This is a genomic window from Mesorhizobium sp. M8A.F.Ca.ET.207.01.1.1, from assembly GCF_004794715.1.
GTDB lineage: Bacteria > Pseudomonadota > Alphaproteobacteria > Rhizobiales > Rhizobiaceae > Mesorhizobium.
This window is the reverse complement of sequence record NZ_SRUS01000006.1, coordinates 396,083-505,629: the sequence shown is the minus strand read 5'-3', so window position 1 is coordinate 505,629 and position 109,547 is coordinate 396,083. Positions and strand designations below refer to the sequence as shown.

Here is a 109,547-nt window from a genome sequence, read left to right as displayed (position 1 = left end):
AGCCGGCCATGGAAGGCGTCGCCATACCACGAAGCCAAGCCGACCTTGGCGTAGCGCTTCTCTTCCTTGGGATAATACCACTTGCCGCGCACCTGATACGGCTTGCCGAGCTGGTCGCGGCCGCCGCCGCGCCGCATGAAGGCAGCGCGCGGACTGGCCTTCACTCCATATTCGGTCTCGGCGAAATATTCCTTGGAGCGGGTCTTCTTGTAGACCATGCCCTTCGGCTCGGGCTGCGACGCGCAAGCGGCAAGCAATGCAGCCGACGCCGCAAGCAACGCAACCGTGGCAACGCGACGAAGACGCGGGTGCGTCACAGCCTGCATTCTTGATTGCCCCCCCCTAAAGTCTCGACCAACGACATCGTGTCCGACCATCAGAGAGCCACGCGCTCACTCGACAATGCCAACGACGTCTCGGACCCCGATCCTTTGTGCGCAGGAATTGTTTATCACGGTATTAACCGATTGTGGCCGGAACCGGGCAAGATTGTGACGCTGCTTGTCCTGTCCCGGGGCTTGGAGAAGGGCCGCTTCGCGCAAGCCGGTTGACAGGCCTTTGCCGGGCACACTAGAGCATTGGCCGGCAGTCACCGGAGGGATGGCCGAGCGGTTTAAGGCACCGGTCTTGAAACGTGGCGGAAGCCGTCCAACTGCGTAGACTGCCGTCACTCGAAGCCCGGTTCTCCGGGCTTTTTGACCGGCTGCTCATCTCCGGTATTCCCGCCTGGTCCCTCACCTTCATCGCCTGTCCGGTGCCAATCTCGGTGCCAAGTACGGCTCACTGGCAACTTCACCTGCGCTGCAGCTATGCCGGGTGAACGCGCCTGCAAAAAGTAGAAGCTGCTTGCCCTCTCTGCAAACTTGAGCAATTGTTAATATAAGCCTTGGGAGGGGCGTGGGGATGAACAGCAAAGTATTGATGGCGCTTGGCGTCGTCGCCGCGCTTTGCGGCTGCCAGACCAGTAATCAAGCCGACTACGCACAGATTGGCTACGGGCCGAGTTTTGAGGTCGCGCATGCCCAATGTGAGATGCAATCCAGGTCAGTTGACCAGGGCTATCTTGCTATCGGATCACCGGCTTTTGTTGCCGGCGCCGGTCTAGGCAACGCTCTCGGTAATGCCGTTGCCGAAGATCAGTACATGAAGAACTGCCTGATCATAAACGGTTGGAAGCGTGCACCGCATGGCCAGGGCGCCGCCGCAGTGGCGGCCGTTGCTGCTGGTGCGCCACCGACGCCCTTTGGAATACAGCGCGCCCCTGGCAGCTGGATCAATACGGCGCTGCTTGATTGGTCGGACGCGAACAACAAGTGTGTCGCCGGTGACAAGGCCGCATGTGGAACTCGAGCGAAGCTCGGTGCGCGGCTCAGGGCTGCCGGGATCAATCCGGCGCCGGTCTGAAAAGGGCCCGCCGCCTTTCGACGGCGGGCGCCCAGACCAGTCAGATTGCGAGGCCCAAGAACATTTCCCGTTCCCGCTCGACCCCCACGGTTTCCAGCAGCGTGACCAGATATACCGCCTTCGCCCTGGCCTCCGCGAGGTCCGCAGGTGCCGCGTTGATCAGCGCGGTCAGCGCGTCGTACTCAGCCTCGGAAGCTGCTTGCGCGCGGTCCCTGACGTCAGCGTAACCACATTGCCGCCGGAATGCCTCCTCACGCGCCTGTGCCTCCCCGAGCTCCGCGTCGATCCGGGTCTTCTCGGCGTCGGTAACCGCATTGATCGGCTCCAAGAGGGCGGTATCGATGCCGTGCAAAAACAAAGTGCTGAAGCAGTTCCGAATGGTGGCGAATGCGCAGGAGGTCGCGTTCAGCGGTCCCATTCCGCTGTCGGAAAGGTACTCCACCTGGCCTCGGCCGAATGGCAACGGCAGCCAGTTTTCGGGTCTCGTCTTCAGGTAGGCCGCCTCGGCCGCCGATTCGGCTGCTGTCGTCTCATCGTAGAGCGCACAGGCGGCCCTGTGGGCATCGATGAGGGCTTGGACGCCCGATGGAGCGTCCGGCGCGGCGATTGCGCGTCCTGCGCCGGCGGCAGCCGGCAGCGCCACCATTGCGCCAATGACTAATGATCGACGATTAACCCCCCGACCCATCGCTATGCCCTCCCCTGGCCTCGACCAATTGATGGTCGCCGAAGATCGAGAGCGGAGCGATTCGAGGAACGCGCATTTCTGGGGAAAAGGCTCGCAAAGGTCATGTGTAGTTTCTCACTGGTTAAAAGGGCTGTTCAAGGCCCGCTCGGCGATCGGCGCCGAAGCCGGAGGTTGAACACCTGCCAGTGAGACAGGCCGATGGCTTTTAACCGCGAGGTCTGGACAGCACCACCGCCTCCGGCCTATAGAAAGGCCGTTCGCGGCAGCCGCCAAGCTGCGCGTCATCCCGCAAGCGGGACAAACGACTTAAGATCGCGCCAACGATTTTCGGTCGTCACTGGTCCGGGTGTTCAAGCCCACGGACACGATGCTCTCACGCTCGATTCTCGTCAAGCACTCCCCGCCCGGGGAAACCGGCTTACGCACAGTCATCATCGCCCCACTCGATCACCAGCGTGCCACCCAGCGCCTTGACTGCCTTGTCGACCTTTCGGAGATCGTGCTTCTTCCTCCGCTGCGCCAGCTTGCTGAAGTATCTGCCGGTGCCCGCGTAGACGTCGAGGTCGGGCATGAAATGCCCCTTCGTTCGGCAGGCCTCGCGGACGTCGTCGATGACCGGATGGCTGGTCTTCACATATGGCTTCCGCCATCGTCGCAACCCCATCTGGTAGCCATTGACCTGGAGCGACGTCCAGGTCCTGTCCGGGAACGCAGCAAGTAGCTCCGCCTTGCTCACCGTCGTGAAAAGCCGTCTCAGCTTTGTCCTGTCGGCGGCCGTCCAGGCCGGCTTCGGGGTGCTCAGCCCCATCAGATGGCACTGCCCGGTGATCGCGGCCATTGAGCGCTTGGGCAGCCGTTTCTTCATGGCCTTATAGTCGGGAAACCATTTCGTCAGGACGGCGCGCTCCGCCGGCGTCCAAAGTGCGTGGCCGTTCGGTGTTCGGCCGGCCTTCCGAATCCGGTCTTGCGCCGCGAGGCTTTTATCAAGCGAGGCGAGATCTGCCGATCGGTATGCCATGACAGATCGTTATCGGCAGCGCCGACGTCGCAGCAAGGCGAGGTTTCAGGCGGTCCCCGCTTTCCTCGTGGAATGGTCAACGATAGATTTGCCCTGCAGGGGAAATTTGAGATGACCATGGTTCCGATACGAGCGACCCGAAAGGCCTATCGCGGCGCCGACCCGCAGAAGGCGCTCCGTGTCGCCGATCAGAACCGGATCATTGAAAGGATCGAGCGTCGCGCCAACGAGATCCTGGCCGGCCGCCAAGATGAAATTCAGGTGCTGCTTTTCCAGGAGATCGCCGACGATCTCTCCATCGACGTCGACATAGTGCGTGACGCGCTTCCCGGCGGCTACAACGGGCTGACTGTTCGCGTCACCGCGGCGGACCGCGAGATGCTCGAGCGGTTCAAGCGCTCCTGAAGGGAGGAAATATAAGTGGCCTACTTGCTCGCCTTCGCTGCGCTACTCGCCCTCGGCTACTTGACGGGCATCACCTTCGAATGGATCGCATGGGCCTTTGTGGCAGCGATGGCAGGGCTGTTCGTTTTCAGCCTGTTTTTTCCAGACGATCGTCCGAAGAAATAGGCGCCTACGAACGGGCGCATGCTATGTGCCAAGCGCACTATGAAGGCTATATGGCGAAGGACTAAATAATTCGCGCTGTCCGAAGGCCCGCCGGCCAAAAGCCGACGGGCCGGATGCGCGGTCTACTTCGCCTTGGGCGGGAGAGCCGCCCGCTTAAAGGACTCGATCGCCTTTGTCGCGACCACCGGCTTGATCTTGCCGATGCGCGCCTGGTTGCTCAAGTAGTCAGGCAGGTGGTCTGCCAGATACGTTTCGCGGAACCACTTGCGGAATTCGCCGAGCGCATCATCCGGATAGCAATAGGGCTGCTGCGGATTCGACGGCGCCTGCGGGAAATACACCGGATAGTCGTGGAGATACTTCTTCCGGGCCCCGTGGATGATGTCGAGGTTTTCTTCGACCCAGTGCTTCGACCAGCGCAGGCCGACGCTGATGTCCGGAACGATATGCGGACCGACGTCAATACCGGCGTTGATCATCGGCACGATCATGCCCGCGATCTCCTGATAGACGCTGAAGTAGCCGGCGGGTACCGCGTTGGCGACCAAGCTCACCCGGTCGTGAAACTGTTGCCACGCCAGGCTCACCTTGCCGTCGGGATTGTAGCCAACCTGGGCGTAGACGAAGTCGGAAAAGCCCTTCTTCGCCAGAATCCGGTAGCTGCGGAGCGCGTGAGCGTTTTCGCCGGAGACTTCGAACGCATAATACTCGAGCACGGCCATGACCACGTGCGCCGGAACTGCGTGATGGATCGTCCCGTTCTTCTTCACGGCGTGGAAGAACACCGTGTCGTCGTAACCTTGCGCCTTGATGAGGTCGCGGATCTTCTTTTCCCGCGCCTTGAAGGTCACGTCGCTCCATTCATTGGTCAACTTGACCAATGTCGTATGGTCGATGCCGCACATGCGGGCAAGCCCGCGGAGCGTCAGGAACGGTGTGCCGTCGCCGAGGACGCCCATGCCGACGCCGTCAATTTCGGCCTCGACCACGATATCAAGATCAAGGGTTAGCTGCCCGTGGGCGGTGGTCAAACTATTGCTGGATGGCATATTTCTCTAGCCTTTTCAGTTGGTTGAGGTGGTGACCAACCTGGCTAGAAATGCTCGCCCTAAGTACTACATTAGGGTGTGACCGAACGGTCCAGCCAAGTTGTTGGTCCGCTCACAAAGCCGCTGCCCTTGCCGGGGCAAGCGGCTTTTTCTTCGAACCGACTCCAATATAGCGTTAAGACGCCGAATTCTCCAGTTCACCGACAGCGATTGGAGTTAACAGAATTGTTTTGTTTTTATGCGGACGGCGCCTCGTCGGCGGCCTCCCGCGCGGCTCTCATGTAACGGTGCGCCGTTTGCTCTCTGAGGCCAGACTCTCCCCGCAGCCAAGGCCCGAAGTGGCCCCACGGAAGCTCGCCTTTCTTGGCGAGGAGTTCCCGGCCGACGGCGATCTTTTCCCCAGCGGTCAGGCGGGCGCCTCGCTTGAAAAGTTGCCGGCCCTTCTCTGTGAGGCTCTCCCGCATCTCTTGGTGCGGGCCTGCGCCGACCTGGTGGAGGCCGATGCGACGGCCTTCCTGGAAATGTTCGACAAGATGCCGATCGGCCCGCTAATGGCGATCGCCAACGAGCTCCGCTCGATCGTCCCGCAGCGCCATGCTCTGGCCGGCATGCTCTATCTGCAGGCTCGCCGCTCGCTGACAGCCCACAGCGACACCTCATCGATCAAGGCTTGGTTGCCCCGCCCTTCGGCGAGAATGCACAGCACAATGCGCGCGTGCGGCTCCCCGTGGCGGTCGATGATGCGCCGGATCGTCGTCGGCGCCCTCGTTTGACCGGGCTCCGGATAGGCACGGCCGGCGATAATTTCGACATCGAATTCCTTGCACAATGCTCTGACGCGAGGATCGATCATGCCGTCGCGCAATCGCCGGCCGCCTTGATCCGTCGACGCTTCGCGTTCTCACGGCCCTTGCGGGCGATCTCCGCGCGCTTCTCCTCGGCGGCGACTTCCTCAGCGGAGAGCTTCGGAATGATCCTGTCCGGGCTCGCCAGGAGCCATAGCAGTGCCGTCGCCATGGCCTGTTGGGTGCTACAGCCCGGCTTGACGAATTGCGCCCACGTCCTGACCTGGCCGAGGTCGATATCGTCGAAGAGGTCGGCGCGGATCTCGACCAGGCCGGAGAGCACTACAGCCGAAACGGCGGTGATGACGTCACCCTGCAGCTCGCCGGCGTTGCCGCGGCTTTCGACGATGAGGCGGAGCACGAGTCTCAGATGATCGGCGCCGTGCGCCTGGCCGATGCGCTTCAGCGTGATCGGGCAGAAACAGACTCTGGCGCGGCCGGCGTTGGCGCCATGCAGCGAGGGCTTGAGGACCTTGATCCCGCACTGCTCCGCAATCTTGTGGACGTCGCACGGGAACTGGCCAAGCCGACCTAGCATCGATCAGTCTAGCTCCGCGGGAAGGCTGGCACGCTCTTCATCTTGCCCTCGCCCCCGAACTTGCCGCCGGGAAAATTGATGTAATAGAGTTGCGGACCAGTCGTTTCCGACCATGCCGCAATCGACACGTCGCCATCAACATCCTGCATGTCGGTGGCTCGAAGGCCGTCGAGATACTCAGGGATGAAGCATTCGATGACGTGGTCGACGGAACCTGTCTCGTCAGCTTCCTCGACGATGTCCTTCGCAATGCGATCGAGCACCGACCACGTTCCCCGACCCGTGATGGCGATCGGCACGCAACGGGCGGCCCAAACCTTGCTGACGATCGCGGTCAGGATGTAGTCGCCATTGTAGCAGGCGCCATCGGTCAGCAATTGGATGCAGTCGGCATGCTTGACGGCGATGAAAGCGCTCATGATCTCCGAGCCTCCTGATGCCGCGCATGCGCAGCGGCGAGCTGCTCGCGGGCGGTCATCATCGCCGCCCACTATGTGTTCGCGCATGCCGGCTCTCCTGACCGGCCAGGCAGTGGATGATGCCAGCGGCCTGAGCGGTGACGAGAGGCAGGGGATCCTCGTTCTTCAGCTCGCGCTCGAACCATTGGCGGCCGAAGAACCCGCGCTTCGCGTAGAGATCGACGATCGCTTTGTCGGTCTTCTCGATGTGCCTCGCAAATTGGCTGTACTTTTCAGCAGTCCAGCGCTTCCGCTCCGCCGTTGGCGGTGCCTCTATCTCGACGCCGTGCAGCAAGATCCGGGACTTCGGAAGTGCCAGACGAAGATCGCCGGCCATCAAGATCAGCGATGCCGCCGATGCGCATTGTTGGCCCGCCGTCACGGTCACGAAACCTCGCGCAGCGCGAAGCGCACCGTGGATTTTCATCGCCTCGTCGACGGCACCGCCAGCGCTATCGATGGCGACCTCGATAAACTGCGCGTTGGAATGAGCCTTAAGTGCGGCTTCGATCGGGGCGGCAAAGATGCCTTTCCCTGTTTTCGGATCCCGTTCGCCGATAGGCCCCTCTAAACTCATCCAAAGCGTATCACCGTACCTGGTCGCCACCGGGGCCGTTGCCGCCAGCCTTGCCATCATGCGCCGCGCCGCGGCGAGCCTAGGTCGGTTTTTAGTCATAGCACCGCCCGAAAGCTGAGCTTTGCACTGCCGTCTGGCGACGACTCGATCTGGACACTGACGTCTCGGTAACCAGCGGCGACGGCGTTCCTGGCGGCCTCTGATATGCCTTGGACGGTCGGCGCGAGCGCCGGCACGGCGCCGGCTTTTCGCAGGGCCTCCAGAGCGGCCGAGGCGGCCTCGCGACGTGGCCGATCTCCAAGCACCGGCATCGGGTTCATCGGGCGCCGCCTCCCATCATCAGGAGCTGGAACCTGATCCGCGCGAGTTCACCGGCAACGAAGGCTTCGGCATGCCGCGCGCCCACCAGGATAGGAACCGATGGGCGCGCGGCAGTCGAGTCGTTCGCCGGGTCATCAAATTCTGCCGGCTCGCACTCAGGGCGTTGACGATCTTGGCCGGAAGCACGCATACCCGACGCGCGCCGGAGATCGTCGACCTGTTTTTGGACGCGCCCACTGGTCGCCCGCAATGATCCGCGCGTCGGGGATTTCACGAGTTGCCTCCGCCCGGGCCGCGCAGGACGCGGCGAAGGTGATGGATGCCGTCGAGCATCGCCGTCATGCGGCCGAGCACGGCGTGCAACTCGATGCCGTCGGCGAGGGCTTCGACGTTGATGAATGCGCCGATGTCGACGATCTCCTCGAGCTCGTCGAGACGATCGTTGATCGCAGCGACATAATCGGCGACGGCACCGCCCTGAGTCTGGCGCACCCTCTCGGATTGCTCGCGCCGGCGACGATCGCGCTCGGCTCGGGCGGCGGCCAGAGGCTCGGACAGCGAGTCCGCCTCGGCCTGGAGCGAGGCTAGGAGCTCTTTGTCGACGACAGCATACGGCTTCCTGGCCTCGATCATCATGGCGCCGATCCGTTCCTTGACGGCTATCTGATCCGCGCGGAGGCGGTTGAAATTCCGCTCGGCAAGCTGCAGGAGGTTCGTTTTCGCCGGTAGCACCAGCCGTCCGCGCAACCGCTCTATCGGGGTCACCTCGCTCACCGGCTTCACCAATTTCAACATTCCTTCAGCCCTCACTTAGAGGGCTTGCTTACCCCCGGTCCGGGCACCGATTCGTCACGCGGTGACGAAATATTTTGCAGAAGACGCTTGATCGCAGCTGCCACCTTCGCCGGCTCGTTACCAGACGCCTCGGCGAGCCGACCTGTCTCGATCAGCCATTCACGGCAACTCAGCGAAACATCAACCTTGCAGGCGAGCGCGCCGGAACGCAGTCGCTCGCGGTAGGCCTTCGAGTGTGCGGCACTCGCCATCATCACCGGCGGCGAGAACCAGGCGCCGGCGGCCGCGGGGCTATCGGAGAGGTCGAGCGGTGGTCGGCGGCGGCTATTTTTTTCGGTCATTTCGGGATTTTCCTGAAAATCTCCTGGTGGTGAAAAAATTTTGTGCGCGTGAGCCCCGGGCGGTTCCGACCCCCACGGGCTGTAGAGATTTGCCCTCCCCCCGGGGTCGAGCACTTGACCCGGGTCACCTCAGAGCGCGAGTGTGCGGCGTGGGGGGGGATTGCTCGTGAACTATCTCGATTTCTTCGCTTCGGTGATCAGCTCGATCACGTCGCTTGCTTGGCCGGCGGCTGTGGTCACCGCGGTCTGGTTGTTTCGGGGCGAGATCAGGCCGCTGTTGCCGCGGCTGCACCTGAAGCACAAGGATACCGAGGTGTCGTTTAGGCAGAGGCTCGAGGAAGCCGAGGTAGTCGTCGAGCGGTTGCCGCCGGCATCGGCGGAACTGCCGCCGCCGACGCCAGAGGAGGTGTCCAGGTTCGAACAGATCGTGTCGATCTCTCCGCGCGCCGCCTTGGTGGAGATACGTCGGGAAGCCGAGGAGGCAGTAGGGGCCGCCGGATTGCGTGTCAGCCTCGCATCTTTTGGCGGAGCTCGGGGCACGATGCGAGCGCTGCGTAGGCGGGACTTGATTGACGAAGGAACCTCGCTGCTTTTTGAAGACTTGTTCGCCATAGGAAACGCGGCCGCGCACGATCAGAACGCGACAGTCACGGCTGCTGATGCACGTCGATACCGCGCTTTGGCGGACCGGCTGATCGAGACGTTGGAAAGCCAAGTCATCAAGCCACCACCGCCGCCGCCAAAGGCGATCGACTAAGAACGACGCGGCGGCGGTCATGCGGCATCGCCTCGCTGATCATGCAGGATCGAGAGGATCAACTGCTTGCGTGCCTGGGCGGCGACGCCAGCGCGGAGCGCGTCCATATGCCGGCGAACATCCTCCGGCGGCAAACTCAACGCGCCCAAGTGAGCCCGGAGAGGTCGCACCATCTCCCGGTAGCGCAGGTCGCGGTCAGGCTTCTCGCAGATTGTTAGCAGCTCGCTCGCGATCTCTCGCATCAGGCCGACCATCCGCTCGGCCGGGAAAGCGATGATCTCCGCATTGGCAGGGCGATCGAGCACGGTGAACAGATCGAGCTGCGCGGCGGTGTCAGAACGGCGTTTCTTCATCACGGTCCTCCTGCGCGATCTGGTCGAAATCATCTGGGCTTGCGACAAACCGGATGTCGGGCTTGGCGGCGATCAGCATTGTCTCGCCGGTTCGTATAACCTTGACGCGGACGCGACGCAGATCGGGGAATGTATCGGTGACGACGCAGTCTCCAAGCTTAGGAAGGTTGACCTCCATTCCTCTCCAACATGGCCGAGTCTGATTGGCTGGCGACGAGACCGGAGGTCGAGCGTCGCCCTTGGCAACACCGTTTACCGTAGAGCGCCGACCTGAACGTAGAGCACTACCGGTGGACGGCTTGGCGCCGCCACCGAGTTCATAAGCGATGTCTAAGCGAGAGTCGGCGGCAGTCCGACTGCCGGTCAAACTGTAGTTGGACTGCCGGTCAAGATGATTTCCACTGCCGGTCAAGGCCTTCCGTTGAGCGGCAGTCCGACTGCCGGTCAAAACATACCGGTTAGACCTACCTTTGCCGCCTCGCTTCACCTCAAGGAACCCTGCTTTGGCGAGCTCGGCGACCCAGTATCGGACCTGCCGTTCGTTGGTGTTGCACAGGTCGGCCAGCGTCTGCTGAGCCGGCCAAGCTTCGCCTGTCTTTTCGTTCACAAACTGCGACTGCAGCACGTGCGCCAGCCTGAAAGCATGAGCCGAAACCCGCGCGTCGAGTGCGACGGTGTCGATCCAGTCGAGCCGGTTACGGGCCTTGCTTGTCTTCTCCTCGGCCAATGGGTATCTTTCGGGTGTAAACGCTTCCTGATCCGCCGCGTCCTCGACCGACATCGAGGCGCGGCTTTTTCTTTGCGGCATCATTTTCGAGCCCCGTCGTTGTCGTAGACCTCGATCGGCGTGAATGGGCGCTGCGCGGGATCCGGCGCACGAACTCGATCGGCCGGCCGGCGGTGCGCCTGGCAATGGCGCGTGCCCCTGAACGTCTCCGCCATATCAGAGGCGCGACACTCGAATTCGGCGCCACAGAACTTGCAGTTCGAGCGCCAGACACCGAGCATCGTTCCGGTGCCGTCTCTCCGGGTGTACGGCTCACTGCCGACGCGCCGATAGGTCTGGTGACGCCAGACGACTTCGACGGCATCGGCCATGGTGCGGCGGCCATTGATCATGTGGAGGCTTCTCCGCGCAGGCGATCGGCTTCCCTAACCGCGGCGATCAATTCGGCATTGGTCAGCTTGAAGCGGCTTCGGATCACCTCGACGAAGAACTCGACCGGAGGATGCTGCTGGATCGGCGTTTCGGCCAGCCAGAGGGCGGCACGCTCGACTTTCTCGTTGATCGCGTAGCTCATCCCAGGCGTTGTCAAATCGCCCTCGCGCGTCGAAGGTTGACCTCGCGCAGCACGGCGCAGGCCTCGGCAGCGGACAATCCAAACCGCTCCTGGAGGAGCGGGACCGCCGGACCTTCGCGCGTTCCGCGGAAGCTGATGTACCACTCGGCAGCTTCGATCACCCTAGCCGGTATTGGGAGAGCTCTCGGCTCGGTGGCGCCGGTCACTGGCGCGGCTCCATGGCCCGATCTGCGGCGGCGATCAGGACGTTGCCGGCCATGAGGAGCAGCAACGCGAGCCAAAGCCGGAACAGGCGCGTCCGCAGCGCCGCGGCGAGGACGAGCAGGATGATCCCGGCGGCGATCATCATGCCGCCCTGCCGAACGAAGTCTGGAGACCGAGCTTTGCAGCGATCGGCGCGACGGGCACCACGATCTTCTTGCCAATCCGGATTGTATCGAAATCCCCTCTCGCCGCCGCTTCGTAGGCGCCGTTTCTGGAAAGTCCAAAGAACAGCTCGCCAGCCTCGGGCACCGATACCGTCGGGCGCGATAGCGCCTCTTCGAGTGTCATCGGTCTTATCTCCTTCGTTTCTATATGCGCCATATGCACATATTGGACGACGGTATTGGACGCGGGGGGTTGCGGTCAATCACTATATGCGCATATTGTGCATAATGCTGACAGGAAGGGACGGGCTGTGACCGCAAAGGAAAACAAGACCGAGCGCCTGCACTTGTTGATCTCTCCAGGAGAGGTGACGGCGATCGATGACTGGGGCTTCAAGAACCGGATCCGTACAAAAGGCGAAGCTGTGCGCCGGCTTTGTCAAATTGGGTTAGCTTTCGATGCGGAGCAGCGATCCGGGAAGCAAATGGTGCGCGAAGCGCTCGATGCGACCGCTTCCGGAATTCGCGCGCTGATTGAGGAAGCCAGCCGGTCAGAATGTCCGTCGACTGAAAACCTCAGGCTGATCGCAGCGACTCTGATGGGAGCCATGACGGGCCAACTGGCGCTTTACCAAGACATGGTCGCGACCGACGCTACGGCGTCCGCGATGGAAAAGGATGGGGACGTCGAACAGCGGATCCGCGAGGCGGCCGAATTGACCGCGAGATTGAAGGGAGCCAGCAAATGAGGGGCAACGTCACTCGGCGGGGTAAGGGCTCCTGGCGCCTGAAATTCGATCTCGGTACCGATCCGGCCACCGGCAAGCGCCAGACCCAATTCGTCACTGTGCGCGGCACCAAGAAGGAAGCCGAAGCCGAATTATCAAAGCGGCTCAACCAGATCGACGAAGGCACCTTCGTCGAACGCTCGATGTCGACGGTCGCCGAATATGCGCGGCATTGGCTCAAGACGATCGCCCCATCGAAAACGGCTGCCAAAACGTTGGAGCGCTATGGCGAGATCGTAGAGCAGCATATCATCCCGCAGATCGGCACTGTTGCCCTGCAGAAGCTCGACGGGACGCGCATCGACCAGTTCTATGATCACCTTCGCACAGCCGGCCGCCGAGATGGCAAGGGCGGCTTGGCCCCGCAAACCATCCAGCATGTTCACCGGCTGCTTTCCCAAATCCTGGCGTCCGCGGTCAAGGCGAGGAAGCTGCGCCAATCGCCGATGCCGGCGGTGCAGACCACGCCCAAGGTGCGCCGTGAAGAAATCCAGGTGCTCGACGATGCCGAGTTGAAGGCCCTGCTCAATCATCTGAAGGGCCGGTCGATCTACATGCCGGTGCTGATGGCGGCGTCGACAGGAATGCGCCGGGGCGAAGTCTTGGCGTTGCGCTGGAAAGACATCGACCTTGACCGCGCCACGCTCCAGGTCGTCCAGGTGGTTGAGGAGACGAAGGCCGGCCTTGCAATCAAGGAACCGAAGACAGACCGCAGCCGCCGCACGATCGCCCTGCCCGCGCGCCTGGTGGTCGAGCTCCGCCGGCATCGGAAGGAACTTGCCGAGCATCGCCTGAAACTCGGCATGGGCAAAGACGAGAAGGATCTGGCTTTCCCGACATGGGACGGGCGCATTCGGACCCCTCGCCCGTTTTCAAAAGAGTTCGCCCGAGAGGCCGAAGCAGCAGGCGTTCCGCAAGTCACCTTCCACGGCCTACGACACACACACATCACCCACCTGCTGCGCAGCGGGGTTCCTGTGCATGTCGTGTCGGCTCGCGCCGGCCATGCCAATCCGTCGGTCACGTTGAATATTTATGCTCACCTGCTGCCAGGACAACAGGAAGGCGCCGCAGCAGTGGTTGACGCGGCCCTCAATGCCGCACTACAGGAATGAACAGCGAACCGGTCGGGAACGCCTTCGGTGCCAATTCGGTGCCAGCCGCTCAAAACCGACCGATAGCGATTGTCCTAAGTGGTTGAAAAACCATAGTGGAGGGATGGCCGAGCGGTTTAAGGCACCGGTCTTGAAAACCGGCGTGGGCGCAAGTTCACCGTGGGTTCGAATCCCACTCCCTCCGCCAGAACGACGGCAATGTACGCCTGTGACCCCTGCCCGGAAAATCGCTTTCGACCAGGTGACGTGGGGGAGCAAAATGCCCGAAATAACGTGGGACGCCGCCGCAAGATGGGCGATTAAGTAAGAAAGCCCCCAAAGCGGCCCGACTAACTGGAACGTTGTAGCAGGTAGGCGCGTTGTCGCGCATGCTCAAAAACATCGCCTTCGCCGCGCTTCTCATACAAGTCGCTGCCGTCTCGGCATTGACCACCCAAACGCTGCTTTTTTCATCAGCGTCCACGCAGGCATCGAGCGTTCCGCTCAATGAACCTGTCGCCACCGCGAAAGACTGCGCGAAGGCCACCCGGCCGGATTTTCCTGTTCACTGCGTAGAGTACGTCCAGGTCCGAAAGCTCATCGCCATGACGGCGGCTCAATAAGGGCCAGATGCAGAAGCCGCCAGCGGTCGCGGTACCACTTTATTTCGTGTGGCCGCGGACAAGCTGGCGCTCGTCGCCGCGCAGGCATAGCGACAGGATCTACCAGGGGACGGTGCGTCCGAGATAGTCGACATAGTGCAATCCCTGGCTTCGCTTCCTGGCAAGCAGGACGTTGACAAGGCTCGGCACGCTTTCCTCGATGCTCAGCCTTCCATCCGGCCCTCCCAGCTCCGTACGGACCCAGCCGGGCGCCATCAGCACCATGGCACGCGATGTCGCGGCATGGCGGGCGGCGAAGCTTCGCATGAACATGTTGAGCGCCGCCTTGCTGCCCCGGTAGACCTCACGTTGACCTGTCTCGTTGTTGGAAATGCTCCCCTGCCCGGACGACATCACGCCGATCAGGCCGGTCGCCGGAACAAATGGCTCCAGGCTCTCGAGAACACGCATCGGGCTGAGTGCATTTGTGATCATCACGCGCACGAACTCGTCGGTCGTCACATCGGCGATCGTCTCAGCCGGGTTGTTGCTCACGCCGGCATTGACGAACACTATGTCCAACACCCTGCCCGACAGCCGGTCGCGCAAGGCCGTGACCTGATCGGGTTCGCAGATGTCGACTGTCTCGATTTCGAGCCGGCCTTCGAACGCGTCCGCGAGGTCGTGCAGCTTGGTCCGGCCGCCTTCCCGGACCGTGCCGATGACGTTCCAGCCTTTCCCGAGGAACTCGGCCGCCATCGCATGGCCGAGGCCGCGCGACGCGCCGATGATGAGGACTGTACCTGACGGGGTGTTCAAAACGCTTGCGGGCATTGGGCGATCTCTTTCGTTGGTTGGGTGACCGCAGATATGGGCAAGCGGAAGCCATGCGCCGTCACGGGAAGGCAATGTCGCCGAGCCGATCGATGGCGCCTTGCAGAAGCTCGGCCTTGGACGCACCGTCGTGGTTGTCGTGCCCGGCTACCCCGATGCGATGCGGATTGTGCGCCAATCGGAACTGGTCGCGACCGTGCCGGGCTCATGTTTCGCCAGCGCCAGTGCAGGCGACCACGCCAGCACGGCGGGTCTCGAGAGTTTCGAGCTCCCGCTTCCCATTCCTCGGTTCAAGATATCGGCGATGTGGCATCCTCGCATGGACGCCGACCCGGCCCATCGTTGGCTGCGCGATACCGTGATGTCGGCCTGCCGGGCGGCATATGCGCGGCGATGAAGGCGTGCCGGCAAGCCCACGCCATTGCCAAGCGGCGACCGGCTCAGTGCGACTGCTGTGCGCGCTCCGCGATGGCAAATGCCTGCAGGTTCCTGGCCTTGCCGATGTCCTGATCCGCGTTTGCGATGATCGAGAAGAAGGCTGCTCTGGCAATATCCTTCTTCGAGGCCTTGGGGTGAGCTTTCCGGGCGGCTTTGACAAGCTGCTTGGGAGACATGTCGGGCGTGACGATCCTCATGAGGGTGTCGCCGATCGCACTCATTTCACTTGCGTCCATCATGGGCGTCCCTGTGCTGACCGTAATGCCATGATAGCAAGGACAACTCGCGACCGACGATATGGTTCTGGAAATGAAAAACCCCGCCGGCAGGGACCGGAGGGGTTAGTCCTGGGAGGACGCGCGTTGCGCTGCGTTCGACAAGCGCGCGCCGACCAGGTAGCGCCAGCTTGCGACACGGATGTGACACCCGGCGAGCGCGTTTGCCACATGACAAGCCAGGAGCGACACAAGCGGCCGGCATCAAGCCTTTGGAAAGGAGAAATGTGGTTCTGTTCGGGAGCTGAAGCGCGGGGTGCGCTGGCCAAAGGCAAGGCGATAAGCGGTCGAATGGATATCTTTGGCATCAAGGGGCTGTTGATCTGCGCGCTGATCTTCATTCCGTTCGAGCATCTGTTTGCCGAGCGACCGCAGAAGATCCTGCGCAAGGGCCTGGATGTCGACCTGATCTACGTGCTGTTCAACGGCCTCGTGGTAAAGGCAGTGATAATCCTGATAGCGGCCAACGCACTCGAAGCCGCTGCAATGCTGATCCCGCGATCGGTAACGCATGCGGTCGGCGGCCAGCCCATCTGGCTGCAGGTCGCCGAAATCATCCTGATTACCGATATAGGCGTCTATTGGGCACACCGTGCGTTTCACGAAATCCCCGCGCTGTGGAAGTTCCATGCGGTTCATCACGGCATTGAGGAACTGGATTGGCTCGGCGCATTCCACTCTCATCCCGTCGACGCCATCGTCACGAAGGCAATTTCGCTGACACCGATCTTTTTTCTCGGATTCTCCGAAGCCTCGATCGCTGTCTTTTCCATCATCTACTTCTGGCACACGCTGCTTGTTCATTCGAACTTGCGGATTCCGTTCGGCCCCTTGAAGTGGCTCATCGCCAGCCCGCAGTTCCATCGCTGGCACCATGCCAACCAGCGCGAAGCCTACGACAAGAACTTCGCCGGACAGTTGCCCTTCCTCGACGTGGTGTTCGGCACGTACAATGCGACTGGCAACAAAGTGCCTGAGAAATATGGCGTCGATGATCCAGTCCCCTCCAGCTACTTCGGACAGATCGGCTATCCGCTGCGGCGCCGCAGGACACGATCGAGTAGGGCAGTGCCGGACGGCGAAGCCCTCCACGAAAATCAGCCGGCGCGAAACAACCAGGATCGGGCGACAAGAGGTGCGGTCAATATCGGCCGTTAGGCAACGCAACCTCCCCTGTCGTGTCGGCTGATGGCAGCAGAAATTGCCTTGCGGGTTGGTCTCGGCGGGTGCCGGCGATAAACATAAGCGCTGCGCATTTGCCACGAGGCTGTTTCGGCATGGATTATCGCGATGACGACCTCACCAAATTCGAAGCGCATGGTGCCGCTCCTTTGCCGGCCGCGGCGGACGAAGGCCATGTGGAGCATGAGGGTGCGAGAATCTGGTACGCCACCTTTGGGGCGGGGTTTCCCGTGATCTTGTTGCATGGCGGCCTTGGCCATAGCGGCAATTGGGGATTTCAGGTCCCATCATTGGTCGAGCGCGGCTATCAGGTCGTCACCATCGACAGCCGTGGCCATGGACGCAGCACCCGCGACGAACGGCCATACAAATACGAGCTGATGGCCTCGGATGTCCTGGCCGTGATGGATCGCCTGCAATTGAACAAGGCCATCGCTGTAGGTTGGAGCGATGGCGCCTGCGTTGCGCTGATCCTTGGCATGAAGGCCGCCGATCGCATCGCCGGTGTGTTCTTCTTCGGCTGCAATATGGATCCCAGCGGCACGAAGGACTTCGAGGCCAGTCCGGTCATCGAGCGGTGTTTCAGCCGGCACAAAAAGGACTATGCCGAGCTGTCGGCCACTCCAGATCAATTCGATGCGTTTGTCAAAGCTGTCGGCCTGATGATGAAAAGCGAACCCAATTATGGCACCGCCGAGTTGGGAGAGATCCGTGTGCCCGTTGCGGTCGTCCAAAGCGAGCACGACGAGTTTATCAAGGACGAGCACGCCACCTATCTGGCCCGCAGCATACCGGGATCGGAATTGGTGATGCTGCCCGAGGTCAGTCACTTCGCGCCCTTGCAGCGTCCCGACCAGTTCAACCGCGTGCTGTTGGCTTTCCTCGCAAAGCTTCATTCCTGAGCCCTGCCTTGCCGATTCCGGAATCCCCGCTCTGGCCCGGGCACGCGCCACACCATTTCGCCTGCGAGGCTTTTCATGTCGAATCGGCTAGACCTTGCGGTATGAACGAGACCTCACTCTATGCGCCGGTGAAGCGTTTCCTGGAAAATCTCGACTTCGTCGTGAAAGGGGAAATCGGCGGCTGCGATATCGTCGCGTTGCGCGAGGGGGAGCCGCCGATTGTCGTCATCTGCGAGTTGAAGCTGCAGTTCAATCTCGAACTGGTTCTGCAGGGCGTCGACCGTGCGGCTGCTTGCGATGAAGTGTGGCTGGCGGCGCGCATGTCGGCGCGAGGCAAGGGGCGCGAAAGCGATGCCAGGTTCCGCAACCTTTGCCGTCGGCTCGGCTTCGGCCTGATTGGCGTAACCGCCAATGATCGGGTCGAACTGCTTCTCAGTCCGATCGCCGTGGCGCCGCGCAAGAATGCGCGACGGCGATCTCGCCTTGTCGACGAGCACCAGCGCCGCCGCGGCGATCCTGTCGCCGGCGGCGGATCGCGCGCCCCGATCATGACCGCCTACCGGCAGAGCGCCCTCGCCTGCGCCGCCGCGCTTTCGGACGGCCCCAAACGGCCGCGCGATCTGAAAGCCTTGACGCCGATCGCGCCGAAGATTCTGCAGCACAATGTCTATGGCTGGTTCGCAAGGGTCGAGCGTGGTCTTTACGATCTCACGGATGCCGGCCGCGCCTCGCTGGTTCGTTGGCCGCAGGTCCCGCATGATGAAGCCCGACACGAGATTTTGATTGCGCCGGGCCTCTGAATACCGGGGTTTGCCGAGCATGAACCGCCCCTGTTGGTTGATTTTTCAGACAAAACATGCTGCTTGTCCCGCCCATGAAGACACTATGCATGATGGCCATTGCGTCCCTGACGCTGGCTTTTCCGGCCAGTGCGATGGACAACGCCTTGCGCTCCGGACTGATGAAACTTGATCCGCAGACCCGCCTCGAGCAGCGTTGCGATGCCGAAGTCCTGGACCGGATCACCCATGATGATCGCAAGTTCAAGGCCGACCGCGTCGTCGCCTACGCCTTCGCGACGCCAGAGATGAGCGCCGACGCCATCCGGAGCCCCGGTGCGGCGTTCCGCAGCAGGGGACAGTGGTACCGGCTGAAGTTCAAATGCCAGACGGGGCCGGATCATATGGAAGTTCTCCAGCTCCGCTATCGGATCGGGGATGAGATCCCTGAAGCCGACTGGCCGAAGTACAATCTCTACGATTAGTTCTCGCGGGCTTGCCCGCATTGGCTTGCCGCCGGCGCATGTTGAGAATCTTCCGTAATTCCACCACCACGAAAATGGTTTTCCAGCGTTGTCCGGTGCTGCGGCTTGACGCCAGCAGACCATGCCTTTAGGCCCGTTCGGACGATCGACGACGAACACTCGACGAAGGGCTTCCAGGTCGATGGAAATATTTACCGCCGCCGGCTTTTCGGCTCTCCTTCAGGTCATCGCCATCGACCTTGCGCTCGCGGGCGACAATGCCATCGTCATCGGCCTCGCCGCTGCAGGCTTGCCGGCCAGCCAACGCCAGCGAGCCATTCTGGTCGGCATCGCGGCGGCCACCGTTCTTCGCATTTTCTTCGCCCTGATCACGCAATGGCTGCTGACCATTGGTCCCATGCTGCTTATCGGTGGCGGCCTGCTTTTGCTGTGGGTTTGCTGGAAGATGTGGCGCGAATTGCGGGTCACCCACGACGAGGAGCGCGACGCCACCGAAGCGCTGTCGAACGGCGACTTCAACAAGGATGGCGTCATTGGCGGCAAGGGGCCGAGCAAAACCTTCTCGCAGGCCGCCTGGCAGATCGTCATCGCCGACGTCTCGATGTCGCTCGACAATGTCCTGGCCGTGGCGGGCGCGGCCATGAACCATCCGACGGTGCTGATTGTCGGGCTGGCGCTGTCGATCGCTTTGATGGGCTTTGCTGCGTCGTTCGTCGCGCGCCTGCTGCACAAATACCGCTGGATTGCCTATATCGGCCTGGTCATCATCCTCTATGTCGCGGTCAAGATGCTGCTTGATGGGGCCGTGCAGCAATTCCCCGATCATTTCGCCTTCCTGTCACCCTGGTTCGGGTCAAGCGGGCACTGACGCACAGGCGGAGCCGCAAGGCTCCGTTTGCCTGATTGAGGAAGCCGTGCTATTGCGCCGCCCGAATTGAGCTCCTGCCGGGAGCCATGCAAACCGTTATATGTCGAGACTGCGGGCCGGATCGGTGTTTCCGGTTCGCGTCCATTGGAAAATTGCCCCATGTCCGCCCCACGCGTCAGCTTCGTCAGTCTCGGCTGTCCCAAAGCCCTTGTCGATTCCGAGCGCATCATCACGCGTCTGCGGGCCGAGGGCTACGAGATCGCCCGCAAGCATGACGGCGCCGATCTCGTTGTCGTCAACACCTGTGGTTTCCTGGATTCCGCCCGCGACGAGTCACTCGACGCCATCGGCTCCGCGCTTTCGGAAAACGGCAGGGTCATCGTCACCGGCTGTCTGGGCGCCGAGCCGGACGTGATCCGCGAGAAGCACCCCAACGTGCTGGCGATCACCGGACCGCAGGCCTATGAGAGCGTGATGGCCGCCGTCCATGAGGCGGCCCCTCCCTCGCACGATCCCTACATCGACCTCCTGCCGCCGCAGGGCGTCAAGCTAACGCCGCGCCACTACGCCTATTTGAAGATCTCGGAAGGCTGCAACAACCGTTGCACCTTCTGCATCATTCCAGCCCTTCGCGGCGATCTCGTCTCGCGGCCGGCGGCCGATGTGCTGCGTGAAGCCGAAAAACTGGCCAAGGCCGGCGTCAAGGAACTGCTCGTCATCTCGCAGGATACCAGCGCCTACGGCATCGACATCAAATACCAGACGTCCATGTTCGGCGATCGCGAAGTGCGGGCGAAGTTCCTCGATCTCTCGGAGGAACTGGGCAAGCTCGGCATCTGGGTGCGCATGCATTATGTCTACCCCTACCCGCATGTCGCCGACGTCATCCCGCTGATGGCCGATGGAAAAATCCTTCCCTATCTGGATATTCCCTTCCAGCACGCCTCGCCGCAGGTGCTGAAGAACATGCGCCGGCCCGCCCATGGCGAGAAGACGCTCGAGCGCATTCGCGGCTGGCGCGATGTGTGCCCGGATCTCGCCATCCGCTCGACCTTCATCGTCGGCTTCCCCGGCGAAACGGACGACGATTTCGAGATGCTGCTCGATTGGCTGGATGAAGCGAAAATCGATCGCGCCGGCTGCTTCAAATACGAGCCGGTCAGAGGCGCCCGTTCCAACGATCTCGGCCTTGAGCAGGTGCCGCAGGAAGTCAAGGAAGCGCGCTGGCATCGCTTCATGCAGCGCCAGCAGAAGATCTCGGCGACGCAGCTTGCCAGGAAGGTCGGCAAGCGTCTGCCGGTGCTGATCGACGAGGCGCACGGCACCTCTGCGAAGGGCCGCACCAAATATGACGCGCCCGAGATCGATGGTTCGGTCCACATCCAGTCGCGCCGCCCGATGCGCGCCGGCGACATCGTCACCGTCAAGATCGAGCGCGCCGACGCTTACGACCTCTACGGCTCGGCCGTCTGAGCTCCCGCCAGCTTCTCCATCCAAATGAAAAGGGCGCCTCGCGGCGCCCTCTCCATATCGAAATATGTTCTGCCGTCTATTGCGGCAGCTTGTCATCGACGCCCTTGACGTAGAAATTCATGCCGAGCAGCGTGCCGTCGTCGGCGACCTCGCCGTCCTTGAGCCACGCCGAGCCGTCCTGCTTGGCGATCGGTCCGGTGAAGGGGTTCCAGCCGCCGGCGATCTTCTTTTCGCTCGCTTCGGCCATCGCCTTCACGTCGTCGGGCATGTTGGTGTAGGGCGCGAGCTTGACCGCGCCGTCCTTGATGCCGAGCCAGACATTGTCCGGCTTCCAGCTGCCGTCGATGGCTGCCTGTACGCGGCTGATATAATACGGGCCCCATTCGTCGGTCAGCGACGTCAACTGCGCGTTCGGCGCGAACTTGATCATGTCGGACGACTGGCCGAAGCCGTGCAGCTTGCGCTCTTCGGCCACCTGCAGGGCAGCGGTCGAGTCGGTGTGCTGGACGATGATGTCGGCGCCCTGGTCGAACAGTGCCTTGGCGGCGTCGGCTTCCTTGCCCGGATCGAACCACGAGTTCACCCAGACGATCTTGGCCTTGAAGTTCGGGTTGATCGATTGCGCGCCGAGCATGAAGGAGTTGATGCCCATCACCACTTCCGGGATCGGGAAGGAGACGATGTAACCGGCGACGCCGGACTTCGATTCCTTGGCGGCGATCTGGCCGAGCACGTAGCGGCCTTCATAGAAGCGCGCATTGTAGATGCCGAGATTATCCCCGGTCTTGTAGCCGGTGGCGTGCTCGAACATCACCTTGGGAAACTTCTTGGCGACCTTCACTTCGGCGTCCATGAAACCGAACGAGGTGCCGAAGATGATCTTGCAGCCTTCGCGCGCCAGACGCTCGAAAGCACGGTCGGCGTCTGGGCCTTCGGAGACGTTCTCCAGATAGGCGGTCTCGACCTTGTCGCCGAGCGCCTTCTCGACCTCGAGACGGCCTTGGTCGTGCTGATAGGAATAGCCGAAATCGCCGATCGGACCGGTGTAGACCCAGCACGCCTTCAACTTGTCGGCGGCCTGCGCGGACGCCGCCAGCGACATTGCGGCGGTCGTGGTCATCAGGGCAATAAGCAGTTTTTTCATTGTGTTACCTCTCTGAGTTAAGCCTTGGAGCTTCCCGTCTTGTTCTTGTTGTCAACGATCCGGAACGAATGGCTGCCCCAGGGATGCCGGCGTGTTCATCATCGTCAGACGCTTGTTGCGCGAGATTAGAACGAGAACCACGACGGTTGCCAGATAGGGCAGAGAAGAAAGCATCTGCGAGGGCACCGGAATGCCAAAAGCCTGTGCATGAAGCTGGCCGATCCACACCGCGCCGAAGATGTAGGCGCCAGCCAGCACCCGCCACGGACGCCAGGATGCGAACACCACCAGTGCGAGCGCGATCCAGCCGCGGCCCGCGGACATGTTCTCGACCCACTGCGGCGTATAGACGAGCGACAGATGCCCGCCGGCAAGACCGGCGCAGGCGCCGCCGAAGATGACCGCGAAGTAGCGGTAGCGGATGACCTTGATGCCAAGCGCATGCGCTGACGTGTGGCTGTCGCCGATCGAGCGCAGCGTCAGCCCGGTACGCGTCTTGAACAGGAACCACATCACCGCGGCCGTCAGCGCGATCGAAATATAGAACACAGGGTCCTGGCCAAACAGCAGTCTGCCCACGATCGGAAGCGAACTGAGGCCGGGAATATCAAGGTTGGGGAGCCGGACGCCAGGCTGGCCGACGAAGCGCGTTCCGATCATGCCGGAGAGGCCGAGGCCGAGCAGCGTCAGTGACAATCCGGTCGCCACCTGGTTGGTGGCCAGCGACAGCGTCATGACGGCGAACAGCAGCGAGAATAGCGCTCCCATGATGACTGCCGCCAGGAGGCCGATCCAGGGCGAGCCGGTCAGGTAGCCGGCCCCGAAGCCGCCGACGGCACCCATGATCATCATGCCTTCGACGCCGAGATTGAGCACGCCGGAACGCTCGACCACCAGCTCGCCGATCGCAGCGATCAAAAGCGGCGTCGCCGCCGTGGCGATGGTCAGGAGGATGTTGACGGTAATGTCCATCAGCGGGCTTCCTTCAACTTTGGCGCGGCCTCGAGCTTAGCGGGGACTTCCTGTTTGGTCAGCGCCAGGCCGATCAATCGGATGCGGTAATGAATGAGCGTGTCGCAGCCGAGCACGAAGAACAGCAACATGCCCTGGAACACCCTCGCCACCTTGTCGGAAATGCCGAGCGCGCTTTGCACCGCCTCGCCGCCGAGATAGGTCAGCGCCAGCACCAGGCCGGCGGCGACGATGCCGAGCGGATTGAGGCGGCCGAGGAAGGCCACGATGATAGCGGTGAAGCCATAGCCGGGCGAAATCACGGGCTGCAATTGCCCGATGGCGCCTGAGACTTCCGAGATGCCGGCAAGGCCGGCCAGTGCTCCCGACAGCAGGAAGGCAAAGAACACCATGCGGTTGAGGCCAAAGCCGGCGAAGCGCCCTGCTCTCGGGCTGGAGCCCAGCACGCGGACCTCGAAACCCTTGAGCATGCGGCCCATCAGGATCCAGATCAGCACCGCGGCAACCAGCGCGAAGATGAAGCCCCAATTGGCGCGCCCGGCATCGGGCATCAGTTCCGGCAGCACCGCCGAGTCGCCGAACTGGATCGTTTGTGGAAAGCCGTGTCCCTGCGGATCGCGCCACGGCCCGCGCACCAGCCAGTCGAGGAACAGCTGCGCGACATAGACCAGCATCAGGCTGGTGAGGATTTCGTTGGTGGAGAACCGGGTCTTCAGCAAGGCCGGGATCGCCGCGTAGGCCGCACCGCCGACCATGCCGAGCAGAAGCATCAGCGGCAGCACCAGCGGGCCTTCGAATTGCGGAAACAGCACCGGAATGATGGAGCCGAAGATCGCACCGAAAATGAATTGGCCTTCGGCGCCGATGTTCCAGATGTTGGCCCTGTAGCAGACCGACAGGCCGACCGCGATCAGGATCAGGGGGGCTGCCTTGATCGCCAGCTCGTGCAATTGCCAGACCTGGCTGATCGGCTCGATGAAGTAGATATGGAACGCGTTGAGCGGGTTGACGCCGAGCAGCGCGAACATAATGGCGCCGGCAATGATGGTCAGCGCGAAGGCGATGAACGGCGACAGCATCGAAAACAGCGCCGAGCGCTGCGGGCGTTTGACGAGTTCGAGGCGCATCATGCCGTCTCCAGCGTATGTTCGGCGTGGCCGGGTTCGGCGCCGCCCATCAGCAAGCCGACCTTCTCGAAAGTCGCTTCGGCTATCGGCATCGGCTTCGAGAGCTCGCCATTGTGCATGACCGCGATCGCGTCCGATATCTCGAACAGCTCGTCCAGATCCTGGCTGATCACCAGTACGGCCGATCCGCTGCGAGAGAGCTCGATCAAGGCCTGGCGGATGTGCGCCGCGGCTCCGGCGTCGACGCCCCATGTCGGCTGGTTCACCACCATCACGCTTGGGCGGCGGTCGAGCTCGCGGCCGACGATGAATTTCTGCAGATTGCCGCCCGAAAGTGCCGCCGCTTCGGGATCCGGCGCGCTCTTGCGCACATCCATCGCTTCGATGATGCGTTGCGATGCCGCGTAGACGGCGCCGCTCTTGACCATGCCGCCGGTGCCGACAAAAGCCTTGCCGTCGGTGGCATGGCGCGACAGCAGCAGGTTTTCCGAGAGTTTCATGCGCGGTGCCGCTCCATGGCCAAGGCGCTCTTCCGGCACGAACGCCGCTCCCAGCAGGCGCCGCCCGGTGATGGTGAGGCCGCCGGCGTCCTTGCCGCGGATGCGCACCGAGGCGGCATCCTGCTGCAAAACCTCGCCGGAGACGGATTCGAAGAACTCGCCCTGGCCATTGCCGGCGACGCCGGCAATGCCGATCACCTCGCCGGCGCAGACATTGAGGCTGATGTTCTTGAGAGGAATGGAAAACGGCGTTGCCGGCTTGCGGCCGAGGCCGCGGATTTCGAGCAGCGGCTGCGCGGTCTCGATCCCCTCGACCGGCGCCCGCACCACAGCCTGCACCTCGCTGCCAACCATCATGCGGGCGAGCGATGAGGCGGTCTCCTCGCGCGGGTTGCAGTGGCCGACCACCTTGCCGTGCCGCAGCACGGTGGCGCGGTCGCAGATGCGTTTGACCTCTTCGAGCCGGTGCGAAATGTAGAGGATCGATTTGCCTTCCGCGCGTAGCCGCTCCAGCGTCTCGAACAGCTTGTCGGCTTCCTGCGGCGTCAGCACCGATGTCGGCTCGTCCAGGATGATGAGTTGCGGCGTCTGCAGCAGGCAACGGATGATCTCGATGCGCTGGCGCTCGCCGACCGAAAGGTCGCCGACCAGCGATTCCGGATCGAGCGGCAGGCCATAGCTGTAGGAAAGCGCCCTCGCCTTGGCCGCGATGCTGCTGATCGGCGAGCCGTCATCCAGCGACAGCGCGATGTTCTCGGCGGCCGTCAACGCCTCGAACAGCGAAAAATGCTGGAACACCATACCGATGCCGAGCTTCTTGGCAGCCCCCGGGCTGGTGATCCGCACCGCCTGGCCGTTCCAGAAAATCTCGCCGGAATTGGGCTCGAGCGAGCCGAACAGCATCTTGACCAGCGTCGACTTGCCGGCGCCGTTCTCGCCGAGCAAAGCGTGGATCTCACCTTTGGCGATGTTGAGGTCGATATGGTCGCACGCCGTCAGCGTGCCGAATATCTTGGTCAGGCCACGAACCTCGAGCAGGTTCGCTCCATCATGATTTGCACTCACAGTGCCTCCCATCCGGATTACCGGACATGTTCTGTGTTCCCGCAAGCATCGTATGCGCGGCCGGCTCTCGTGCGAAAGCAGCACCCGACTTGAAAGAGCTTCAAGAATTTCAGCGGAAACTCAAGGGCAAAGATCAGCCTGCCTCGCACAAGCATGTGGCTGGCCGACTTTTCGTGCAAACCAAGCCCGCGGCTGCGGCGGGACGCTGAAAACCAAGGCAGACTATCGTCAGGGAACCAGGATGGTCGTGCCTGTCGTTCTGCGTCCCTCAAGATCCTGATGCGCCTTGCCCGCGTCCTTCAGCGCATAGCGCTGATTGATCTTGATCTCGACGGCGCCACTGAGCACGACCTCGAACAGTGCTGCGGCGGAGGCATCGAGGTCCTCGCGTTTTGCGTTGTAGACGAACAGAGTTGGCCTGGTGGCGAACAGCGAGCCCTTCTGCGCCAGCAGCGACATCGAGAACGGCGGGATGGGTCCCGAGGACTGGCCGAAGCTGACGAACATGCCGAGCGGCTTCAGGCAGTCGAGCGAGGCCGGGAATGTGTCGTTACCCACGGAATCGTAGACGACGTCGCATTTCCTGCCGCCGGTGATGGCGGCGACGCCTGCCACGAAATCCTGCTCCTTGTAGTTGATGACATGGTCGAAGCCGTGTGCCTTGGCCAGTTCGATCTTGTCGGCGGAGCTGGCGGTGCCGATGACCGTTGCGCCGAGGTGTTTTGCCCATTGGCCTAGAATGAGCCCGACGCCACCAGCCGCGGCATGAAACAGGATCGTGTCGCCTGCCTTGACCTTGAAGGTCCGGCGCAGGAGATATTCCGCGGTCATGCCCTTCAGCATCATGGCGGCGGCCTGTTCGTCGCTGATGCCGTCCGGCACCTTGACGACCTTGCTGGCATCGATGACGCGCTCTTGCGCATAAGCACCCGTCGTCACAGCGTAGGCAATCCGGTCGCCCGGCTTCAACCAGTCGACGCCCTGGCCGACTTCCAGCACCACGCCGGCGGCTTCGCTGCCGGGAATGAGCGGAAATCCGCCGGGCGGCGGATAGAGGCCCGAGCGATGATAGACATCGATGAAGTTGAGACCGATCGCGGTATGCCTGATCAGGATCTGCCCCGAACCGGGCTGGCCGGGATCGGTGTCCTCGTAAGTCAGGACTTCGGGGCCGCCATTGGCGTGGATTCGGATGGCTTTGGACATGGACAGGATTCCTTGAAGAGCGGCTGATCAGGCCTTTTTGGCGCCGAGGTTTGGAAAGAACTGCATAATGCCGCCAATGCAGGCCAGGTAGAGCCCCGTGATGGTAATACCGATCTTGGTAAAAGTGCTGACCTGCTCACCCAGCACGCCGATCTCGTCGTAGAAGGCGGCGAGCGCCGCCTGCGCAAGCGCAAGCGCGCCGAAGGCGCACCACAACAGCGTCATGCCGAGATTGATCGGCCGCAGCCGCTTCACCCGCACCGGATGGATGAAGTTTATCGGCACAAAAGTCAGAATGCCGGCCACCACCACCACGGCGAACGAAACCCATTGTCCCGGCTCGATGACGAACAGCGTGAACACCACCATGTTCCAGACCACCGGGAATCCCTTGAAGAAATTCTCCTTCGTCTTCATGCCGGTGTCGGCGTAGTAGATCGCGCTTGAGACCACGATGATCGCCGCCGACAGGAACGACAGGCCTTCGCCCATGAAACCGCGCTGATAGAGCGCGAAGGCCGGGATCAGCACGTAGGTCACATAGTCGATAATGTTGTCGAGGAGTTCGCCCGACCAGGTCGGCAGGATTTCCTTGACCTCCAGCTTTCGGGCGATCGGCCCATCGATACCGTCGACGAACAGCGCCAGCCCCAGCCACCAGAACATGGCCGTCCAGCGCTCCTCGCTCGCCGCCACCAGCGACAGGAAAGCCAGGAACGAACCGGAAGCGGTCAGCAGATGCACCGAAAACGCGCGCGCCTGCGGCCAAGTGACCTTCTTCTTCGGTCGCGGAATCCGTTCCGTGATCTTCTCGGCGATCTTGCGGGCCTTTGTGTTCTTCCTCACGGGCCCCGCCAATCCAGCTTGCATATCTCGGCCGAGCGGCCGGCGAAATTCCAGTTGCGGCCAAAGGCCCGCATCTTGCTCTTGTCGGACCTGGCCACGATGATCTCCGGCGCGATCCAGTATTCGGAATTCGTGATCACCGTATCCTTCTCGCGGTCCTTGCCCGCGATTGGCGTGACCGCCCCGTCGATAATCCTGGGTATCTGGAAAATACGCGTCTTGTCGCGCGTCTCGTAGGTGATCGGCACCTGTTCGACGCCCAGGAATTTGCCGACCAGGATCGAAAGCAGCGACGTCGTTCCGCCGGCTTTGCCGGTGAATATCTTGGTCAAGGCCTTGAGCGCGTAGACAGAGGCCCTGACGTCGATGAACAGGCCCGCGGTCCAGTTGCCACGGCTCATGTAACCGGGGATTTCCATGATCAGCCCAAGATTGAGACCGGAGAGGTCGACCTCGCCGAAATGGCCGGCGTCGATACGAAAACCCGCCCAGGTCTGGCAGTAGCCCTCGGTCGGAGGATGGCTGCCAAGCGAAAGCACGCAAGGGCAAAAAACCGTGCAATTGCAGGAGAGTACGAGCTCTCCTTTCATTGCCCAGCTCTGATCTGCCATCGAATTTCCCCCACTCATAGCGAGACTACTAGCAGCGCGGCTGCCCAGACAAGCAGTATCGCACCAGCCAGCCGGGTTGGAAGACTGCCCGTCGTCTGTTTTTCAATCAGGGTGAACACGCCGATCAGCGCCATCCAGAAGACGTTCATCACGCCGACTGCGAACATCACCAGCATCAATGCCCAGCAGCAACCGAGGCACCAGATGCCTTGCGCGACGCCGAGCCGGAAGACCCGGGTGGCGCTCGTGCTCCAGTTCGAAAACAGGATCGAGAACGGATTCCGGCATTTCTTCAGGCAGGCTTCCTTGAGGCCGCTGAACTGGTAGAGGCCGGCAACCAGCAAGGCGAGCCCACCGGCAGCGCCAAGCAGCGGATCGAATATCCCTCCCGTGGCGGCGAATGCGTGGACGGCAAGTGTCACTGCCGCAAACAGCATCGAGGCGGCAAGCCAAACGCTGAGGTAGCCGGCAACCAGCACCAGCGGATGGACGACTGGCTCCCCCTTGATCCGCGCCGTATCGGCGATCTCGCAATAGGTGCGGATCATTGGCGCCGCGGATGGCAGCATCGCGCCGATCGCCATGAGAAACCACATGAGGATGAGCGCCAGGGTACGCGGGCCGATGCTAGCGTCCAGCGGCGCAGGTGAAAGGCAGAGTACGAAGAACCGTTCGAGCACGGCCGGTAACGGCAGTTGCGGCAAGTTACGCAACAAAGTGTCGCCTGGCGCGCCGATCTGGGCCTCGGCGCCGCGAATCGCCATCGCGGCAAGCAGCAGCCAGGCCAGTGCGATGCTTGCACCGACGACGACGTTGACCGTCCAGCGCGGCTTGCGCGCGACGTTTGCCGTGGCGCGGCCGGCGCGGTCGAGGTGGCTGAAATCGTCCTGTTGGCCGGTCATGACACTCGAATGGGCCGAATCGCCGCGTTGATCAAGCCGCATGATCTGCCCTATATGCGTCTCTCGACTGGGCAGGCCTGATGGCCGCCTCGCACAGCAAGCCGGAAGCCGATCTTGGAGCATCAGGAAACAGCGCGGATACTGATCGCAGGCACCGGGCCGGCGGGATTGATCGCCGCGCTTGCCTTCGCCGATGCCGGCTTTCCGGTGACGATTGCCGGGCCTGAGGTTTCGGCTCCCGACGGTCGCACCACGGCGCTCATGACGCCTGCCCTGAAAGTGCTCGAACGGCTGGGCGTGCTCGAGGACATCGAGCCCAAGGCCGCCCCCTTGAAGGTGATGCGTATTGTCGATGCGACCGGGAGGCTGATCCGCAGTCCCGTCGTCATTTTCCGCGCCAGCGAAATCGACGAGGAACAGTTCGGCCTGAACCTTCCCAACGGCGCCCTTGGACCCGCGCTTGCCGGCAAGGTGGCCGCGCATTCGGGGATCGAATGGCGCAGATCGATGGTGAAGGCCTGGCATCTCGGCGCCGCCAAAGCTCATGCCGCGCTGGTCGACGGCAGCGAGATCGATGCGTCGCTTGCGGTCGCTGCCGATGGCCGCCTGTCGCCGGCCCGCGAGGCCGCGGGCATCTCGACGGCGGCGCGCGCCTACCCTCAGGCGGCGCTCGTCCTCAATTTCGGCCACAGCCGCGAACATGGCTTCACCTCGACGGAGTTCCATACCGAGACCGGCCCTTTCACGCAGGTGCCGCTGCCGGGCAATCGTTCCAGCCTTGTCTGGGTGGTCAAACCTGAGACCGCCAAGGAGCTTGCCGCGTTGGACGACGCAACGCTCTCGCTGCGGGTCGAACGGCAGATGCAGTCGATGCTAGGGCGGGTAACCGTGGAGCCGGGCCGCCAGATCTATCCGTTGTCGACGGTGACCCCTCTGCGTTTCGCGGCGCAGCGGGTGGCGCTTGTCGGCGAAGCGGCGCACGTGTTCCCGCCGATCGGCGCGCAAGGCCTCAACCTGGGTATCAGGGATATCGACGATCTGGTTGGAATCGCGCGGGAAAATCGTGAGGATCCGGGGGCTGCTGCTGCCCTTGCCGTATACGATCTCAAGCGACGGCCCGATATTCTGGCGCGCAGCAGCGCTGTCAATCTGCTCAACATATCGCTGCTTTCGGACATGTTGCCCGCACAGATGGCGCGCGGCGCCGGCCTCGGCGTGCTCGGCGGCTTTGCACCTCTGCGCGCTTTCTTCATGCGCGAAGGGCTTCGTCCCGGCAGCGGCTTTGCGGCGCTTGCAGGTGGCCTTCGGAAGCCGACGCGGCAGCGGTAGCGATTCTGCGGAATTTGCAGCGGTATCGCGACGTTCATCAAAAACCTTTGTTGCGCATTCCGCGTATTTTGAAGGCGCTCAGACGCTTGGGATTGAATTGATGCGGAGTCTGCGCCAAATAAAGTCAAGGAATTCAGTGGTGAGTGCGATGAAAACAGCCAAATTCGCGATCGGACAGGTGGTTCGTCACCGGCTGTTCCCGTTCCGAGGCATCATTTTCGACGTCGATCCGCAATTCGCCAACACCGACGAATGGTACGAAGCCATCCCCGCCGACGTACGGCCGCGCAAGGACCAGCCGTTCTACCACCTGCTCGCCGAGAATTCGGAAACCGAATACATCGCCTATGTGTCCGAGCAGAATCTGCTCGAGGATCAGTCGGGAGAACCCGTCCGCCATCCGCAGATCAAGGAAATGTTCGACAAGAAGCCGGACGGGCGCTACGCGCCGAAACGGCAGTCCAAGCACTGACTTCCGGCATGCCGGGTACAGCCAGAAATGAAAAAAGCGGGGCATGACCCCGCTTTTTTTGACACGATGATGAGTCGACGCCGGATCAGTTGGCGGTCTTCGCCTTATCCTGCTCTTCCTTGAGCTTCTTGGCGAAGTCCTGGTTGTTCTTGGCGACGAAATCCTGGAGCTTCTTCTGCCGGTCCTCGATGTCCGACTGCTGCAGCGGGGGGCCGTCATAGGCGCCGCTGAAGCCCTGCAGCGCGATCTTAATCGGGTTGGCCTGGTTCTGGAAATTGATCGAGGTCAGCGTGATCCCCTGACCCTTCTTGAACGAGGCGACGAGCTGGTCGGTCAGCGGCACTTCCGCCACGCAACGATCCGGGAAGCAGATGACATAGTCGAGCTTCTGCGCCTTGCCGGTGTCGATCTGCAAGCCGATGCCGGGAGGCACGAGGCGACCGGTCGGGACCGTCACCTGGAACACCTTGCGGTTCACCTTGCCCTTGAGCTCGATCAGGCTGACGCCGGTGACAAGCTGGCCATTGCCAGCGGTGACGATGTTCTGGACGTTGCAGATGTCGACGTCTTCCTGCTTGGTGCAGGCCTTGAACCAGCCCTGCGGTATCTGCTGCTGCTGCTGGGCGGAAGCAGAGGGAAGTCCTGCGCCGAGAAAGCCAACCACGCCTGCGGCCATGACCGACAGGCGGTACGCGTTGCTGTTCAGGCTCGTCATGTCGTGCACTTCCTCTCAATGATCCCGGGACCGGCTTTTTCGTGCCGTGTGGTCCAGCTACCTGTTGCCAAAATGAGGCAACAGAATGACTTCGGACGGCGTGTTACACTGCAAGCGGCGTCGAATCCAGCCCGCTCACTTGTAATTCTTGACGACGCCATTGGCCGCCACGCAGTTGCCCCATGCTAGGGTGCGGACCGAATCATCAAGCCGACCTGTTAAGGAGACGGTCATGGGCCGCGTTCTTGTTTGGCTGGTCACCGCACTATCGTTTTTCACCCTGTCGTCGCCACCGGCGTTGTCGGAGCCGAAATACGCGATTGCGATGCAGGGCGAACCGGCCCTGCCGCCGGACTACACCCATTTCAGCTACGTCAATCCCGACGCGCCGAAGGGTGGCAGCATCACCTATTGCGTCGTCGGCAGCTTCGACAATCTCAACCCCTTCATCCTCAAAAGCCTGCGCACGACGGCGCGCGGCATGATGGACACGATCTTCGGCAATCTGGTGTTCGAGCCGCTGATGCAGCGCAGTGCCGATGAGGCTTTTACTCTCTACGGACTTCTGGCTGACACCGCCGACATGGATGCCGAGCGCAGAAGCATCGAGTTCCACCTCAACCCGAATGCCAAATGGTCGGATGGTCAGCCGGTAACGCCGGAAGACGTGCTGTTCACTTACGATGCCTATACGCAGAAAGGTCGGCCACCCTACAGCGACCGCATGGCCAGGATCGCCAAGCTCGAAAAGACCGGCGACCATAGCGTGCGCTTCACCTTCAACGACAAGGCCGATCGTGAGTTTCCCCTGATCATCGCGCTGACGCCGATCATCCCCAAGCACGCTTTCGACATCGACACTTTCGACAAGACGACACTGAAGCCGTTGATCGGCAGCGGTCCCTACAGGATCGCGCAGGTGACGCCCGGCCAACGCATCGTCTTCAAGCGCAACCCCGACTACTGGGGCAAGGACGTTCCCGCCAAGCGCGGTTTCGACAATTACGACCAGATCACCATCGAGTATTTTCTCAACGCCAACGCCAAGCTCGAAGCCTTCAAGAAGGGGCTTTGCGCCATCGACGACGACGGCGACCCGGTGAAACGCGAGCGCGATCTCGACTTTCCCGCCTTCCATAGGGGCGACGTGATCTCTGAAACCTTCGACACCGGCATCCCGCCCGTCGTGACCGGGTTCCTGTTCAACACGAGACTGCCGAAGTTTTCCAACCCGGTGGTTCGGCGCGCACTCGGCATGCTCTATGATTTCGAATGGGCCAACAAGAATCTGTTCGGCGGCAAGTACACCCGCACGATGAGCTATTGGCAGAATTCCGAGCTTTCAGCGCTCGGCCATCCGGCTGACGACAGGGAAAAGGCGCTTCTGGCCCCCTACCCCGGCCGCGTGCCGGCCGACGTCATGGACGGCACCTGGAAACCGCCGGTGACGGACGGTTCTGGCCAGGACCGCAAGGTGCTGAAGACCGCTTTCGATCTTCTGAAAAGCATCGGCTACCACGTGAATAATGGCACGATGCTCGATCCCGACGGCAAACCTTTCGGCTTCGAGATCCTGACCGCATCGCAGGACGAAGAGCGCCTGGCCGGCATCTATCAGCGTACACTGGAGAAGATCGGCATCAACGTCAGCATACGCAGCCTGGACGGCGACCAGATCCAGTCGCGCAAGCAGCGTTTCGATTTCGAGGTGTTGATCGGCTCCAGCGGTTTCAACAACTCGTTGTCCCCTGGCATCGAGCAGATCGGGCGCTGGTCGTCCGCGGCGGCCAGGACCGAAGGATCGTTCAATCTCGCCGGCGTCGCCGATCCGGCGATCGATGCGGCCATCGACGCAATGCTACGAGCCCGTTCGAAGGAGGATTATGTCGCTGCTGTCCGCGTGCTCGACCGGCTGCTGATCTCTGGCAATTACCTGGTGCCGATGCAGTACAACACGCAACAGTGGCTTGCTTACTGGAATTATCTGGAACATCCGCGAAAGACGCCCATATTCGGTTATCAGCTGCCGACCTGGTGGCGCAAACCGAACTGAAGATCCGGAGATAGAGATGAGCGAAGCGAACGCCATAACCGTCGATGTGGTGTCGGACGTCGTCTGCCCGTGGTGCTTCATCGGTCAGAAGCGGCTGGACAAGGCGGTGGCGGCTGCCGGTGATGTCGAAGTGCACATACGCTGGCGGCCGTTCCAGCTCGATCCGACCATTCCGCCGCAAGGCAAGGACCGCCAGGAATACATGCTGGCCAAGTTCGGCAGCGACGAGCGCATTCGCGAAATTCACGCCCGCATCGAACCGCTTGGCGAAGCCGAGGGCATTTCCTTTGCCTTCGATGCCATCAAGGTGGCGCCGAACACGCTCGATGCGCATCGGCTGATCCGCTGGGCCGGGGCCGCCGGCGAGGACGTCCAGAACCGGCTGGTGCGCCGCCTGTTCCAGTTGAATTTCGAGGAAGGCGCCAACATCGGCGACCACACCGTGCTGGTCGAAGCCGCCCGGGAGGCCGGCATGGATGCCTCTGTTGTTGAAACGCTGTTGCCGAGCGATGCCGATGTCGAAGCGGTTCGCACGGAAATCGCCACCGCGTCGCGCATGGGCATCACAGGCGTGCCGTGCTTCCTGATCGAGGGCAAATATGCCGTGATGGGCGCGCAGGACGCGGACACGCTGGCTGATGCGATCCGCCAGGTGGCGGCCGCCAAGGCGCGTGGCGAGTTGGAAAAGGCCGGCTGAGCCAGCCATCCCCGCGCCGATAGCAAGAGCAGGGTTGCGTGAGCAAACTGAGCTCCGACGCCATGAATCAGACATCAAGGACGGCGTGTTTCGGGAATTCTGGTCAGTTCCCGATAAGAAACTCGGCCGGCCCAAACGATTTTTGAGTCACAAAACCGTGTCCGGAGCTTCCCTTGGGGAAGATTTGTCGCGGTAATTTATGCAGAGTCTAAAAGACTGAAATAAATAGAGATTTTCTGGTTATTGCCAGGCGTTCGGATGGCGATCCAGCCATCAATATGTTGCCTCAGGGCAACGGCTGCGGACGCAATCTCGCATGCCCGCTTTAAAAATTAATGGAAAATGATCAATTGGTGTTACCATCCGTAACAAAACAAAGAAGGTTTGGGCGGGATCGTGATTCGGATCGGCAGACGATCGCAAGAGTCAGTACCGGATGGACTACAAGGCGGTGCCTCAGGGCGGTCGCATCTGACGCCGGTATCCTCGATGCGCAATTTTTGGGGCCTCGTGCGAGCCTACTGGGTCTCGGACCGCTGGAAGGAAGCCTGGACGCTGACGCTGGTGATCGCGTTGCTCACCGCGCTGTCCAGCAAGGCCAGCGTGTGGTTCGCCATGGCTTCGGGCGAATTGGTGAATTCGATCGCCTTCCTGCACGATGCCGCCAACACTCGCCCGCTGGAGACAATCCTGACCAACGCCGGGGTGCTGGTGCTGCTGGTCCTGCTCAAGGATGCCGGCTTCACCGGTATACGCAATCTCGTCTCGGCAACCTTGCACCGCAAATGGCGTGGCTGGCTGAACGACCAATTCAACCAGGCCTTGCTCGACGGCAACCATACCCATTTCCATGCTCAACATGGTTCCGCGGACGGCGGCATCGTTGCGCCCGACAACGTTGACCAGCGCATCCAGGAATCGATCAAGGACATGACCGGCGGTGCGATCGGCCTCGCCATGGGCGTGTTGGGGCTGGCGACCTCGCTCTACTTTATCGGCCAGAACCTGTTGCAGTCGTCAGTTGAGGTCAAAGGTCTGGAGTTCCTTGGCAGCTATGGCAGCGCCGTTCTCGCCCTTCTTGCCGTTGCCACTTACGTGCCCCTAAACACCTGGATCGCCGTCAAGCTCGGCAGCCTGCTGGAACGTCTCAATATTCGCATGCAGAAGGCCGAGGGGAGCTATCGTAGCGAACTTACGACATTTCTGCGCCGCAGCTTCCATGTCGCCGCCTCACATGGCGAAGGCGTGCAGAAAGCGATGCACGACCGGCTCTATGTCGACATTGATCGTACCTGGGGACGGCTGAATGTCGTCAACACCAGCTATATGTCGTTCGAACTAATCTACAATTTCATCGGCGCCCGCATGGTAGCCTATGCTCCGGGCCTGGTGCCGTTCATCCACAGTCGCCTGGACTATAAAGGCTATATCACCGGCTCCGAAATGGTTGCCCAGCTCATCAGCCAGTGTTCGTGGTTCATCCATGTCATGCCCGCCATCGCCACGCTTCGCGCCAACAGCCAGCGTGTGACTGAGCTCGCCAACGCGATCGAGAATGTCCAGCACCCGCAGGAATTCTACAGCCAGAGCGGCCGTTCCGACTTCCACTACGCCAACCAGAATCCGGTTTTCGGCCTGACCATCCAGAAGCTGGAGTTGGCGCACCAGGGCGAGGACGCGACGCCATTCCTCAGTTCCGCCAACTTGCGCTTCCGGCGCGGCGAATGGACCTTCCTGAAAGGCGAATCCGGTTGCGGCAAGACCTCGCTGATCAAGGCGATCAACGGCTTATGGCCCTACGGCCGCGGCACCATCGTCTTCCCCGAGGGCGTGAAGAGTTTTTATGCCGCCCAGGAGGTCAAGCTGCCGCAGGTGTCGCTGAAACAGCTGGTCTGCCTGCCCGGCTCCGAGCGCGACCATGGCGATGCCCAGGTTGCGTCCGCGCTGCACAAGGCTGGCCTTGGCGATTTCATCGAACACATGGCCAATGAAAGCCGCGAGGGTAAAAGCTGGGATCAGGTTCTGTCGGGCGGCCAGAAGCAGAAGCTTGTGGTGGCTCGTATCATACTGCAGCAACCGGGGCTGCTGTTCCTCGACGAAGCGACCGGTGCTCTCGATCCTGACGGCAAGATTGCCTTCCACCAGGCCATCAAGGACAACTGCCCCGATGTGACGGTGATCAGTGTCATGCACGAAGCCGTGGCGCCGAGATCGGCTGCGGGGACCGAGTTCTACCACTCGATGGTCTTGATTGCCGACGGTGTCGCCACCAAGAAGCCGCTCGCCCCGAGCCTGCCCGTCGAACTCACCACGATCCTGGTCCAACCAAGGCCGGTCGAGGACAAATGGACGCGGTTCTCGCGCCGGCTGAAGCAGAAATAACGACGACGTAACGGGAACTTCCGCGTCAACCCGCGCGCCGTGATCACAGTCTCGCGATCAGGGCCGTTCGGGACTGTTTTCCCTCCTCACCGCGATTGACTCGGCAAGGCTCGCTCCTATGTTGCGCCGGCTTGCAGACAGTCAAAAGCGAACCCGCAAGCAGAAAGGTCACCGCGCCATGCCTGGCGATAGTCACAGTCGAACGCAACCGCCGTCCGCCTAGACGTGACCTGAATGGTTCACGTCCTGCCGGACGGCAAGGAGTGAACCATGAACGATTTTTTCCCCGTAGCGGACGATGAGGCCGTCGCCATCGCCCGCATCCTTGCCAACGACCACGTCGCCGACGTTGTCGAGGCGCTCAATCATGAAACGCGCGAAACCGCGACGGAGCTGCTTTGCGCCGTGCCCTTCGAACGGCTGGTCGAGATTTTCGACCAGCCTGAGCTCGAAAGCGCGCCCGAATTGGCGGAGGCCCTGCCGCGCCCCAAGGCGAGCAAGCTGCTCACCGCCATGTCCGTCGACCGCGCGGCCGACATTCTGCGCGAACTCGACGAGCCGGCACGCTCCGAACTGCTCGGCGCATTGGCCCCGCCACTGCGCGCGACCCTGCTTTCCATTCTGGGCTATCCCGAAGGCAGCGCCGCCTCGATCATGACGACGGAGTTCGTCAGCGTTCCCTCCGACTGGACCGTGGGGCGCACGCTCGATTACATCCGCAAGGTCGAGCGGACGCGCGAGACTATCTACGCAATCTACATCGTCGATCCGCAAACACACCTCCTGGTGCGGTCGACGGGCTTGCGGCGGCTCATCACCGGTGAGCCGGGCGACTCGATCCTGTCGGTTGCGCCCGACCGCATGCCGGTGACGGTCAGCCCGCTGACCGATCGCGAAAACCTGGCGCAGACGATCTCCAAATACGATCTGCTCGCCGTCCCGGTCGTCGACCACGGCAAGATCCTCGGCATCGTCACCATCGACGACATCATCGACACGATGATCGAGGAGACCACGGAGGACGTGCATCGGTTCGGCGGCATGGAGGCTCTGGACGAGCCGTATATGAAGATGAGCTTCCTCGCCATGATCAAGAAGCGTGGCGGCTGGCTCTGCGCGCTGTTCATCAGCGAGATGCTGACGGCCAATGCGATGCAAAGCTACGAGGGCGAGCTGGAGAAAGCGATCGTGTTGACGCTGTTCATCCCGCTGATCATGAGCTCCGGCGGCAATTCCGGCTCACAGGCTACCTCGTTGGTCATCCGGGCGCTGGCGTTGCGCGAGATCGGCCTTCGTGACTGGTGGCGGGTGGCGTTGCGCGAATTGCCCACCGGTCTCGTGCTCGGCGCCATGCTCGGCGTGGTCGGCGTCTGCCGGATCGCGCTCTGGCAATATATGGGCTTCTACGACTATGGCCCGCACTGGCCGCTGATTGCCGCAACGGTTGGTGCTGCACTGGTCGGCATCGTCACGTTCGGCTCGCTCTCGGGGTCGATGCTGCCTTTCGCCCTGAAACGGATCGGTTTCGACCCAGCCAGTGCGTCAGCGCCGTTCGTCGCCACGCTGGTCGATGTCACCGGACTGGTGATCTATTTCTCGGTGGCGCTCGTCATCCTGCGCGGCACGTTGCTATAGCGGTTTGACTGCCGCCGCCGGCCAGGGCTGGCGGCGGCGCGCCGGTAGGCGAGGCGTCAGATGCGCTCGCCGTCCTTCACCCGATAGGTCGGCTTGTACATGGTGACGAGCTCTTCTGCCGCGGTCGGATGCACGGCCATGGTGCGATCGAAATCGTCCTTGGTCAGCCCCGCCTTCAGTGGGATCCCGAGCAGCTGCGCCATTTCGCCGGCATCCGGCCCCAGTATGTGGGCGCCGAGAACCTTGCGCGAAGCGCCGTCGACGACCAGCTTGATCAGCATCTTTTCGTCACGGCCCGACAGCGTGTGCCGCATCGGCCGGAAGCTGGCGCGGTAGATTTCGATATCGGCGAAGCGCTTGATGGCTTCGTCCTCCGACAAGCCGACCGTGCCGATTTCCGGCTGCGAGAAGACGGCGGTCGCGATCGTGTCGTGATCGGGCGCGGTCGGATTGTTCTTGAACGCCGTTTCGACGAAGCACATGGCTTCGTGAATCGCCACCGGCGTCAGCTGGACGCGGTTGGTGACATCGCCGATCGCCCAGATATTGTCGATGTTGGTGCGGGAAAACCGGTCGACCTTGATCGCACCCGTCGCGGCGGTCATCTCGATGCCTACGCCTTCCAGGCCCATATTCTCGGTGTTGGGGATGCGGCCGATGGCCAGCATCACCTGGTCGACCGTTAGCACCTGCCCGCTCGTGAGCTGTGCGTCGAGCCGCCCGTCCGGCCGCTTGCTGACCGATTCGGAGACGGCATGGCAAAGGATTTTTATCCCCTTCTTTTCCATCGTCTCATGCAGCGTGCGCCGCAGGTCCATGTCGAAACGGCCAAGGATTTCCTTGCCGCGATAGACCAGCGTGGTGTCTACGCCGAAGCCGTGAAAGATGTTGGCGAACTCGACCGCGATATAGCCGCCGCCCTCTATCATGATCGCCTTCGGCAGCTCCTTGAGATCGAAAGCCTCGTTGGAAAAGATACAGTGTTCGTGGCCGGGCAGTGCCGGATGGGCAGCCGGACGGCCGCCGGTGGCGATCAGGATCTGATCGGCGGTGACGGTGCGGTCCTCGCCCAGGAGATGGATCACGTGCGGGTCGACGATCATCGCCCGCGAATGGAAGGTCTCGCCACCCGAGCCCTCGACATTCCTCTTGTAGATCGCTTCCAGGCGGCTGATCTCGCGGTCCTTGTTGGCGACCAGCGTTTGCCAGTCGAAGCTGGCTTCCGGCACCGTCCAGCCATAGCCGGCGGCGTCGGCAAAATGCTCGGGAAACTGCGAGGCATAGACATAGAGTTTCTTCGGCACGCAGCCCCTGATGACGCAGGTGCCACCGAAACGGTATTCTTCGGCGATACCGACGCGTTTGCCGAGTGCTGCCGCGACCCGCGCCGCCCTCACCCCGCCGGAGCCGCCGCCGATGACGAAGAGGTCGTAGTCGTAACCGGCCATGAAGCGGCTCCTTGAACGTCGAAAATGTGAGTGACAGGTAGGCCGCAAACCATCAAAAGAAAAGCCCGGACAGGCCGGGCTTTACAGATGGCCGCAAGGGCCGCGTTTGAAATGCAGGATCAGTTCTGCGTGCCGTCGGCGGGAGCCGATCCGTTCGCGGGGGCGGCGCCATCCGCCGGGGCCGCATTGTCTGCCGGTGCGGCGCCATCGGCGGGCGCGGGCGTAGGCGCAGCCACCGCCTTCGCTTTTGCCGCCGCCGCCAGAGTTTCGCCGACCTGCTGGGCAAGATCGCGGGCTACGCCGTTCTGCCAGATGTCGGCGGCCTTGACGAGGTCACGCGTCACGGTCGGGCCGCTGTCGAGCAGCTTCTTGCCGGACTCGGAACTGTAGAAGGCCGCGATGTCGGTGAGCTCCTTTTCGGAAAACACCTTCGCATAGGCAAGAGCCGCTTCCTTCTCGAGGTCCGCGCGGCGCGAGGCCAGCGCCAGCGCCTTCTCGTTTATCGTCTTGCCGATCAGCTCCTGCATGTCAGGGTTCTTCTGGATGAGCTGCGATTCGAGCGCCGCGGCGGCCTGCGGCAGGATGTTGTCGAACGGGTCGGTCGCGTGGATCGCGGCGACCGCGGCGCGTGCGGCCTTCAGATGCGATTCCGTGACGTCCTGCGCGAAGACAGGCGAGGAGAACGCGAAGACAGCCGAAGCCGCCACGAGAACTGAAAGACGGCGAACCCGGTTATGCAACATCATGATCGGTAGAACTCCCTGGTTTTCGGGCGGCATGGACGGTTTGGATACCGTCGCCGCCGGCGATGATGGCCGCTGACGCCAGCCCGATGAAAAGACCATGCTCGACCACGCCAGGAATGGCGTGGAGAGCATTCGAAAGCGCTCTTGTATCCGGAATGCGGCCAAAAGATGCATCGAGGATAAAATGGCCGCCGTCTGTAACAAAAGGCTGGCCTTCCGTCATCCTCAATGTCACCGGACCGGAAAGGCCGAGATTTCCGGCCACCACGGCCACGGCGATCTCGGTCGAGCGCAGGCCGAACTGATTGACTTCGATGGGAAGAGGAAACCGGCCGAGCGTCTCGACCATCTTCGAACGGTCGGCGATGACGATCATGCGCTGCGAAGCCGCGGCCACGATCTTCTCACGCAGCAGCGCACCGCCGCCGCCCTTGATCAATGTCAGCTCACCGTCGACCTCGTCGGCGCCGTCGACGGTGAGATCGAGCTCGGGTGTTTCCTCCAGCGTCGACAGCGGCACACCGAGTTCGCGGCACAGCGCGGCGGTGCGTTCCGAGGTCGGCACGCCGATAATGGTCATGCCTGAGGCAACCTTGTCGGCGAGCAGCCGCACGAATTCCTCGGCAGTGGTGCCGGTGCCGATGCCGAGCCGCATGCCGTCGGTGACATGGGCAAGAGCCGCCCGCGCGGCCTCGACCTTCAATTGCCTCGCATCCATGCTGCTTGCTGCCCCGAATCCTGATGCACGTCGCCCAACAGTGACCTCGGTTTGGGAACGACATGCATGAAACAAAACCCAAGGCGTGTCGCATGGGTCCGTTTCGATGCGACGCGCTTTGGCGTTTGGGCTCCTAGCATTTTTGCTGGCCGGGTCAAAGCCCTTGGCGGCTGCGCCACCAGTTTGCTTGCCTTAAAGCGTCGTAGCCGCTATCGCCTGCCGATGCGCAAACCTGCTCAGGATGGATCATGAGTCGCCCGATCATCGTGTTCGACCTCGACGGAACGCTGATTGACACGGCGCCGGACTTGCTCGACAGCCTCAACCACAGCCTGGCGGCCAGCGAACTGGCGGCCGTCGACGAAGCCGGCTTCAAACGCTTCGTCGGCCATGGCGGCCGGGTGATGATCGAACGGGCGCATGCCGCGCAGCAACGATCCCTCAAGGTTGAGGAGCACGACCGGCTGCTGAAACTGTTCCTTGATCACTACACCGACAACATTCCGGGCAAATCCCGCCCCTACCCCGGCGTGATCGAGGCGATTGCCCGCTTTGAGAAGGCCGGCTATCTGCTGGCCATCTGCACCAATAAATACGAAGCCAATTCGCTGGCGCTGATCGAGGCGCTCGGCCTGACCAGGCATTTCGCGGCAATTGCCGGACAGGATACGTTCGCGTTTCGCAAACCCGATCCGCGCCACCTGATCGAAACCATCAAACTGGCCGGTGGCGATCCGCACCGCGCCTTGATGGTCGGCGATTCGCAAACCGATATCGACACTGCCAAGGCCGCCGGCATTCCTGTCGTCGCCGTCGATTTCGGCTACACCGATCGTCATGTGCGCGAGTTCGAGCCCTCGGCGGTGATATCGCATTTTGATGCATTGACGCTCGATCTGGCACAAGGGCTGATCGGCGCCGCCGCACACTGAGCGCCGGGGACGAAATCTCTCCGGAACGGGTCAGCCGGGACCGCAAATCCGATCTGTGTGAGAACACCAGACACTGCCTTGACTTAACCGGCCGGCCTCCCTTATATCGCGGCTCGCTTGGCCTTCGGGCAACGAGCGGGCGATTAGCTCAGCGGGAGAGCACACCCTTCACACGGGTGGGGTCGCAGGTTCAATCCCTGCATCGCCCACCATCCAACCTGAAGAAATCGTTGGATGTTCGGCCGCAATCAAATTCTCTTGAAAGCTTACTGGCGCGTAGGACAAGGCTTACTGGGACGTAAGCAAATGTAGGCCAGTGCAAAATCATGGTCGGAAACTCGACGTTCCAAGTCGTCCGAAAACACGACGGGTTTAGATGTCTTTCGTCGGCGCGGTCACGCTTCTTTTGGGCCAACAGTTCCCTGCCTCCGGAACCAACCAATACACCAGCGAGTTTCCCTCCGTCGAAACCTGAGGGAAAACCATGTCCAGATTGCTGCTGGCGACCAGCGTCGCCGTTCTTCTTACCAGCGGATCGGCCTTTGCCGCGGATGAAGCTCCCCTGCCGCCACCCAATGCCAAGAAGCTGTCGGAGATCATCGCGAAGGTCGAGCAACGCGACGGTTTTCGCTACGTGAAAGAAGTCGATTGGGACAAAGACGGCTACACCGTCACCTACTATACCTCGGACAAGGCAAAGGTCGAAATCGACTTCGATCCTGTGACGGCCGAACCAAAATAAGGTTCGCAGGGACCTCGTCGCCAATGCGCTGCCTCCGAGCACTCTCAGCGACGAAACGCGCGCCCACATTGTCCATCCTAGGGTATGTTATGCCTTGGACAAACCTGTTGGCTTGGGGGCTATGATGCGATGTTTCGCTGGAACCTATTTTCTGTCTGTACTCGCCATCATCCCAGCCGACGGCTTCCTTGCCGTTTCTCCCGCGCGAGCCGATGGCCCGTCCTTCGACTGCGCCAAGGTTGCAGTGCCCGCGGAAAAAGCGATCTGTGCCGACCCGCGGCTGTCGGCGATCGATCTGCTGGTTTCGAAGGCGTTCAAGGGATTCGAGCCGGCGTTCGGCGGCGACAAGCGCAGGATTGCCCGCGGGCTGATCGCCGACCGCAATGCCTGCGAGAGCGATACGGCCTGTATCGTCAGCGCCCTCAACAACGCCTTGCAGACCTATGGCAATGCGCCTTCCTGGATCCAGGACTACAACATCGCGCTGATTGGCAAGAAGGCGCTCGAAGCCGCCGGGCGAAACCCCGGGCACGTCGATCAGCCCCTGCCTTCGGCTATCGGCCAATGCGCATCGACGCACATCAAGACGCTTAGCGCCCGGCTCGGCGACGATCCGCTGGAAACGGCCAGTCCCGAAGCGGGCAGCGCGACCACGTTCACCAATGGCGGCGGGGCTGTCTCCTATGATCGCGAGGCCGGCTTGGCCGCCTCGAAGGTTGGAGAACCGGTCGTCATATGCCTGATCTCGATTCCCAGGGACTGCCCCAAGGACGACGACCGTGGCCGGGTCTATTATTCCGTCGACCTCGTCTCGAAAGGCTCCTGGGCTCTGCCGGATTCGCAGCATATGTGCGGCGGCGCCTGAACGGCGGGTTTCGTCCGTCCGCGTCGGGCCAAGACGCTGACAGTCTCTGTCTCCCCTTGCGTCAATTCGCCATTGATGGCTGATTGTGGAGTGACCGGGCTTCACGGGGGTGGGCATGTCGACTGCGAAGCACTTGATGAAGCGCGTCCTGATGATGCTCGCCGGCTATTTTGTCGCGATACTGGTTGGCCTGATCGCCGTGGTGGCGATCTATGCCGCGTTGAGCGCCCTGCCCAACGCGCCGGCCTATTTCGACCTCATGGGCGTCTCGCCGATCGCGGCCTTTGTGGTGCCGCCGCTCGGCATGTTCATCTATTTCCTGACGGTTGTGGTGACAGCGCCGCAGACGCTGATTTTCGCGCTGATCGCCGAGTTCTTCTCCCTGCGCAGCGTCCTGCTGCACATGTTCTTCGGCGCCGCGGCGGCCGCCGGCGGCTTCTTCCTGATCTGGCCGAGCGCGGCGGAAGACGTGGATCTGGAGCGCTGGGCCGACATCGGCATCATAGCCGCCGCTGGTCTTGTGGCCGGGCTGGTCTATTGGCTGATCGCCGGGCGCGACGCCGGTTTCCGGCGCCCGCTGTCGGAGCGTTGACTGTTAGCTCGACGGTGAGCGCACCGCCTCGGTCGCGTCCAGGGCCTGCTTCAGCCGCGAGTCGCGGTCATAGACGTCGCTGAAATACTCGACCTTGCCGGACATGTCGGGCCATGCCGTGAAATAGGCGACATAGACCGGGATCTTGCGCGTCACATCCTCGGTCGAGTGTCCGTGCTTCAGCTTCTCCGCGATATAATCGACAGAGGTGCCAAGCACCGCCGCTGCCATTCCTCGCGGATCCTGCAGGCGTACACAGCCATGGCTGAGCGCGCGCATGTCCTGCTTGAAGAATGATTTCTGGGGCGTGTCATGCATGTAGATCGCATGCTTGTTGGGGAACAGGATCTTCAATTCTCCCAGCGCATTGGCCTCGCTCGGCTGCTGGCGCACGCTGTAGGGAATGTTGGCGCCATAATCGCCCCAGTTGATCGCCGACGACGGAATGCGCTTGCCGCGTGAATCCGTCACCTCATAGCCGGCACGGTCGAGATAGCCGGGATCGCCACGCAATCTCGGCAGCATTTCGTTGACGATGATCGACTGCGGCACGCCCCAGTAGGGATGGAAATCGACCTGCTTGATCTGGTCGTAGAAGAAGGCCGTCTGGTTGGTGACACGGCCGACGACGGCGCGTGTCTTCAGCTTTTCCTGGCCGTCGTCAATGTAGCTTGCGGTGAAGGCGGGCTGGTTGATGAAAACACGCGGACTGCCGAGATCGGAAGGCAGCCAGCGCAGTTCCTCCAGCGCCACCTGAACCTTGAGCAGCCTGTCGGCCTTCGACGTCCCCGCCAGCAAGGCGACGGTGCGCGGTCCAATGACGCCGTCGCCCTTCATGCCCTCCTTCTGCTGCACCGCCTTGATCAGCGGGACAAGTTCGGGAACATAGACTTCGCTGGTTGCCAGCCGCGACAGCACCTCGCCATAGGTGCCGCCCATCTCGTCATCGAGATTGCGCGCGATCAGCGACAGGAGCTTCGGCAGTTCGGGGCTGGTTTCGCCCGGCTTCAGCAGCAGTTTCGGATCGACGACGATCTCGTTCTCGGCGCTCGCCTGCAGTGATTCCAGTTCGACGCGCAGCGCCTGGTACTCCGCATTCTGCGGATGGCGCGATTCGAGGTAGGTGCGAACTTCCTGTGTATGCGCCAGTGTTTTCAGCACGCCCACCATGTCGAGCGGCTTGGCCGGGAAATCGTAGTAGCCGGTCATGCGGTTGGGCTCGACACGGCCGCTCTGGGCGTCATGGGCGTAACGCAGGACACGCGCGGAAAGCGCCATCTCGAAACGGACGAGTTCCTTCAACTTGGCTGCGTCGTCCGCCGAGGTCGAACCGAGCGCTGGCACATCGACCGTGTAGTCGGCGGGCGTGAGGCCGTAGCTGGCAGCCTCGCCAAGCACCCGCACGGCATCTTGCGCACGGTTGTTGGGGCTTGTCCCGCCTACCCAAATGAAATCCGGGTTGGCAGAGTAGTAGGCGATCAGCGCCTTGGCGATGTCGGGCTCGGCATAGAGTTCGTAGTCGCTGAGGCCGGCAATGGCATCGTGGAAAGCAGCACCCGTGGCCGAGGGAACGAAAGCGGCATCTTGCGGCGCCGCCGGCTGCGGCGCGGTGGCCAGCGTCGAGAAGTCGACGCGCACCAGTCTGTCGGCCTTGTAAGTATAGTAGGACGGACTGCTGATCCTCGCACCGCCGCCGTCGCCACCGGCCGGCGCCTTCGGCTTGTGCTTTGGCGGAGGAGGCGGAAACTCGCCGTTCGGCTCATGCCTGATGCCGCCGCCGAACAGCATGTCGAAAAGCCCTTGGGCACCTGCCTGAGGCGTGCCGAAAGCCAGCGTCGCCGTAATCGCCACCAGCGGCATCACGGTTGCTTTTTTACCGAGGAAGTTCATGGATCACCCGCTCCGGCCGCAACCGGTTCCCGTTCCGCACGCTAGACCGTCCCGCTAACCGCATGGCGGATGTAAGGCGCGACTATACCGATTCATACCGATTTCGTTAAGCTTTCATAAATTTCGGCGGGCCTGTTGCAGAACGGTTTCACAAGATCGTGACGGCCGGGGCGACCTTTGGGTCGCCCCGGCCGCGGGGATCCCTGCGTCTTCAGGCGTTTGCGCCACCGTCGATGGTCAGCGCGGCTCCGGTGACGAAACGGCCCTCTGGACCTGCGAGCCAGGCAACCATGCCGGCGATGTCCTCCGCCTTGCCGAATCGCGGAGTTGCCATCTTCTTTCGCTGATGTTCGGCATGCGGGCCGTCGGCCGGGTTCATGTCGGTATCCGTCGAGCCGGGATGGACGACATTGGCGGTGATGCCGCGTGGCCCGAGGTCGCGGGCCAATGCCTTGGTCAGGCCGACCAGCGCCGCCTTGCTGGTCGAGTAGGCTCCCAGGTTGGTGTCGGTGACCCGTTCGGCCAGATTGCTGCCGATCGAGATGATCCTGCCGCCCTCGCCCATGTGTCTTGCCGCCGCTTTCGAGGCGATGAACGGCGCCCTCAGATTGACCGACATGGTTTCGTCGAAATCGGCAAGCGACAGCATATCGATGGGTGCGGCGCGCCAGATGCCGGCACTGTTGACCAGGATGTCGAGCCGGCCGAAGGCGGTCATCGCATCGACAACCGCCTGGTCTATGGCTTCGGCGTCGCGGTTGTCGGCCTTGATCGCGATCGCGCGACCGCCCTTGGTCTCTATCTCGGCGACGACCGAGCGGGCCTGGTCCTCGCCATGCACATAGGTCAGCGCGACATCGGCCCCCTCCGCCGCGAGCCTTCGCGCGATTGCCGCGCCGATGCCGCGGCTGCCTCCGGTGACGAGTGCCGCCTTGCCGTTCAAATTCCTGGATGCCATCGGTTTCTCCATTTATGTAGTGATTGATACATAAATATCTGCCAGCCTTGCCTGATTGCGTCAACTCATTTATGTATCGATCAACACAGAAATGAACGTCATGTCGGAAAGAGGCCGTCCCCGCACCTTCGATCGAAACGCGGCCCTGCGGCGCGCGATGGATGTGTTCTGGGCCAAGGGCTATGAAGGCGCGTCGATCAGCGACCTCGCGGCGGCGATGGGCATCAATTCGCCGAGCCTCTATGCCGCCTACGGCAGCAAGGAAGCCTTGTTCCTCGAGGCGACGGATCTCTATTCCCGCGTGGAAGGTGCCGATATCTGGCTCGCGCTCGAAGAGGCGCCAACGGCGCGCCTTGCGATCGAGCGGTTCCTGCGTCGGACCGCAAAGGCCTATTCGCAGACCGATCGCCCGCAGGGCTGCCTGATCGCGCTGGGTGCGCTGCACGAAGATTCGAGCCGGGGCGCGATCTGCGCGGATTTGCGGCGCCGCCGCGCCGAGAATCTAACCGCCCTGAAGAAGCGTCTCGAGCGCGGCGTGGCCGAGGGTGAACTGCCTGCCGACTTCAATTGCCGTGCCGCCGCGACCTTTTTTGCAACGGTCCAGCACGGCATGTCGATCCAGGCGCGCGACGGTGCTTCCCGTGCCGCCCTGCTGGCGACGGTGGCCGGGGCAATGGCCGCCTGGAAGACCATGGCCGACACCGCCGAGGCGTGACAAACACCGTTCGTTGTGCTCGAAATTCGACTTGCCAGCAAACCTGCGGCCGGGAGGGACGACGTGAAAAAAGGGTATCGCGAACTGCTGGATGAGGCCAACGCCGAGATCGAAGTGGTTTCGCCCGAGGAAGCGGCAGGACTGCTTGAAGACGAAAGCACCATTTTCGTCGATCTCCGCGACCCTCGAGAGATCGAACGTGACGGCAGAATACCCGGAGCCAAGCATGTCACCCGTGGCATGCTGGAGTTCTGGATCGATCCCGAAAGTCCCTACCACAAGCCCTTCTTCGCTTCCGGAAAAAGCTTCGTCTTCTTCTGTGCCGGCGGCTGGCGTTCGGCGCTGGCCACCAAAACGGCGCAAGACATGGGGCTTTCGCCGGTCAAGCATATTCTCGGCGGCTACACGGCCTGGAAGGCAGCCGGATTGCCCGTAGAGCCCGGGGAAAAGAAGAAAGCCTGAATGCCGCTCAGTGGGCCAGCGACGCCCCGCGCTGCGTGGTCACGAAGCCGACGGCGCGTTCGACCACGCCCTTGTCGGCCAGAATGCGGCGATGGCCAAGCCCATCGGCCCAGTGAAGCCGCACATGGTCGCCTGCGCCAGCATAGCGTCGTGCGTGTTCAGCCGGCACTTCACGGTCATCGGGGGCATGAATGACCAGCGTCGGCACGGGCGCCTGGGCGAGCTGGCGGTCACCGGTGAATTCATGCAATGGCCGGCCAGAGAGATATTCAACACGGTCGGCCATGGCGATCTGCGAGCGGGGACCGACATTAAGCATGCGGCTGAAGTCGGCGAAGATTGCCGGCAGCGAGCTCGGTGCCGCGATCAGCACGAGGCGTGCGGCCGCCAGCGGCGGGATATCCTTGACGGAACCGGCAACGGCGTTGGTGGCGACGGCGCCGCCGAAGGAATGGCCGACGGCGGCCACGAACGGCCCGAACCATTCACCGGCCACTCTGGCGGCTTCGACGGCGTTGACCATGTTCAGGTGCCTGCCCTGCGAATGGCCGTGACCGGGAAGGTCGAGCGAGACGACCCTATAGCCGGCAGCGCGAAAACCTTCGATCAGGGCGCGCATATATTCGGTGCGCGAGCGCCAGCCATGGATGACAAGGACGCTGCCGGCAGGCTCGCGACCGGGCTCGGGACGAAATTCATGAACCATGACGCAGCCGGTCGCGGTTTTCAGCCGGTGATGCCGCGCCTCGGCCATGAACTCCGCGGCGCGGTCGATGGCGCGGCGCTCGCCGTCAGTCAATGTCCTGGTGCTTGGCGTACGGCAGAACAATTCGAAAGCCGCGCGTCCGGTGATGCGCGGCGCGACATGTTCGGCCGCACCAAACACACCGCGGATGACCTTCAGCCCGAATGATGCCATAGTCAGAATCCATCCATACGTTCAAGCATGAACATAATAGTTCAAAGATGAACAATAAACAAGAGCTACCCTGGGACAACCCGCGTTTTCGCAACTGGGTCGCGGTGGCGCGCGCGTGCCATGTGCTGGAGCGCACGCTGGCGGTGAAACTCGCGCCGCTCGACCTGAAGCCAGCGCAACTCGACGTGCTGATGAACCTCTATCGCCATCCCGGCATGTCGCAGCACGACCTTGCCCGCAAGCTGCTCGTCGGCCGCTCCAACATCACCATGCTGTTGCCGCAGCTCGAGGCGCGTGGCCTACTGCGGCGGGAAGGCGATGAGAAGGACAAGCGCATCTTGCGGCTTACGCTGACCGAAGGCGGCGAGGCGCTGCTGATGCAGGCGCTGAAAGTGCATATGGCGCTGATCGAGAAGGCGATGAGCCAGTCGACGCCGGAACAATGCGACATGATCGGCGAGCAGATGCGCAAGATCTATGACGTGCTGAACGAGGCGTGATCGGCCTTTCCGCCCCTCAACTCACTACCACATCGATTTTTTAGCCCGCTCCGGCCATTCCCTGTCGTAGGTTTCGCCGTCGATATTCTTGCGGCTGGTGATTTCCAGGATCTTTCCGGGTGTCGGCAGCGATTTCGGATCGACATGCCTCTCCGGATTCCACAGTTCCGACCGCACGATCGCCCGGGCGCACTGGAAATAGACCGAATCGACATCGATCACCGTGACCGAACGCGCCGGCTTGCCGTCGACCATGAACGACGCACACGACGCCGCATCCGTGGTGATATGCGCCCGGCCATTGACGCGCAGCGTCGTGCCGGAGCCCGGCACCAGGAACAGCAGGCCGACGCGCGGGTCGCGGATGATGTTCTTCAACGAATCGGCACGGTTGTTGCCGCGCCGGTCCGGCATCATCAGCGTTTTCGCATCGACGATACGCACGAAACCCGCGAGATCGCCGCGCGGCGAACAGTCCAGCCCCTCTGGGCCGCTGGTCGCGAGAGCGACGAAGGGGGACGCTTCGATAAAGGCGGCGTATTCGGGAATGACATGGTCGAGTTCCTTGACCACGGAGGCTTCGCCGGGCAGTCCGTAAAGGGCTTCGAGTTGTTCGATTGTGGTGATGACCGACATTTTCCGTCTCCCGATCCGCCGCCCCTACTCCCGACACGTGACGTTTTGACGACGCAATGGCGGCTAACGATCGCGGCTCAGGCCCTTCTCGGCGAGTTCCGCGAGATAGACGCTCCAGCGTGCGTCCTTCTCGTGGCCGAGCGTGTGCAGGTAATTCCAGGTGAAGATGCCGGTGTCATGGAAATCATCGAAGGTGATGCGCACGGCGTAATTGCCGACCGGTTCGATCTTCAGGATGGCCACATTGCGTTTGCCGGGAACCGTCACCCTTTGTTCCGGCGAATGACCCTGCACTTCCGCGGAAGGCGACGCCACGCGCAGCAACTCCGCCGGCAGCTCGAACGGCTGGTGGCCCGGAAACGTCACGGTGAGCACCTTGCGGTCCTTCGAGACCCTCAGTTCTTTCGGCGCCGTCATGGTCGATCCTGCTTGAATTCCCCTTCCCTACGCTGCTTCGCTCCGTACGCAAAGGCGTCAACGGCGTCCGACACGCAATGTCGGTCGGGGAATGTTACCAAAGATCAAGGCAAGCTATCTTGAATGGCGGGCTGGATCGTATCACATAGCTGTATATAACGACGCCGTTAACGGCCACGGAAACGCTCGAACATGAACATGATCGACCCCTTCGGTCGCACGATCAGCTATCTCAGAGTGTCGGTCACCGACCGCTGCGATTTCCGCTGCACCTATTGCATGGCCGAGGATATGGCCTTCCTGCCCAAGAAGGACCTGTTGTCGCTGGAAGAACTCGACCGGCTCTGCACCGTGTTCATCGAAAAGGGTGTCAAGCGGTTGCGCCTCACCGGGGGTGAGCCGCTGGTGCGCAAGAACATCATGCACTTGGTGCGCCAGCTTTCGCGGCACCTTGAAAGCGGCGCGCTGGAAGAGCTGACGCTGACGACCAACGGCTCGCAGCTTTCGCGCTTCGCCGCCGAACTCGCCGATCGTGGTGTCAAGCGCATCAACGTTTCGCTCGACACGCTCGATGCCGACAAATTCCACGCCATCACTCGCTGGGGCAATCTCGGCAAGGTCATGGCCGGCATCGACGCGGCTCAGGCGGCCGGATTGAAAGTCAAGCTCAATGCGGTGGCGTTGAAGGATTTCAACGACGTCGAACTGCCCGAGATGATGCGCTGGGCGCATGGCCGCGGCATGGACCTGACCGTCATCGAGACCATGCCGATGGGCGAGATCGACGCCGACCGCACCGACCAGTATCTGCCGCTGTCGCTGCTGCGCGCTTCGCTTGAGCGCCAGTTCACGCTGACAGATATCCCCTTCAAGACCGGTGGCCCGGCCCGTTATGTCCATGTCGCCGAGACCGGCGGAAAACTCGGCTTCATCACGCCGATGACGCATAATTTCTGCGAAAGCTGCAACCGGGTCAGGCTGACCTGCACGGGCACGCTCTATATGTGCCTTGGCCAGGAGGATGCGGCCGATCTGCGCGCGCCGTTGCGCGCGTCCGAAGGCAACGAACTTGTCGCTGACGCCATAGACGAAGCCATCGGCCGCAAGCCGAAAGGTCATGACTTCATCATCGACCGCCGCACCAGCCGCCCTTCGGTGTCACGCCATATGAGTGTCACGGGCGGCTGACCTTCTCGTCTGTCTGTGCAAGAATTGCCCCGCAATCATCGGCTTCGGGTCAGACATGCGGTGGCTCTATTCAATCGTGACATCTCTAGCCGTGGTCTCGGCGACCACCGCTATTGCCGCGCAATCCACCTATGTGAACGAGCGCTTCGGCACCGTCTGCACCTTTCCCGGCGATATCTTCACCGATCGCCAGCCCGAGCCTGAAAATGGCGACGGCCAGATGTGGCTGAGCGCGGACGGCGCCAGCCTGACCTGCTCCGGCATATTCAATGTCGATGACGACACGCCGAAGGGGTTCATTGCCGGCGAAAAGGCGAGCGATGAACCAGGGTACGAAGTCACCTACAGCAAGGCCGGCAAGGACTGGGCGGTGCTGTCGGGCGTGAAGGATGGAAAGATCTTCTATGAGCGGCGGCTGTTTGGCAGGGATGGCGTCATCCGCACGGTCTGGATCGATTATCCGCCGGCGCTGAAATCGAAATATGACCCGTTGGTCGGCGTCATCGCCGGCAGCCTCAAGGGGCCATGAGCCGTAGGCAGCCATGAGCATTTTAGCCACACCGCAAACAAATCTTTGTCCGCAAATATCCGTCTGATTTACTGGTGACGGTTTCCCGCCTAGCCTCCGTTCCGTAGCGGTTCATCGCTTTCTCGGGGGATTACATTATGCGCGAACTTCTTCTTTCCTTCGCCTTGCTCGGCCTGGCCGCCCTGCCTGCGGCTGCCCAGTCGATCGGCGGTACTTACACCGTCGCCGGCACCAATTTCGACGGTTCGGCCTATGACGGCGAAGCCACCATCACACTGACCAGCGGGACCACCTGCGCGATCCATTGGGAGACGGGCGGCTCGTCTTCGGATGGCATCTGCATGCGCAACGACAATGCATTCTCCGCCGGCTACGTCATGGGCAAGGATATCGGCCTCGTCGTCTACAAGGTCGAGGATGACGGGTCGCTGCATGGCCTGTGGACCATCGCCGGCAAGGACGGCAACGGCACCGAGGTGCTGACGCCGAAGAAATAGACGTCGCCTCGGCTGTACAAGTGTCGGGAGGCGACGCCGCCTTCCGACCGAATTCGTGCCTGATCCGGGATGATTTCACGCCAGCGAAGATGGGTATCCGGCGCTGGCCCAGCCCTTTGCCATTGCTGTTTCGTGGCGGGCTGTTACAGGCTTGCTTGCCAAAGCAACCGGTAGATGTCTTGCCCCTTTCCCCAAATCTTCGCGGCGCGTTGTTCATGGTGGTGGCGATGGTTGGCTTCACGCTCAACGACGCCATTACCAAATACTCTTCGCAGTCGATGAACATGGCGCAGGTCATGCTGATCAGAGGGGCATTCGCCTCGCTCTTCGTCGGCCTGCTGGCCTGGCAACGCGGCGCGCTTTTCCAGCCTCGCCTGATGCTGCAGCCACTGGTGGCGATCCGTGTGCTGAGTGAAGCGGGCGCTACCGTGTCCTTCCTGGTTGCGCTCGCGCATTTGCCGATTGGCAGTGTCTCGGCCGTCCTGCAAGCGCTGCCGCTGGCGGTGACGATGGGCGCGGCGCTGTTTTTCGGCGAAACGGTCGGCTGGCGGCGCTGGCTGGCGATCGCTATCGGTTTTGCCGGGGTTATGATCATCGTGCGGCCGGGTTTCGAGGGCTTCAGCGTTTACTCGCTGGTGGCGCTGGCATCCGTCGCGTGCTGCACGGTGCGGGACCTCGCCACCAAACGCATCCCCCAGGCCATCCCGACGATGCTGGTCTCGACCGCCACCGCGCTTGCCATGACCGTCGTCGGTGCCTTCCTGTTGACGCCGATGGGTGGCTGGACCCCGATGACCGGCAAAAGCACGGCGCTGCTGGCACTGGCCGCGGTGCTGGTGCTGATCGGCTATCAATTCATCATCATGGCGATGCGTTCGGGCGAAATCTCCTTCATCGCGCCGTTTCGCTACACCGCGCTCCTCTGGTCGATCCTGCTTGGCTTGATCATCTTCGGTGACGTGCCGGACATGCCGATGATCGCCGGTGCGGCAATAGTCGTCGGCTCGGGTCTCTATGCGCTTTATCGCGAGCGCGTCGTCGGCCGGCGAAGGATCGTCGCTGAAAGCACCGGGCCGGCCATGGCGCCGGACGGAATCTAGCGGCGCCCGTAAAGTCGCTTGCGATTTCACGGGGCTGGCGTACAGGCTGGGCAGAATGAATCGGGATGTCGCAGGGATCATTCTGGCCGGTGGCCAATCGAGACGGATGGGCGGTGGCGATAAAAGCCTGTTGCCGCTTGGCGGCGGCTGTGTGCTTGACCAGATCCTGTGGCGGTTTAGCCCGCAGTTCGAGACCCTGGCGCTTAGCGCCAATGGCGACCCGGCACGGTTCGCCCATTTCGGGCTACCGGTCCTTGCCGATACCGTCCAAGGCTTTGCCGGGCCGCTTGCCGGAATCCTCACCGGCCTCGAATGGGCCGCTGCCGGCACGCCGTGCACGGCGATCGTCACCGCTGCCGGCGACACGCCTTTCCTGCCGCTGGATCTCGTCGATCGTCTGGCGGCGGCAGCCGGTCAACGTCCCGGTTCGATCGCGGTCGCTTTCTCGGCAGGCCGGCTGCACCCGACCTTCGCGCTATGGCCGGTCGGATGCCGCGACGCCTTGCGGCATTTCCTGGTCGATGAGCACAACAAGCGGGTTTCGGCCTTCATCGAGCAGCATGGCCATGTCGAGGTTGAATTCCCGATCCTGCAATCCGCCGGGCAATCCATCGACCCTTTCTTCAACATCAATGTGCCGGACGATCTTGCCCAGGCCGCGCGCCTGTTGCAGAGCATGACGTCATGAACAGACGCGTCTTCGGCATCACCGGCTGGAAAAACTCCGGCAAGACCACACTGACCGAGAAGTTGGTCGCCGAGCTCGTGCGGCGCGGCTGGAAGGTATCGACGGTCAAACACGCCCACCATGATTTCGACATCGACAAGCCAGGCGCGGACAGCTTCCGCCATCGCCAGGCCGGCGCCACCGAGGTTGCGATCGTGTCAGGCAATCGTTGGGCGTTGATGCACGAGTTGCGCGGCGAGGATGAGCCGCCGCTGGACGCCATCCTCTCGCGGCTCGCCCCATGCGACATCGTGCTGGTGGAAGGCTACAAGCGCGAACCCCACCGCAAGATCGAAACGAGGCGACTGGAAGCAAAGGAGCGGACGCCGCTTGCGGCGGGTGATCCCAATATTGTCGCCATCGCCGCGGATTTCGCCATCACCGGCCAGAGCTTGCCGGTGTTCGACCTCGACGACACGAAATCCATAGCCGACTTCATCGAGCGAACGACCGACCTCGTTGCTTGAGAAGTAACGTAACGGCAGAAGCCCATTGCCGATTTTGGCGGTTTTGCAGTTGCTTTTTTCTTGGAAAGAGTGGGAGTATCGGCCCAGCGGGCGGTCAAAAGCACCGCCCCACAGAGCCGTTTCGGAACGACGGCCGGGACCATAAAGAGAGGACTATCATGCGTATTGCACTGCGTATCGCGCTCGCCGCATCGGCTGCGCTGCTGACGCTCGGCGTAGCCCAGGCCCAGGAAAAGACCCTGAGGATCGGCACCGAGGGCGCCTACCCCCCATTCAACAACCTCACCGCCGATGGCCAGCTTGTCGGCTTCGACATCGACATCGCCAAGGCGCTTTGCGATGAGATGAAGGTCAAGTGCACCTTCGTGGCCCAGGATTGGGACGGCATCATTCCCGCACTTCAGGCCGGCAAGTTCGACGCCATCGTCGCCTCGATGTCGATCACGCCGGAGAGGAAGGAGAAGGTCGACTTCTCGCACAAATACTACAATACGCCGTCCGCAATCGCCGTGCCGAAGGATTCGCCTCTGAAGGGCGTGACCAAGGAAGACCTCGCCGGCAAGAACATCGGTGTGGCCACCACGACGACGCATTTCAACTATGCCTCGAAGACCTACACCGACAGCACCGTCAAGGGCTATCCGAGCAGCCCCGAGGAGCAGGCAGATCTTGCCAATGGCCGTCTCGACGCCATCGAGGACGATATCGTCGTGCTGCAGCAGTGGCTTGATTCGCCAGACGGCGCCTGCTGCAAGATCCTCGGCCAGCCCTCGCCGCAACCGGTCGAAATCTTCGGACCTGGCGCCGGCATCGCCGTTCGCAAGGGCGATACCGACTTGGTCAACAAGCTGAATTCCGCCATAGACGCCATCCGCGCCAACGGAAAATATAAGGAAATCAACGACAAGTACTTCAAGTTCGACGTCTACGGCGCCGAGTCCTGATAGTCTGTTGCCAAGGCGGCAGGGGTCCCCTGCCGCCTTGTTCATCTCGGGAGCGCCGTGGGGTAAGACCAGTCAATGCCAGCCCAAAGCATATGGACACTGCTGAGTTGGGGACCCGAGGGCTGGAGTGACGATATTGCCTATGGCGCGTTGGTCACCATCGCGCTTGCCCTTGCCACGCTGCCGATCGGCCTGACGATCGGCTTTTTCGTAGCCTGGGCCAAGCAATCCGAGGAACCGTCGCTGCGGGTGGCCGCCAACATCTACACCACCGTGTTTCGCGGCCTGCCGGAACTGGTGACGCTGTTCCTGTTCTTCTTCGGCATGCCCATCCTGCTGCAATACGTCATCCGCCTCTTCAAGCCCGAGGCGACGATCGACGTCGACAGCTTCATCGCCGGCATGATCGTGCTGTCGCTGATCTTTTCCTCCTATGCCAGCGAGGTGTTTCTTTCCGCCTTTCGCGCCATTCCCAAGGGCCAGTATGAGGGCGGCTACGCAATCGGCCTGTCGACATGGCTGACCATGCGCAAGGTGATCCTGCCTCAGCTGCTGCGCATCGCCTTTCCCGGCCTCGAGAATTGCTGGCTCAGCCTGCTCAAGGACACCGCACTGGTCTCGGTCGTCAACCTCGCCGAAACCTTGCGCAACGCCGGCGTGGCGGCGCGTGTCACGAAACACGCCTTCCTGTTCTACAGCGTGGCCGCGCTGGTTTTCCTCGCTCTGGCGATCCTGTCATCGATCGCGACCGGGTTCATCTTGCGCTCGCTGGGGCGGAGGGAGGCACGATGAGCGTCAGTCAAGCCATCTCCGTCGACCGGCCGCCGCCGCGGGCACGCGGCTGGCCGCGCACCCGTATCGTCGGGTACGCGCTCGTCGGCCTCTGGATTCTCTTCGGCCTCGGTATCCTCGCCTATCTCATCTATGCCTGGAATGGCGAGTTCTTTGCCAGATATGCGCCAGCCTATCTGCAGGGCCTCTGGACGACGCTGTCGCTCGTGGCGATTTCGATGGTGGTCGGCGCGATCTTTTCGTTGCCCGTCACCTATGGCCGCATGTCGAAGAGCCGCTTCCTGTCCGGCATTGCCTACTGCTACGTCTACTTCTTCCGCGGCACGCCACTGCTGGTCCAGGTCTACCTCGTCTACTATGGCTTGGGCTCTTTCCGGTTGCAGCTTGAATCCGTCGGGCTGTGGTGGTTCTTCCGCGAGGCCTTCAACTGCGGCGTCTTCGCCTTCGCGCTCAACACCGCGGCCTACCAGGCCGAGATCCTGCGCGGCGCCATCGAAAGCGTGCCCAGGGGCCAATGGGAAGGAGCTGCTTCGCTCGGCCTGCACAAGCTGCAGACGCTGCGCAAGGTTGTCCTGCCGCAGGCCTTCATCGTGGCGTTGCGGCCCTATGGCAATGAACTGGTTCTGATGATCAAGGCCTCGGCCATCGTCGCCATCATCACGGTCTATGATCTCATGGGCAATGCAAAGCTCGCCTACGCCAAATCCTTCGACTTCCAGGCCTATGTCTGGGTCGCCATCGTCTATCTGGTGATGGTCGAGATCCTGCGCCATGGCGTCGAATGGATCGAGCGCCGGATCACCATCCATCTGCATCGCTGACGCATCGCCGAACCGTTCCTGATCGACCTGTGCCAGTCGATGCGACGGTGCGCGCCTTGACGAATTCGTCGCATGGCCTAGAGCTTCCGCAACTGAAATCTCTGTTTCTCCGGAAGGACAAGGCATGGCATCGGTGGCATTTCTCGGTCTGGGCGTCATGGGTTATCCCATGGCCGGACACCTGAAGAACAAGGGCGGCCACGACGTTACCGTCTACAACCGCACCCAAGCCAAAGCCGAACAATGGGTCGCTCAACATGGCGGCAACCTTGCCGCGACGCCGGCGCAGGCCGCCGAGGGCAAGGATTTCGTCTTTTCCTGCGTCGGCAATGACGACGATTTGCGTTCGGTGACCACAGGGTCCGAAGGCGCCTTCAAGGCGATGAAGAAAGGCTCGGTCTTTATCGACAACACCACGGCTTCGGCGGAAGTCGCGCGCGAACTGGCGGAAGCCGCGCAGGCGAGCGGGTTCTCATTCCTCGACGCGCCGGTCTCCGGTGGCCAGGCCGGCGCCGAGAATGGCGTGCTGACCGTGATGGTCGGCGGCGATGAGGCTGCGTTCGACAGGGCCAGGCCGGTCATCGACGCCTTTGCCCGCATGGTCGGGCTGATGGGGTCGGCGGGTGCCGGCCAGCTCACCAAGATGATCAATCAGATCTGCATCGCCGGACTGGTGCAGGGCCTGTCGGAAGGCATCCATTTCGGCAAGAAGGCCGGGCTCGACATCGAAAAGGTGATCGAGGTGATTTCCAAGGGTGCGGCCGGCTCCTGGCAGATGGAAAACCGGCACAAGACCATGAATGCCGGCAAATATGATTTCGGTTTCGCCGTCGACTGGATGCGCAAGGACCTCGGCATCTGCCTGGCGGAGGCCGACCGCAACGGCGCCAGGCTGCCGGTGACAGCGCTTGTCGACCAGTTCTACAAGGATGTGCAGGCGATGGGCGGCAAGCGCTGGGACACGTCCTCGCTGCTGGCGCGGCTGGAGAAGTAGGCGACGATGTCCCTGCCCGCTCCAGGCTGGACCGCGCAGGATATCGTCGCTCATCTGCGTTCGATCGGAACCGAGGAAAACCGCGCCGGCATGGCGCGGTTCGGCATCAACAACGCGACCGCGCTCGGCATCGGCAATGCGGATTTGCGGCCCTTGGCGCGCAAGGTGAAGCGCAACCATGAACGGTCCCTCGCGCTATGGGACACAGGCATTCGCGAGGCGCGGCTGATGGCGGCCTTCACCGGCGAGCCGAAAAAGATCGCCATCGAAGAGTGCCGCCGCTGGGCCGGCGATTTCGACTCATGGGAGATCGTCGACACCGTCTCCGACCTGTTCGTGGACACCCCGTTCTGGCGCCAGCTGGTCGAAGAGTTCGCCGCCGACGAGCGCGAATTCGTCCGCCGTACAGCCTTCGCCATGCTGGCATGGGCAGCCGTGCATCTGAAGAAGGAATCGGACGCGACGTTCCTGCCTTACCTGCCATTGATCGAATCCTATGCCGGCGATGAGCGAAACTTCGTCCGCAAAGCGGTCAATTGGGCGCTGCGGCAGATCGGCAAGCGATCGATGGGCCTGCATGCCCCCGCCCTTGCCCTGGCTCGGAAACTTGCGACCTCCCTGGACAAGACCGCCCGCTGGATCGGCAAGGACGCCGCCAAGGAACTGTCGGATGCCAAAACGCTTGAACGCCTCGCCGCCAGGAAAGTTTGACGGCGCCGATATCCTTTTCACCGAGGTGACACGGGCAACACGCGCCAGCTTCGAAACGTTGTTCGAGCAGCCGGGTGCGCCAAAATATTGCTGGTGCATGGCTTGGCGCCACAGCCCCGAGCCCGCCCAGACCGACGAGAAGAAACGCCAGATGATGGCGCTCATCGATGCTGGCACGCCGGTCGGCATCCTCGCCCATGTCGGCGGCAAGGCCGTAGCCTGGTGCTCGGTCGCGCCGCGAGAGACCTATCGTAAGCTATCGAAGCAGCAGGACGACGGCGAGACAGGTGTGTGGTCGATCGTCTGCTTCTATGTGCCAAGGGCCTTGCGCGGCGGTGGCCTTGCTACGGCATTGCTCGATGCTGCCATTGACCATGCCTTCGCCAATGGTGCGCGCATCATAGAAGCCTATCCGGTGGACGAGGCCTCGCCGAGCTACCGTTTCATGGGCTTTCACGACATGTTTGCCAGCCGCGGTTTCCACGAGACCGGCATGGCCGGTTCTCGCCGCCATGTGATGCGGCTCGAGCATTGACGCCGCCGACAGCAGTGTCTTTACTTGCCCGCAAAGGGATGCGGCCATGAACCATTTCAAGTCGATCATAGCGCTTGCGGCCGCGCTTGCCCGCTCCACCGCCGGCGCCTCGGCCGAGGCCACGCACATCCTCTGGAAGGATTTGCGCCCGGTCACCCAGGCGGTCGCCGAAGACGCCGGCCTGCCGATGATCGCGGCGAAACTGCCGGATCACGGCGAGACGCTGTCGGTCGTCCTGCAGGACAAAACGATACAATTAGCCGGCTATGCATTGCCGGTCGATCGCGACGGCGATCTCGTTTATCAGTTCCTGCTGGTGCCTTGGACCGGCGCGTGCAGCCATATGCCGACGCCTCCTCCCAACCAGATCGTGCTGGTCACGCCTGCCCATCCCTACAAGATGTCGCAAGCCTACCAGCCTGTCGCCGTGACCGGTGACTTGAAGCCGGACATGGAGAAAAGCCAGTTGTTCATTCTCGACGGCGTCAGCGTCATCCAGTCCGGCTATACCGTACGCAAAGCCGATGTCGTGGGCGTCGACACGGTTCCGGACTCCGTCATATTGCCGGTGAACTCGCCCTGGAGTTTCCTCAACAAGAAGAAGAATTGAACGGCGCGATCAGGCCGCGTTCGCGCCCGACTCCTTGTCCAGCACCATGTAGTCGAGCGGGATTTCGGTCGTGTACTTGATCTGCTCCATGGCGAAGGACGACGACACGTCCCGGATCTCGATCTTGGCGATCAGCCGTTTGTAGAAGGCGTCGTAGGCGGCGATATCGGGCACCACGACGCGCAAGAGATAATCGACGTCGCCGCTCATGCGATAGAATTCGACCACCTCGGGAAATTCCTGGATGACCTCGGAAAACCGGCGCAGCCATTCATGGCTGTGCGAATTGGTGCGGATCGACACGAAGACCGTGACCCGCACATTGACCTTTTCGTGGTCGAGAATGGCGACGCGCCGCTTGATGACGCCCTCTTCCTCGAGCTTCTGGATGCGCCGCCAGCACGGTGTGGTCGACAGGCCGACCTTCTTGGCGACGTCGGCGACCGCAAGCGTCGCGTCCTCCTGCAGGAGGCGGAGAATTTTTCGGTCAAGGCGATCCATCGGAAGCTCCTGGTGGAATGGTTTCGCTATATTCCCTTTTGTTTAGGCCATTCACAAGAAAGAAATTCTGCCACTCGCGTCAAAAGCGAGTGATTTCTTGCTTAATGCCTAGCCGAGGCGATAGCGGATTTCCGACCGCAGGAAAGGCAGCAAATCCATTTCAAACCACGGATTCTGCTTCAACCAGCCAGTGTTGCGCCAGGACGGATGCGGCAGCGGCAGCACTTTGGGGCCGACAGAATTCTCCCAGATGGCGCGCCAGTTCATCACCGTTTCCGTCAGCGAGGGGCGGCGCGCCGCGCCCATGTGCCAGGTCTGCGCATAGATGCCGATCGTCAGCACCAGATCGATCCGCGGCATCAGCGCCATCAAGGGCGAGCGCCAGGCCGGAGCGCACTCACGCCTCGGCGGCAGATCGCCGCCCTTGGAGTCTTGTCCGGGAAAGCAGAAGCCCATCGGCACGATGGCGAATTTCTCGATGTCGTAGAATTCGTCGCTGCTCACATCGAGCCAGTTGCGCAGGCGGTCGCCGGATGCGTCGGTGAATGGCATGCCCGACAGATGCACCTTGGTCCCCGGAGCCTGGCTGGCGATCAGGATGCGGGCGCTGGACGAGGGTCGCAGCACCGGACGCGGCTCATGCGGCAGCGGTTTGCCGACGGGATTGTCGACGCAGATGCGGCAAGCGCGGACCGTCGCGGCGAGCCTGTCGAGTTCGACGCTCAAGCGGCGGCACTCGGCCGGCTCGAGACAGCCTGATGCCAACGCAGCACATTGGTGCATTCCTCCGGCACCTTGATGCGTGCCGGCTTCATGAAATCGATCGCGATCAGGCCGGTGATGTCAGCGATCGAATAGCTGTCGCCGGCGGCGAATTCACGGTTGCCGAGTTCAGCGTCCAGCAGCCTGAGAAACTCCACCGCCTTCGGCTTGTTGGCCTCGCCCCATTCGGGAATCTGCGGGATTTCCCATTCCTTCATGGCCGGATGGATGTGGCGGAAAGCCTGCGCGACGCTGCTGAGCAGGTTGAACTCCATCCGCCTCTGCCACATCTCGACCTGTGCCTTGCCAAGCGCGCCGCGCCCGAACAATGCCGGCTCGGGATAAAGCTCCTCGAAATAGCGGCAGATTGCGACGGATTCGGTGAGGATGGTGCCGTCATCAAGCTCCAGAACCGGCAGGCGCCGCAGCGGATTGCGCGAACTGACCGACTGCTGCTTGTGTTCCAGCGCGCCCATGTCGACGGGCACCAACGGAACCGTGATCCCTTTTTCGGCGAGGAAAACGCGAACCCGGCGTGGGTTGGGCGCACGACCGCCGTCGAACAGCTTCATTTCGATCCTCCTTTTCTTTCCGCAGACGCGCTTCACCAGAAGCGAAATATCTCGCGCGCCGCGTCGCCGATCGACGCCAGCGTGCCATGTTTTCGCTCCACGACATCGCCGTGGTGGCTGTCGCGCCAGTCCTGCGGCTGGTCGAACGTGCCCGCCCAGATACCGACTTTTGCCGCGCGGGCGGTCGCTTCCACGCCTTCGAAGTCGCCATAGGCGACGGCCCAGCCCGCTTCGACCTGGGCACGGTTGAGGTCGGTGGCGCCTGCCTTGCAGTCGCCGAGCAACCGGCCATAGCGATCGCGCTGCCAGCCGCTGCAGGTGACCGGCCTGCCGCCGATCAGACGCACCAGTGATTGGCGCGCCAGCGTGCCACAGGCATAATCGGCGCCGTTCTTGCGGCAGGTCTGGGTGTATTCCGGGGCGTCGATGCCGCGCATGCGGATGCGCTCGGTGCCGAGCGTGATCGAATCGCCGTCATTGATGATGGCGCTACCCTGCGTCTTGCGCGTCTCCACTCGGTCGAGACGCGCCGCAAGCAGGATCAGCAGCCCCAGAATGATGACGGCCAGCCCGTAATCCAGCAGCTTGCGCCACGGGCTTCTCGGGCGCGGTGCCGCGTACCGCGGGCGCGACCTTGGCGACCAGGAACGGCTCATATGGCAAACGGTTGATTAATCATTCGAACGTAGCTTAACACCTTGAAATCGCTGCGCGCATAAATTGAAGCTCTTGATGCCCTTGCAACGCTCGAACACAGCGGACAAGTTCATAGTGGACCGCAGGAAACGGCATCGCAACAGCGATGTCGCACGCGCGGTGCGCAAGACGCGCGACCGTCTTTCGCAGCAGGCCGGCAATCCCGATTTCGACCGTGAACTGCTGAAGCTGCACGCCCGAGCCATGACAAGCGGCGCCGTGGTCATCCCGTTGCTCGTCCTGGCGATCGCCGCGGCCGGCCGTCTGGCCGGCATCGGCAATGAGATCGGGCTCTGGGCGTTGTTTACGCTCACCTGCTATACGACTGTCGTCTTCATGGCGCGGCGCATCGAGCGTACGGAAGCTTCCGAGCTCAACTCATTGCAAACGCGAAGGGAATTGCTGGTCGGCCATTTCCTTTGCGGTCTGGGCTGGGCCTGGTTCGTCTGGCTGGGCTGCGGCGCCTGCGAGGTCGACCAGTTCCAGGTGCTCAAGGCGGTGGTGCTGTTGTTTGCCATGGCAGGGACAGCACTGATGGCTTCATCCCTGAGCGGAGCGCTGCTGGCGACCTTCGCGGTTCCGGTGGCGCTCTACGCCTATGCCGCGGCCAAATCGTGGATGCCGGTCGAGGCGATCATGGCCGGGCTGCTTGTCCTGTCGCTGCCTTTCTTCACCTATATCGCCAGTCACCTCAATCGCTTCTCCCTGCTGCTCTTGTCGTTCCGCTCCGAAAAGGACGCGCTGATCGCCGAGGTGGAGACGGCGAAATCGATGTCGGACGAGGCGCGGCGGCGGGCCGAGGACGCCAACCTTGCAAAATCGCGTTTCCTCGCTTCGATGAGCCATGAATTGCGCACGCCGCTCAACGCCATTCTCGGTTTTTCCGAGGTGATGGCGAACGAGGTGCTGGGGCCGATGAGCAATCCCACCTATCGCGACTACGCCCATGACGTGCATGATTCAGGCCAGCACCTGCTTGACCTGATCAACGAGATCCTCGACCTGTCGCGCATCGAGGCCGGCCGCTACCAGCTCAACGAGGAGCCGGTGATGTTGCTCAACATCGTCGAGGATTGCTGCCACATGATGGAGCTGAAGGCGCGCAACAAGGACATCCGCGTCGTCCAGGATTTCGAACAGACATTGCCGCGCCTGTTCGCCGACGAGCGCGCCGTGCGCCAGATCGCGCTCAACCTTCTGTCCAACGCCATCAAATTCACCGCCACCGGCGGCGAGATCCGCGTGCGGGTCGGCTGGACGGCGGGCGGCGGCCAATACATTTCGATCAAGGACAACGGCCCCGGCATTCCCGAGGACGAGATTCCGGTCGTGCTTTCAGCCTTCGGCCAGGGTTCGATCGCCATCAAGAGCGCCGAGCAAGGCACCGGGCTTGGCCTGCCGATCGTGCAAGGGCTGCTCGCCATGCATGGCGGCGAGTTCGAGCTTCACTCCAAGCTGCGCGAGGGCACAGAAGCGATCGCCATCTTCCCGCTAAGCCGGGTGATGGAGGAACTGCCGGCGCTGCCGACCGCGGCGGTGGCCGCGCGGCGGCGGTAGTACCCCTGCAGACCTGCGTCGACAAGGACTGGAAGAAGGCACGCAGACCGCAATGACGGCAGATTGGGATGCCAGTGGCGTCGAAATCAAATCGGAGCGACTTCGTCTGAAGCTGTTCACGTCCGACGATGCCGCGGAAGTCTTTGCCGCCATCACTCCCGCGATCACTCGTTTCATGCAGTGGGAACCACCCCGATCACCAGCGGCCTTTGCCGAGGTATGGCGATCCTGGCTTGCCCCGATCCTTGACGGATCGGATTTGCATTTCGTCGCGCGTTCGTTGGCGGACGGTCGCTGCCTGGGGCTTGTCGGCCTTCACGCGGCCAAGACTGCCTGTCCCGAGATCGGAATTTGGATAAGGGAGGATGTACATGGAAACGGCATCGGCCGTGAGGCCGTTGCCGCCGTTGCGGCATGGGCGTCTGAGGAATTCAATCCGGATTGCTTCGAGTATCCTGTCGCAGAAGAGAACGTCGCGAGCAGAAGGATCGCGGAAGGCCTTGGCGGTTCGATAGTCGAGACACGCTCGAATTCGAAATACATCTCGGTCGTCTACCGTATCCCCAATCTCAGACGTTGAGACGTCGAGGCGCGAACGCTCTAGCCCCGAACAGCCGCCGCCATGCCTGAACTGGTCAGTGCCGCTGCCTTGACGAGCCCGGCCGCCAGAGCCGCTCCCGCACCTTCGCCATGACCGATGCCGAGATCGAGCAGCGGACGCAGCCCGAGGTGCTCTGCGGCCCTTGCATGGGCGGGCTCCGGCGACAGGCTGGCGAGAAGACAATGATCAAGCGCTGCGGGGTTTGCTGCATGCAGCACAGCCGCGGCTGCCGTTGCCGCGAAGCCATCGAGCAGTACCGGTATCTGCTGCATCCGCGCGGCGAGGATTGCGCCAGCTATCGCCGCGAACTCGCGGCCGCCAACCCGGCGCAGGGCCTCCAGCGGATCTTCGAGATGGTGGCCGTGAAAGGCCAACGCCGCATCGACCACCTCTGCCTTGCGCACCTGCATCGCCGCGTCGGCGCCGGATCCCGGGCCGACCCAGTCGGCGCCCCTGCCGCCGAACAGCGCGGCGAACAGGGCGGCGGCGACGGTGGAATTGCCGACGCCGAGATCGCCGAGGCAAAGCAGGTCGGTGCCGCCGGCAATCGCTTCCATGCCGAAGGCCATGGTGGCCGCGCATCCGCGCTCGTCAAGCGCCGCATCCTCTGTGATGTCGCCGGTCGGGATGTGCAGGGCAAGATCGAACACCTTCAACCCCAGATCATAGGCAATGCAGATCTGGTTGATCGCGGCACCGCCGGCCGCGCAAAGCTCGACCGCGTTGGCGGTGGCCGCAACCGGACGCGGCGAAATACCATGTCGGGTCACGCCGTGGTTACCGGCAAAGACAGCCATCAAGGGCCTTGTCACCGCAGGCGGAGCCCGGCCACTCCATGCGGCGAGCCATGCGGCGATGTCCTCGACGCGGCCAAGCGAATTCCGAGGCTTGTCCGCCTTGGCAAACAGCGTGCGCACGCGCGCCTCGGCTTTGAGGTCGGCCGCCGGCAAATTGTCGAGCAGATTGCGGAAATCGTCGAAAGGCAGTGCACTGGTCATGTCGTGACAATCGTTCCTGGAGTGGAGGAGCGGCATAGCCGCGTTGCGTGATCGGCACAACCTCCCCGATCGTCCTTCCTGACTTGCCGCAAAGGCGGCCACGGAAGGCGCTATCGCGAGGGCTTGCATTGGCTTTGCCGTTGCACCATGTGGAGATGGAAGAGCGGATTCCGAATGGAGTTCCTCCAGAGAAAGTCATGACGGCCATCGAATCTCCCTGCATCCTGGTCTGCTCGATCGATATGAAAACCGGCTTCTGCTTCGGTTGCGGCCGCACGCGCGAGGAGATCGGCGCCTGGATGGGGATGACGCCCGAAACGCGCCGCAATGTGATGGCCGAACTGCCGGCCCGGCTGGAAACCGTCGAGCGCCGGCCGCGCCGCGAAACGCGCCGTACCCGCATGGCGCGCGAACGCGACGCACTCTAGCGAGGGACGGATGAGCAGCCGGCTGTTCTGGATTGTGATGGCGGTGATCGGCGTGGGGGCAGCCCTGCTCATGCTCCACGATTCCGCCGGCAGCACGCTCGGCGTCGAGAATTACGATTTTGGCCGGCTGATCTGGCTTGGGGCTTTCGGCGCCCTTATCGGCGCGGGCTTGCTGCGGTCAGCTCCGCTGGGAGTGATGGCCCGCAACCTCGGTGCATGGGCGGCTATCGTGCTCGCGCTGATCGCCGGCTACCAATATCGTTACGAGCTGCAGGACGTCGCCAGCCGCGTGACCGCGGGCCTCGTTCCCGGCAGCCCGCTGGCGCTCGGCGTCGAAGACGGTCACGCGACGGTGACCCTGGACAAGGCCGACAACGGTCACTTCGAGGCGCGCATCCTGGTCAATGGCAATCCGGTGCGGGCCGTTGTCGACACCGGCGCGACCAGCACCGTATTGACTTCGGAGGACGCTCAGGCCGCCGGCTTCAATCCGGCGGCGCTCAACTACACCATACCGGTTTCGACCGCCAACGGCATGGCGCGCGCCGCGGCGGTCAAGACCGGCGAGCTGGCTATCGGCGGCATCGTGCGCAAGGATATGCCGGTGATGGTCGCCGCTCCCGGCATGCTGAGCCAAAGTCTGCTTGGCATGAACTTCATCGGCTCGCTGTCGGGTTTCGACGTGCGTGGCGACCGCATGATCCTCAGGGACTGAGATCAGGCCGCTTCGGCGGCCCCTCCACCGAATTCGACCGCCGCGAAAGCCGTCTTCAGCACGTCCGGCCCGGCCCCGGGCCGCGTAGCGGCGGTAGACAGGATCTGGCGGTAGCGGCGCGCGCCGGGCAGCCCGTGAAACAGCCCGACCATGTGGCGCGTGACATGGCCAAGCCGCCCGCCCTGTTCGATGTGGCGTGCCGCGTAGTCCGCCATCGCATCGATCAGCGCGGCGAAATCGAACGCCTCCGGCCGCGCGCCGTAGAAGGCGGCGTCTACACCAGCCAGAATGCCCGGTGTGTGGTAGGCGGCGCGGCCAAGCATGGCGCCATCGACATGACCGAGATGCACCCGCGCCTCGTCAAGGGACTGAATACCGCCATTGATGCCGATGAATTTGCTCGGTTTTCCGGCCTTCAGCCGATACACTCTGTCATAGTCGAGCGGCGGGATGTCGCGGTTCTCCTTGGGGCTCAACCCTTCCAGCCACGCCTTGCGTGCATGCACCCACAAGGCATCGGCGCCGGCATCGAAAACCCCATTCGCAAGCGCATCGAGCGCCGGCCCGGGATCCTGTTCGTCGACGCCGATGCGGCATTTGACCGTGACCGGCACCGCCACCGCCGTTTTCATCGCGGCGACGCAATCGGCGACAAGGTCGGGTACTTTCATCAGGCAGGCGCCGAACGTGCCGGACTGGACGCGGTCGGACGGGCAGCCGACATTGAGATTGATTTCGTCATAGCCGAAGGCCTCGCCAATGCGCGCCGCCTCTACAAGTTTTGCAGGATCCGAGCCGCCAAGTTGCAGGGCGACGGGATGTTCCACCTCGTCGAAGCCGAGCAGCCGCTCGCGTGCACCGTGGATGACGGCGTCGGCCACCACCATTTCGGTGTAAAGCAGCGCACGGCTCGTCAACTGGCGATGGAAGAACCGGCAATGCCGGTCAGTCCAGTCCATCATCGGCGCAATGGCGAGCCTGTTCAACATACTGATTTTATTCGTTTCCTTCGGCGAGCTGGATCTATCCAACTTCGGCGACCGGTAATCTGCGGTTGTTTTTTGCACTTAGTTTGAATCGGTTTAGAGTCATAATCTATTTCACAATGCAATAGGCATATTGAATTATCCACAAATTGGAGTAGTGTTTTAGGAATTGCTAATAAAGGGAGGATACGCACGTTCATGCGTGCGTATCTCGGGAGGGGTCATCATCATGGCCTATTTGCTGCCTTACAGCGCAAAACGCTTCCGGCACGCCGTTTTCCACCACGGTTGGCGTCGCCCCTCGGCAAGCAGATGGACCCTGGCGACTGTGTCGATTGGCGACGGATGACCTGGGTAGGTGCAAGCACCACCACTGCCGCTCCCCGCAGCGGGCGCGGACCAGCAACAAAGGGGTTGGGGGCTGCTAGCGCCGTAGCGCGTGTACGCTCGCCATGCTGTCGCCGCCCATCGGCAATGCCATGTCGTCGTCGAGAAGCCGCGTAATTCGGGCAAAGCCGGTGAAGGCCTTCCTTGCTTCCTCTGCCGACATCTGGCCCGACAGGGCGGCCGAGCAGCAATTCAACGCGCACTGATACACTGGCCCACGTCGTCCCGTCGGCCATTTGCGCAAGAAAACCATCGCCTCGGCGACACTATCCACTTCTTCTACAGGATGCCCCTGCCCGCGCGATATCCGCACGGGCGAAAAGAAATGCAGGTAGTCCATTGTTTCCTCCCGTCGATCGAGATGCGCTCGGTCGAACCCAATCAAACGCGCCGCACGTCGGTTGGTTCCATGCGGACAACTGAATTTTTGAAGAATTTTCCGACCGGATGCGGCCCTCCGGGTACAAGGCGCGATGTTTGCTTATACCGTCGGAAAGTGGCACGCCACCTTGCGGCCGGGCCTATACTCTTTCAACTCAGGCCGCTCTGTGCGGCACCGCTCCGCCGCTATTGGGCATCGGGGATGGAACCGGCAGCCGGATGGCGGGTTGAGCGGGCTCGGTACATCACCCGTGAGGATAATGCGCTTGCGCATCCCGTTGGGCGTCGTCTCCACCACGGGAACCGCCGAGATCAGCGCCTGGCTGTAAGGATGGGCGGGGGCTGAAAACACCTCTTCCGCTGGTCCCTCCTCCACGATCGAGCCGAGATACATGACCGCGATGCGGGTCGAGACCTGGCGCACCACGGACAGGTCGTGGGCGATGAAGACATAGGTGAGATCCAGCTTCTCCTGAAGGTCGGCAAGCAGGTTGACGATCTGCGCCTGTACGGACACGTCGAGCGCGGAGACCGGCTCGTCGAGAACGACGAGATCGGGATTGAGGGCAATGGCGCGCGCTATGCCAACACGCTGGCGCTGCCCGCCCGAGAATTCATGGGGGAAGCGCATGACATGGTCCGGCAACAATCCAACGAGGTCGAACAGTTCCGCGACGCGATTGGTGATCTCGCGCGATGAAAGCTTGCCATGGATACGCAGCGGTTCGGCCACGAGATCGCCGACGCGCCGGCGCGGATTGAGCGAGGCCGACGGGTCCTGGAACACCATTTGCAGGCGCCGCCGCAGCGACCTCAGTTCAGACAGCGACTTCGACGTGATGTCGTCGCCTTCGAACAGAAGCTCACCGTCCGAAATGTCGTAGAGCCTGACCAGGCAGCGCGCCAGCGTGGACTTGCCACATCCGGACTCCCCGACCAATCCGACGGTTTCGCCGCGCCGCACCGTCAGCGAGACATTGTCGACCGCGTGAACGGTCCGCCTGCCTTCGGCGGAAAAACGGGTGCCGATCGAGAAGCGCTTGCCGAGCGAGCGTGTTTCGAGGATTGGACGGTCTTTGTCGATCATCGGTCCGCTCATACCTGCGCCACCCGAAAGCAGGCCGCAGCGTGCGTGGCGGCGCCAAGATCGGGCTTGTCGGTTAGACAAGGCTCGTACCGGACCGGACAACGCGGCCCGAAGGCGCAGCCTTGCGGCAATCGCAGCAGCGACGGCGGTGACCCGGGAATAGCCGGCAGGCGGCGGGGTTTCGCACCGGTCAGCGGCGGGATCGAACCAAGCAATGCGCGCGTATAAGGGTGTCGCGGGTCGGAAAATAACTCCGTGCGGCTGCCGCGTTCGACGATGCGGCCCGCATACATGACCATGACCCGATCGGCGAGTTCGGAGACCACGCCCATGTCATGCGTGATGAAGACGACGGCCGATTTGTGCGTCGAGCGCAGCTTGCGCACGAGATCGAGAATTCCGGCCTGCACGGTTACGTCGAGCGCGGTGGTCGGCTCATCCGCCACCAGCAGCGCCGGGTTGCAGGACAACGCCATCGCAATCACCGCCCGCTGCCGCATGCCGCCGGAGAGCTGGTGCGGGTAGCGCGACATCGCTTCGTGGGGGTTGGGAAAATTCACCTCCGCCAGCAGTTCCTCGACGCGCTCCATGGCCCTGGATTTGCTGATGTTGCGGTGGGCACGGATCTGCTCGGCGATCTGCCAGCCAATCGTGTAGACCGGCGTCAGAGCCGTCATCGGATCCTGGAAGATCATCGCGATCTCGTTGCCCCGCAGGCGCCTGAGTTCGCGCGGAGGCAGTCCGACCAGCTCGCGGCCCTTGTAGCGGATCGAGCCTTCGATGATCGCGTTGGGGTCGGTGATCAGCCCCATCACCGCCAGCAGCGACACTGTCTTGCCGGAGCCGGACTCGCCGACGACACCGAGAATTTCGCTTTCAGCGAGATCGAAGGAAACGCCATCGATCGCCCTCACCAGGCCGTCGTCGGTCCGGAAGGACACTCTAAGGTCGCGCACCGACAATATCATGATGTCCTCAGGCGCGGATCGAGAAGGATGTAGACGAAATCGACAACCGCATTGGCGATGACCACGAACATGGACGCATACATCACCGTTGCCATGATCATCGGCAGATCCAGGTTCTGCAGCGCGTCATAGGTGAGCTTGCCGATACCATGCAGCCCGAACACCACCTCGGTCAGCAGGGCCGAGCCGCCCACCAGTGCGCCGAAATCGAGGCCGAACAGGGTGACGAAGGCGATTAGCGATGTGCGCAAGGCGTGGCGCAGCAGGATACGCGTCTCCGACAGGCCCTTGGCCCGGGCCGTGCGGATATAGTCTTCCTGCATGGATTCGATGATTGCCGCGCGCAACACCCGCCCGTAGATGCCGATGTAGAGAATGGCCAGCGTGATCCAAGGTATGACCAGCGTCAGGAACCAGCCTTTCGGATCGTCGGAAAAATTCTTGTAGCCGAGCGGGGGCACCCAGGAGAACGCCCAGCTGTCGTGGTAGCGGCTCTGGGTGATCAGGTTCATCACCTCCCCCAGCCAGTAGACTGGCATGGAAATGCCGAGCAGACCCAACGCCATCAGCAGCTTGTCCAGCCAGCTGTCGCGGGTGGCGGCGGCGACGATGCCGATGGCGATGGAGACAACCACCCACAGAATCGCCGCTCCGAACACCAGCGAGAGCGTGACAGGGATCGAATCCATGACTGCCGGCACCACCTTCCAGCCACGATTGACGAAGGAGGTCAGGTCGCCAGTGACGAAGATCTTCTCCATCATTTTCACATATTGAACGTAGAGTGGCCGGTCGAAGCCGAAGCTGTGGCGCACCGCCTCCAGCACCTCGGGCGATGCATTGCGGCCGGCGATGCGCGCCGCAGGGTCGGCCCCAGGTGTCGCGAAGAAGATCAAAAAGACGATGACCGAGATGCCGAACATCACGAACAGCATCTGACCGAAACGGCGCAGGATGGCATAGATCATCAGTCGCGCCCCAGCCGAACCTTGGAGCGCGGGTCGAGCGCATCGCGCAGGCCGTCTCCGAAGACGTTGAGCGCCATGACGGAAACCGCGATCGCCAGGCCCGGTACCAGCGCCACCAATGGCCTGGTGTAAAGCAGCGCCTGGCCGTCCTGGACGATGGTGCCCCAGCTCGCGGCTGGTGGTTGCACGCCGATCGAAAGGAAGGAAAGCGCCGATTCCGTCAGCATGTTCAGTGCCATCATCAGCGGCACGAAGACGATCAGCGTGGTGGTGATGTTGGGCAGGATATCGCGCCACAAAATCCGCGGCCCCGGCACCCCCAGATTGATCGCGGCGAGCACGAACTCGCTGTGGCGCAGCGACAGGACCTGCCCGCGTATCGGGCGCGCCACATAGGGTATGTAGACGATACCGATGATGATGACCGGCAGCCACAGACTGCCGGACTCGATCTCGATCGGCCCGATCGAGATGCCTTGCGCGATGGTGACGATGGAAAGCGAAATCGCCAGGAGATAGATCGGAAACGCCCAAAGCACATCCAGCAAGCGCGACAGCACCGTGTCGGTGACGCCGCCGAAATACCCCGCGATCAATCCCGCCGCCGTGCCGAGGATCAGGGTGAAGATAGTGGCCGCACCGGAGATCAGCAGCGAACTCAGCCCGCCATAGAGCATCCGGGCCATGACATCGCGTCCCTGGCTGTCCGCGCCAAGGAAATAATTGCCGAGCCGCCAGGTCGGCCCAAGCGGCGTGTAGCCGAGCCCGAGCCCCTCTGTCGATTGTTCCATCACAGGAACGTCGGCGCCGTCGATCTGGATGACGGCGTCGAGCGTCGAGGCGAATGGGTCCGTTCCTGCCCATTTCGCGTAGAGAGGCGCGCTGAGGCAGGCGAAGACGATGAGGAGGAACACGGCCAGGGATGCCATGGCGGCCCTGTCCGTTGCCAGCTTCGCAAACGCGACGGCCCAAGGCCCTCGCGTCTTGCGCGGCATGGCGACAGCTTCGTTCGACACGGACGTGCCCCTCCGCGGTTCGTTACTTTACCCAGGCCATTACTGTACCCAGGCCGTTACTGTACCCAGGATTGGGTGATCATCCAGTTGAACTGCCGGTTGAACTTGAAATTGCCAACGCGTTTGCTGACGAAGTCGAGCCGCTTGGGCGTGAAGAGGCCGACGGCCGGCGCCTTGTCCGTGACTTGCTTGTCGATTTCAGCCCACAATTTGTCGGCGGCTTTCTGGTCGGTCACGCCGAGATCCAATGCCTTCTGCATCTTGGCGTCGATATCCTTGTCGCAGAAGCCGGCGATGTTGATTGAAGCGTCCGAGCCCTCGCGGAACGAGGCACAGCTGAACAGGATGTTCAGGAAGTCCGAAGCCGCTGGATAGTCCTTGTACCACTGGGTGACGGACATCTGCACTTTGTTGTTGGTGTTCTGGATGTAGGTGAACTGGATGTTGGACGAGATCGGCTTTACGTCGGCGACGTAGCCGATGGTGGTCAGCACGCTCTGCAGATAGACGCCGATGGACCGGGAAATGGCCGTGTCCTCGACGATGATGGTCACCTTCTGGCCCTTGGTGCCCGATTCCTCGACGAGCTGCTTTGCCTTGTCGAGGTCAGGCGCCGACCATTTGGCGCCGGGGTTCTTGGTGAAGGGGCAGTAGTCCTCGTGGCCAGGGAAATCCGGAGGCAGAACCTGGCATACCGGCGAGGCGAGCACCTTGCCGCCGAACAGCTTGACCATCGTGTTGCGGTCGATCGCATAGGCAACGGCCTGACGCGCCTTTTCGTTGTCGAACGGCGCCAGACGATTGTTGAGCGGCGCATACCACCACGCCGAAAGCGGCGAGATGTGCAACTGGTCCATGGCCTTGGTGCCGAGTTCGCCAAGGCGGTCGCTCGGCAGCGCGTCGAACATCCAGTCGGCTTCCCCATTCTGGATCGCGGTGACGGCGGCTTCCTCGGAGAGGCCGAAATCATATTGGACGACGTCGGGGTAGCCGTCGGGCTGGGCTTCCTCGCTCCACTGTTTGAAGTTGGGGTTGCGGGTCACCGTCATCCCTTTGTTGGGATCGAAGGCGGAGATCATATAGGCGCCGGTGCTGGGGATAGGCTTGGAACCCATGTCTTCCGCGGGCGTCTCCGCCGGCAGGACGACGGCGTGCGGCAAGGCAAGCTTGTAGAGAATCTCGGCGTCCGGCTTGGTCAGGTTGATGGTGATCGTGCCGGCCGCCTCGTCGCCGACAACGCCGCCTTCCAGCGTGCAGCTCTTGGTGTCGGCAAGGCATTTGTCGGCACCGACGATGCCAGCATAGAAGGTTCCGGACGTCGGTCCGGAGACCTTGAAGATGCGCTGGAAGGAAGCAACGACGTCCTTCACACCGAGATCCTTGCCGTCGGAGAACTTGATGCCCTTGCGCAGTTTGAAGGTAAACGTCTTGCCGTCATTGCTGACCTGCGGCAGCGCCTCGGCGAGATCGGGGACGATGGTGAAGCCGTCCATGCCCTCGGCCTTGCGGAAGGCGACCAGCCCGTCATAGATCGGCTGATACATCTGCCAGCCCTGGTCGGTGTAATTGATGTGCGGATCGAGCGTTCCGGCCGCCGAGCGCGCCAGCAGGCGAATGGTGCCGCCGCGATGTTCCTTGAGGTACTCGGCCTGCGCCGGAGCCAGCCACATGCCGGCCAGCAATGCCGCGGCCGATGCCGCGAGAAGCAGTTTCTTCATGTCGTAGTTCCCCTTTTCTCAGTTGTCGTTGTCGTCCAGGAAGTCTCCCACCACCCGCATGCATAGATCCTGCTCTTCGACATGCGGCATATGGCTGGAATGCTCGAATACCTGCCAGCGCGATCCTTTGATGCCGTCCTTGAAGGGCTTGACGGTTGCGGGCGTGGCTTCGTCGTAACGGCCGGAGATGATCAGCGTGGGAACATCGATAGCGGGCAATCGGTCGATGATGTTCCAGCTCTTCAGCGTTCCGATGACGTGGAATTCGTTCGGACCATTCATGAGATGATAGACGGTCGGATTGCGTGCGACCTGGGCGAAGGTTTCCGTCACCTCGGGCGGGAACGGAACGACCCGGCAGACATGCCGCTCGTAGAACACCATCGTCGCCTCTTGATAGGCCGGATCGTCCGTCGTGCCGGCCTGTTCGTGCCTTGCCAGTGTCTCCTGCACATCGCTCGGCAGGGCGGCGCGCAACCGGTTGGCCTCTTCCACCCACAGCTTCATGGAAGCCGGTGAGTTGGCGATGGTCAGCGACTTCAGACCCTTTGGCCGCGTCACCCCATATTCAGCGCCCAACATGCCGCCCCAGCTCTGTCCGAGCACGTGGAAGCCGCCGCGGATGCCGAGATGGTCGACGAGGTTTTCAAGTTCATCGATGAACAGCCTGGGCGTCCAGAAATCGGCGCCTCTGTCAGGCAGCAAGGTGGAATTGCCGCAGCCCAATTGGTCGTAGTGGATGACGGCACGGCCCGTTCGAGCAAGAAGCTTGTACGCATCGACGTAGTTGTGGGCGGCACCTGGCCCGCCATGCAGAATGACGACCGGAGCCTTGTCGGCGTCGAGTTCGCCGCTGACCCGATACCAGGTTTCGCAGTCGCCAAAGCCGGCCCGCCCTTCCCTGGTGGCGATTTCCGATGACATCCCCGCTCCATGCGTGATTGAAGACATGTTGCTTTGTCCCTAGTTCGTGACCCGGCTGGCCTGAACCCATTCTTCCAGCATCTGCACGCCGAATGCCGTGGCGCCTTGCCTGCCAAGGGGCCGATCCGCATCGGCCAGTTCCTTGCCGGCAATGTCGAGATGCACCCAGGGCCGATCCTCGGTGAAGTGACGCAGGAACGCCGCGGCGTAGGGAGCGTCACCGTCTTCCATGTCCTTGGCGTGATGCCGCAGGTCCGCAAACGGCGATTGCAGCCCCTCGTCGTAAGCCCGGTCGAGTGGCAGCTGCCAAAACCGCTCGCCGACCGCTTCTCCGGCCGCGATCATCCGCGAGGCGATGGCGTCGTCGGTGCTGAAGAGGCCGGCGAATACCGATCCGAGACCGCGCATCACCGAATAGGTCAAAGTGGCGAGGTCGACGATCACCGACGGGTTGAAGCGCGAGGCGGCATAGTAGAGGCAGTCGGCCAGGATCAGGCGTCCTTCCGCATCCGTGTCGAACACTTCCACGGTCTGACCAGACGCTGTCGTGATGATGTCGCGCGGCTTCAGCGCGGTGCCCGACGGCATATTCTCGGCGATGCCGAGCACGCCGACCACGTGCACCGGACTGCCTTGCCGGGCGAGCGCGATCAGCAGGCCGACCACGGCGGCCGCGCCGCCCATGTCGGCCTTCATATCGAACATCTGCTCGCCGCGCTTGATGCAGAGGCCGCCGGAGTCAAAACAGACACCCTTGCCGACGAAGGCCAGCGGCTGAGCGGGGGCACCCTTGCCGCGATAGCGCAGGACCGCGACGCGCGGGGGGCGCACCGAGCCTGATCCCACAGCCAGGATCGCGTTCATGCCGAGTTCCCCGAGCCTTGCCGTATCGAGTATCTCGACGTCGATGCCAGCTTCGCGCAACGGCTCCAGATGATCGTGGAAATTGTCGGGATGGAGATGGTTCGGCGGCAGGTTGACCAGAGTGCGCGCATATTCGACGCCATCCGCGATCGCATTGATCCGCGCCAGCGCCGAATTCAGCGCCGGACCGCCGGCCCCGACCAGTTGTACCCGCAGGGTCCGATCGGCCCCCGCTCCCGCGCGCCGGTTGCGCATGTCGAAACGATAGCGCCGCAGCCGCATGCCAAGCGCGACCCTTGCCAGGATTTCCGCTCCCGTCAGACCTATGCCTGCAATGGGATCCAGGACCAGGGTAGCCGCGCATTCCCCTTTGCCTTCCAGATGCGCGGCCAAGAGGCCGCCGGCACGCGTCAAGGAGAGCGCGGTGACGGCCTCGGCCTTGCCCAGGGCAAGGACAATCACGCGCCGGGCCGATACCGCTTTAGGGGCGATGACATCGATGCAAGTGCCGGATTCAGCCAGTACGGCTGCATCGGAACAGGCTCGGGAGAGTATCCCGCTCATTTCCGTGTCCAGTGCCGCCGCCCGAGGGCCAAAACCCGTCTGGGCAGTCTGCAAGATCACGACGACGGAGGTTTCCGCGGAAATCTCGTCCGCCGTTTCAAAGACCGGCACTGGCGATTGAGGCATAAGCGGGCGTTCTCCTCATTGCGGGGCTTGGGCCGAGGCGTCGCTTGCAGCTCGTGCAATGCTTCGCCCGCCACCGGTGGAAGCCGGTCAAACCGGTCGCCGCCGTTGGTGGAATGGTGCCGAAGTTCCCGAATAGCCGTTTTCGTAAGACGACTTAGTTGCTCTTGCCTCTTGGGTATCCCTGAACGGGCCAAGCGATCAAACGCCAATTTTGTCCATGTCGATTGACAAAAACTCAACTGACAATTCATGATCGGCCAATGGCCCTACCCTCACTCAACGGCATGCGCGCTTTCGAGGCCGCAGCACGTCTTGGCAGCATCAAGGATGCGGCGGAGGAGCTGCATTTGACGCCCTCGGCGATCAGCCGCCACATCCGTGCACTCGAACGCAATCTCGGTCAGGACCTGTTCGAGCGCGGCTTTCGCCAGATAACGCCGACCATCCGGGGTTCATACTATGCGCGCAGCCTCTCCGAGGCGTTCGAGGCCATCTGGCGCGCCACCGACGATGTCAGTCTCGTTGACGGCCCGAGCCGCGGCAGGACCCAGCGTGTCCGGGTCCTGTGCGTGCCCGCTGTCCTGAACCTTTGGCTGGCAGACCGGTTGCCGAATTTTCGCCGGCAGCATCCGACCGTGGATCTGGAGATCTCGACATCGGGCAAGCGTGCCAATTTCGATTTGGCCATTGTCGACGAGTTCGTCTACAAGGCCGGCCCGGCGCTGACGCTGCTGATCCCGCTGGTTCTGACGCCGGTCTGTGCACCCTCGTTGCTTGAAGGGCCGATGCCGCTACTGTCGCCCGCCGATCTGGTCAATCACCACCTGATCCACGAATGCGAGACCATGCGATGGAAGCGCTGGCTGGAGCAGGAAGGCGTTTTGGACACCACGCCGAAATCCAGCACGACGCTGGATGACTGCACGCTGATCATGCGCGAGGCCATCAATGGCGCTGGAATAGCGCTTGCCGACACGATGATGGCGCAGGATTTGCTTCAGCAAGGCAAGCTGGTCGCCCCATTCGGCGCCCGCCATACCTATCCGGCCGGCATCTACCTGCATCAGCGCCGCAGTATCGGCAACAAGCCGGGTACCGGCATGTTTCAGGACTGGCTGCTTTCCGAAGTCGAGGACCACAAGCGGGTGATGGCCATCGCCTAGGCTGCCGCTCTTGCCGGCAGAAGTTGGCAGGGCGGATTCATCCAGCCTGACGCGGTGGATCGAAAATTCGAATCGACAGACGGGCGCTTTTCCAAAGCGGCTCACCATTACCGTCTGTCGATAATCGCGGTTCGCATTGAATATCTTTAAGGCCAAAGCCGGCAAATCGGTTGCTTGTCGGTTCCCCTGCGTCAGGCGTAACCTCTGCGGTCAACGCGTGAGGGCGCGTGCTGCAAGAAGGGGATATTGCAATGACGATACAAGGCGCATCGCCTGACCTTTATAATGAAGATCTCGCTCCCGCCAAGGTTCGAAACTGGGGACCATTCTCGATCTTCAATGTCTGGACCTCGGACGTCCATAGCCTGTGGGGCTACTACCTCGCCGCCAGCCTTTTTCTGTTCTGCGGCGGCTTCGTCAATTTCATCATCGCCATCGGCATCGGCTCGCTGATCATCTACGCATTGATGAACATGGTTGGCTATGCCGGTGTGAAGACCGGTGTGCCCTACCCCGTGCTGGCTCGAGCCTCCTTCGGCATCTGGGGCGCCAACATTCCGGCACTGGTGCGCGCCATTGTCGCCTGCTTCTGGTACGGCGCGCAGACCGCCGCCGCCTCCGGCGCCATCGTCGCATTGCTCATCCGCTCGCAATGGTTCGCCGATTTCAACGCCAACACCCATTTCCTCGGCCATTCCGGCCTGGAGGTGATCTGCTTCGTGATCATATGGGCCCTGCAACTGCTGATCATCCAGAAAGGCATGGAAACGGTGCGCCGCTTCCAGGATTGGGCAGGACCCGCCGTCTGGGTGATGATGCTGCTCCTGGCCATTTATCTGTGCGTCAAATCCGGAACCTTCGCCTTCACCAGCGACATCCCGATGGACGTGCTTCTGGAGAAGACCAGGGATGCCGGCGTGCCTGGAACGCCGGGCTCGTGGACGTCGCTGTTCGCGGTGGCCGCGATCTGGGTGACGTATTTTTCGGCGCTCTATCTCAATTTCTGCGATTTCGCCCGCTATGCCCCCGATCAGGCAGCGCTGCGCAAGGGCAATATCTGGGGCCTGCCGGTCAACCTCATCCTGTTCTCGCTGGTCGCCGGCGTCACCACCATCGCCGCCTACGACGTCTATCATGAAGTGCTGCTGCATCCCGACCAGATCTCGGCCAAGTTCGACAGCTGGTTCCTGGCTGCCCTTGCGGCCTTGACCTTCGCGGTGGCGACCTTGGGTATCAACGTGGTGGCCAACTTCGTCTCACCCGCGTTCGACTTCTCCAACGTCTTCCCGCGTCAGATCGACTTCAAGAAGGGTGGCTACATCGCCGCGCTGATTGCGCTCGTACTCTATCCCTTCGCGCCGTGGGAAGGCAGCGCCGCCTCCTTCGTCAACATCATCGGCGCGACGATGGGACCGATCTTCGGCGTCATGATGGTCGATTACTACCTGATCCGGAAGGGCGAGGTCGACGTCGAGGCACTCTACCGCGAGGACGGCGAATTCCGCTTCCAGGGCGGCTGGCACGTCAATGCCTTCATCGCCGCCGGGATCGGCGCCGTCTTCTCCTCGATCCTGCCGAACTTCACCAACTGGCTGCCGTCCTGGTGGGGCGTCTATGGCTGGTTCTTCGGCGTGGCGATCGCCGGCGTCATCTACTACGTGCTGCGCACCGCGGCCGTGGGCGCAGGCGCCAAGACAGCGAAGGCTTGAAGTAGGGCTTAGGCAGTGGGCGGTAGGGCCTAGGGAACTACTGCCTACTGCCTAACCATCTCGGCCAGCTTGCGCACAGTATTCCAGTTGCGCGAGGTGCCAATGCCGAGGCGCCTGTGATTGGCGGCCGCAAGCAGGCGCGAGCTTGGCCTCTCGCGCGAAAACACAAGCCATATGTCGCCACCGACCAGAAGCACCTTTTCGTCCCCGGCGGCACGGGTCTGAAGACCCGATATGGCATCTTCGGCCACGGGTTTGCGCATTACACGCACCGCGACCTGGTCGCCGGCTTCAACCGAGTCAGCCGGGAATGGATTGCTGGTTGCGAGTCTCAGCCAATCCTCGGCGCTGCGGACAATGATGTCGACGTGGCGGCCAAAGGCCTTTTCGAAGGCGACCTCAAGGCGTGTCTCAAGCGTGGCGACCGAAATCTTTTCACTCTCGAACACCAGGTTGCCGGTCGCCACCAAGGTGCGGACATTCTTTAGGCCGATGCCTTCCGCCATCGCCTTGAGGTCGGACATGACGACCCGCCGCCCCTCTCCCAGGATGATGCTGTAGAGGAGCGCGACATAGGTCCGCATGGAATCAGTCAGACCAGCCGGCTCTGCTCCACCGCCGCCTCGATGAAGCTGGCGAACAGCGGATGCGGATCGAGCGGCCGGCTCTTCAGCTCGGGGTGATACTGCACGCCGATGAACCAGGGATGGTCGGGATACTCGACCGTCTCAGGCAACACGCCGTCAGGCGACATGCCGGCAAAGACCAGCCCGCAATCCTCAAGGCGCTGCTTGTAGTCGATATTGACCTCGTAGCGGTGCCGGTGACGTTCGGAAATCTGGGTGTCGCCATAGATGTCGGCGATCTTCGAGCCCTTGGCGAGTTCGGCCTGATAGGCGCCGAGCCGCATGGTGCCGCCGAGATCGCCGGTCGCCCGGCGCTTTTCCAACATGTTGCCCTTCAGCCATTCGGTCATCAAACCAACGACCGGTTCCTTGGTCGGGCCGAACTCGGTCGAGGAGGCATGTTCGACGCCGGCCAGGGATCGCGCCGCCTCGATGCAGGCCATCTGCATGCCGAAGCAGATGCCGAAATATGGCACCTTGCGCTCACGCGCGAATTTCGCCGCCAGGATCTTGCCCTCCGAGCCGCGTTCGCCGAAGCCGCCGGGCACCAGGATACCGTGCACCTTCTCAAGCCAAGGCGCCGGGTCTTCCTTTTCGAAGATTTCCGATTCGATCCAGTCGAGCTTGACCTTGACGTGGTTGGCCAACCCGCCATGCGAGAGCGCCTCGATCAGCGATTTGTAGGCATCCTTGAGGCCGGTATACTTGCCGACGATGGCGATGGTGACCTCGCCCTCCGGATTGTGGATGCGGTTGGAGACAGCCTGCCACGGTTCCATGCGCGGCTTGGGCGCCGGGTCGATGCCGAAGGCGGCCAGCACTTCCGAATCGAGACCTTCCTTGTGGTAGGCCATAGGCACGTCGTAGATGTGCGGCACGTCGAGCGCCTGGATGACGGCGCTCTCCCGGACATTGCAGAACAGCGACAGCTTGCGGCGCTCTTCCTTGGGGATGGCGCGGTCGGCGCGCACCAGAAGTATGTCGGGCGCAATGCCAATGCCGCGCAATTCCTTGACCGAATGCTGGGTCGGCTTGGTCTTCAGCTCACCTGCTGTCGGGATATAGGGCATCAAGGTCAGATGCACGTAGACGGCATTGTTGCGCGGCAGATCGTTGCCGAGCTGGCGGATTGCCTCGAGAAACGGCATCGCCTCGATGTCGCCGACCGTGCCGCCGATCTCGCACAGCACGAAATCATAGTCGTCATTGCCGTCGAGGACGAAGTTCTTGATCTCGTCGGTAACGTGCGGGATGACCTGCACGGTCGCGCCGAGATAGTCGCCACGCCGCTCGCGCTCGATGATGTTCTTATAGATACGCCCGGTCGTGATGTTGTCCTGCTGATTGGCGGAACGGCCGGTGAAGCGCTCGTAATGACCAAGATCGAGATCGGTTTCGGCACCGTCATCGGTGACGAACACCTCGCCATGCTGGTACGGCGACATCGTGCCGGGGTCGACATTGAGGTAGGGATCGAGTTTTTTGATGCGAGCGCGATAGCCTCGCGCCTGCAGGAGAGCCCCAAGGGCCGCTGCGGCAATGCCTTTTCCAAGTGAGGAAACCACGCCGCCTGTGATGAATACATATCGCGCCATGGGAGTCATCGCTTAACGCGGCCGGATTGATTCCGCCAGAGAAAAAACCGCCGCGAAGGCTTTTTCCCAAGAAGGCGCTCGGACCATGATCCCTAAAATGGAATCCGGTTTTTTGGACAGGATCACGACCAAAACGGGTTTTGATCGAGACCTTCCGTCCGGAATTGGCGTAAAAACAAAGACTTAGAGCAGGTGGGCGATTCTATCAAACGTTGAACCGCTCCAAGCAAAACAAAAGGGCCGGCTGAGCCGGCCCTTTCGGCATGATGATGGAAACGTCAGATGATGACGACCTTGGTGCCGACCCGGACGCGGCTGTAGAGATCCATGACGTGCTCGTTCATCATACGGAAGCAGCCATTGGAGGCGCTGGTGCCGATAGACTGCGGCGCGATGGTGCCGTGAATACGCAGATGCGTGTCCTTCTTGCCGTCATAGAGATAAATGGCGCGGGCACCGAGCGGGTTCTGTCCGCCGCCGGCCATGCCATCCTTGTACTGGCCGTAGTGCTTTGGCTCGCGCTTCTGCATGTCGAGTGTCGGGATCCAGCGCGGCCATTCCTGCTTGTCGCCGACCGCGACCGTGCCCTTGAACTGCAGGCCTTCGCGGCCGACCGCGATGGCATAGCGACGCGCGGTCGTGGACGATTCGACGAGATAGAGCCGGCGAGCGCTGGTGTCGATGACGATCGTGCCGGCATCATAGCCCGTAAATTCCACGTCCTGAGGCACGAATTCCGGCTTCACCTTGAACGGCTTCTTGGCGTTTCTCTGGGCAAGTGCCGAATCGAGCGCGCGGGTCTCGGGCAGATAGCTGATCGATGAGCCCGATGAAGTTCCACCGAACAGGCCGGCGAACAGGCCGCCACTCGACTGCTTCTGGCCGCCGACGACCTCGCTGCGCAGTTCGCCATTGTTGCCGGTCAAAGCGACATTCATCGCTTCGGCCGGGATAGGCTCAGCCGATTGGATCGGCGTGACGGGTTCAATCGGCTCGATGATCTTGGTGGTCTTCTTGGCTGTGTTGGCCTCGGCCACTTCAGCCGCAGGAGCGCTTTTGCCCTTCTGGGCCAGGAAGGCCTGCCGTGCGGCATCGGCCCTGGCTTTCGCCGCTTCGCGCATCGCCAGCTTCCTGGCCTCGAGCGCCTTGGCCTTGGCGTTCTCCTTGTCGGCAACGATCTTGGCCTCGATCTTCTTGATCTGGGCAAGATCGTCCGGCGTCGGGTTTTTCTTCTTCTTGAGAAGCTTCAACTGCGCCGCATCGCTTTTGGCCGCGACGGGGATGGCGTCGGTTTTCTCAAGCGACACCGGCTGTTGTGCGGCCATGTTTGCCGGCATGGCGGCGAAGGCCGGGGAACTCATGCCGATTGCGGCGCAAAGTCCCAGGAAAATGAAGCTGCGAAGCTGCATGGCGAAGATCCGATCGTTCAATGCTTGTTGCCCACGGCGTCGCCCGGCGTCCCCCAAGGACGCCGAAAATGCCGCGTGCAATCTATAGTCGAATAAGCGCGGATGCCTCAAGCGCGAGACCGCACTGCTGCCCGTCGAATCTTCGTGATCGCGCAGCATTTGCCGCGACTGTGTTCAAACGATCACAGATCGCGGTTTGGAAACGTCGAGGTTTACTGGTTCGGAACCTGGGGCGCCGCCGGCGCTGTGTTGGTGGTTCCATTGGTGGCCGGCGGCGTTGAGCCTGCGGCGGGGGCAGTGGCCGGGGCCGTTGCCGGAGGCTTTGCCGCGGCGTCGTTTCCGGATGGCGGCGTCGGCGTGGTGGTGCCGGCGGGAGCCGGGGTGGTGGTGCCAGGCAGTTGGTTGAGCACGCCCTTGCCGGCGCCGTCCGAGGTCACGGGAACCCGGTCGAGAATGTCGATCGGCTTCTCGCCGTAGCGGGCAATGATCGACAAGGTCAGCGACGTCACGAAGAACGCTGCCGCCAGGATCGCCGTCGCCCGGGTCAACGCGTTGGCCGCGCCGCGCGCCGTCATAAAGCCCGACCCGCCACCAATGCCGAGGCCGCCGCCTTCGGAACGCTGCAGCAGCACCACGCCGACAAGGGCGAGCACGACCATGAGATGGATGACGATCAGTACGGTTTGCATAGTTTATCCTGGCAAGGCCTTGCCCGGCCGCGGACACGACCGGTGAATTGGAGGCGGCTCAATACAATGCTTTCACGGCATTTCCAAGCCCGTGGCCGGAATATGGGAAGCAACGTGCCCTTTGCAACGAATTTGGACGAGATGGGACCCGCCCATCGTCGTGGATCTCAGCCTGCAATGCTGCGATAGGCTTCGGCGATACCCAGGAAATCAGCCGCTTTCAGGCTGGCGCCGCCGACCAGCGCGCCATCGACGTTCCTGACGCCCAGCAGTTCGACCGCGTTGGACGGCTTGACCGAGCCGCCATAGAGAATGCGCATCCTGGCAGCGGCGGTCCCCAGCTTTTCCGACAGCTTTTCGCGGATATGCGCATGCGCCTCGGCCACATCGGCCGCCGTTGGCGTCAGGCCGGTGCCGATCGCCCACACCGGCTCGTAGGCGATAATGGTATTGGACGGCGTGGCGCTCGGCGGCACCGAGCCTTCAACCTGGCGCGAAAGCACCTCCAGCGTGGCGCCGGCTTCACGCTGCTGCTGCGTCTCGCCGATGCATACGATGGCCACCAGTCCGGCACGCCAGGCCGCGGTGGCCTTGGCCTGGACCGTCGCATCGTCCTCGCCGCGTTGTTCGCGGCATTCGGAGTGACCGACAATGACATGGCTCGCGCCCGCGTCCTTCAGCATCTCCGCCGAGATGCAGCCGGTATAGGCGCCGCTTTCCTTGGGGTGGCAGTCCTCACCGCCGGCATGGACAGGCGTGCGCGACAGGATCTCCGCCGCATGGGAAAGCAGCGTCGCGGGAACACAGACCAGTGCTTCGGTCTCGGCGTCGAGCCCGCTCATGAAACCGTTGCCGATCATCCTGAGTTCGTTCAGCGAGGCGCTGGTGCCGTTCATTTTCCAGTTGCCGGCGACAAGCGGGCGAATTCCTGGCGTCATGGTGTGCTTCTCCGGGCGATATCAGGCTCTGGCCCTCACTACCAAAATCAGGCCACAAAGCAATCGACAGTGGACCGGAAGGGCGCTATTGCGCTTGTTTCAGACTCGGCGCATGCGAAAATGCGCATAAATCGGAAGTAACCATGCTTGGTATATTGAGAAGCGCGGCAGGTACCTGGGTCGCGAAGACGCTGCTTTCGCTGCTGGTGGTCAGTTTCGCTGCCTGGGGCATCTCCGGAAAGCTCATGGGCGGCTTTGCGGGCCACGATTCGGTGATAACCGCTGGTGGAACCAAGGTATCGATCAACGAATACCGCCTTGCCTATGACCGCCAGCTCGCCGTCATGTCGCAGCAGTTCGGTCAGCGCCTCACTCATGAACAGGCAAAGGCGCTCGGCATCGACAATCAGGTGCTGGCGCAACTCGTCTCCGGTGCCGTTCTCGACGAACAGGCACGCAAGCTGGGCCTCGGCCTCTCCAAGGACCGGCTGGCTGAACTCACCCGCGAAGATCCGGCGTTCAAGGGCCCTGGCGGTCAGTTCGACCGGCGGACATTCGACTACATGCTGCACGAGGTCGGCATGCGGCCCGAGGATTACCTGAAGAACCGCGCCCAGGTGGCGGTGCGCCAGCAGATCGTCGAGGCTGTCTCGGACGGCCTCAAAGCCCCCGACACGTTCTTCAAGGCGGTCGCGCTCTACCGCGGCGAAGACCGCACCGTCGACTATCTGACATTGCCAAAGACGCTGGTCGAGCCGATCGAGGCGCCGAGCGACAGCGTGCTCCAGGCTTATTTCGAGGCCAACAAGAAAACCTACGCCGCACCTGAGTACCGCAAATTCTCCTATGTCCGCCTGGAACCGGTGGACATCATGGATACGACCGCGGTCACCGACCAGCAGGTCAGTGACGACTACAACAAGAACAAGGCGCGCTACACCACACCCGAAATGCGCACCATCGAGCAGCTTGTGTTCAAGACGCCGGATGCCGCGAAGGCAGCGCTCGATTCGCTCAAGGCAGGTGCCACCTTCGACAAGCTGGTGACCGCCGAAGGCAAGACCCCGGCCGATATCCTGCTTGGCACGCTCGCCAAGGACAAGATCGCCGACAAGGCGGTTGCCGATGCCGCCTTCGCGCTCAATGCCAATGAAGTCAGCCAGGTCGTTCAGGGCACCTTCGGTCCAGTGCTGCTGCGCGTGACCGAGATCAAGCCCGAGGTGGTGAAGCCGCTTGCCGAAGTGTCCGACCAGATCCGCAAGGACCTGGCGCTGGGTGAGGCAAGCCGCATCCTTTTGGATGTGCACGACAATTATGAGGACACCCGTGCGTCGGGCAGTTCGCTGGCCGACGCGGCCGCCAAATTGAAGCTCAAGGACATCACCATCGACGCCATCGATCGCAATGGCCTGAGGCCCGATGGCACCATCGTCAAGGACCTGCCGGAATCGCCGTCGCTGATCAAGGCCGTCTTTGATGCCGAACCCAACACCGAAAACGAAGCGCTGACCACGGCGGACAACGGCTTCGTCTTCTATGAGGTTGGTTCGATCACACCGGCTCGCGACCGCACTCTTGATGAGGTGCGCCAGAGGGTGGTCGCCGACTGGACGGCTGCCGAGACCACCAAGCGGCTCGCCGCCAAGGCGGACGAACTCGAGAAGCGGCTCAAGGCCGGCGCCACGCTCGATGTCATCGCCAGTGAACTCAAGCTGGAAAAGCAGACCAAGCGCGGCCTGAAGCGCGAAGCCGATGATGCCGATTTCGGCAAGGAGGGCGCCGCCGTGATGTTCGGCGTCGGCGAAGGCGGCACCGGCTTGATCCCCTCGCCCACCGGCGACGGCCAGATCCTGTTCAAGGTCGCCGAAGTGTTCGAACCGGCCGGCGCCGACGCCAGCTCGGTGCCGGACGACGCGCAGAAATCATTCACCTCCGGCATGTCCGACGACCTGCTCGACCAATTGGTGGCGCAGTTGCAGACGCAATACGATGTCCGCATCGACCAGGCCGCCGTTGCCCAAGCCTCGACAAGATGAGCGCGCTGAAAACCCATATCGCCAAGGTCGCGACCGGCACCGCCCTGTCCTTCGAGGAGGCGTGCGAGGCCTTCGACATCATCATGTCGGGCGATGCGACCCCAGGGCAGATCGGCGGCTTCCTGATGGCGCTGCGCGTGCGCGGCGAGACGGTCAGCGAGATTTCAGGCGCCGTCGCCACGATGCGTGCCAAGATGCTGCGCGTCGATGCCCCTGACGGCGCCATCGACATCGTCGGCACCGGCGGCGATAATTCGCACTCGGTCAACATCTCGACAGGATCAGCCTTCGTCATTGCGGCCAGTGGCGTGCCGGTCGCCAAGCACGGCAATCGCGGCCTGTCCTCGCTGACCGGTGCGGCCGATGTCCTGATCGCGCTCGGCGTCAAGATCGACCTCTCGCCCGAGTTCATCGGCCGTTGCATTCGTGAGGCAGGCGTCGGCTTCATGTTCGCCCCCGCACACCATCCGGCGATGAAACATGTCGGCCCCACACGCGTCGAGCTCGGCACCCGCACCATCTTCAACCTGCTCGGTCCCCTGTCCAATCCGGCGGGGGTGAAGCGGCAGATGGTCGGCGTGTTCCTGCCGGAATGGATCATGCCGGTGGCCGAGACGCTGAAGGCGCTCGGCACCGAGCACGCCTGGGTCGCCCATGGCGACGGCTATGACGAGATCACCACCACCGGGCAGACGCAGGTTGCCGAACTGGTTGGCGGCGAGATACGCAGCTTTACGCTGACCCCTGAAGAGGTTGGACTGAAGCGCCATACCAAGGACGAGCTGCGCGGCGGTGACGCCGCCTACAATGCCAAGGCCTTGCGCGATATGCTGGGCGGCGCCGCCGGCGCCTACCGCGACACAGTGTTGATGAACGCCGGCGCCGGACTGGTGATTGCGGGCAAGGCGACGACGCTGGGTGACGGCATCGCCATCGCCGCGCAGGCGATCGACAGCGGCCGGGCGCTGCAGGTGCTCGACCGGCTGGTCGAAATTTCGAACGGGTGAACCGTGTCTGACATTCTGCGCAAGATCGAAGCCTACAAGCGCGACGAGATAGCCGCCGCCAAGGCACGCGTACCGCTGGCAGAGATCAAGGCGCACGCAAAAGACGCCGACGCACCGCGCGGCTTTCTCGCGGCGCTCGACGCGAAACGCAAATCCGGCGATTTCGCCCTGATCGCCGAAATCAAGAAGGCAAGTCCCTCCAAAGGGCTGATCCGTGCGGACTTCGATCCGCCGGCATTGGCGAAGGCCTATGAGAAAGGCGGCGCCGCCTGCCTTTCCGTACTGACGGACGAGCCGTCCTTTCAGGGGGCGCCGGAATTCCTCACCAGGGCAAGGGCAGCCGTCGCCCTGCCCGCGCTACGCAAGGATTTCCTGTTCGATTCCTACCAGGTCCATGAAGCTCGCGCCTGGGGCGCGGACGCTATCCTGATCATCATGGCCAGTGTTGACGACGACTTGGCGCATGAGCTGGAAACGACCGCGTTCGAACTCGGCATGGATGCGCTGATCGAGGTCCACGACGAGGCCGAGACGGAGCGCGCGTTGAAATTGTCGTCGCGGCTGATCGGCATCAATAACCGCAATCTGAGAACGTTCGAGACCAGCCTTGAGACCTCCGAGCGGCTGGCGGCCATGGTACCTGCCGATCGCCTGCTGGTTAGCGAGAGCGGCATCTTCACCCATGACGATTGTCTCAGGATGCAAAAGAGCGGCATCGGCACCTTTCTCGTCGGCGAAAGTCTGATGCGGCAACAGGACGTCGCCGCCGCGACGCGCTTGCTCCTGACGGGCAAGGCAGTAGCCGAGGCGATCTGATCGTGGCCAACCTCACGCACCTTGGCGCGCAGGGCGAGGCCAACATGGTCGATGTCGGCGACAAGGAAGAGACGACGCGCACCGCGATCGCCGAAGGCTTCGTCTCCATGCAGCCCGAGACATTGAAGACCATTCTCGCCGGCAACGCCAAGAAAGGTGACGTGCTTGGCACCGCGCGCATCGCCGGGATCATGGCGGCCAAGAAGACGCATGAGTTGATCCCGCTCTGCCACCCTCTGCTGCTGACCAAGGTTTCCGTCGACATCGAGCCAGACCATGCTCTGCCCGGCCTCAGAGTCACGGCGCTGGCGCGCGTTACCGGCAAGACCGGCGTCGAGATGGAAGCATTGACCGCCGCGTCCGTGGCCTGCCTGACCATCTACGACATGGCCAAGGCGGTGGACCGCGCCATGGTCATCTCCGGTATCCGGCTGGCCGAAAAGACCGGCGGCAAGTCCGGCGACTACAAGGCAGGTGCCTGATGGTGCTGGTTCCGGTCGCCGAGGCGCTCGAACGCCTCCTCGACGGCGCCGTGCCGCTGGCCGGCGAAAGCGTCCCCCTCATCGAGGCTGTCGATCGTGTGCTGGCCGAAGCGGTGGTGGCGCTTCGCACCCAGCCGCCCTTCAACGCTTCTGCCATGGACGGCTATGCGGTGCGAGTCGCCGACGTGGCGTCGGTGCCGTCGAAACTCTCGGTGATCGGGATGGCGCCGGCCGGGCGTGGCTTTGACGGCGCGGTCGGCCAAGGACAAGCCGTGCGCATCTTCACCGGCGCACCGCTGCCTCATGGTGCCGATACCATCGTCATCCAGGAGAATGTCAGGGATCTCGGCGGTGGCAATATCGAAGTGGTCGAGCCCACCGCCGAGTGGCGCAACATCCGCCGCGTCGGCCTCGATTTTTCCAAGGGCGACGTGCTGCTGGAGAAGGGGCGCTTGCTCGACCCGGCTGCACTGTCGCTGGCGGCATCGGCCAACCACCCCCGAGTGAGCGTGGTGAAACGGCCGTTGGTCGCCATCATCGCCACCGGTGACGAGCTGTTGCAGCCCGGCAGCGAACTCGGGCCGGACCAGATCATCTCGTCCAACGCTTATGGCGTCGCCGCGGCAGCACGGTCGGTCGGTGCTCGCGCGCTCGATCTCGGAATCGCCGCCGACCGCAAGGACGCCATCGCCGCCCTGGTCAGGAAAGCGGTGGCCGCCGGCGCCGATGTTATCGTCACGCTGGGCGGTGCCTCGGTGGGCGACCATGACCTTATCCATGACGTGCTGACCAGCGAAGGCATGACCCTCGGCTTCTGGAAGATCGCCATGCGTCCTGGCAAGCCGCTGATGTTCGGGCGCCTCGGCGATGTCAGATGCATCGGCCTGCCCGGCAATCCGGTGGCAAGCCTGGTCTGCTCGCAATTGTTCCTGAAGCCGCTTCTGGCAAGGCTCGGCGGTCGCGATCATCGTCAGGATATCCGCCAGGCGCGGCTGGGCGCCGCAATGGCGGCCAACGATCTGCGCCAGGATTATGTGCGGGCGGTGGTCCGGGAAGACGGCAGCGGGTTGGTGGCGACGCCGTTCGGCATCCAGGATTCTTCAATGCTGAGGATGCTTGCCGATGCCAACGGATTGGTCGTGCGCGCGCCTTTTGCTCCCGCATCTGTTGCCGGAGACCCTTGCAGCGTTCTGATGTTGCGTTGAAGAATTATCTCATAAATAGCTGATAACAGGACAAAAATAATCTCGGCTATTCCGAGATCAAAGTCCGCGTCAAGGCGTGCGCTGGATCGGCAAGGCCATCGACAACATCGTAATGATGCCGATCCGGTTCGACCACGGCGTTGGTAATTGCGCCAAGTCCGGTCCAGATGTTGGCGAGCAACGCATTCTGGCGCAAGAACTCGGAACGCTCCCCGCCGCCGGCCCAGCAGGTGATACGGACACCATCCAGGGGGCGCAGCAGTGCCGGGCTTTCCATCTGCGCCTCATGCTCATCGATTTTCAGCGTCGCGTTCATGTCCGTGCGCATCAGCGGGCGCAAATCATGCAAGCCTGAAATCGAAACGACATGGCGTATGCGCCGCGCGACACCGGCAGCCAAAGGCGTGGTCACCGTCACCATGCGGCTGGCGAGATGTCCACCGGCCGAATGTCCGGTCAGAATCAATGGCCCGTCGACCATTGCCGCGGCCCTGCTGATAGCCGTCCCGATTTCGGTGACGATGCCGGCGATGCGTATGTCCGGGCACTGCGTGTAGGACGGCATCGCCACGGCAAAACCGCTGTCGACCGCGCCGCCGGCGAGGTGCGACCACAAGCTCTTGTCGGTCTCCATCCAATAGCCCCCATGGATGAACACCACGAGGCCCCTCGGCGCGGCCTTGGGCAGAAAGAGGTCGAAGCGGTTGCGCGGACGATCGCCATAGGCAATGTCGATACGTGCCCGGCCCTGTGCCGATAGCGCATCGCGGAACGCCTGCGCGGGTTCCGCCCATGCGGCCGGCCAACGGTCACTGCCGGCGATATTGGCGCCGTTGGCGTAGGCATTGTCCCAGTCGGCAATGCGATGGTCTGGCATCGGCACCCTCCCCCGAAGCGGCATCGTTTCTGCACTAGCAATGGCCGCCGCCATGTCATGCGTCAATGCTCCGGCAAAAACATTTTAGGCTTGAAACAAATTTCGACTGGTGCGATCCTGCCTGCGGAACAGTCGACAATGGGAGGTCCGCTGTGCTGTCCGAATCTGCCAATCGTCACCTTTCCGGCGACATGGTCGACAAGGTGTAGCCGGCTGCACGAAGCCTTCCGCGAAAGATGGGAATTCAGATCCACCGCCTCCGGCCAGGTGCCCCCACGCTGGCCGGGCAGCAGACAGGGACAGCGGCGACATGCTTGGGCCTTCAGCGCATACCGACACGTTCACGCGCGATCATCTGCCGCCGCCCGAACAATGGCCCGACTTCCTGCTCGACGGCCTCGACTACCCCGAACATCTCAACGCCGGTGTCGAATTGACCGACCGGCTGGTCGAGAAGGGTCTCGGCGACCACACCGCCCTGATCGGCAATGGCCGCCGCCGCACCTACAAGGAACTGTCCGACTGGACGAACCGGCTCGCCCACGCGCTGGTCGAGAATTATGGCGTCAAGCCGGGCAACCGGGTGTTGATCCGCTCCGCCAATAACCCAGCCATGGTCGCCTGTTGGCTGGCCGCCACCAAGGTCGGCGCCGTCGTCGTCAACACCATGCCGATGCTGCGTGCCGGCGAACTCACAAAGATCGTCGACAAGGCCGAGATCACGATCGCGCTCTGCGACACCAGGCTGATGGACGAGATGACCGCCTGCGCCAAGGACAGCGCGTTCCTGAAGCAGGTGATCGGCTTCGACGGCACCGCCAACCATGATGCCGAGCTCGACCGCGCCGCCCTCGACAAGCCCGTCACCTTCACCGCCGTCAGCACCGGCCGCGACGATGTCGCCCTGCTCGGCTTCACCTCGGGCACGACGGGCGTGCCGAAGGCGACGATGCATTTCCACCGCGACCTGCTGATCATCGCCGATGCCTACGCCCGCGAAGTCCTGCAGGTGACGCCGGACGACATCTTCGTCGGCTCGCCGCCGCTCGCCTTCACCTTCGGTCTTGGCGGGTTGGCCATCTTTCCCCTGCGCTTCGGCGCGGCGGCGACCCTGCTGGAACAGGCGACGCCACCCAACATGATCCACATTATCGAGACCTACAAAGCGACCATTTCCTTCACCGCGCCGACTGCTTACCGCGCCATGCTGAAGGCCATGGATGAGGGTGCCGACCTGTCATCGCTGCGTGTTGCCGTTTCCGCCGGCGAGACCTTGCCGGCTCCGGTCTTCGAAGAGTGGACACGAAAGACCGGCAAGCCGATCCTCGATGGCATCGGCGCCACGGAAATGCTGCACATCTTCGTCTCCAACCGCTTTGACGACAGGAAGCCCGCTTCGACCGGCAAGCCGGTCGGCGGCTACGAGGCGCGCATCGTCGACAACGACATGCGCGAAGTGCCGCGTGGCGAGACCGGACGGCTGGCGGTGCGCGGGCCAACCGGCTGCCGCTACATGGCCGATGACCGGCAGAAGGACTATGTGCGCGACGGCTGGAATCTCACCGGCGACACCTTCACGCAGGACGAGGACGGCTTCTTTCACTTTGCCGCGCGTTCCGACGACATGATCGTCAGCGCCGGCTACAACATCGCCGGACCCGAGGTCGAGGCGGCGCTGCTTTCGCATCCCGATGTCGCCGAATGCGCTGTCATCGGCGCCGAGGATGGCGAGCGCGGCCAGATCGTCGAGGCGCATGTCGTGCTGGTGCGAGGCGTGGCGCCGGACGCGATGACCGTCAAGCGCCTGCAGGACCACGTCAAGGCAACCATCGCGCCCTACAAATACCCGCGATCGGTCAAATTCATCGCCGCGCTGCCCAAGACCCAGACCGGCAAAATCCAGCGCTTCCGCCTGCGCACGGAGAAAATCAGTTGAGCGAACCCTACGATCCGGCGTCCGAAGGCGCACAGATGTCGTTCAAAGAACGCATGTCCTACAGCGACTATCTGCACCTGGAGAAAGTACTCGACGCGCAGGCGCCGCTGTCGTCGGCGCATGACGAGATGCTGTTCATCATCCAGCACCAGACATCGGAACTCTGGATGAAGCTCGCCTTGCACGAGATTGGCGCCGCGATCCGCTCGATCCGTGCCGACCGGCTGGAGCCGAGCTTCAAGATGCTGTCGCGCGTCGCCCGCATTTTCGAGCAGCTGAACAACGCCTGGGACGTGCTGCGCACGATGACGCCCAGCGAATATACCGAGTTCCGCGACGCGCTCGGCCAGTCCTCGGGTTTCCAGTCCTGGCAGTATCGCGCCATCGAATTCATGGCCGGCAATCGCAACCTCGCCATGCTCGGGCCGCACAAGCACCGGCCGGACCTTACGGACAGGCTGGAGGCGATCCTGACCCAGCCGTCGCTCTACGATGAAGCGCTGCTGCTTCTGGCACGCAACGGGTTCGACATCGGCGCCGATGCCAGGCGCACGGACTGGCGAGAGACGCGCAGCGAAAACGAAGAGGTCCTGGTCGCCTGGCAGACCATATACCGCGATCCGCAGCGCTACTGGATGTTCTATGAACTGGCCGAGAAACTGGTCGACTTCGAGGACTACTTCCGCCGATGGCGCTTCAACCACGTCACCACGGTCGAGCGCATCATCGGCCTGAAGCGCGGCACCGGCGGCACGTCCGGTGCCTCCTATCTCAAGAAGATGCTCGAGGTCGTCCTGTTCCCGGAACTCTGGAACGTCCGTACCCGGCTCTGAGCTCCTTGGTGCGGACTGGAAAACGGCGCGGCACTTTTCCTGGAATTGCGCCGACGCTTCAGGTCACCGCGGTCTTGACCGCGAAGCGCGCGTCCTTCCACGCGCCGGTGCGCAGGATATCTTCCAACACCTCGACCGCCTGCCATACATCGGCGTAACCGACATAGAGCGGCGTGAAGCCGAAGCGGATCGTCGATGGCGCACGGAAATCGCCGATCACGCCGCGCTCGATCAGCGCCCGCATCACCTGGTAACCGTTGGGGTGGAGGAACGAAACCTGGCTGCCGCGCTGCTTGCCATCGCGCGGGCTTTCCAGCTCCAGGCCGTAGGCGCTGCATCTGGTCTCGACGAGTTGGATGAACAGGTCGGTGAGCTCGATGCTCTTGTTGCGCACTGCCGCCATATCGACATCGTCCCAGATATCCAGCGCCCCCTTGAGCGCCCGCATCGACAAGACCGGTTGCGTGCCGCACAGGAAGCGACGGATGCCGCTGCCGGCCGCATAACCCTGCTCGAAGGCGAAGGGCCGCGCGTGGCCCCACCAACCGCTGAGCGGCTGCTGGACTTTGTCGTGATGACGCGTGGCGGCGTAGATAAAGGCTGGCGCGCCCGGACCACCATTGAGATATTTGTAAGTGCAGCCGATGGCGAAATCCGCATTGGCGCTGTCGAGTTCGACCGGCAAGGCGCCGGCGGAATGGCAGAGATCCCAGACGATCAGCGCGCCGACCTGATGGGCCTTGCATGTCAGTGCCGCCATGTCGCGCAGCTGGCCGGATTTGTAATTGACATGGTTGACCAGGATGACGGCGACACGCTCGTCGATCAGTTCCTCAATGGTCGGCGCGTCGACGCCCTCGAGCCGCAAGACGGTGCCGGGTCGCGTCGATGCCACGCCTTCGGCCATATAGAGATCGGTTGGAAAGCTGTCGCCTTCGGCGACGATGACCGAGCGATCCGGCCGCATGCCGAGTGCGGCATGCAGCACCTTGTAGATATTGATCGAGGTCGTATCGCACACCACGGTCTGGCCCGGCGCGGCGCCGATCAGCCGCCCCAACTGGTCGCCAAGTGCCACCGGCATGTCGAACCAGCCGGCGGTATTCCAGGCGCGGATGAGATCCTGCGCCCATTCCTGGGTGGCGGCGTTCTGTAGCTCGTTGAAGACGGCGGGTGCCGCGGCCCCAAGCGAATTGCCGTCGAGATAGATGACGCCTTCCGGCAAAATGAACCGGTCGCGCATGGCGCGCAGCGGGTCCGCCGCATCCATGGCCTCGACGGCTGCGAAATCGAGCGGTGCACGCATCATTTGTGACATTCCCTGGTTATTCATGCCCCGGTTATTCACGGATCGCCTCGCGCGCCGGCGCGGACCCGCGGCTACGCTTGAGGCTGGGCAAGGCAAGCATGGCGAGCACGAAGAGACCCGTGGCAAGCTTCAGGTCGGGCGGCGGCATGCCGGCGGCAAGGCAGAACGACACCAGCTGGTAGTAGATGATCGCGCCGGCGAAGGGCGCCAGCAGCTGGCGCCAGACCGTCTGCTTGCCGACGACAGCCTCGCCGATCATCAGCGCGGCAAGGCCGTTGATGAGGATCCCCAATCCCATATTGACGTCGGCAAATCCCTGCGACTGCACCATCAGCGCGCCGCTTGAAGCCGAAAAAGCGGTCGCCAGCCCGACACCGCCTATGGTCGCGGCCCAGACATTGATGCCTTGCGCCTCGGCCATGTCGGGATTGGCGCCCACGGCACGCACGGCCGTCCCCTTCTCGGTCCTGAAGAACATGTAGAGCAACGCGAAGGCGATCAGCGCCAGGAGGCCAGCGACGACGATCTTGCTGGCGGGAAAACCCGGCCGCGCGAACGGCACCCAGTCGAACACCGTCGGCGAGCCGAAGACCGAGAGATTGGACTTGCCCATGATGCGAAGGTTGATGCTGTAGAGCATCGTCATCATCAGGATGCCCGCCAGAAGCGTGTGGATGCGGAAGCGCAGATGGATGAAGGCGGTGCAGCAGCCCGCCGCGAAGCCAGCAACGAGGGCGGCGGCGATGCCGACCAACGGCGATGCGCCGGCGGCAAGGAGGACGCCGCAGATGCAGCCGCCCAGCGGAAAGGCGCCCTCGCTGGTGAGATCGGGAAAATTCAGCATGCGAAACGGAATCATGATCCCGAGCACGACAAAGGCCAGGATCAGGCTTTGCGCCAGCGTGACCGGCATGATCGCGACGAAGCTGGCGAGAACGTCCTGAATGAAGCCCATGATGATCAGCTCGCCAGCAACATGCGGTCGGTCTTGACTGAGAAATGGCCGATCAGATCGATAACCGAGACCCTCGCCTTCTCTTCGCCTATGACCTCCAGGAGGACGCGGCCGGCGTCGAGCATGATCACCCGGCTGCCGTAGTCGACGGCATGCTGCATGTTGTGGGTCACCATCAAAGTCGTCAGCTTCAGCGCGCTGACGGCGCGCACCGTTGCCTGCATGACGATCTCGGCCGTGCGCGGGTCGAGCGCCGCGGTATGCTCGTCGAGCAGCAGCAAGTCGGGCGATCCGCCGACCGCCATGATCAGCGACAGGGATTGCCGCTGCCCACCCGAAAGCAGGTCGACGCGGGTGTCCATGCGGTTTTCAAGGCCGAGGCCCAGTATCGACAGGCGTTCCTTGTAGGACGCGAGCCGGGTGGCGTTCAGCCCCTGGCGCAAGGTGCGCTTGCTGCTGCGCAAATCAGCCAGCAGCATGTTTTCCGCGACCGTCATGCTGGCGGCGGTGCCGCGCATCGGATCCTGGAAGACGCGGGCCAGTTTCGCGGCGCGCTTGTGCACCGGCATATCAGTCACATCGGCGCCATTGATCAGGATCTGACCGGAATCGAGGATCAGAGCGCCGGAAATGGCGTTGAGCATGCTGCTCTTGCCCGCCCCGTTGGAGCCTATAACGATGCCGAACTCGCCCGTGGCCAGCGACAGGCTGAGACCGTCCAGCGCGACCTTCTCGTCGGCCTGGCCCTTGTAGAATACTTTGCGCGCGGATCGGATCTCGAGCATCGTTCCTCCCTGACATGAAAAGTGACGGCGCCCGCGCCGTCACCTTCATGCAGCCTGATGTCAGTCGACGATGCAGCCGCAATCTGCCATCGAGGCCGGTATCTCGATGCCGAACGCGGCCATCGCCTTGCGGGAAATCGTTGCCATGTGATCCTTGTAGGCCGGGCGCGACGGCGCGATCGTCTTGGGATCCTTGCCCTTGAGTATCTCTGCGGCAATGTCGCCGGCATTGATGCCGACCTGCGTGTAATTGACCGCGAAGCTCGCCGGCACGGTGCCGTTGCGGACCGCGCTGTCATCGGAGTTGACGACCGGGATACCGGCCTGGCGGGCGGCGGCGGAGACAGCGGCGATCGCCGGCTGGATCAGGTTCGAGGCCGGGCCGTAGATGACGTCGGCCTTGCCGGCGAGCGAAGCGATACGTTGCTGGATGTCATTGACGTTGTCGATGCCGACCTCCACCACCTCGAAGCCAGCGGCGGGCGCCGCCGCCTTGATCTTTTCGACCAAGGCAACGTCATTGGCCTCGCCCGGATTGTAAGGCACGCCGAAGCGCTTGGCGTTTGGCAGCAGCTTCTTGGTGAAGGCCATCACCGCGGCGACGTCCTGCAGATCGCTGGCGCCGGTCATGCCTTCGTCACCTGAATCCCACGACGGCACCAGCTTGGCCGCCACTGGATCGGTGACCGCGGCAAAGACGATTGGAATGCCGGAACCGGCGAGCGCCTTCTTGGCGATCTGCGAGACCGGCGTGGTGATGGTGTAGATCAGCTTGGGCTGCTCCGCCTGCAGCTTGGCGATCATCTGCGGCACCAGCGATGCATCGAAATTGGTATGGCTTTCCGTATAGACGACGTCCTTGCCCTCGACGAAGCCGTTGTCCGTCAGCGCCTTCTTGAAGCCGGCTATGGCGGCGTTGAGCTGGGGGTGCTCGCCGAAATTGGCAATGCCGATGCGTATCTGGTCGGCGGCGGCACTGCCGGCGCTCACCATCAACGCGCTAGCCAGGAACAAACCCGACAACCAAGCGGATTTCGACTTCAACATCATTTCCTCCCAGATTTGATCAGCGCCGCTTGCAGCGCGGCTACTGCAAACGATCATGGTCAGTCCGCCGGCTTGTGTCAAACATTATATATAATTCTTGCCATGCCCCTACATCATATATAATTTTCCCCTGCCAGACGACGGATGGACCGCGATGCAGGATCAAACGAGCTCCACAAAGACGGAGGCAGCCTATCAGCTGTTGCGGCGCGATATCCTGACCACGCGCCTCATGCCCGGCGCCCCGCTCAAACTGAGTGCACTGCGCGGCACCTATGGAGTCGGCTGGACGCCATTGCGCGAAGCCTTGTCGCGGCTCGAGGCCGAACGCCTGGTCACCGCCATCAGCAATCGCGGTTTTACCGTGGCTCGGGTGTCGCGGGCCGAACTGGAGGACCTGGCGCGCGCCAGGATGGTGGTCGAGATCCCCCTGTTCCTCGAATCGATGGAGAAAGGCGGCAAGGAATGGGAAGATGCCGTGGTCACCGCCCACTACCGGCTCTCCCGTTGCAAAACCGCGGTCGACGATCCCTCGGATGCGGCGGTCGACAAATGGGACGAGAATCACGAGGCTTTCCATGCGGCGCTGCTGAGTGCCGCCACATGCGATTGGCTGTTGCGTTTCCGCTCGACGATCTCGGATCAATTGCGCCGGCATCATCGCTTTCTTGGTCTGGCGCCGACATTGCGGGCCGCGGCCGGCCTCAAGGATGGCTACGAAGAGGCGATGGAGGCGCTGCGCGAAGCGATTGCGATCGAACACCATACCGCGATCATGGAAGCGGCACTCGATCGTGACGTCGAGCGGGCCAAGGCGCTGATGGTGGCCCATATCGGCTACACCCTGCACGTCTATGTCCACAGCGAAGACAGCGGCCCGACCAAATACGCCGCCCGCGCCGGCAGCTTGAAAGCCGGTTCGGGATGACTCCGGCGCTTCCGCGACACCTATTCGCACGCGTTGGTCGGAGTGGGGCCGGACGCCTGGGTCCATCGCTGCCCCGAAGCTGCCAGTCGTTGGCGTTTTGGTTTCGTTTCGTTCCGCGAATAACGGACCGATAAATTATACAATCCGCCCGGGGAAAGCCTTCCGAACGGCTGACGCCAAACTCGGGAGCGGATGGGCCACAGGCCATTAACCATAACGATTTCAATGGGCCTGCCGATGGCGGAAAAGGTCGGCTTCTGCCCGCCGTAGCGGACAAAAAACATCCGCAGCCTTAACAAATTCATTAAACTTTAAACGGTTGCGGAACACAACTGGAACAGATAGTGTTTGTTCTGGGTTTGTTTTTTCGATTCTGGTTCAGACCTTCGTTCAATGCCTTGGGGGCCGCCATGCTGACACGCAAGCAACATGAACTGCTGATGTTCATCCACGAACGGCTCAAGGAAAGCGGGATACCGCCCTCCTTCGACGAGATGAAGGAAGCGCTCGATCTTGCCTCCAAATCCGGGATTCATCGCCTGATCACGGCGCTGGAGGAACGCGGCTTCATTCGCCGGCTACCCAATCGGGCGCGCGCGCTGGAGGTGCTGCGGCTGCCGGATTCGATCGCGCCCGGCCTGAACGCGGCAAAGAAATTTTCGCCCAGCGTCATCCAGGGCAGCCTTGGTCAAAACAATCTTGGCCGCCAGCTCAAGCCGGCGACGGCGCCTTCGCGTCTGCCCGCGGCCGGCAATGACGACGATGTGGTTTCAGCCGTGTCCATCCCGGTCATGGGCCGTATCGCCGCCGGTGTGCCGATCGATGCCATCCAGCATCAGACGCATTCGATCTCGGTGCCGCCGGATATGATCATGGGCGGCGAGCACTATGCGCTGGAGGTCAAGGGTGACTCGATGATCGAGGCTGGTATCTTCGACGGCGACACGGTCATCATCCGCAATGCGAACACGGCAAGTCCGGGCGAAATCATCGTGGCGCTGGTCGACGAGGAGGAAGCGACGCTGAAGCGGTTCCGCCGTAAAGGCGCCTCGATCGCGCTCGAAGCCGCCAATCCAGCCTACGAAACGCGCATTTTCGGGCCGGACAGAGTCAAGGTACAAGGCAAGCTGGTCGGGCTGATCAGGCGCTACTGAGCCGGTTTGCCATCGGACTTGTCTGGCTTTTTATAGGGCGGCAGCCCCCTCGCCTCGCGTGAGAATTTTCGCTGCTCGTGCCAGGGCCGGTATGGTCCCTCGACAGCGAATTCGATCACAGCCGGGGTTGTGGCCGACTGGGGATCGAAGAAGACGGCAGCACTTCCCTTGCGGGCGAGCTGCCGTTTCGTGACGACGACAACCAGCGGATTGTGGCAGGCGTCATAGGCGGTCGCGTCATTGACGACGATCAGGTCGGCGAAGGCGCAGGCTTTCCAGGTGTTCTTGCGATCCTCGACATAGGCGACGATCGCGCCGGAAGGGTGCCTGGCAAGGCAAAGGCCTTCGCGGCAATAGAACGGCGATCCCTGCGGCAGGTCGGTGGGAGCGGCAATATCGAATTGCCCGTCCGCCTTGTCGAACATTTCCGGTTTGACGATTGTTTCGGAGACCAGAGCGCGTTTCCAGTTGTCGGCCGCGAATTCGTTCGGACGTTCCCGGTTGACGGCCAGTTCGCCATTGCCGATCGGCAGTGCGACCAGCCGTGCGTCTTCCGAGATCAGCACGTCGGGCGTGCGTATGTCCGACACAGTCAACAGACCGGCAAGTGCGAATGGCAGTGCCGCGAGCCGCAGCCAGGTCGTCGCCATCGTCGCGATGACCAGCGCGACGGCCACCAGCAGCACGGATTGCTGCGAGATCAGACCTACCCCATCGATTGGCGAGCGCTCCGATATCCATGACGATACGGCGATCATCGCTGTCAGGCCTTTGCCCATCACGTAGAGAAACGGGCCGTCGGCGCCGAAGGGCATCGCCAGCGAACTGAGGACCGCAAAAGGCATGACGACCACCGACACGATCGGCATGACGGCCAGATTGGCGAACAGGCTGAGCGGCGATACGCGCTGGAAATGCCAGATGGCAAACAGCGCCGTCGCGCTGCCGGCAATGATGGAGGTCATGGCCAATCCACCTGTCGCCAGCAGGAATTTTCGCGTCAGGAACCCGGGTAGTGACCGCTTTGGCGACGGTGGCCTCGTCTTACCAGCGCGGTGGTCCGCCCAGCCGGCATAGGCGCCAACAAGGGCCGCGGTTGCTGCGAACGACATCTGGAAGCTCGGGCCGACGACCTCGTGCGGGGAAACCAGGATAACGGCGATCGCCGAGATGGCCAGGTTGCGCATGGTGAGCGCCGCGCGATCGAACAAGACGGCAATCAGCATCACCGCCAGCATGATGAAGCTGCGTTCGGCCGCAACGACGACACCGGAAATGACGAGATAGGCGGCGATCGAGAAAAGTGCGGCGGCGGCCGCATATTTCTTCACCGGCCGGCGCGCGGAAAAGTCTGGAAACAGCGCGAAGGCACCGCGCAACAGACCCATGATGGTGCCGGCGACCAGCGCCATATGCAGTCCCGAAATGGAAATGATGTGATAGATGCCGGTACGCCGCATCGCTTCGTTGATTTCATCGGGAATGCCGGCGCGCACGCCGACGATCAGCGCCGCCGCGATCTCGCCTTCGGCGCCGCCGATGCTGCCCCTGATGTGGTCGGCGATGGCTTCGCGGGCGTTTTCGATGCTTGAAAAAAGACGGGCTGGCAGCGACATCTCACCATCGTCGGTAGCGACAACCGTTGGATTGCCGAGAAAGAAGCCGCTGCCGCCGATGCCTGCGAAATAGCTGTCGAAGGAGAAGTCGTAGCTGTCCGGCCGCACCGGACCGGTCGGCGGCAGCAGTTTGGCGTAGCCTGTGATAAGCGAGCCAGCGGTCATTTCCGGCGGTATCTTGCGTGCCGAAAGCCGGACCCTTTCCGGCGCATAGCGCAATTTCGGCCGGGCGGTCGAAATCACGTCCATGGTCAACCGGATACGGCCGCTCTCCATCTCCTCGAGCGAGACCACGCGGCCGGTCAATTGAGTCGAGATTTCCGAACCCAGCATCCGGGTTCCTGCTCGCCATGTTTCGACCTTCGCCGCGAGCAAGCCCAACGCGCACAACATCACTGCCATGAAACACAGATGGGTTTTCGGCCAGGAGCGCGAGACGAACGCACAGGTCGCCGCCAGCACCATGACCGCGACCGGCTTTGCAAAATCGGGCTCGGTCGCCAGCGAAAAGTAGCCGATCGCCCCAACGGCCAGGCAGACCGGCACCAGCAGGAAGGCGATGCCCCGGTCGAGTTCCAGCTCCGCCGCCTTGGCCAAGCCGTGGCGCAGGCGAGGCAAGGATACCAGGCCCATTTGCCGGCGCACGCGCACAATCCTGCGTGCGGCAGAAGACGGAGTTGGCGCCGGCAAGCCCGCTTGCAACGGCAGGGTTGCGGGCGCAGCCACGAGCGGCGACGGCAGCGGGATCGCCGGAGGCGTCGCAAACAGGGACCGCTCGCTGACGCCGACAATGGCGCCCTCGCCCCGATCCGAGCTCCGGCCTCGTCCAGTCATCGGGTCTGCCCCTTGCGCCCTCGACACCCTATGCTACATGAACGCGCGAAGCGCGAAAGTCCGCGCCCTCCGCACCCAGCTTCAGACGTTTTCCGGGAGTTCCATGTCCGACAAGGTCATCACCCGTTTTGCCCCCTCGCCGACCGGCTATCTGCACATCGGCGGCGCGCGCACGGCACTGTTCAACTGGCTCTATGCCAAGCATACCGGCGGTACGATGCTGCTGCGCATCGAGGACACCGATCGGGAGCGTTCGACCGATGCGGCCACATCAGCCATTCTCGACGGCCTGACCTGGCTCGGCCTGTCATGGGACGGCGATGCGGTTTCCCAATTCGAGCGGGCGCCGCGCCATCGTGAGGTGGCCGAGGAACTGGTGCGGCTGGGCAAGGCCTATTACAGCTACGAGACTTCAGCCGAGCTCGAGGCGATGCGCGAGGCAGCACGCGCCAAGGGCCTGCCGCCACGCTATAACGGCCACTGGCGTGAGCGCGATCCGTCGGAGGCACCCGCCGGCGTCAGGGGCGCCATCCGCATCAAGGCACCGACCGAGGGCGAGACGGTGGTGCAGGATCGGGTCCAGGGCGAGGTGCGCTTCCCCAACAAGGATCTCGACGACTTCATCATCCTGCGCTCGGACGGCAACCCGACCTATATGCACGCCGTCGTCGTCGACGACCACGACATGGGCGTCACCCACATCATCCGTGGCGATGATCACCTGACCAACGCCGCCCGCCAGACCGTGATCTACAACGCCATGGGCTGGGAGGTGCCTTCGATGTCGCATATCCCGCTGATCCATGGCGCCGACGGCGCCAAACTGTCGAAGCGCCACGGCGCGCTTGGTGTCGAGGCCTATCGCGCCATGGGCTATCTGCCGGAGGCCCTGCTCAATTACCTGGTGCGTCTGGGCTGGAGCCATGGCGACGACGAGATCATGTCGATCAAGGACATGATCTCGTGGTTCGACATCGGCGACGTCAACAAGGGCGCGGCGCGCTTCGATTTCGCCAAGCTCGAGGCGTTGAACGGCGTCCATATGCGCCGCATGGCCGATCCGGAATTGTTCGATATTTTCATCGCCACCTTGCCTTATCTGGAGGGCGGCCCGGCGATGGCGGCGCGCCTCGACGAGAAGAACCAGGCGCAGTTGCTGGCAGCCCTTCCGGGCCTGAAGGAGCGCGCCAAGACGCTGGTCGAGCTCGTCGACGGCGCCGCTTTCCTGTTTGCGGCGCGGCCGCTGCCGATCGACGACAAGGCCGCACTCCTGCTCAATGACGATGCCCGCAAGATCCTGCGCGGCGCTCACGAAGCTTTGAAGTCGCTGTCGGGTGAGTGGACGGCGGCCACGGCCGAGGCCGCTATCCGCGACTATGCCCTGGCTGGCGGCCATAAGCTTGGTGCCGTGGCCCAGCCGTTGCGGGCTGCTTTGACCGGCAAAAGCACCTCGCCGGGCGTATTCGACGTGCTGGCCGTGCTGGGGCGTGAGGAAAGCCTGGCCCGCATAGCGGATCAAATCGATTAGGAGCAAGATTGGCATTGAAAGGCGCGTTTCGCAGTGCAACATTATGTCTTGGCCCAATCTGGCACGCACCTCCTAGAATGCGGTGGCGAAGACGCGCATTGCGGTGATTTCGACGTGTCGCTCTGCGGAATTTGCCTTTGCCGGCATGAGGAAACAAGAAGGAGTTTGCAATGACCGAAGCTGCGAAAAAACTGGATGTGGGCGGCCAAGAGGCCACGGCAACGCTCGAATTCGCCGGCAAGACCCACGAATTCAAGGTGCGAAGCGGCTCGGTCGGACCTGACGTCATCGACATCGCCTCGCTCTACAGCACCACCGGCGCTTTCACCTATGACCCCGGCTTCACCTCGACGGCAAGCTGCGAGTCGGAAATCACCTTCATCGACGGTGATGCCGGCATCCTCCTGCATCGCGGCTACCCGATCGACCAATTGGCCGAACATGGCGACTTCCTCGAAGTCTGCTATCTCCTGCTCTACGGCGAACTGCCCACCAAGGCGCAGAAGGACGATTTCGATTACCGCGTGACGCGCCACACCATGGTGCACGAGCAGATGTCGCGCTTCTTTACCGGCTTCCGCCGCGACGCGCACCCGATGGCGGTGATGTGCGGCGTGGTTGGCGCGCTGTCGGCCTTCTATCACGACTCGACCGACATCTCCGACCCGTACCAGCGCATGGTTGCGTCCATGCGCCTGATCGCCAAAATGCCGACGATCGCGGCCATGGCCTACAAGTACCACATCGGCCAGCCCTTCATTTACCCGAAGAACGATCTCGGTTTCGCGGCAAACTTCCTGCATATGTGCTTTGCCGTGCCGTGCGAGGAATACAAGATCAACCCGGTGCTGGCGCGCGCCATGGAGCGCATCTTCATCCTGCACGCCGACCACGAGCAGAACGCTTCGACCTCGACCGTTCGTCTCGCCGGCTCTTCGGGCGCCAACCCCTTCGCCTGCATTGCCGCCGGGATCGCTTGCTTGTGGGGCCCGGCCCATGGCGGCGCCAACGAAGCGGCGCTCAACATGCTGGGCGAGATCGGCCATGTCGATCATATCCCGGAATTCATCGCCCGTGCCAAGGACAAGAACGATCCGTTCCGGTTGATGGGCTTTGGCCACCGCGTCTACAAGAACTACGATCCGCGTGCCAAGATCATGCAGAAGACGGCGCATGAGGTCCTGGGCGAGCTCGGCATCAAGGATGATCCGCTGCTCGACATCGCGATGGAGCTGGAAAAGATCGCGCTGACCGATCCCTATTTCATCGAGAAGAAGCTCTATCCGAACGTCGACTTCTACTCCGGTATCACGCTGAAGGCGCTGGGCTTCCCCACCACCATGTTTACCGTGCTGTTCGCGGTCGCCCGCACGGTCGGTTGGATCGCGCAGTGGAAGGAAATGATCGAGGATCCGCGCCAGAAGATCGGTCGCCCGCGTCAGCTCTACACCGGCGCGCCGGAGCGCGACTACGTACCGATTGCGAAGAGATGAGGCAATAGGGATTGGGCAGTAGGGAATAGGCCTGCCCACTGCCTACTGCTTGCTCTTGATGCACCCCATCACCACCTCCGCAGCGATATCGCCGGAGGGCCTGTCGGTCGCCATGCGCCTTGCCACTTCCGCAAAGCCGTCCTTCTGCCAGGCTCGGTAGCCGGTGTCTGAAAACAGCGCCTCGAGCTGCCGCGCCAGATAGCGCGGCCGCACATATTGGTTGTAGTGCTCCGGCACCACGATCTGGTCGGCAATCAGATTGGGCAGGGCCGCACTCCACACCGTGACCAGCCCCTGGACCATGCGCATCACCGGATCGAGCCGGTAGCACGAGATCATCGGCACGCCGGACAGCGCCAGTTCCAACGACACTGTTCCCGAGGCGATCAGTGCCGCATCGGCTTTGCCGAAGGCCTGCCATTTGCGCTCAGGCTCAAGGATAATCTCAGGCTTTTCATCCCAGCGAGCGACCGATGTTTTGATCAGGTCAGCGACATGCGGCACCGTCGGCAACAGCAGGCGCAAGCGATGTCCGCGCGCCCGCAATGCCGAGACCGTCTCACCAAACGGACCAATAAGCCGGCTCGCTTCGCCGCGCCGCGATCCCGGCAGGACGAGCAGCGTCTTGACACGATCGCCCGAGAGATCGCGCGGCTGGCCTTGCGCCTTGGCCGCGCCAAGTACGCCGGGATCATGCGTCAGGCGATGTCCGACATAGGTGCCGGGCGGGCCACCGAGGCGGCTGAGTTCCTTCACTTCGAAAGGCAGGATGCACAGTATGTGGTCGACGTAGGGCTTCATCGCCGCCGCCCTGCCCGGCCGCCACGCCCAGACGCTCGGGCAGACATAGTGGACGATCGGGATGTTCGGATCGGCGGCTCGAACCTTTTTGGCGACGCGCAGCGAAAAGTCAGGGCTGTCGATGGTGATGAGGCAGTCGGGCTTTTCAGCGGCGACGGCACTTGCCGTCTGGCTGATCCGCCGCATCAGGCGCGGCAGGTCGCGCAGGATGGCGCTGAGCCCCATCAGTGCGATCTCTGATCCGTCGAACAGCGGCGCCAGCCCAAGCGCCCGCAGATGCCGCCCGCCAATGCCGACGAGGCGCACCTCGCGCCCGGTCATGCGTTTCAGGGCCTGGACGATGTCGGCGCCAAGCAGGTCGCCGGATTCTTCGCCGGCGACGATCGCGATCTTCAGCGGCTTCTCAGCTGCCATGGGCAGGCCCCGCGGCCGGCAGGCCGATCACGAACAGACCGAGCGCATTGGCGCGCGCAACGACAGTCGGCCCTTCGAGGATCAACGAGCGGCCGGCTTCGACGGCAATGCCGGCAAGGCCGGCTTCATGCGCCGCCTCGACCGTTTGCGGGCCGATAGAGGGAAGATCGGCGCGCAGTTCCTGGCCGGGCTTGGCGCATTTAACCAGGACGCCGCGCGTTTTGCCGGCGAGCCTGCCATGGCCACGCAGTTGCTGCGTCCGCTCGAGCAGACCGCCGGTGCCCTCGATGCCTTCTAGGGCAATGACGCGACCGCCGATCGCAATAGCGGCCTGGCCGATGTCGAGCGCGCCGATGGCCTTTGCCGCCGCATGCGCCGCCTCGATGTCGCGCCAGTCCGACTTTCGCGGCACTGCCTTGGTCAGCGGCCCCTCAGTCGCGACAAGTTTCGGCACGACTTCGTGCGCGCCGACGACCTTGATGCCGCGCGCCTCCAGGCCTCGGGTCAATATCTTCAACAGGCCGTCATCGCCGCGCGCAAGCGCCATGGCGGCGGAGGATATCACAGCCAGCAGGCCGAAGCTCGGGCGCATGTCGATCAGACGCGGCCTGCGCCTGATCTCGCCGGCAAGCACGAGATGGCTGATCCGCCGGCGCCTCAGCAAGGCAGCCAGCGAGCCGATGTCTTCCAGGGCAAGGCTTTCATGCTCATAGACCGTGAGCTCGGACTGACGGTCGGCCTGGCCTTCGACCAAGATGATGACGGGCGGATGTCCGCCCTCCGCCAGCCCTTCGGCGACTTCGACCGGCAGGCTGCCGCCGCCGGCAATGATGCCGACCCTGGCATCAGGCGGGAGATCAAGACCAGCCGCGGCCGTCTCAGCCTTCGTCATCGGTGTCGCCATCGCCGCCCTTGAGCGATGGCACCGCATAGTGTCGCTTGCCGCGACTGGTGATGAAATCGATGATCTTCATTGCAGTCGGTGACGAGGCGAACTCGGCCTTGGCGAACTCGATATTCTCGCCGACGGTCCGGGAGCGGTCGAAGATCGTCTTGTAGGCCTTGCGCAGCAGATAGATTTCGGAACGCGGCAAACCGGCGCGCTTGAGGCCGATGATGTTCAAGCCGCGCAAGCTGGCGCGGTTGCCGACCGCGATGGCATAGGGAATGACATCACCAACAAAAGCCGAGCACCCGCCAAGAAAGGCGTTGTCGCCAACGCGAACAAATTGATGGACGGCGCTGAGGCCGCCAATATAGACGTTGTCACCGATTTCGCAGTGTCCGCCCAGCGTCGCGCCGTTGGCGAAGGTGGCGTTCTTGCCGACG

Annotated in this window: 121 protein-coding genes and 2 tRNA genes (2 of these 123 running past the window's edge); 61 read left to right on the top strand and 62 right to left on the bottom strand. The window is 62.5% G+C overall.

Features of this window, described 5'->3' with window-relative positions:
* A protein-coding gene (locus EN850_RS20880; protein ID WP_127872400.1) for a septal ring lytic transglycosylase RlpA family protein crosses the window boundary here: on the bottom strand, positions 1-326 show its start. 898 nt of this gene lie to the left of the window's left edge; the window shows 326 of its 1,224 coding nt (coding positions 1-326); it begins with the start codon at positions 324-326; the stop codon falls past the left edge of the window.
* A 577-nt stretch (positions 327-903) separates the two neighbouring features.
* Here EN850_RS20880 and EN850_RS20875 point away from each other — a divergent pair.
* The gene (locus EN850_RS20875) at positions 904-1,404 is read left to right on the top strand and encodes a hypothetical protein (RefSeq protein WP_136092155.1); all 501 of its coding nucleotides are present in this window, start codon (positions 904-906) and stop codon (positions 1,402-1,404) included.
* A gap of 40 nt (positions 1,405-1,444) precedes the next feature.
* On the opposite strand, the gene EN850_RS20870 is transcribed toward EN850_RS20875, so the two are convergent.
* Positions 1,445-2,092 (bottom strand): hypothetical protein, encoded by a 648-nt coding sequence (locus EN850_RS20870; protein WP_145973018.1) that lies wholly within the window; start codon positions 2,090-2,092, stop codon positions 1,445-1,447.
* A 418-nt stretch (positions 2,093-2,510) separates the two neighbouring features.
* Positions 2,511-3,110 (bottom strand): hypothetical protein, encoded by a 600-nt coding sequence (locus EN850_RS20865; protein ID WP_136092153.1) that lies wholly within the window; start codon positions 3,108-3,110, stop codon positions 2,511-2,513.
* A gap of 111 nt (positions 3,111-3,221) precedes the next feature.
* Here EN850_RS20865 and EN850_RS20860 point away from each other — a divergent pair, with 111 nt between their 5' ends.
* Together EN850_RS20860 and EN850_RS36400 are read left to right on the top strand one after the other, a co-directional pair.
* Positions 3,222-3,515: a hypothetical protein gene (locus EN850_RS20860; RefSeq protein WP_136092152.1), complete on the top strand. Its 294-nt coding sequence runs from the start codon at positions 3,222-3,224 to the stop codon at positions 3,513-3,515.
* A 15-nt stretch (positions 3,516-3,530) separates the two neighbouring features.
* Complete coding sequence (locus EN850_RS36400; RefSeq protein ID WP_189591187.1) at positions 3,531-3,680, top strand: hypothetical protein; 150 nt, start codon at positions 3,531-3,533, stop codon at positions 3,678-3,680.
* Between the two features lie 122 nt (positions 3,681-3,802).
* Here EN850_RS36400 and EN850_RS20855 read toward each other — a convergent pair whose 3' ends face one another.
* Positions 3,803-4,729, bottom strand: coding sequence for a hypothetical protein (locus EN850_RS20855; RefSeq protein WP_136092151.1), 927 nt, complete (start codon positions 4,727-4,729; stop codon positions 3,803-3,805).
* 338 nt (positions 4,730-5,067) lie between these two features.
* On the opposite strand from EN850_RS20855, the gene EN850_RS20845 reads away from it, so the two are divergent.
* Complete coding sequence (locus tag EN850_RS20845) at positions 5,068-5,502, top strand: hypothetical protein (protein WP_246689255.1); 435 nt, start codon at positions 5,068-5,070, stop codon at positions 5,500-5,502.
* 76 nt (positions 5,503-5,578) lie between these two features.
* On the opposite strand, the gene EN850_RS20840 is transcribed toward EN850_RS20845, so the two are convergent.
* The 3 genes from EN850_RS20840 to EN850_RS20830 are packed head-to-tail and all read right to left on the bottom strand — an operon-like array spanning position 5,579 to position 7,207.
* The gene (locus EN850_RS20840) at positions 5,579-6,112 is read right to left on the bottom strand and encodes a hypothetical protein (protein ID WP_136092148.1); all 534 of its coding nucleotides are present in this window, start codon (positions 6,110-6,112) and stop codon (positions 5,579-5,581) included.
* Between the two features lie 8 nt (positions 6,113-6,120).
* Complete coding sequence (locus EN850_RS20835) at positions 6,121-6,531, bottom strand: hypothetical protein (protein ID WP_136092147.1); 411 nt, start codon at positions 6,529-6,531, stop codon at positions 6,121-6,123.
* Between the two features lie 58 nt (positions 6,532-6,589).
* Positions 6,590-7,207, bottom strand: a complete 618-nt coding sequence (locus EN850_RS20830) for an ATP-dependent Clp protease proteolytic subunit (protein ID WP_189591186.1) — start codon at positions 7,205-7,207, stop codon at positions 6,590-6,592.
* Positions 7,208-7,433: 226 nt separating this feature from the next.
* On the opposite strand from EN850_RS20830, the gene EN850_RS20825 reads away from it, so the two are divergent.
* A complete protein-coding gene (locus tag EN850_RS20825; protein WP_136092145.1) occupies positions 7,434-7,721 on the top strand; it encodes a hypothetical protein in 288 nt (95 codons plus the stop codon).
* 17 nt (positions 7,722-7,738) lie between these two features.
* Here EN850_RS20825 and EN850_RS20820 read toward each other — a convergent pair whose 3' ends face one another.
* The gene (locus tag EN850_RS20820; RefSeq protein ID WP_136092144.1) at positions 7,739-8,254 is read right to left on the bottom strand and encodes a hypothetical protein; all 516 of its coding nucleotides are present in this window, start codon (positions 8,252-8,254) and stop codon (positions 7,739-7,741) included.
* 20 nt (positions 8,255-8,274) lie between these two features.
* Entirely contained in the window at positions 8,275-8,604 is a 330-nt protein-coding gene (locus EN850_RS20815; RefSeq protein WP_136092143.1) for a hypothetical protein, read from the bottom strand.
* A gap of 166 nt (positions 8,605-8,770) precedes the next feature.
* Between EN850_RS20815 and EN850_RS20810 the strand changes: the two genes are divergently transcribed.
* On the top strand, positions 8,771-9,361 hold the full coding sequence (locus tag EN850_RS20810; RefSeq protein ID WP_136092142.1) for a DUF4145 domain-containing protein: 591 nt from the start codon (positions 8,771-8,773) through the stop codon (positions 9,359-9,361).
* A gap of 17 nt (positions 9,362-9,378) precedes the next feature.
* Here the strand turns inward: EN850_RS20810 and EN850_RS20805 are convergent, their stop codons facing one another.
* The 6 genes from EN850_RS20805 to EN850_RS20785 all read right to left on the bottom strand — a co-directional run bounded on the left by EN850_RS20805 (position 9,379) and on the right by EN850_RS20785 (position 11,567).
* Positions 9,379-9,714, bottom strand: coding sequence for a DUF6074 family protein (locus tag EN850_RS20805; protein WP_136092141.1), 336 nt, complete (start codon positions 9,712-9,714; stop codon positions 9,379-9,381).
* Complete coding sequence (locus tag EN850_RS20800; protein ID WP_136092140.1) at positions 9,695-10,525, bottom strand: helix-turn-helix domain-containing protein; 831 nt, start codon at positions 10,523-10,525, stop codon at positions 9,695-9,697. Before EN850_RS20800 ends, EN850_RS20805 begins: the two co-directional genes overlap by 20 nt.
* On the bottom strand, positions 10,522-10,833 hold the full coding sequence (locus EN850_RS20795) for a hypothetical protein (protein WP_136092139.1): 312 nt from the start codon (positions 10,831-10,833) through the stop codon (positions 10,522-10,524). The genes EN850_RS20800 and EN850_RS20795 overlap by 4 nt, the downstream gene beginning before the upstream one ends.
* Entirely contained in the window at positions 10,830-11,030 is a 201-nt protein-coding gene (locus EN850_RS20790) for a hypothetical protein (RefSeq protein WP_136092138.1), read from the bottom strand. Before EN850_RS20790 ends, EN850_RS20795 begins: the two co-directional genes overlap by 4 nt.
* 187 nt (positions 11,031-11,217) lie before the next feature.
* Positions 11,218-11,364: a hypothetical protein gene (locus tag EN850_RS36395; protein ID WP_189591184.1), complete on the bottom strand. Its 147-nt coding sequence runs from the start codon at positions 11,362-11,364 to the stop codon at positions 11,218-11,220.
* Entirely contained in the window at positions 11,361-11,567 is a 207-nt protein-coding gene (locus tag EN850_RS20785) for a hypothetical protein (protein ID WP_189591182.1), read from the bottom strand. The genes EN850_RS36395 and EN850_RS20785 overlap by 4 nt, the downstream gene beginning before the upstream one ends.
* 127 nt (positions 11,568-11,694) lie before the next feature.
* On the opposite strand from EN850_RS20785, the gene EN850_RS20780 reads away from it, so the two are divergent.
* The 4 genes from EN850_RS20780 (at position 11,695) to EN850_RS20765 (ending at position 13,888) form a co-directional block, all read left to right on the top strand.
* Positions 11,695-12,132, top strand: coding sequence for a hypothetical protein (locus tag EN850_RS20780; RefSeq protein ID WP_136092136.1), 438 nt, complete (start codon positions 11,695-11,697; stop codon positions 12,130-12,132).
* The gene (locus EN850_RS20775; RefSeq protein ID WP_136092135.1) at positions 12,129-13,286 is read left to right on the top strand and encodes a site-specific integrase; all 1,158 of its coding nucleotides are present in this window, start codon (positions 12,129-12,131) and stop codon (positions 13,284-13,286) included. The genes EN850_RS20780 and EN850_RS20775 overlap by 4 nt, the downstream gene beginning before the upstream one ends.
* A gap of 97 nt (positions 13,287-13,383) precedes the next feature.
* A tRNA-Ser gene (locus EN850_RS20770) sits at positions 13,384-13,473 on the top strand.
* Between the two features lie 181 nt (positions 13,474-13,654).
* Entirely contained in the window at positions 13,655-13,888 is a 234-nt protein-coding gene (locus tag EN850_RS20765; protein ID WP_127872417.1) for a hypothetical protein, read from the top strand.
* Between the two features lie 99 nt (positions 13,889-13,987).
* Here the strand turns inward: EN850_RS20765 and EN850_RS20760 are convergent, their stop codons facing one another.
* Positions 13,988-14,701 (bottom strand): SDR family NAD(P)-dependent oxidoreductase, encoded by a 714-nt coding sequence (locus EN850_RS20760; protein ID WP_135880343.1) that lies wholly within the window; start codon positions 14,699-14,701, stop codon positions 13,988-13,990.
* A 100-nt stretch (positions 14,702-14,801) separates the two neighbouring features.
* Between EN850_RS20760 and EN850_RS20755 the strand changes: the two genes are divergently transcribed.
* Positions 14,802-15,098 carry a hypothetical protein gene (locus EN850_RS20755; RefSeq protein WP_136092134.1) on the top strand — a complete coding sequence of 99 codons (297 nt, stop codon included), beginning with the start codon at positions 14,802-14,804 and terminating at the stop codon, positions 15,096-15,098.
* A gap of 43 nt (positions 15,099-15,141) precedes the next feature.
* Here the strand turns inward: EN850_RS20755 and EN850_RS20750 are convergent, their stop codons facing one another.
* The gene (locus tag EN850_RS20750) at positions 15,142-15,375 is read right to left on the bottom strand and encodes a hypothetical protein (RefSeq protein ID WP_136092133.1); all 234 of its coding nucleotides are present in this window, start codon (positions 15,373-15,375) and stop codon (positions 15,142-15,144) included.
* A 330-nt stretch (positions 15,376-15,705) separates the two neighbouring features.
* Here EN850_RS20750 and EN850_RS20745 point away from each other — a divergent pair, with 330 nt between their 5' ends.
* The 6 genes from EN850_RS20745 (at position 15,706) to rimO (ending at position 21,103) form a co-directional block, all read left to right on the top strand.
* Entirely contained in the window at positions 15,706-16,572 is an 867-nt protein-coding gene (locus EN850_RS20745) for a sterol desaturase family protein (protein WP_136092189.1), read from the top strand.
* Positions 16,573-16,691: 119 nt separating this feature from the next.
* Positions 16,692-17,498 carry an alpha/beta hydrolase gene (locus tag EN850_RS20740; RefSeq protein ID WP_136092132.1) on the top strand — a complete coding sequence of 269 codons (807 nt, stop codon included), beginning with the start codon at positions 16,692-16,694 and terminating at the stop codon, positions 17,496-17,498.
* Positions 17,499-17,599: 101 nt separating this feature from the next.
* A complete protein-coding gene (locus tag EN850_RS20735) occupies positions 17,600-18,298 on the top strand; it encodes a DUF2161 family putative PD-(D/E)XK-type phosphodiesterase (RefSeq protein WP_136092131.1) in 699 nt (232 codons plus the stop codon).
* A gap of 56 nt (positions 18,299-18,354) precedes the next feature.
* A complete protein-coding gene (locus tag EN850_RS20730; protein WP_189591180.1) occupies positions 18,355-18,762 on the top strand; it encodes a DUF930 domain-containing protein in 408 nt (135 codons plus the stop codon).
* 181 nt (positions 18,763-18,943) lie between these two features.
* Complete coding sequence (locus EN850_RS20725) at positions 18,944-19,630, top strand: TerC family protein (protein ID WP_135880350.1); 687 nt, start codon at positions 18,944-18,946, stop codon at positions 19,628-19,630.
* A gap of 159 nt (positions 19,631-19,789) precedes the next feature.
* On the top strand, positions 19,790-21,103 hold the full coding sequence (rimO, locus tag EN850_RS20720; protein WP_135880351.1) for a 30S ribosomal protein S12 methylthiotransferase RimO: 1,314 nt from the start codon (positions 19,790-19,792) through the stop codon (positions 21,101-21,103).
* A 76-nt stretch (positions 21,104-21,179) separates the two neighbouring features.
* Here rimO and EN850_RS20715 read toward each other — a convergent pair whose 3' ends face one another.
* The 8 genes from EN850_RS20715 to EN850_RS20680 all read right to left on the bottom strand — a co-directional run bounded on the left by EN850_RS20715 (position 21,180) and on the right by EN850_RS20680 (position 29,518).
* Positions 21,180-22,247 carry a BMP family ABC transporter substrate-binding protein gene (locus EN850_RS20715; protein ID WP_127277286.1) on the bottom strand — a complete coding sequence of 356 codons (1,068 nt, stop codon included), beginning with the start codon at positions 22,245-22,247 and terminating at the stop codon, positions 21,180-21,182.
* Between the two features lie 51 nt (positions 22,248-22,298).
* Entirely contained in the window at positions 22,299-23,219 is a 921-nt protein-coding gene (locus EN850_RS20710; RefSeq protein ID WP_136092130.1) for an ABC transporter permease, read from the bottom strand.
* The gene (locus tag EN850_RS20705; protein ID WP_136092129.1) at positions 23,219-24,349 is read right to left on the bottom strand and encodes an ABC transporter permease; all 1,131 of its coding nucleotides are present in this window, start codon (positions 24,347-24,349) and stop codon (positions 23,219-23,221) included. Before EN850_RS20705 ends, EN850_RS20710 begins: the two co-directional genes overlap by 1 nt.
* Positions 24,346-25,923, bottom strand: coding sequence for an ABC transporter ATP-binding protein (locus tag EN850_RS20700; protein WP_189591178.1), 1,578 nt, complete (start codon positions 25,921-25,923; stop codon positions 24,346-24,348). The genes EN850_RS20705 and EN850_RS20700 overlap by 4 nt, the downstream gene beginning before the upstream one ends.
* Positions 25,924-26,139: 216 nt before the next feature.
* Complete coding sequence (locus EN850_RS20695) at positions 26,140-27,117, bottom strand: quinone oxidoreductase (RefSeq protein WP_136092127.1); 978 nt, start codon at positions 27,115-27,117, stop codon at positions 26,140-26,142.
* Between the two features lie 27 nt (positions 27,118-27,144).
* Positions 27,145-27,987, bottom strand: coding sequence for a phosphatidylcholine synthase (gene pcsA / locus EN850_RS20690; RefSeq protein ID WP_127872428.1), 843 nt, complete (start codon positions 27,985-27,987; stop codon positions 27,145-27,147).
* Positions 27,960-28,574, bottom strand: a complete 615-nt coding sequence (locus tag EN850_RS20685) for a DUF1326 domain-containing protein (RefSeq protein ID WP_136092126.1) — start codon at positions 28,572-28,574, stop codon at positions 27,960-27,962. The genes pcsA and EN850_RS20685 overlap by 28 nt, the downstream gene beginning before the upstream one ends.
* A 14-nt stretch (positions 28,575-28,588) precedes the next feature.
* Positions 28,589-29,518 carry a DUF2182 domain-containing protein gene (locus EN850_RS20680; RefSeq protein ID WP_136092125.1) on the bottom strand — a complete coding sequence of 310 codons (930 nt, stop codon included), beginning with the start codon at positions 29,516-29,518 and terminating at the stop codon, positions 28,589-28,591.
* Between the two features lie 72 nt (positions 29,519-29,590).
* Here EN850_RS20680 and EN850_RS20675 point away from each other — a divergent pair, with 72 nt between their 5' ends.
* A complete protein-coding gene (locus tag EN850_RS20675; protein ID WP_136092124.1) occupies positions 29,591-30,805 on the top strand; it encodes a UbiH/UbiF family hydroxylase in 1,215 nt (404 codons plus the stop codon).
* A 148-nt stretch (positions 30,806-30,953) separates the two neighbouring features.
* Positions 30,954-31,277, top strand: a complete 324-nt coding sequence (gene hspQ, locus EN850_RS20670) for a heat shock protein HspQ (RefSeq protein WP_167531432.1) — start codon at positions 30,954-30,956, stop codon at positions 31,275-31,277.
* Positions 31,278-31,362: 85 nt separating this feature from the next.
* On the opposite strand, the gene EN850_RS20665 is transcribed toward hspQ, so the two are convergent.
* Entirely contained in the window at positions 31,363-31,992 is a 630-nt protein-coding gene (locus EN850_RS20665) for an invasion associated locus B family protein (protein ID WP_127278992.1), read from the bottom strand.
* A gap of 232 nt (positions 31,993-32,224) precedes the next feature.
* Between EN850_RS20665 and EN850_RS20660 the strand changes: the two genes are divergently transcribed.
* The 4 genes from EN850_RS20660 to mgtE all read left to right on the top strand — a co-directional run bounded on the left by EN850_RS20660 (position 32,225) and on the right by mgtE (position 38,759).
* The gene (locus EN850_RS20660) at positions 32,225-34,045 is read left to right on the top strand and encodes an extracellular solute-binding protein (RefSeq protein WP_136092123.1); all 1,821 of its coding nucleotides are present in this window, start codon (positions 32,225-32,227) and stop codon (positions 34,043-34,045) included.
* A 16-nt stretch (positions 34,046-34,061) separates the two neighbouring features.
* Positions 34,062-34,742, top strand: a complete 681-nt coding sequence (locus EN850_RS20655; protein ID WP_127278994.1) for a DsbA family protein — start codon at positions 34,062-34,064, stop codon at positions 34,740-34,742.
* A 489-nt stretch (positions 34,743-35,231) separates the two neighbouring features.
* Positions 35,232-37,124 carry an ABC transporter ATP-binding protein/permease gene (locus EN850_RS20650; protein WP_167531431.1) on the top strand — a complete coding sequence of 631 codons (1,893 nt, stop codon included), beginning with the start codon at positions 35,232-35,234 and terminating at the stop codon, positions 37,122-37,124.
* A gap of 270 nt (positions 37,125-37,394) precedes the next feature.
* Positions 37,395-38,759: a magnesium transporter gene (mgtE, locus tag EN850_RS20645; RefSeq protein ID WP_135880362.1), complete on the top strand. Its 1,365-nt coding sequence runs from the start codon at positions 37,395-37,397 to the stop codon at positions 38,757-38,759.
* Positions 38,760-38,815: 56 nt separating this feature from the next.
* Here the strand turns inward: mgtE and gor are convergent, their stop codons facing one another.
* The 3 genes from gor to rpiA all read right to left on the bottom strand — a co-directional run bounded on the left by gor (position 38,816) and on the right by rpiA (position 41,671).
* Positions 38,816-40,207 (bottom strand): glutathione-disulfide reductase, encoded by a 1,392-nt coding sequence (gor, locus tag EN850_RS20640; protein ID WP_136092122.1) that lies wholly within the window; start codon positions 40,205-40,207, stop codon positions 38,816-38,818.
* A 119-nt stretch (positions 40,208-40,326) separates the two neighbouring features.
* Complete coding sequence (locus tag EN850_RS20635; protein ID WP_136092121.1) at positions 40,327-40,953, bottom strand: DUF2059 domain-containing protein; 627 nt, start codon at positions 40,951-40,953, stop codon at positions 40,327-40,329.
* Positions 40,940-41,671 (bottom strand): ribose-5-phosphate isomerase RpiA, encoded by a 732-nt coding sequence (rpiA, locus tag EN850_RS20630; RefSeq protein WP_136092120.1) that lies wholly within the window; start codon positions 41,669-41,671, stop codon positions 40,940-40,942. Before rpiA ends, EN850_RS20635 begins: the two co-directional genes overlap by 14 nt.
* Positions 41,672-41,919: 248 nt before the next feature.
* On the opposite strand from rpiA, the gene EN850_RS20625 reads away from it, so the two are divergent.
* The 5 genes from EN850_RS20625 (at position 41,920) to EN850_RS20605 (ending at position 44,802) form a co-directional block, all read left to right on the top strand.
* On the top strand, positions 41,920-42,603 hold the full coding sequence (locus EN850_RS20625; RefSeq protein WP_127280103.1) for a phosphoglycolate phosphatase: 684 nt from the start codon (positions 41,920-41,922) through the stop codon (positions 42,601-42,603).
* A gap of 137 nt (positions 42,604-42,740) precedes the next feature.
* A tRNA-Val gene (locus EN850_RS20620) sits at positions 42,741-42,815 on the top strand.
* Positions 42,816-43,087: 272 nt separating this feature from the next.
* Complete coding sequence (locus EN850_RS20615; RefSeq protein WP_127872441.1) at positions 43,088-43,345, top strand: PepSY domain-containing protein; 258 nt, start codon at positions 43,088-43,090, stop codon at positions 43,343-43,345.
* Positions 43,346-43,466: 121 nt separating this feature from the next.
* Entirely contained in the window at positions 43,467-44,210 is a 744-nt protein-coding gene (locus tag EN850_RS20610) for a lysozyme inhibitor LprI family protein (protein WP_136092119.1), read from the top strand.
* Positions 44,211-44,325: 115 nt separating this feature from the next.
* A complete protein-coding gene (locus EN850_RS20605; protein WP_135880367.1) occupies positions 44,326-44,802 on the top strand; it encodes a hypothetical protein in 477 nt (158 codons plus the stop codon).
* A gap of 3 nt (positions 44,803-44,805) precedes the next feature.
* Here the strand turns inward: EN850_RS20605 and EN850_RS20600 are convergent, their stop codons facing one another.
* Entirely contained in the window at positions 44,806-46,692 is a 1,887-nt protein-coding gene (locus tag EN850_RS20600; protein ID WP_127872444.1) for a murein L,D-transpeptidase, read from the bottom strand.
* A 211-nt stretch (positions 46,693-46,903) separates the two neighbouring features.
* The gene (locus EN850_RS20595; RefSeq protein WP_136092118.1) at positions 46,904-47,650 is read right to left on the bottom strand and encodes a 3-oxoacyl-ACP reductase family protein; all 747 of its coding nucleotides are present in this window, start codon (positions 47,648-47,650) and stop codon (positions 46,904-46,906) included.
* Between the two features lie 100 nt (positions 47,651-47,750).
* On the opposite strand from EN850_RS20595, the gene EN850_RS20590 reads away from it, so the two are divergent.
* A complete protein-coding gene (locus EN850_RS20590; protein WP_135864798.1) occupies positions 47,751-48,365 on the top strand; it encodes a TetR/AcrR family transcriptional regulator in 615 nt (204 codons plus the stop codon).
* 63 nt (positions 48,366-48,428) lie between these two features.
* Positions 48,429-48,827 carry a rhodanese-like domain-containing protein gene (locus tag EN850_RS20585; protein ID WP_135880369.1) on the top strand — a complete coding sequence of 133 codons (399 nt, stop codon included), beginning with the start codon at positions 48,429-48,431 and terminating at the stop codon, positions 48,825-48,827.
* Positions 48,828-48,834: 7 nt separating this feature from the next.
* On the opposite strand, the gene EN850_RS20580 is transcribed toward EN850_RS20585, so the two are convergent.
* Entirely contained in the window at positions 48,835-49,746 is a 912-nt protein-coding gene (locus EN850_RS20580) for an alpha/beta fold hydrolase (RefSeq protein WP_136092117.1), read from the bottom strand.
* 47 nt (positions 49,747-49,793) lie between these two features.
* On the opposite strand from EN850_RS20580, the gene EN850_RS20575 reads away from it, so the two are divergent.
* A complete protein-coding gene (locus EN850_RS20575; protein WP_127279942.1) occupies positions 49,794-50,246 on the top strand; it encodes a MarR family transcriptional regulator in 453 nt (150 codons plus the stop codon).
* 24 nt (positions 50,247-50,270) lie between these two features.
* On the opposite strand, the gene EN850_RS20570 is transcribed toward EN850_RS20575, so the two are convergent.
* Together EN850_RS20570 and EN850_RS20565 are read right to left on the bottom strand one after the other, a co-directional pair.
* On the bottom strand, positions 50,271-50,882 hold the full coding sequence (locus tag EN850_RS20570) for a pyridoxamine 5'-phosphate oxidase family protein (protein ID WP_127872449.1): 612 nt from the start codon (positions 50,880-50,882) through the stop codon (positions 50,271-50,273).
* Positions 50,883-50,945: 63 nt separating this feature from the next.
* On the bottom strand, positions 50,946-51,299 hold the full coding sequence (locus EN850_RS20565; RefSeq protein WP_135880371.1) for a DUF971 domain-containing protein: 354 nt from the start codon (positions 51,297-51,299) through the stop codon (positions 50,946-50,948).
* Positions 51,300-51,491: 192 nt separating this feature from the next.
* Here EN850_RS20565 and moaA point away from each other — a divergent pair, with 192 nt between their 5' ends.
* From moaA to EN850_RS20500, 13 genes are all read left to right on the top strand, one after another.
* Positions 51,492-52,487, top strand: coding sequence for a GTP 3',8-cyclase MoaA (gene moaA / locus EN850_RS20560; protein WP_127279945.1), 996 nt, complete (start codon positions 51,492-51,494; stop codon positions 52,485-52,487).
* A gap of 76 nt (positions 52,488-52,563) precedes the next feature.
* On the top strand, positions 52,564-53,016 hold the full coding sequence (locus EN850_RS20555) for a hypothetical protein (RefSeq protein ID WP_246689254.1): 453 nt from the start codon (positions 52,564-52,566) through the stop codon (positions 53,014-53,016).
* 137 nt (positions 53,017-53,153) lie between these two features.
* Positions 53,154-53,513 carry a hypothetical protein gene (locus EN850_RS20550; protein ID WP_127279947.1) on the top strand — a complete coding sequence of 120 codons (360 nt, stop codon included), beginning with the start codon at positions 53,154-53,156 and terminating at the stop codon, positions 53,511-53,513.
* 179 nt (positions 53,514-53,692) lie between these two features.
* Positions 53,693-54,613, top strand: coding sequence for a DMT family transporter (locus EN850_RS20545; RefSeq protein ID WP_136092115.1), 921 nt, complete (start codon positions 53,693-53,695; stop codon positions 54,611-54,613).
* Between the two features lie 55 nt (positions 54,614-54,668).
* Positions 54,669-55,301 carry a molybdenum cofactor guanylyltransferase MobA gene (mobA, locus tag EN850_RS20540; protein WP_136092114.1) on the top strand — a complete coding sequence of 211 codons (633 nt, stop codon included), beginning with the start codon at positions 54,669-54,671 and terminating at the stop codon, positions 55,299-55,301.
* Positions 55,298-55,807 (top strand): molybdopterin-guanine dinucleotide biosynthesis protein B, encoded by a 510-nt coding sequence (mobB, locus tag EN850_RS20535; RefSeq protein ID WP_127279909.1) that lies wholly within the window; start codon positions 55,298-55,300, stop codon positions 55,805-55,807. The genes mobA and mobB overlap by 4 nt, the downstream gene beginning before the upstream one ends.
* Positions 55,808-55,965: 158 nt before the next feature.
* The gene (locus tag EN850_RS20530) at positions 55,966-56,751 is read left to right on the top strand and encodes an ABC transporter substrate-binding protein (RefSeq protein WP_127872455.1); all 786 of its coding nucleotides are present in this window, start codon (positions 55,966-55,968) and stop codon (positions 56,749-56,751) included.
* Positions 56,752-56,826: 75 nt separating this feature from the next.
* The gene (locus tag EN850_RS20525) at positions 56,827-57,543 is read left to right on the top strand and encodes an ABC transporter permease (protein ID WP_127872456.1); all 717 of its coding nucleotides are present in this window, start codon (positions 56,827-56,829) and stop codon (positions 57,541-57,543) included.
* A complete protein-coding gene (locus tag EN850_RS20520; protein ID WP_127279906.1) occupies positions 57,540-58,364 on the top strand; it encodes an ABC transporter permease in 825 nt (274 codons plus the stop codon). Before EN850_RS20525 ends, EN850_RS20520 begins: the two co-directional genes overlap by 4 nt.
* A gap of 124 nt (positions 58,365-58,488) precedes the next feature.
* Entirely contained in the window at positions 58,489-59,358 is an 870-nt protein-coding gene (locus EN850_RS20515; protein ID WP_127279905.1) for an NAD(P)-dependent oxidoreductase, read from the top strand.
* Positions 59,359-59,364: 6 nt separating this feature from the next.
* On the top strand, positions 59,365-60,069 hold the full coding sequence (locus EN850_RS20510; protein ID WP_135864785.1) for a DNA alkylation repair protein: 705 nt from the start codon (positions 59,365-59,367) through the stop codon (positions 60,067-60,069).
* Entirely contained in the window at positions 60,029-60,604 is a 576-nt protein-coding gene (locus tag EN850_RS20505) for a GNAT family N-acetyltransferase (RefSeq protein WP_136092113.1), read from the top strand. Before EN850_RS20510 ends, EN850_RS20505 begins: the two co-directional genes overlap by 41 nt.
* A gap of 46 nt (positions 60,605-60,650) precedes the next feature.
* Positions 60,651-61,214, top strand: a complete 564-nt coding sequence (locus EN850_RS20500; protein WP_127277778.1) for a DUF3299 domain-containing protein — start codon at positions 60,651-60,653, stop codon at positions 61,212-61,214.
* A gap of 9 nt (positions 61,215-61,223) precedes the next feature.
* Here EN850_RS20500 and EN850_RS20495 read toward each other — a convergent pair whose 3' ends face one another.
* The 4 genes from EN850_RS20495 to EN850_RS20480 form a co-directional block, all read right to left on the bottom strand.
* Complete coding sequence (locus tag EN850_RS20495; protein WP_006205209.1) at positions 61,224-61,715, bottom strand: Lrp/AsnC family transcriptional regulator; 492 nt, start codon at positions 61,713-61,715, stop codon at positions 61,224-61,226.
* A 108-nt stretch (positions 61,716-61,823) separates the two neighbouring features.
* Positions 61,824-62,498, bottom strand: a complete 675-nt coding sequence (locus tag EN850_RS20490) for a uracil-DNA glycosylase family protein (protein WP_127277777.1) — start codon at positions 62,496-62,498, stop codon at positions 61,824-61,826.
* Positions 62,438-63,049 carry a glutathione S-transferase gene (locus EN850_RS20485; RefSeq protein ID WP_136092112.1) on the bottom strand — a complete coding sequence of 204 codons (612 nt, stop codon included), beginning with the start codon at positions 63,047-63,049 and terminating at the stop codon, positions 62,438-62,440. Before EN850_RS20485 ends, EN850_RS20490 begins: the two co-directional genes overlap by 61 nt.
* Before the next feature lie 32 nt (positions 63,050-63,081).
* On the bottom strand, positions 63,082-63,705 hold the full coding sequence (locus EN850_RS20480) for a thermonuclease family protein (protein ID WP_135880381.1): 624 nt from the start codon (positions 63,703-63,705) through the stop codon (positions 63,082-63,084).
* Positions 63,706-63,781: 76 nt separating this feature from the next.
* Between EN850_RS20480 and EN850_RS20475 the strand changes: the two genes are divergently transcribed.
* Complete coding sequence (locus EN850_RS20475) at positions 63,782-65,302, top strand: ATP-binding protein (RefSeq protein WP_135880382.1); 1,521 nt, start codon at positions 63,782-63,784, stop codon at positions 65,300-65,302.
* A gap of 52 nt (positions 65,303-65,354) precedes the next feature.
* On the top strand, positions 65,355-65,882 hold the full coding sequence (locus EN850_RS20470; protein WP_136092111.1) for a GNAT family N-acetyltransferase: 528 nt from the start codon (positions 65,355-65,357) through the stop codon (positions 65,880-65,882).
* Positions 65,883-65,902: 20 nt separating this feature from the next.
* On the opposite strand, the gene EN850_RS20465 is transcribed toward EN850_RS20470, so the two are convergent.
* Positions 65,903-66,901, bottom strand: coding sequence for a nicotinate-nucleotide--dimethylbenzimidazole phosphoribosyltransferase (locus EN850_RS20465; RefSeq protein ID WP_135864780.1), 999 nt, complete (start codon positions 66,899-66,901; stop codon positions 65,903-65,905).
* A gap of 197 nt (positions 66,902-67,098) precedes the next feature.
* Between EN850_RS20465 and EN850_RS20460 the strand changes: the two genes are divergently transcribed.
* Both EN850_RS20460 and EN850_RS20455 read left to right on the top strand, forming a co-directional pair.
* On the top strand, positions 67,099-67,329 hold the full coding sequence (locus EN850_RS20460; protein ID WP_010909481.1) for a DUF1289 domain-containing protein: 231 nt from the start codon (positions 67,099-67,101) through the stop codon (positions 67,327-67,329).
* 10 nt (positions 67,330-67,339) lie between these two features.
* A complete protein-coding gene (locus EN850_RS20455) occupies positions 67,340-68,044 on the top strand; it encodes a TIGR02281 family clan AA aspartic protease (RefSeq protein WP_136092110.1) in 705 nt (234 codons plus the stop codon).
* A 2-nt stretch (positions 68,045-68,046) separates the two neighbouring features.
* Here the strand turns inward: EN850_RS20455 and dusA are convergent, their stop codons facing one another.
* The 9 genes from dusA to EN850_RS20410 all read right to left on the bottom strand — a co-directional run bounded on the left by dusA (position 68,047) and on the right by EN850_RS20410 (position 78,033).
* On the bottom strand, positions 68,047-69,039 hold the full coding sequence (dusA, locus tag EN850_RS20450; RefSeq protein ID WP_281407288.1) for a tRNA dihydrouridine(20/20a) synthase DusA: 993 nt from the start codon (positions 69,037-69,039) through the stop codon (positions 68,047-68,049).
* Between the two features lie 415 nt (positions 69,040-69,454).
* Entirely contained in the window at positions 69,455-69,757 is a 303-nt protein-coding gene (locus tag EN850_RS20445; protein ID WP_127276844.1) for a DUF982 domain-containing protein, read from the bottom strand.
* Positions 69,758-69,898: 141 nt separating this feature from the next.
* Positions 69,899-70,885, bottom strand: a complete 987-nt coding sequence (locus tag EN850_RS20440) for a dipeptide ABC transporter ATP-binding protein (protein ID WP_136092108.1) — start codon at positions 70,883-70,885, stop codon at positions 69,899-69,901.
* Between the two features lie 8 nt (positions 70,886-70,893).
* A complete protein-coding gene (locus EN850_RS20435) occupies positions 70,894-71,853 on the bottom strand; it encodes an ABC transporter ATP-binding protein (RefSeq protein WP_127276848.1) in 960 nt (319 codons plus the stop codon).
* A complete protein-coding gene (locus EN850_RS20430; RefSeq protein ID WP_135864645.1) occupies positions 71,850-72,821 on the bottom strand; it encodes an ABC transporter permease in 972 nt (323 codons plus the stop codon). The genes EN850_RS20435 and EN850_RS20430 overlap by 4 nt, the downstream gene beginning before the upstream one ends.
* The gene (locus EN850_RS20425; protein ID WP_136092107.1) at positions 72,821-73,837 is read right to left on the bottom strand and encodes an ABC transporter permease; all 1,017 of its coding nucleotides are present in this window, start codon (positions 73,835-73,837) and stop codon (positions 72,821-72,823) included. The genes EN850_RS20430 and EN850_RS20425 overlap by 1 nt, the downstream gene beginning before the upstream one ends.
* Before the next feature lie 56 nt (positions 73,838-73,893).
* Positions 73,894-75,555: an ABC transporter substrate-binding protein gene (locus tag EN850_RS20420; RefSeq protein WP_136092106.1), complete on the bottom strand. Its 1,662-nt coding sequence runs from the start codon at positions 75,553-75,555 to the stop codon at positions 73,894-73,896.
* Positions 75,556-75,573: 18 nt separating this feature from the next.
* Positions 75,574-76,479, bottom strand: a complete 906-nt coding sequence (locus EN850_RS20415) for a proline iminopeptidase-family hydrolase (protein ID WP_136092105.1) — start codon at positions 76,477-76,479, stop codon at positions 75,574-75,576.
* A gap of 39 nt (positions 76,480-76,518) precedes the next feature.
* Complete coding sequence (locus EN850_RS20410) at positions 76,519-78,033, bottom strand: leucyl aminopeptidase (protein WP_127278962.1); 1,515 nt, start codon at positions 78,031-78,033, stop codon at positions 76,519-76,521.
* 260 nt (positions 78,034-78,293) lie between these two features.
* Between EN850_RS20410 and EN850_RS20405 the strand changes: the two genes are divergently transcribed.
* Positions 78,294-79,196, top strand: coding sequence for a LysR substrate-binding domain-containing protein (locus tag EN850_RS20405; RefSeq protein WP_136092104.1), 903 nt, complete (start codon positions 78,294-78,296; stop codon positions 79,194-79,196).
* A 251-nt stretch (positions 79,197-79,447) separates the two neighbouring features.
* Entirely contained in the window at positions 79,448-80,905 is a 1,458-nt protein-coding gene (locus EN850_RS20400; protein WP_127278964.1) for an NCS1 family nucleobase:cation symporter-1, read from the top strand.
* 44 nt (positions 80,906-80,949) lie between these two features.
* Here EN850_RS20400 and EN850_RS20395 read toward each other — a convergent pair whose 3' ends face one another.
* The 5 genes from EN850_RS20395 to tpiA all read right to left on the bottom strand — a co-directional run bounded on the left by EN850_RS20395 (position 80,950) and on the right by tpiA (position 86,162).
* Positions 80,950-81,489: a DUF1697 domain-containing protein gene (locus tag EN850_RS20395; protein ID WP_135915917.1), complete on the bottom strand. Its 540-nt coding sequence runs from the start codon at positions 81,487-81,489 to the stop codon at positions 80,950-80,952.
* Positions 81,490-81,497: 8 nt separating this feature from the next.
* Positions 81,498-83,135, bottom strand: coding sequence for a CTP synthase (locus EN850_RS20390; protein ID WP_127280485.1), 1,638 nt, complete (start codon positions 83,133-83,135; stop codon positions 81,498-81,500).
* A gap of 269 nt (positions 83,136-83,404) precedes the next feature.
* Positions 83,405-84,535: a L,D-transpeptidase gene (locus EN850_RS20385; RefSeq protein WP_127280484.1), complete on the bottom strand. Its 1,131-nt coding sequence runs from the start codon at positions 84,533-84,535 to the stop codon at positions 83,405-83,407.
* A 212-nt stretch (positions 84,536-84,747) separates the two neighbouring features.
* Entirely contained in the window at positions 84,748-85,224 is a 477-nt protein-coding gene (secG, locus tag EN850_RS20380; RefSeq protein ID WP_127280483.1) for a preprotein translocase subunit SecG, read from the bottom strand.
* Between the two features lie 167 nt (positions 85,225-85,391).
* A complete protein-coding gene (tpiA, locus tag EN850_RS20375) occupies positions 85,392-86,162 on the bottom strand; it encodes a triose-phosphate isomerase (RefSeq protein ID WP_127281035.1) in 771 nt (256 codons plus the stop codon).
* 143 nt (positions 86,163-86,305) lie between these two features.
* Here tpiA and EN850_RS20370 point away from each other — a divergent pair, with 143 nt between their 5' ends.
* Genes EN850_RS20370 through glp form a run of 5 tightly spaced genes read left to right on the top strand, consistent with a single transcriptional unit; the run spans position 86,306 to position 91,708 of the window.
* On the top strand, positions 86,306-88,198 hold the full coding sequence (locus EN850_RS20370) for a peptidyl-prolyl cis-trans isomerase (protein ID WP_135864631.1): 1,893 nt from the start codon (positions 86,306-86,308) through the stop codon (positions 88,196-88,198).
* Positions 88,195-89,205 (top strand): anthranilate phosphoribosyltransferase, encoded by a 1,011-nt coding sequence (gene trpD, locus EN850_RS20365; protein WP_127872478.1) that lies wholly within the window; start codon positions 88,195-88,197, stop codon positions 89,203-89,205. Before EN850_RS20370 ends, trpD begins: the two co-directional genes overlap by 4 nt.
* A gap of 3 nt (positions 89,206-89,208) precedes the next feature.
* The gene (gene trpC / locus EN850_RS20360; protein ID WP_127872479.1) at positions 89,209-90,021 is read left to right on the top strand and encodes an indole-3-glycerol phosphate synthase TrpC; all 813 of its coding nucleotides are present in this window, start codon (positions 89,209-89,211) and stop codon (positions 90,019-90,021) included.
* Positions 90,021-90,503: a cyclic pyranopterin monophosphate synthase MoaC gene (moaC, locus tag EN850_RS20355; RefSeq protein ID WP_127281213.1), complete on the top strand. Its 483-nt coding sequence runs from the start codon at positions 90,021-90,023 to the stop codon at positions 90,501-90,503. The genes trpC and moaC overlap by 1 nt, the downstream gene beginning before the upstream one ends.
* Positions 90,503-91,708, top strand: a complete 1,206-nt coding sequence (gene glp / locus EN850_RS20350) for a gephyrin-like molybdotransferase Glp (RefSeq protein ID WP_135928675.1) — start codon at positions 90,503-90,505, stop codon at positions 91,706-91,708. The genes moaC and glp overlap by 1 nt, the downstream gene beginning before the upstream one ends.
* Positions 91,709-91,754: 46 nt before the next feature.
* Here the strand turns inward: glp and EN850_RS20345 are convergent, their stop codons facing one another.
* Positions 91,755-92,585, bottom strand: a complete 831-nt coding sequence (locus EN850_RS20345; protein ID WP_135928674.1) for an alpha/beta hydrolase — start codon at positions 92,583-92,585, stop codon at positions 91,755-91,757.
* 310 nt (positions 92,586-92,895) lie between these two features.
* Here EN850_RS20345 and EN850_RS20340 point away from each other — a divergent pair, with 310 nt between their 5' ends.
* A complete protein-coding gene (locus tag EN850_RS20340; RefSeq protein ID WP_136092103.1) occupies positions 92,896-94,521 on the top strand; it encodes an AMP-binding protein in 1,626 nt (541 codons plus the stop codon).
* Complete coding sequence (kynA, locus tag EN850_RS20335) at positions 94,518-95,354, top strand: tryptophan 2,3-dioxygenase (protein ID WP_136092102.1); 837 nt, start codon at positions 94,518-94,520, stop codon at positions 95,352-95,354. The genes EN850_RS20340 and kynA overlap by 4 nt, the downstream gene beginning before the upstream one ends.
* 58 nt (positions 95,355-95,412) lie before the next feature.
* On the opposite strand, the gene kynU is transcribed toward kynA, so the two are convergent.
* The 4 genes from kynU to EN850_RS20315 are packed head-to-tail and all read right to left on the bottom strand — an operon-like array spanning position 95,413 to position 99,450.
* On the bottom strand, positions 95,413-96,660 hold the full coding sequence (kynU, locus tag EN850_RS20330) for a kynureninase (RefSeq protein ID WP_136092187.1): 1,248 nt from the start codon (positions 96,658-96,660) through the stop codon (positions 95,413-95,415).
* Between the two features lie 34 nt (positions 96,661-96,694).
* Entirely contained in the window at positions 96,695-97,618 is a 924-nt protein-coding gene (locus tag EN850_RS20325; protein WP_136092101.1) for an ABC transporter permease, read from the bottom strand.
* A gap of 5 nt (positions 97,619-97,623) precedes the next feature.
* Positions 97,624-98,403 (bottom strand): ABC transporter ATP-binding protein, encoded by a 780-nt coding sequence (locus EN850_RS20320; protein ID WP_136092100.1) that lies wholly within the window; start codon positions 98,401-98,403, stop codon positions 97,624-97,626.
* Positions 98,404-98,463: 60 nt separating this feature from the next.
* The gene (locus EN850_RS20315; RefSeq protein ID WP_135918470.1) at positions 98,464-99,450 is read right to left on the bottom strand and encodes an ABC transporter substrate-binding protein; all 987 of its coding nucleotides are present in this window, start codon (positions 99,448-99,450) and stop codon (positions 98,464-98,466) included.
* Between the two features lie 154 nt (positions 99,451-99,604).
* Between EN850_RS20315 and EN850_RS20310 the strand changes: the two genes are divergently transcribed.
* Positions 99,605-100,378 (top strand): GntR family transcriptional regulator, encoded by a 774-nt coding sequence (locus EN850_RS20310; protein WP_127280510.1) that lies wholly within the window; start codon positions 99,605-99,607, stop codon positions 100,376-100,378.
* Between the two features lie 410 nt (positions 100,379-100,788).
* A complete protein-coding gene (gene lexA, locus EN850_RS20305) occupies positions 100,789-101,532 on the top strand; it encodes a transcriptional repressor LexA (RefSeq protein ID WP_127280511.1) in 744 nt (247 codons plus the stop codon).
* On the opposite strand, the gene EN850_RS20300 is transcribed toward lexA, so the two are convergent.
* On the bottom strand, positions 101,526-103,982 hold the full coding sequence (locus tag EN850_RS20300; protein ID WP_136092099.1) for a ComEC/Rec2 family competence protein: 2,457 nt from the start codon (positions 103,980-103,982) through the stop codon (positions 101,526-101,528). The genes lexA and EN850_RS20300 overlap by 7 nt on opposite strands.
* 103 nt (positions 103,983-104,085) lie before the next feature.
* Between EN850_RS20300 and gltX the strand changes: the two genes are divergently transcribed.
* Together gltX and gltA are read left to right on the top strand one after the other, a co-directional pair.
* A complete protein-coding gene (gltX, locus tag EN850_RS20295) occupies positions 104,086-105,510 on the top strand; it encodes a glutamate--tRNA ligase (protein WP_136092098.1) in 1,425 nt (474 codons plus the stop codon).
* 170 nt (positions 105,511-105,680) lie between these two features.
* Positions 105,681-107,003 carry a citrate synthase gene (gene gltA / locus EN850_RS20290; RefSeq protein ID WP_015317794.1) on the top strand — a complete coding sequence of 441 codons (1,323 nt, stop codon included), beginning with the start codon at positions 105,681-105,683 and terminating at the stop codon, positions 107,001-107,003.
* Between the two features lie 42 nt (positions 107,004-107,045).
* Here the strand turns inward: gltA and lpxB are convergent, their stop codons facing one another.
* The 3 genes in view from lpxB to lpxA are tightly spaced (each overlapping or abutting the next) and all read right to left on the bottom strand, a layout consistent with a single transcriptional unit that may run on beyond the window.
* The gene (gene lpxB, locus EN850_RS20285; RefSeq protein WP_135918466.1) at positions 107,046-108,218 is read right to left on the bottom strand and encodes a lipid-A-disaccharide synthase; all 1,173 of its coding nucleotides are present in this window, start codon (positions 108,216-108,218) and stop codon (positions 107,046-107,048) included.
* Positions 108,208-109,110: a UDP-2,3-diacylglucosamine diphosphatase LpxI gene (gene lpxI, locus EN850_RS20280; protein ID WP_245511778.1), complete on the bottom strand. Its 903-nt coding sequence runs from the start codon at positions 109,108-109,110 to the stop codon at positions 108,208-108,210. Before lpxI ends, lpxB begins: the two co-directional genes overlap by 11 nt.
* On the bottom strand, positions 109,097-109,547 hold the 3' portion of the coding sequence (lpxA, locus tag EN850_RS20275) for an acyl-ACP--UDP-N-acetylglucosamine O-acyltransferase (protein WP_135915904.1). 380 nt of this gene lie beyond the right edge of the window; the window shows 451 of its 831 coding nt (coding positions 381-831); its start codon lies off the right edge, out of view; the stop codon is at positions 109,097-109,099. Before lpxA ends, lpxI begins: the two co-directional genes overlap by 14 nt.

Coding starts and splice junctions, on each gene's coding strand:
- glp (WP_135928675.1), top strand. CDS start 90,503: ATGGTGCTGGTTCCGGTCGCCGAGGCGCTCGAACGCCTCCTCGACGGC.
- EN850_RS36395 (WP_189591184.1), bottom strand. CDS start 11,364: ATGATGATCGCCGCCGGGATCATCCTGCTCGTCCTCGCCGCGGCGCTG.
- EN850_RS20395 (WP_135915917.1), bottom strand. CDS start 81,489: ATGCGGACCTATGTCGCGCTCCTCTACAGCATCATCCTGGGAGAGGGG.
- EN850_RS20805 (WP_136092141.1), bottom strand. CDS start 9,714: ATGAAGAAACGCCGTTCTGACACCGCCGCGCAGCTCGATCTGTTCACC.
- EN850_RS20370 (WP_135864631.1), top strand. CDS start 86,306: ATGCTTGGTATATTGAGAAGCGCGGCAGGTACCTGGGTCGCGAAGACG.
- EN850_RS20695 (WP_136092127.1), bottom strand. CDS start 27,117: ATGTCCAAAGCCATCCGAATCCACGCCAATGGCGGCCCCGAAGTCCTG.
- EN850_RS20530 (WP_127872455.1), top strand. CDS start 55,966: ATGCGTATTGCACTGCGTATCGCGCTCGCCGCATCGGCTGCGCTGCTG.
- EN850_RS20500 (WP_127277778.1), top strand. CDS start 60,651: ATGAACCATTTCAAGTCGATCATAGCGCTTGCGGCCGCGCTTGCCCGC.
- EN850_RS20705 (WP_136092129.1), bottom strand. CDS start 24,349: ATGATGCGCCTCGAACTCGTCAAACGCCCGCAGCGCTCGGCGCTGTTT.
- EN850_RS20300 (WP_136092099.1), bottom strand. CDS start 103,982: ATGACTGGACGAGGCCGGAGCTCGGATCGGGGCGAGGGCGCCATTGTC.
- EN850_RS20410 (WP_127278962.1), bottom strand. CDS start 78,033: ATGCCTCAATCGCCAGTGCCGGTCTTTGAAACGGCGGACGAGATTTCC.
- EN850_RS20745 (WP_136092189.1), top strand. CDS start 15,706: ATGGATATCTTTGGCATCAAGGGGCTGTTGATCTGCGCGCTGATCTTC.
- rpiA (WP_136092120.1), bottom strand. CDS start 41,671: ATGGATGCGAGGCAATTGAAGGTCGAGGCCGCGCGGGCGGCTCTTGCC.
- EN850_RS20590 (WP_135864798.1), top strand. CDS start 47,751: ATGTCGGAAAGAGGCCGTCCCCGCACCTTCGATCGAAACGCGGCCCTG.
- tpiA (WP_127281035.1), bottom strand. CDS start 86,162: ATGACGCCAGGAATTCGCCCGCTTGTCGCCGGCAACTGGAAAATGAAC.
- EN850_RS20730 (WP_189591180.1), top strand. CDS start 18,355: ATGCTGCTTGTCCCGCCCATGAAGACACTATGCATGATGGCCATTGCG.
- EN850_RS20325 (WP_136092101.1), bottom strand. CDS start 97,618: ATGGGCTTCATTCAGGACGTTCTCGCCAGCTTCGTCGCGATCATGCCG.
- EN850_RS20660 (WP_136092123.1), top strand. CDS start 32,225: ATGGGCCGCGTTCTTGTTTGGCTGGTCACCGCACTATCGTTTTTCACC.
- EN850_RS20465 (WP_135864780.1), bottom strand. CDS start 66,901: ATGACCAGTGCACTGCCTTTCGACGATTTCCGCAATCTGCTCGACAAT.
- EN850_RS20750 (WP_136092133.1), bottom strand. CDS start 15,375: ATGGACGCAAGTGAAATGAGTGCGATCGGCGACACCCTCATGAGGATC.
- mobA (WP_136092114.1), top strand. CDS start 54,669: ATGAATCGGGATGTCGCAGGGATCATTCTGGCCGGTGGCCAATCGAGA.
- EN850_RS20420 (WP_136092106.1), bottom strand. CDS start 75,555: ATGAAGAAACTGCTTCTCGCGGCATCGGCCGCGGCATTGCTGGCCGGC.
- EN850_RS20685 (WP_136092126.1), bottom strand. CDS start 28,574: ATGGCAGATCAGAGCTGGGCAATGAAAGGAGAGCTCGTACTCTCCTGC.
- EN850_RS20430 (WP_135864645.1), bottom strand. CDS start 72,821: ATGATCTATGCCATCCTGCGCCGTTTCGGTCAGATGCTGTTCGTGATG.
- EN850_RS20405 (WP_136092104.1), top strand. CDS start 78,294: ATGGCCCTACCCTCACTCAACGGCATGCGCGCTTTCGAGGCCGCAGCA.
- lpxI (WP_245511778.1), bottom strand. CDS start 109,110: ATGACGAAGGCTGAGACGGCCGCGGCTGGTCTTGATCTCCCGCCTGAT.
- pcsA (WP_127872428.1), bottom strand. CDS start 27,987: ATGCAAGCTGGATTGGCGGGGCCCGTGAGGAAGAACACAAAGGCCCGC.
- EN850_RS20615 (WP_127872441.1), top strand. CDS start 43,088: ATGTCCAGATTGCTGCTGGCGACCAGCGTCGCCGTTCTTCTTACCAGC.
- EN850_RS20830 (WP_189591186.1), bottom strand. CDS start 7,207: ATGATGGCAAGGCTGGCGGCAACGGCCCCGGTGGCGACCAGGTACGGT.
- EN850_RS20580 (WP_136092117.1), bottom strand. CDS start 49,746: ATGGCATCATTCGGGCTGAAGGTCATCCGCGGTGTGTTTGGTGCGGCC.
- EN850_RS20485 (WP_136092112.1), bottom strand. CDS start 63,049: ATGAAGCTGTTCGACGGCGGTCGTGCGCCCAACCCACGCCGGGTTCGC.
- EN850_RS20725 (WP_135880350.1), top strand. CDS start 18,944: ATGGAAATATTTACCGCCGCCGGCTTTTCGGCTCTCCTTCAGGTCATC.
- EN850_RS20550 (WP_127279947.1), top strand. CDS start 53,154: ATGCGCGAACTTCTTCTTTCCTTCGCCTTGCTCGGCCTGGCCGCCCTG.
- EN850_RS20800 (WP_136092140.1), bottom strand. CDS start 10,525: ATGATGCCGCAAAGAAAAAGCCGCGCCTCGATGTCGGTCGAGGACGCG.
- EN850_RS20715 (WP_127277286.1), bottom strand. CDS start 22,247: ATGAAAAAACTGCTTATTGCCCTGATGACCACGACCGCCGCAATGTCG.
- EN850_RS20610 (WP_136092119.1), top strand. CDS start 43,467: ATGATGCGATGTTTCGCTGGAACCTATTTTCTGTCTGTACTCGCCATC.
- moaA (WP_127279945.1), top strand. CDS start 51,492: ATGAACATGATCGACCCCTTCGGTCGCACGATCAGCTATCTCAGAGTG.
- EN850_RS20650 (WP_167531431.1), top strand. CDS start 35,232: ATGCGCAATTTTTGGGGCCTCGTGCGAGCCTACTGGGTCTCGGACCGC.
- EN850_RS20525 (WP_127872456.1), top strand. CDS start 56,827: ATGCCAGCCCAAAGCATATGGACACTGCTGAGTTGGGGACCCGAGGGC.
- EN850_RS20510 (WP_135864785.1), top strand. CDS start 59,365: ATGTCCCTGCCCGCTCCAGGCTGGACCGCGCAGGATATCGTCGCTCAT.
- EN850_RS20680 (WP_136092125.1), bottom strand. CDS start 29,518: ATGCGGCTTGATCAACGCGGCGATTCGGCCCATTCGAGTGTCATGACC.
- EN850_RS20385 (WP_127280484.1), bottom strand. CDS start 84,535: ATGCAGCTTCGCAGCTTCATTTTCCTGGGACTTTGCGCCGCAATCGGC.
- EN850_RS20870 (WP_145973018.1), bottom strand. CDS start 2,092: ATGGGTCGGGGGGTTAATCGTCGATCATTAGTCATTGGCGCAATGGTG.
- secG (WP_127280483.1), bottom strand. CDS start 85,224: ATGCAAACCGTACTGATCGTCATCCATCTCATGGTCGTGCTCGCCCTT.
- EN850_RS20710 (WP_136092130.1), bottom strand. CDS start 23,219: ATGGACATTACCGTCAACATCCTCCTGACCATCGCCACGGCGGCGACG.
- EN850_RS20760 (WP_135880343.1), bottom strand. CDS start 14,701: ATGCCCGCAAGCGTTTTGAACACCCCGTCAGGTACAGTCCTCATCATC.
- lexA (WP_127280511.1), top strand. CDS start 100,789: ATGCTGACACGCAAGCAACATGAACTGCTGATGTTCATCCACGAACGG.
- EN850_RS20835 (WP_136092147.1), bottom strand. CDS start 6,531: ATGAGCGCTTTCATCGCCGTCAAGCATGCCGACTGCATCCAATTGCTG.
- EN850_RS20875 (WP_136092155.1), top strand. CDS start 904: ATGAACAGCAAAGTATTGATGGCGCTTGGCGTCGTCGCCGCGCTTTGC.
- EN850_RS20600 (WP_127872444.1), bottom strand. CDS start 46,692: ATGAACTTCCTCGGTAAAAAAGCAACCGTGATGCCGCTGGTGGCGATT.
- lpxB (WP_135918466.1), bottom strand. CDS start 108,218: ATGGCAGCTGAGAAGCCGCTGAAGATCGCGATCGTCGCCGGCGAAGAA.
- rimO (WP_135880351.1), top strand. CDS start 19,790: ATGTCCGCCCCACGCGTCAGCTTCGTCAGTCTCGGCTGTCCCAAAGCC.
- EN850_RS20635 (WP_136092121.1), bottom strand. CDS start 40,953: ATGATGTTGCATAACCGGGTTCGCCGTCTTTCAGTTCTCGTGGCGGCT.
- EN850_RS20735 (WP_136092131.1), top strand. CDS start 17,600: ATGAACGAGACCTCACTCTATGCGCCGGTGAAGCGTTTCCTGGAAAAT.
- EN850_RS20840 (WP_136092148.1), bottom strand. CDS start 6,112: ATGCTAGGTCGGCTTGGCCAGTTCCCGTGCGACGTCCACAAGATTGCG.
- mgtE (WP_135880362.1), top strand. CDS start 37,395: ATGAACGATTTTTTCCCCGTAGCGGACGATGAGGCCGTCGCCATCGCC.
- gor (WP_136092122.1), bottom strand. CDS start 40,207: ATGGCCGGTTACGACTACGACCTCTTCGTCATCGGCGGCGGCTCCGGC.
- EN850_RS20490 (WP_127277777.1), bottom strand. CDS start 62,498: ATGCACCAATGTGCTGCGTTGGCATCAGGCTGTCTCGAGCCGGCCGAG.
- EN850_RS20795 (WP_136092139.1), bottom strand. CDS start 10,833: ATGATCAATGGCCGCCGCACCATGGCCGATGCCGTCGAAGTCGTCTGG.
- EN850_RS20470 (WP_136092111.1), top strand. CDS start 65,355: ATGACGGCAGATTGGGATGCCAGTGGCGTCGAAATCAAATCGGAGCGA.
- EN850_RS20570 (WP_127872449.1), bottom strand. CDS start 50,882: ATGTCGGTCATCACCACAATCGAACAACTCGAAGCCCTTTACGGACTG.
- EN850_RS20765 (WP_127872417.1), top strand. CDS start 13,655: ATGCTCAAAAACATCGCCTTCGCCGCGCTTCTCATACAAGTCGCTGCC.
- EN850_RS20565 (WP_135880371.1), bottom strand. CDS start 51,299: ATGACGGCGCCGAAAGAACTGAGGGTCTCGAAGGACCGCAAGGTGCTC.
- hspQ (WP_167531432.1), top strand. CDS start 30,954: ATGAAAACAGCCAAATTCGCGATCGGACAGGTGGTTCGTCACCGGCTG.
- EN850_RS20625 (WP_127280103.1), top strand. CDS start 41,920: ATGAGTCGCCCGATCATCGTGTTCGACCTCGACGGAACGCTGATTGAC.
- EN850_RS20575 (WP_127279942.1), top strand. CDS start 49,794: ATGAACAATAAACAAGAGCTACCCTGGGACAACCCGCGTTTTCGCAAC.
- EN850_RS20435 (WP_127276848.1), bottom strand. CDS start 71,853: ATGATATTGTCGGTGCGCGACCTTAGAGTGTCCTTCCGGACCGACGAC.
- EN850_RS20475 (WP_135880382.1), top strand. CDS start 63,782: ATGCCCTTGCAACGCTCGAACACAGCGGACAAGTTCATAGTGGACCGC.
- EN850_RS20440 (WP_136092108.1), bottom strand. CDS start 70,885: ATGATCGACAAAGACCGTCCAATCCTCGAAACACGCTCGCTCGGCAAG.
- EN850_RS20520 (WP_127279906.1), top strand. CDS start 57,540: ATGAGCGTCAGTCAAGCCATCTCCGTCGACCGGCCGCCGCCGCGGGCA.
- EN850_RS20605 (WP_135880367.1), top strand. CDS start 44,326: ATGTCGACTGCGAAGCACTTGATGAAGCGCGTCCTGATGATGCTCGCC.
- EN850_RS20855 (WP_136092151.1), bottom strand. CDS start 4,729: ATGCCATCCAGCAATAGTTTGACCACCGCCCACGGGCAGCTAACCCTT.
- EN850_RS20595 (WP_136092118.1), bottom strand. CDS start 47,650: ATGGCATCCAGGAATTTGAACGGCAAGGCGGCACTCGTCACCGGAGGC.
- EN850_RS20665 (WP_127278992.1), bottom strand. CDS start 31,992: ATGACGAGCCTGAACAGCAACGCGTACCGCCTGTCGGTCATGGCCGCA.
- kynU (WP_136092187.1), bottom strand. CDS start 96,660: ATGCGTGCACCGCTCGATTTCGCAGCCGTCGAGGCCATGGATGCGGCG.
- EN850_RS20400 (WP_127278964.1), top strand. CDS start 79,448: ATGACGATACAAGGCGCATCGCCTGACCTTTATAATGAAGATCTCGCT.
- EN850_RS20785 (WP_189591182.1), bottom strand. CDS start 11,567: ATGACACTCGAAGAGGCGCTATCGCGCCCGACGGTATCGGTGCCCGAG.
- mobB (WP_127279909.1), top strand. CDS start 55,298: ATGAACAGACGCGTCTTCGGCATCACCGGCTGGAAAAACTCCGGCAAG.
- EN850_RS20865 (WP_136092153.1), bottom strand. CDS start 3,110: ATGGCATACCGATCGGCAGATCTCGCCTCGCTTGATAAAAGCCTCGCG.
- EN850_RS20390 (WP_127280485.1), bottom strand. CDS start 83,135: ATGACTCCCATGGCGCGATATGTATTCATCACAGGCGGCGTGGTTTCC.
- EN850_RS20505 (WP_136092113.1), top strand. CDS start 60,029: ATGCCAAAACGCTTGAACGCCTCGCCGCCAGGAAAGTTTGACGGCGCC.
- EN850_RS20775 (WP_136092135.1), top strand. CDS start 12,129: ATGAGGGGCAACGTCACTCGGCGGGGTAAGGGCTCCTGGCGCCTGAAA.
- EN850_RS20495 (WP_006205209.1), bottom strand. CDS start 61,715: ATGGATCGCCTTGACCGAAAAATTCTCCGCCTCCTGCAGGAGGACGCG.
- trpD (WP_127872478.1), top strand. CDS start 88,195: ATGAGCGCGCTGAAAACCCATATCGCCAAGGTCGCGACCGGCACCGCC.
- EN850_RS20415 (WP_136092105.1), bottom strand. CDS start 76,479: ATGTCATCGGAAATCGCCACCAGGGAAGGGCGGGCCGGCTTTGGCGAC.
- EN850_RS20445 (WP_127276844.1), bottom strand. CDS start 69,757: ATGGACTACCTGCATTTCTTTTCGCCCGTGCGGATATCGCGCGGGCAG.
- EN850_RS20480 (WP_135880381.1), bottom strand. CDS start 63,705: ATGAGCCGTTCCTGGTCGCCAAGGTCGCGCCCGCGGTACGCGGCACCG.
- EN850_RS20345 (WP_135928674.1), bottom strand. CDS start 92,585: ATGCCAGACCATCGCATTGCCGACTGGGACAATGCCTACGCCAACGGC.
- EN850_RS20455 (WP_136092110.1), top strand. CDS start 67,340: ATGAGCAGCCGGCTGTTCTGGATTGTGATGGCGGTGATCGGCGTGGGG.
- gltX (WP_136092098.1), top strand. CDS start 104,086: ATGTCCGACAAGGTCATCACCCGTTTTGCCCCCTCGCCGACCGGCTAT.
- EN850_RS20815 (WP_136092143.1), bottom strand. CDS start 8,604: ATGACCGAAAAAAATAGCCGCCGCCGACCACCGCTCGACCTCTCCGAT.
- EN850_RS20515 (WP_127279905.1), top strand. CDS start 58,489: ATGGCATCGGTGGCATTTCTCGGTCTGGGCGTCATGGGTTATCCCATG.
- gltA (WP_015317794.1), top strand. CDS start 105,681: ATGACCGAAGCTGCGAAAAAACTGGATGTGGGCGGCCAAGAGGCCACG.
- EN850_RS20460 (WP_010909481.1), top strand. CDS start 67,099: ATGACGGCCATCGAATCTCCCTGCATCCTGGTCTGCTCGATCGATATG.
- EN850_RS20655 (WP_127278994.1), top strand. CDS start 34,062: ATGAGCGAAGCGAACGCCATAACCGTCGATGTGGTGTCGGACGTCGTC.
- EN850_RS20700 (WP_189591178.1), bottom strand. CDS start 25,923: ATGGGAGGCACTGTGAGTGCAAATCATGATGGAGCGAACCTGCTCGAG.
- EN850_RS20860 (WP_136092152.1), top strand. CDS start 3,222: ATGACCATGGTTCCGATACGAGCGACCCGAAAGGCCTATCGCGGCGCC.
- EN850_RS20340 (WP_136092103.1), top strand. CDS start 92,896: ATGCTTGGGCCTTCAGCGCATACCGACACGTTCACGCGCGATCATCTG.
- EN850_RS20740 (WP_136092132.1), top strand. CDS start 16,692: ATGGATTATCGCGATGACGACCTCACCAAATTCGAAGCGCATGGTGCC.
- EN850_RS20310 (WP_127280510.1), top strand. CDS start 99,605: ATGCAGGATCAAACGAGCTCCACAAAGACGGAGGCAGCCTATCAGCTG.
- EN850_RS20315 (WP_135918470.1), bottom strand. CDS start 99,450: ATGTTGAAGTCGAAATCCGCTTGGTTGTCGGGTTTGTTCCTGGCTAGC.
- EN850_RS20320 (WP_136092100.1), bottom strand. CDS start 98,403: ATGCTCGAGATCCGATCCGCGCGCAAAGTATTCTACAAGGGCCAGGCC.